101 protein-coding genes, 4 tRNA genes, 1 other RNA gene and 1 pseudogene are annotated in these 93468 nt (G+C 68.7%); 36 read left to right on the forward strand and 71 right to left on the reverse strand.

Annotated elements, in window-relative coordinates:
• Positions 1 to 108: 108 nt before the first annotated feature.
• The 13 genes from ABD989_RS15140 to ABD989_RS15195 form a co-directional block, all read right to left on the reverse strand.
• A complete protein-coding gene (locus ABD989_RS15140; protein ID WP_345314107.1) occupies positions 109 to 351 on the reverse strand; it encodes a hypothetical protein in 243 nt (80 codons plus the stop codon).
• Positions 352 to 363: 12 nt separating this feature from the next.
• Positions 364 to 537 (reverse strand): DUF7302 family protein, encoded by a 174-nt coding sequence (locus tag ABD989_RS15145; protein ID WP_345314108.1) that lies wholly within the window; start codon positions 535 to 537, stop codon positions 364 to 366.
• Positions 538 to 539: 2 nt separating this feature from the next.
• Positions 540 to 1448 (reverse strand): phage major capsid protein, encoded by a 909-nt coding sequence (locus tag ABD989_RS15150; protein ID WP_345314109.1) that lies wholly within the window; start codon positions 1446 to 1448, stop codon positions 540 to 542.
• 12 nt (positions 1449 to 1460) lie between these two features.
• A complete protein-coding gene (locus tag ABD989_RS15155) occupies positions 1461 to 1958 on the reverse strand; it encodes a hypothetical protein (RefSeq protein ID WP_345314110.1) in 498 nt (165 codons plus the stop codon).
• Positions 1959 to 2066: 108 nt separating this feature from the next.
• On the reverse strand, positions 2067 to 3350 hold the full coding sequence (locus ABD989_RS15160; protein ID WP_345314111.1) for a VG15 protein: 1284 nt from the start codon (positions 3348 to 3350) through the stop codon (positions 2067 to 2069).
• A complete protein-coding gene (locus tag ABD989_RS15165; RefSeq protein WP_345314112.1) occupies positions 3331 to 4797 on the reverse strand; it encodes a phage portal protein in 1467 nt (488 codons plus the stop codon). The genes ABD989_RS15160 and ABD989_RS15165 overlap by 20 nt, the downstream gene beginning before the upstream one ends.
• A complete protein-coding gene (locus ABD989_RS15170) occupies positions 4794 to 6263 on the reverse strand; it encodes a terminase (RefSeq protein WP_345314113.1) in 1470 nt (489 codons plus the stop codon). The genes ABD989_RS15165 and ABD989_RS15170 overlap by 4 nt, the downstream gene beginning before the upstream one ends.
• Positions 6264 to 6306: 43 nt before the next feature.
• Positions 6307 to 6582 carry a hypothetical protein gene (locus ABD989_RS15175; protein ID WP_345314114.1) on the reverse strand — a complete coding sequence of 92 codons (276 nt, stop codon included), beginning with the start codon at positions 6580 to 6582 and terminating at the stop codon, positions 6307 to 6309.
• A 6-nt stretch (positions 6583 to 6588) separates the two neighbouring features.
• Positions 6589 to 7077 (reverse strand): hypothetical protein, encoded by a 489-nt coding sequence (locus tag ABD989_RS15180; RefSeq protein WP_345314115.1) that lies wholly within the window; start codon positions 7075 to 7077, stop codon positions 6589 to 6591.
• Positions 7078 to 7424: 347 nt separating this feature from the next.
• On the reverse strand, positions 7425 to 7727 hold the full coding sequence (locus ABD989_RS17750; protein ID WP_425556545.1) for an HNH endonuclease: 303 nt from the start codon (positions 7725 to 7727) through the stop codon (positions 7425 to 7427).
• A 101-nt stretch (positions 7728 to 7828) separates the two neighbouring features.
• Positions 7829 to 8440, reverse strand: a complete 612-nt coding sequence (locus ABD989_RS15185; RefSeq protein WP_345314116.1) for a DUF7341 domain-containing protein — start codon at positions 8438 to 8440, stop codon at positions 7829 to 7831.
• A 136-nt stretch (positions 8441 to 8576) separates the two neighbouring features.
• Positions 8577 to 8933 (reverse strand): hypothetical protein, encoded by a 357-nt coding sequence (locus tag ABD989_RS15190; RefSeq protein WP_345314117.1) that lies wholly within the window; start codon positions 8931 to 8933, stop codon positions 8577 to 8579.
• Between the two features lie 10 nt (positions 8934 to 8943).
• On the reverse strand, positions 8944 to 9366 hold the full coding sequence (locus tag ABD989_RS15195) for a hypothetical protein (RefSeq protein ID WP_345314118.1): 423 nt from the start codon (positions 9364 to 9366) through the stop codon (positions 8944 to 8946).
• A 352-nt stretch (positions 9367 to 9718) separates the two neighbouring features.
• Between ABD989_RS15195 and ABD989_RS15200 the strand changes: the two genes are divergently transcribed.
• A complete protein-coding gene (locus ABD989_RS15200; RefSeq protein WP_345314119.1) occupies positions 9719 to 10090 on the forward strand; it encodes a hypothetical protein in 372 nt (123 codons plus the stop codon).
• Between the two features lie 2 nt (positions 10091 to 10092).
• On the opposite strand, the gene ABD989_RS15205 is transcribed toward ABD989_RS15200, so the two are convergent.
• The 19 genes from ABD989_RS15205 to ABD989_RS15295 all read right to left on the reverse strand — a co-directional run bounded on the left by ABD989_RS15205 (position 10093) and on the right by ABD989_RS15295 (position 20222).
• The gene (locus ABD989_RS15205) at positions 10093 to 12609 is read right to left on the reverse strand and encodes a DNA primase family protein (protein WP_345314120.1); all 2517 of its coding nucleotides are present in this window, start codon (positions 12607 to 12609) and stop codon (positions 10093 to 10095) included.
• Between the two features lie 434 nt (positions 12610 to 13043).
• Positions 13044 to 13262, reverse strand: coding sequence for a hypothetical protein (locus ABD989_RS15210; RefSeq protein WP_345314121.1), 219 nt, complete (start codon positions 13260 to 13262; stop codon positions 13044 to 13046).
• A 156-nt stretch (positions 13263 to 13418) separates the two neighbouring features.
• Positions 13419 to 13664, reverse strand: a complete 246-nt coding sequence (locus ABD989_RS15215) for a hypothetical protein (RefSeq protein ID WP_345314122.1) — start codon at positions 13662 to 13664, stop codon at positions 13419 to 13421.
• 15 nt (positions 13665 to 13679) lie between these two features.
• On the reverse strand, positions 13680 to 14312 hold the full coding sequence (locus ABD989_RS15220; RefSeq protein WP_345314123.1) for a hypothetical protein: 633 nt from the start codon (positions 14310 to 14312) through the stop codon (positions 13680 to 13682).
• Positions 14309 to 14614 carry a hypothetical protein gene (locus ABD989_RS15225; RefSeq protein ID WP_345314124.1) on the reverse strand — a complete coding sequence of 102 codons (306 nt, stop codon included), beginning with the start codon at positions 14612 to 14614 and terminating at the stop codon, positions 14309 to 14311. Before ABD989_RS15225 ends, ABD989_RS15220 begins: the two co-directional genes overlap by 4 nt.
• Positions 14611 to 14760: a hypothetical protein gene (locus tag ABD989_RS15230; protein ID WP_345314125.1), complete on the reverse strand. Its 150-nt coding sequence runs from the start codon at positions 14758 to 14760 to the stop codon at positions 14611 to 14613. The genes ABD989_RS15225 and ABD989_RS15230 overlap by 4 nt, the downstream gene beginning before the upstream one ends.
• Positions 14761 to 14787: 27 nt before the next feature.
• Positions 14788 to 14858: transfer RNA gene (locus ABD989_RS15235), tRNA-Leu, on the reverse strand.
• Positions 14859 to 14912: 54 nt separating this feature from the next.
• Positions 14913 to 15497 carry a hypothetical protein gene (locus ABD989_RS15240; RefSeq protein WP_345314126.1) on the reverse strand — a complete coding sequence of 195 codons (585 nt, stop codon included), beginning with the start codon at positions 15495 to 15497 and terminating at the stop codon, positions 14913 to 14915.
• 68 nt (positions 15498 to 15565) lie between these two features.
• Entirely contained in the window at positions 15566 to 16381 is an 816-nt protein-coding gene (locus ABD989_RS15245; RefSeq protein WP_345314127.1) for a hypothetical protein, read from the reverse strand.
• The gene (locus ABD989_RS15250) at positions 16381 to 17181 is read right to left on the reverse strand and encodes a DUF6551 family protein (protein WP_345314128.1); all 801 of its coding nucleotides are present in this window, start codon (positions 17179 to 17181) and stop codon (positions 16381 to 16383) included. The genes ABD989_RS15245 and ABD989_RS15250 overlap by 1 nt, the downstream gene beginning before the upstream one ends.
• Positions 17178 to 17504: a hypothetical protein gene (locus ABD989_RS15255; protein ID WP_345314129.1), complete on the reverse strand. Its 327-nt coding sequence runs from the start codon at positions 17502 to 17504 to the stop codon at positions 17178 to 17180. The genes ABD989_RS15250 and ABD989_RS15255 overlap by 4 nt, the downstream gene beginning before the upstream one ends.
• Positions 17501 to 17797 (reverse strand): hypothetical protein, encoded by a 297-nt coding sequence (locus tag ABD989_RS15260; RefSeq protein WP_345314130.1) that lies wholly within the window; start codon positions 17795 to 17797, stop codon positions 17501 to 17503. The genes ABD989_RS15255 and ABD989_RS15260 overlap by 4 nt, the downstream gene beginning before the upstream one ends.
• The gene (locus ABD989_RS15265) at positions 17794 to 18069 is read right to left on the reverse strand and encodes a hypothetical protein (protein ID WP_345314131.1); all 276 of its coding nucleotides are present in this window, start codon (positions 18067 to 18069) and stop codon (positions 17794 to 17796) included. The genes ABD989_RS15260 and ABD989_RS15265 overlap by 4 nt, the downstream gene beginning before the upstream one ends.
• A complete protein-coding gene (locus ABD989_RS15270; RefSeq protein ID WP_345314132.1) occupies positions 18066 to 18200 on the reverse strand; it encodes a hypothetical protein in 135 nt (44 codons plus the stop codon). The genes ABD989_RS15265 and ABD989_RS15270 overlap by 4 nt, the downstream gene beginning before the upstream one ends.
• On the reverse strand, positions 18197 to 18358 hold the full coding sequence (locus ABD989_RS15275) for a hypothetical protein (RefSeq protein WP_345314133.1): 162 nt from the start codon (positions 18356 to 18358) through the stop codon (positions 18197 to 18199). The genes ABD989_RS15270 and ABD989_RS15275 overlap by 4 nt, the downstream gene beginning before the upstream one ends.
• A 25-nt stretch (positions 18359 to 18383) precedes the next feature.
• The gene (locus ABD989_RS15280; RefSeq protein WP_345314134.1) at positions 18384 to 18668 is read right to left on the reverse strand and encodes a hypothetical protein; all 285 of its coding nucleotides are present in this window, start codon (positions 18666 to 18668) and stop codon (positions 18384 to 18386) included.
• Positions 18665 to 19087: a hypothetical protein gene (locus ABD989_RS15285; RefSeq protein ID WP_345314135.1), complete on the reverse strand. Its 423-nt coding sequence runs from the start codon at positions 19085 to 19087 to the stop codon at positions 18665 to 18667. Before ABD989_RS15285 ends, ABD989_RS15280 begins: the two co-directional genes overlap by 4 nt.
• Complete coding sequence (locus tag ABD989_RS15290) at positions 19084 to 19875, reverse strand: hypothetical protein (protein ID WP_345314136.1); 792 nt, start codon at positions 19873 to 19875, stop codon at positions 19084 to 19086. Before ABD989_RS15290 ends, ABD989_RS15285 begins: the two co-directional genes overlap by 4 nt.
• The gene (locus tag ABD989_RS15295; RefSeq protein WP_345314137.1) at positions 19872 to 20222 is read right to left on the reverse strand and encodes a hypothetical protein; all 351 of its coding nucleotides are present in this window, start codon (positions 20220 to 20222) and stop codon (positions 19872 to 19874) included. The genes ABD989_RS15290 and ABD989_RS15295 overlap by 4 nt, the downstream gene beginning before the upstream one ends.
• A gap of 172 nt (positions 20223 to 20394) precedes the next feature.
• Here ABD989_RS15295 and ABD989_RS15300 point away from each other — a divergent pair, with 172 nt between their 5' ends.
• From ABD989_RS15300 to ABD989_RS15315, 4 genes are all read left to right on the forward strand, one after another.
• Positions 20395 to 20904 (forward strand): hypothetical protein, encoded by a 510-nt coding sequence (locus tag ABD989_RS15300; protein ID WP_345314138.1) that lies wholly within the window; start codon positions 20395 to 20397, stop codon positions 20902 to 20904.
• A complete protein-coding gene (locus ABD989_RS15305) occupies positions 20901 to 21416 on the forward strand; it encodes a DUF6932 family protein (protein WP_345314139.1) in 516 nt (171 codons plus the stop codon). The genes ABD989_RS15300 and ABD989_RS15305 overlap by 4 nt, the downstream gene beginning before the upstream one ends.
• On the forward strand, positions 21413 to 22297 hold the full coding sequence (locus ABD989_RS15310; RefSeq protein ID WP_345314140.1) for a hypothetical protein: 885 nt from the start codon (positions 21413 to 21415) through the stop codon (positions 22295 to 22297). Before ABD989_RS15305 ends, ABD989_RS15310 begins: the two co-directional genes overlap by 4 nt.
• A 69-nt stretch (positions 22298 to 22366) precedes the next feature.
• A complete protein-coding gene (locus tag ABD989_RS15315) occupies positions 22367 to 22654 on the forward strand; it encodes a hypothetical protein (RefSeq protein WP_345314141.1) in 288 nt (95 codons plus the stop codon).
• Positions 22655 to 22660: 6 nt separating this feature from the next.
• Here the strand turns inward: ABD989_RS15315 and ABD989_RS15320 are convergent, their stop codons facing one another.
• The 3 genes from ABD989_RS15320 to ABD989_RS15330 all read right to left on the reverse strand — a co-directional run bounded on the left by ABD989_RS15320 (position 22661) and on the right by ABD989_RS15330 (position 24818).
• Positions 22661 to 23761 carry a tyrosine-type recombinase/integrase gene (locus tag ABD989_RS15320; RefSeq protein ID WP_345314142.1) on the reverse strand — a complete coding sequence of 367 codons (1101 nt, stop codon included), beginning with the start codon at positions 23759 to 23761 and terminating at the stop codon, positions 22661 to 22663.
• 119 nt (positions 23762 to 23880) lie between these two features.
• A tRNA-Ala gene (locus tag ABD989_RS15325) sits at positions 23881 to 23956 on the reverse strand.
• Between the two features lie 106 nt (positions 23957 to 24062).
• Positions 24063 to 24818 carry a DsbA family protein gene (locus ABD989_RS15330; protein WP_345314143.1) on the reverse strand — a complete coding sequence of 252 codons (756 nt, stop codon included), beginning with the start codon at positions 24816 to 24818 and terminating at the stop codon, positions 24063 to 24065.
• Positions 24819 to 24971: 153 nt separating this feature from the next.
• Here ABD989_RS15330 and ABD989_RS15335 point away from each other — a divergent pair, with 153 nt between their 5' ends.
• The 3 genes from ABD989_RS15335 (at position 24972) to mdlC (ending at position 29862) form a co-directional block, all read left to right on the forward strand.
• Positions 24972 to 26441, forward strand: a complete 1470-nt coding sequence (locus tag ABD989_RS15335; RefSeq protein WP_345314144.1) for an NAD-dependent succinate-semialdehyde dehydrogenase — start codon at positions 24972 to 24974, stop codon at positions 26439 to 26441.
• 78 nt (positions 26442 to 26519) lie between these two features.
• Positions 26520 to 28184, forward strand: coding sequence for an FMN-binding glutamate synthase family protein (locus ABD989_RS15340; RefSeq protein WP_345314145.1), 1665 nt, complete (start codon positions 26520 to 26522; stop codon positions 28182 to 28184).
• 46 nt (positions 28185 to 28230) lie between these two features.
• A complete protein-coding gene (gene mdlC / locus ABD989_RS15345; RefSeq protein ID WP_246991635.1) occupies positions 28231 to 29862 on the forward strand; it encodes a benzoylformate decarboxylase in 1632 nt (543 codons plus the stop codon).
• Between the two features lie 67 nt (positions 29863 to 29929).
• On the opposite strand, the gene pgm is transcribed toward mdlC, so the two are convergent.
• Positions 29930 to 31573 carry a phosphoglucomutase (alpha-D-glucose-1,6-bisphosphate-dependent) gene (gene pgm / locus ABD989_RS15350; RefSeq protein ID WP_345314146.1) on the reverse strand — a complete coding sequence of 548 codons (1644 nt, stop codon included), beginning with the start codon at positions 31571 to 31573 and terminating at the stop codon, positions 29930 to 29932.
• 43 nt (positions 31574 to 31616) lie between these two features.
• Between pgm and ABD989_RS15355 the strand changes: the two genes are divergently transcribed.
• The 7 genes and pseudogenes from ABD989_RS15355 to ABD989_RS15385 all read left to right on the forward strand — a co-directional run bounded on the left by ABD989_RS15355 (position 31617) and on the right by ABD989_RS15385 (position 39024).
• Entirely contained in the window at positions 31617 to 32204 is a 588-nt protein-coding gene (locus ABD989_RS15355; RefSeq protein WP_345314147.1) for an alpha/beta hydrolase, read from the forward strand.
• Between the two features lie 24 nt (positions 32205 to 32228).
• A complete protein-coding gene (locus ABD989_RS15360) occupies positions 32229 to 33065 on the forward strand; it encodes an ABC transporter ATP-binding protein (RefSeq protein ID WP_246991641.1) in 837 nt (278 codons plus the stop codon).
• A 1-nt stretch (position 33066) separates the two neighbouring features.
• Positions 33067 to 34125 carry an ABC transporter permease gene (locus ABD989_RS15365; protein ID WP_345314148.1) on the forward strand — a complete coding sequence of 353 codons (1059 nt, stop codon included), beginning with the start codon at positions 33067 to 33069 and terminating at the stop codon, positions 34123 to 34125.
• Positions 34126 to 34216: 91 nt separating this feature from the next.
• Positions 34217 to 35074 (forward strand): 3-hydroxyacyl-CoA dehydrogenase, encoded by an 858-nt coding sequence (locus ABD989_RS15370; RefSeq protein WP_345314149.1) that lies wholly within the window; start codon positions 34217 to 34219, stop codon positions 35072 to 35074.
• 113 nt (positions 35075 to 35187) lie between these two features.
• A pseudogene (locus ABD989_RS15375) lies at positions 35188 to 36954 on the forward strand (oleate hydratase); the annotation flags it as partial.
• 152 nt (positions 36955 to 37106) lie between these two features.
• Positions 37107 to 38753 (forward strand): long-chain fatty acid--CoA ligase, encoded by a 1647-nt coding sequence (locus tag ABD989_RS15380; protein ID WP_345314150.1) that lies wholly within the window; start codon positions 37107 to 37109, stop codon positions 38751 to 38753.
• 148 nt (positions 38754 to 38901) lie between these two features.
• Positions 38902 to 39024, forward strand: coding sequence for a hypothetical protein (locus ABD989_RS15385; protein ID WP_281499767.1), 123 nt, complete (start codon positions 38902 to 38904; stop codon positions 39022 to 39024).
• A 228-nt stretch (positions 39025 to 39252) separates the two neighbouring features.
• On the opposite strand, the gene ssrA is transcribed toward ABD989_RS15385, so the two are convergent.
• The 9 genes from ssrA to ABD989_RS15430 all read right to left on the reverse strand — a co-directional run bounded on the left by ssrA (position 39253) and on the right by ABD989_RS15430 (position 45582).
• Positions 39253 to 39624, reverse strand: a transfer-messenger RNA (tmRNA) gene (ssrA, locus tag ABD989_RS15390).
• A 103-nt stretch (positions 39625 to 39727) separates the two neighbouring features.
• Positions 39728 to 40501 (reverse strand): hypothetical protein, encoded by a 774-nt coding sequence (locus ABD989_RS15395; RefSeq protein ID WP_246991651.1) that lies wholly within the window; start codon positions 40499 to 40501, stop codon positions 39728 to 39730.
• A gap of 2 nt (positions 40502 to 40503) precedes the next feature.
• On the reverse strand, positions 40504 to 40977 hold the full coding sequence (gene smpB / locus ABD989_RS15400; RefSeq protein WP_246991653.1) for an SsrA-binding protein SmpB: 474 nt from the start codon (positions 40975 to 40977) through the stop codon (positions 40504 to 40506).
• Between the two features lie 25 nt (positions 40978 to 41002).
• Positions 41003 to 41908, reverse strand: coding sequence for a permease-like cell division protein FtsX (ftsX, locus tag ABD989_RS15405; protein ID WP_345314151.1), 906 nt, complete (start codon positions 41906 to 41908; stop codon positions 41003 to 41005).
• 11 nt (positions 41909 to 41919) lie between these two features.
• Positions 41920 to 42606, reverse strand: coding sequence for a cell division ATP-binding protein FtsE (gene ftsE / locus ABD989_RS15410; protein ID WP_246991657.1), 687 nt, complete (start codon positions 42604 to 42606; stop codon positions 41920 to 41922).
• 48 nt (positions 42607 to 42654) lie between these two features.
• Positions 42655 to 43164 carry an Rv3103c transmembrane domain-containing protein gene (locus ABD989_RS15415; RefSeq protein ID WP_246991659.1) on the reverse strand — a complete coding sequence of 170 codons (510 nt, stop codon included), beginning with the start codon at positions 43162 to 43164 and terminating at the stop codon, positions 42655 to 42657.
• Entirely contained in the window at positions 43161 to 44048 is an 888-nt protein-coding gene (locus tag ABD989_RS15420; RefSeq protein WP_345314170.1) for a mechanosensitive ion channel family protein, read from the reverse strand. Before ABD989_RS15420 ends, ABD989_RS15415 begins: the two co-directional genes overlap by 4 nt.
• Before the next feature lie 34 nt (positions 44049 to 44082).
• Positions 44083 to 45198: a peptide chain release factor 2 gene (gene prfB, locus ABD989_RS15425; protein ID WP_246991660.1), complete on the reverse strand. Its 1116-nt coding sequence runs from the start codon at positions 45196 to 45198 to the stop codon at positions 44083 to 44085.
• Between the two features lie 30 nt (positions 45199 to 45228).
• Complete coding sequence (locus ABD989_RS15430; protein WP_246991662.1) at positions 45229 to 45582, reverse strand: hypothetical protein; 354 nt, start codon at positions 45580 to 45582, stop codon at positions 45229 to 45231.
• Positions 45583 to 45601: 19 nt separating this feature from the next.
• On the opposite strand from ABD989_RS15430, the gene hisN reads away from it, so the two are divergent.
• Both hisN and ABD989_RS15440 read left to right on the forward strand, forming a co-directional pair.
• Complete coding sequence (gene hisN, locus ABD989_RS15435; RefSeq protein WP_345314152.1) at positions 45602 to 46405, forward strand: histidinol-phosphatase; 804 nt, start codon at positions 45602 to 45604, stop codon at positions 46403 to 46405.
• A 122-nt stretch (positions 46406 to 46527) separates the two neighbouring features.
• Positions 46528 to 46881 carry a VOC family protein gene (locus ABD989_RS15440; protein WP_246991666.1) on the forward strand — a complete coding sequence of 118 codons (354 nt, stop codon included), beginning with the start codon at positions 46528 to 46530 and terminating at the stop codon, positions 46879 to 46881.
• Between the two features lie 72 nt (positions 46882 to 46953).
• Here ABD989_RS15440 and ABD989_RS15445 read toward each other — a convergent pair whose 3' ends face one another.
• Both ABD989_RS15445 and ABD989_RS15450 read right to left on the reverse strand, forming a co-directional pair.
• Entirely contained in the window at positions 46954 to 47613 is a 660-nt protein-coding gene (locus ABD989_RS15445) for an MBL fold metallo-hydrolase (RefSeq protein ID WP_345314153.1), read from the reverse strand.
• Position 47614: 1 nt separating this feature from the next.
• A complete protein-coding gene (locus ABD989_RS15450; RefSeq protein WP_246991670.1) occupies positions 47615 to 48190 on the reverse strand; it encodes a TM2 domain-containing protein in 576 nt (191 codons plus the stop codon).
• Between the two features lie 151 nt (positions 48191 to 48341).
• Here ABD989_RS15450 and ABD989_RS15455 point away from each other — a divergent pair, with 151 nt between their 5' ends.
• From ABD989_RS15455 to ABD989_RS15470, 4 genes are all read left to right on the forward strand, one after another.
• A complete protein-coding gene (locus tag ABD989_RS15455) occupies positions 48342 to 49709 on the forward strand; it encodes an acyl-CoA dehydrogenase family protein (protein ID WP_345314154.1) in 1368 nt (455 codons plus the stop codon).
• 31 nt (positions 49710 to 49740) lie between these two features.
• The gene (locus ABD989_RS15460; protein ID WP_345314155.1) at positions 49741 to 50958 is read left to right on the forward strand and encodes an acyl-CoA dehydrogenase family protein; all 1218 of its coding nucleotides are present in this window, start codon (positions 49741 to 49743) and stop codon (positions 50956 to 50958) included.
• A gap of 171 nt (positions 50959 to 51129) precedes the next feature.
• Entirely contained in the window at positions 51130 to 52539 is a 1410-nt protein-coding gene (locus ABD989_RS15465; protein ID WP_345314156.1) for a lipase family protein, read from the forward strand.
• A gap of 27 nt (positions 52540 to 52566) precedes the next feature.
• On the forward strand, positions 52567 to 53205 hold the full coding sequence (locus ABD989_RS15470) for a TetR/AcrR family transcriptional regulator (protein WP_246991676.1): 639 nt from the start codon (positions 52567 to 52569) through the stop codon (positions 53203 to 53205).
• 22 nt (positions 53206 to 53227) lie between these two features.
• On the opposite strand, the gene ABD989_RS15475 is transcribed toward ABD989_RS15470, so the two are convergent.
• Entirely contained in the window at positions 53228 to 55117 is a 1890-nt protein-coding gene (locus ABD989_RS15475; protein ID WP_345314157.1) for a propionyl-CoA synthetase, read from the reverse strand.
• A 269-nt stretch (positions 55118 to 55386) separates the two neighbouring features.
• On the opposite strand from ABD989_RS15475, the gene ABD989_RS15480 reads away from it, so the two are divergent.
• The gene (locus ABD989_RS15480) at positions 55387 to 55713 is read left to right on the forward strand and encodes a transglycosylase family protein (RefSeq protein WP_246991680.1); all 327 of its coding nucleotides are present in this window, start codon (positions 55387 to 55389) and stop codon (positions 55711 to 55713) included.
• 91 nt (positions 55714 to 55804) lie between these two features.
• On the opposite strand, the gene ABD989_RS15485 is transcribed toward ABD989_RS15480, so the two are convergent.
• Complete coding sequence (locus ABD989_RS15485; protein ID WP_345314158.1) at positions 55805 to 56239, reverse strand: hypothetical protein; 435 nt, start codon at positions 56237 to 56239, stop codon at positions 55805 to 55807.
• Positions 56240 to 56390: 151 nt separating this feature from the next.
• Here ABD989_RS15485 and ABD989_RS15490 point away from each other — a divergent pair, with 151 nt between their 5' ends.
• The gene (locus ABD989_RS15490; protein ID WP_246991684.1) at positions 56391 to 56882 is read left to right on the forward strand and encodes a ferritin; all 492 of its coding nucleotides are present in this window, start codon (positions 56391 to 56393) and stop codon (positions 56880 to 56882) included.
• A gap of 62 nt (positions 56883 to 56944) precedes the next feature.
• On the opposite strand, the gene ABD989_RS15495 is transcribed toward ABD989_RS15490, so the two are convergent.
• Together ABD989_RS15495 and ABD989_RS15500 are read right to left on the reverse strand one after the other, a co-directional pair.
• A tRNA-Met gene (locus tag ABD989_RS15495) sits at positions 56945 to 57021 on the reverse strand.
• A 243-nt stretch (positions 57022 to 57264) separates the two neighbouring features.
• Positions 57265 to 57341 (reverse strand) — tRNA-Met (locus tag ABD989_RS15500).
• A 213-nt stretch (positions 57342 to 57554) separates the two neighbouring features.
• Here ABD989_RS15500 and ABD989_RS15505 point away from each other — a divergent pair.
• Positions 57555 to 57806, forward strand: a complete 252-nt coding sequence (locus ABD989_RS15505) for a hypothetical protein (protein WP_345314159.1) — start codon at positions 57555 to 57557, stop codon at positions 57804 to 57806.
• Positions 57807 to 57939: 133 nt separating this feature from the next.
• Here the strand turns inward: ABD989_RS15505 and ABD989_RS15510 are convergent, their stop codons facing one another.
• Positions 57940 to 60924 carry a UPF0182 family protein gene (locus ABD989_RS15510; RefSeq protein WP_372493083.1) on the reverse strand — a complete coding sequence of 995 codons (2985 nt, stop codon included), beginning with the start codon at positions 60922 to 60924 and terminating at the stop codon, positions 57940 to 57942.
• Positions 60925 to 61012: 88 nt separating this feature from the next.
• Here ABD989_RS15510 and ABD989_RS15515 point away from each other — a divergent pair, with 88 nt between their 5' ends.
• Entirely contained in the window at positions 61013 to 61504 is a 492-nt protein-coding gene (locus ABD989_RS15515; protein WP_246991698.1) for a PPA1309 family protein, read from the forward strand.
• A 23-nt stretch (positions 61505 to 61527) separates the two neighbouring features.
• On the opposite strand, the gene ABD989_RS15520 is transcribed toward ABD989_RS15515, so the two are convergent.
• The gene (locus ABD989_RS15520; RefSeq protein WP_246991700.1) at positions 61528 to 62568 is read right to left on the reverse strand and encodes a YlbL family protein; all 1041 of its coding nucleotides are present in this window, start codon (positions 62566 to 62568) and stop codon (positions 61528 to 61530) included.
• 55 nt (positions 62569 to 62623) lie between these two features.
• On the opposite strand from ABD989_RS15520, the gene ABD989_RS15525 reads away from it, so the two are divergent.
• The 3 genes from ABD989_RS15525 (at position 62624) to ABD989_RS15535 (ending at position 66379) form a co-directional block, all read left to right on the forward strand.
• On the forward strand, positions 62624 to 64033 hold the full coding sequence (locus ABD989_RS15525) for a zinc-dependent metalloprotease (protein ID WP_246991702.1): 1410 nt from the start codon (positions 62624 to 62626) through the stop codon (positions 64031 to 64033).
• A 74-nt stretch (positions 64034 to 64107) separates the two neighbouring features.
• Entirely contained in the window at positions 64108 to 65127 is a 1020-nt protein-coding gene (locus ABD989_RS15530; RefSeq protein WP_345314160.1) for a hypothetical protein, read from the forward strand.
• Positions 65033 to 66379, forward strand: a complete 1347-nt coding sequence (locus tag ABD989_RS15535; RefSeq protein WP_246991706.1) for an ABC1 kinase family protein — start codon at positions 65033 to 65035, stop codon at positions 66377 to 66379. The genes ABD989_RS15530 and ABD989_RS15535 overlap by 95 nt, the downstream gene beginning before the upstream one ends.
• 40 nt (positions 66380 to 66419) lie before the next feature.
• Here the strand turns inward: ABD989_RS15535 and ABD989_RS15540 are convergent, their stop codons facing one another.
• The 7 genes from ABD989_RS15540 to ABD989_RS15570 all read right to left on the reverse strand — a co-directional run bounded on the left by ABD989_RS15540 (position 66420) and on the right by ABD989_RS15570 (position 78237).
• A complete protein-coding gene (locus tag ABD989_RS15540; protein WP_246991708.1) occupies positions 66420 to 66722 on the reverse strand; it encodes a WhiB family transcriptional regulator in 303 nt (100 codons plus the stop codon).
• A gap of 452 nt (positions 66723 to 67174) precedes the next feature.
• A complete protein-coding gene (locus tag ABD989_RS15545; RefSeq protein WP_345314161.1) occupies positions 67175 to 69175 on the reverse strand; it encodes an ATP-dependent helicase in 2001 nt (666 codons plus the stop codon).
• Positions 69176 to 69233: 58 nt separating this feature from the next.
• Positions 69234 to 69476 carry a mycoredoxin gene (locus ABD989_RS15550; protein WP_372493084.1) on the reverse strand — a complete coding sequence of 81 codons (243 nt, stop codon included), beginning with the start codon at positions 69474 to 69476 and terminating at the stop codon, positions 69234 to 69236.
• A complete protein-coding gene (nudC, locus tag ABD989_RS15555; RefSeq protein ID WP_246991714.1) occupies positions 69464 to 70405 on the reverse strand; it encodes an NAD(+) diphosphatase in 942 nt (313 codons plus the stop codon). The genes ABD989_RS15550 and nudC overlap by 13 nt, the downstream gene beginning before the upstream one ends.
• 4 nt (positions 70406 to 70409) lie before the next feature.
• Positions 70410 to 71480, reverse strand: coding sequence for a potassium channel family protein (locus ABD989_RS15560; protein ID WP_246991716.1), 1071 nt, complete (start codon positions 71478 to 71480; stop codon positions 70410 to 70412).
• Between the two features lie 39 nt (positions 71481 to 71519).
• Complete coding sequence (locus tag ABD989_RS15565; RefSeq protein ID WP_246991718.1) at positions 71520 to 74867, reverse strand: ATP-dependent helicase; 3348 nt, start codon at positions 74865 to 74867, stop codon at positions 71520 to 71522.
• Positions 74860 to 78237: an ATP-dependent helicase gene (locus ABD989_RS15570; protein WP_345314162.1), complete on the reverse strand. Its 3378-nt coding sequence runs from the start codon at positions 78235 to 78237 to the stop codon at positions 74860 to 74862. Before ABD989_RS15570 ends, ABD989_RS15565 begins: the two co-directional genes overlap by 8 nt.
• Before the next feature lie 36 nt (positions 78238 to 78273).
• Between ABD989_RS15570 and ABD989_RS15575 the strand changes: the two genes are divergently transcribed.
• Positions 78274 to 79056, forward strand: a complete 783-nt coding sequence (locus ABD989_RS15575) for an alpha/beta hydrolase (RefSeq protein WP_345314163.1) — start codon at positions 78274 to 78276, stop codon at positions 79054 to 79056.
• Between the two features lie 3 nt (positions 79057 to 79059).
• Complete coding sequence (locus tag ABD989_RS15580) at positions 79060 to 79395, forward strand: MGMT family protein (RefSeq protein WP_345314164.1); 336 nt, start codon at positions 79060 to 79062, stop codon at positions 79393 to 79395.
• Here ABD989_RS15580 and ABD989_RS15585 read toward each other — a convergent pair.
• From ABD989_RS15585 to ABD989_RS15595, 3 genes are all read right to left on the reverse strand, one after another.
• Complete coding sequence (locus tag ABD989_RS15585; RefSeq protein WP_246991726.1) at positions 79392 to 80249, reverse strand: TIGR02569 family protein; 858 nt, start codon at positions 80247 to 80249, stop codon at positions 79392 to 79394. The two genes, ABD989_RS15580 and ABD989_RS15585, sit on opposite strands and share 4 nt — an antisense overlap.
• A gap of 105 nt (positions 80250 to 80354) precedes the next feature.
• A complete protein-coding gene (gene moeZ / locus ABD989_RS15590) occupies positions 80355 to 81542 on the reverse strand; it encodes an adenylyltransferase/sulfurtransferase MoeZ (RefSeq protein WP_246991727.1) in 1188 nt (395 codons plus the stop codon).
• Positions 81539 to 82513 carry a DUF3152 domain-containing protein gene (locus ABD989_RS15595; protein WP_246991729.1) on the reverse strand — a complete coding sequence of 325 codons (975 nt, stop codon included), beginning with the start codon at positions 82511 to 82513 and terminating at the stop codon, positions 81539 to 81541. The genes moeZ and ABD989_RS15595 overlap by 4 nt, the downstream gene beginning before the upstream one ends.
• Before the next feature lie 102 nt (positions 82514 to 82615).
• Here ABD989_RS15595 and fasR point away from each other — a divergent pair, with 102 nt between their 5' ends.
• Complete coding sequence (gene fasR / locus ABD989_RS15600; protein ID WP_345314165.1) at positions 82616 to 83350, forward strand: HTH-type transcriptional activator FasR; 735 nt, start codon at positions 82616 to 82618, stop codon at positions 83348 to 83350.
• Positions 83351 to 83390: 40 nt separating this feature from the next.
• Here fasR and ABD989_RS15605 read toward each other — a convergent pair whose 3' ends face one another.
• Positions 83391 to 83624, reverse strand: a complete 234-nt coding sequence (locus ABD989_RS15605) for a DUF3107 domain-containing protein (protein ID WP_246991733.1) — start codon at positions 83622 to 83624, stop codon at positions 83391 to 83393.
• Between the two features lie 32 nt (positions 83625 to 83656).
• Positions 83657 to 84316 (reverse strand): ferritin-like fold-containing protein, encoded by a 660-nt coding sequence (locus ABD989_RS15610; RefSeq protein ID WP_246991734.1) that lies wholly within the window; start codon positions 84314 to 84316, stop codon positions 83657 to 83659.
• 190 nt (positions 84317 to 84506) lie between these two features.
• On the opposite strand from ABD989_RS15610, the gene ABD989_RS15615 reads away from it, so the two are divergent.
• Together ABD989_RS15615 and ABD989_RS15620 are read left to right on the forward strand one after the other, a co-directional pair.
• The gene (locus ABD989_RS15615) at positions 84507 to 86135 is read left to right on the forward strand and encodes a DEAD/DEAH box helicase (RefSeq protein WP_345314166.1); all 1629 of its coding nucleotides are present in this window, start codon (positions 84507 to 84509) and stop codon (positions 86133 to 86135) included.
• An 18-nt stretch (positions 86136 to 86153) separates the two neighbouring features.
• Positions 86154 to 87407, forward strand: coding sequence for an Rv3212 family protein (locus ABD989_RS15620; protein ID WP_345314167.1), 1254 nt, complete (start codon positions 86154 to 86156; stop codon positions 87405 to 87407).
• 10 nt (positions 87408 to 87417) lie between these two features.
• Here ABD989_RS15620 and ABD989_RS15625 read toward each other — a convergent pair whose 3' ends face one another.
• A complete protein-coding gene (locus tag ABD989_RS15625) occupies positions 87418 to 88209 on the reverse strand; it encodes a ParA family protein (RefSeq protein ID WP_246991737.1) in 792 nt (263 codons plus the stop codon).
• Between the two features lie 51 nt (positions 88210 to 88260).
• On the reverse strand, positions 88261 to 88680 hold the full coding sequence (locus tag ABD989_RS15630; protein ID WP_246991738.1) for a hypothetical protein: 420 nt from the start codon (positions 88678 to 88680) through the stop codon (positions 88261 to 88263).
• 98 nt (positions 88681 to 88778) lie between these two features.
• Between ABD989_RS15630 and ABD989_RS15635 the strand changes: the two genes are divergently transcribed.
• A complete protein-coding gene (locus ABD989_RS15635) occupies positions 88779 to 89741 on the forward strand; it encodes a diacylglycerol/lipid kinase family protein (protein ID WP_345314168.1) in 963 nt (320 codons plus the stop codon).
• 297 nt (positions 89742 to 90038) lie between these two features.
• Positions 90039 to 90293 (forward strand): WhiB family transcriptional regulator, encoded by a 255-nt coding sequence (locus tag ABD989_RS15640; RefSeq protein ID WP_246991742.1) that lies wholly within the window; start codon positions 90039 to 90041, stop codon positions 90291 to 90293.
• A 94-nt stretch (positions 90294 to 90387) separates the two neighbouring features.
• Here the strand turns inward: ABD989_RS15640 and ABD989_RS15645 are convergent, their stop codons facing one another.
• Together ABD989_RS15645 and ABD989_RS15650 are read right to left on the reverse strand one after the other, a co-directional pair.
• Complete coding sequence (locus ABD989_RS15645; protein ID WP_345314169.1) at positions 90388 to 91908, reverse strand: sensor histidine kinase; 1521 nt, start codon at positions 91906 to 91908, stop codon at positions 90388 to 90390.
• A 15-nt stretch (positions 91909 to 91923) separates the two neighbouring features.
• A complete protein-coding gene (locus ABD989_RS15650) occupies positions 91924 to 92142 on the reverse strand; it encodes a biotin/lipoyl-binding carrier protein (RefSeq protein ID WP_246991743.1) in 219 nt (72 codons plus the stop codon).
• Between the two features lie 111 nt (positions 92143 to 92253).
• Between ABD989_RS15650 and ABD989_RS17755 the strand changes: the two genes are divergently transcribed.
• Entirely contained in the window at positions 92254 to 92328 is a 75-nt protein-coding gene (locus tag ABD989_RS17755) for a 50S ribosomal protein bL37 (protein ID WP_369758845.1), read from the forward strand.
• A gap of 81 nt (positions 92329 to 92409) precedes the next feature.
• On the opposite strand, the gene rsrA is transcribed toward ABD989_RS17755, so the two are convergent.
• A complete protein-coding gene (gene rsrA, locus ABD989_RS15655) occupies positions 92410 to 92685 on the reverse strand; it encodes a mycothiol system anti-sigma-R factor (RefSeq protein WP_246991745.1) in 276 nt (91 codons plus the stop codon).
• Entirely contained in the window at positions 92682 to 93326 is a 645-nt protein-coding gene (locus tag ABD989_RS15660; RefSeq protein ID WP_308221391.1) for a sigma-70 family RNA polymerase sigma factor, read from the reverse strand. Before ABD989_RS15660 ends, rsrA begins: the two co-directional genes overlap by 4 nt.
• Positions 93327 to 93468: the final 142 nt, after the last annotated feature.

The following is a 93468-nucleotide window of genomic DNA, read 5'->3' on the forward strand; positions in this document are numbered from 1 at the left end:
ATCCCGCCGAGCCTCCACCGCCAACCGAGTGGCCCGCTCCCTCAACTCCAACGGGTACTTACGCTGTGCTGCCATCTTCCTCTGTTCCTCCAGGTTTCGATGTCTCCATCAAACCCGGGGCGGGACAAACGGACCCGCTGCCTGCTGGGTGATCGCACCCGAATCGGCGGCATGCCAGCGCAGGACCGCGCCGCGCAGGATCGCACGGGCGGCCTTGTCGTGCGCGAAGTTGTCCTCCGCAATGCAGGGTGCGACGCTGACCGCCATCGCGAGGATGTCCTCGATCATCGCCGCCAGCTTCGTCGCCTCGATGGTGGCGAACGGCGTGATGTCAGTTTCGGTCAGCGTCACAGCCGGCATCCGTTACTCCTCCTCCGAGGGGTCGCCGTCAGGATCGTCGGCGACGTCGGCCGGAGCCTTGACGGCCGCCTTGCTCGCGGCCTTGCGGGGCTTGCCCTTCGTCCATCCCTCGCCGACCAGCTTCGCGGCGACCTCGTCGGGTACGTCGGCCTCGGCGCCGTTGCGGTAGATCTTCATGATCAGGCCGCCTTGACCAGGGTGAACTTGGTCGGGTCGACGTACCACACCCACGCGGTCTCCAGGCGCAGAGCGATCTGGTTCTTGCGCTTGAGGTCGCCCTGACCGTCGGGGTCACCGAACCGGATGATCTCGATCGGCAGGGTGCGGGCCACGCCCCACCGCAGGCCGCGGCTCCAGTTACCGACGATCGCCTTGATCTTCTTCGCTGCCGCGTCGGTGGCCTCCGGGGCTGCGACGGTGTCCGACACTGCCGCACCGAGACCGCGGATCGCGCCGATCTCGCGCGGGTTGAGCGGCAGGCCCGGGTTGATCAGCTCACCCTGACGGGCGTGGCCGGCCGGGTACCGCTGGGTGGCGTACGCGAACGCGTAATCGGGGCTCAGGGCGACACCGGTGGGGAAACCACCCGGCGCCAGGTGCAGCGCGATCGCCGCCTCGACCTCGGCCTCGGGATCACCGGCGGCGGTGATCACGTTCACCGCGCCGGCCACCTTGTCCGGGGTGCCCGACAGCGCCGCACCCGAGAGCGGGTTGATGGCGTGCAACACACCGAGATCGAGGGCGCGCGGCATGGACTCGGCCGCCGCGGTCGCGAGTTCGTTCAGGACACCGAGCTGGTAGTCCTGGTCACGCCACTGCACTTCCTCGTTGAACCGGAGCGTGGTCTGCGCCTTCCGGGGACGCGCGGTCACATAACCGAACGTCTCGTTGGTCGAGCCCTTGTCGGCGCCCTCGCCGACGAACTCGGCCTTGGGGACCTGGTTGACGGTGACGATGTCGGTGTCGCCGAACCGGAACGGTTCCGACGTCGACAGCTGCGCCACCACACTGCCGTCCTGGGTCTTACGGATCATGCCGTCCGCGAGGTCGCGGGGCAGGACCAGACCGGTCGAATCGATGACTGCCATGATGTTCTCCTTCTAGGAGTCGGTGCCGCCGAACAGGGCCGACGCGAACGCGGCCGTGTCGGACGGCGGACTGGAATGAGTGGTGCCCAACTTCGGGGCACCCGGCTTGCCGGGGTCGCCGCCGAGCGCCAGCACGGTGTTGATCTGCTTGACCACGTCCTCCGTGGTGGTCGCGGTAATCAGTGCCGCCGCGTCGTCGGCGATCCCGTAGGCACCGACCAGTGCGTCACGGACCTTGCCCGCCACGCTCTGCTCGATACCGTCGACCTGCCCCTGCAGCTCCGTCTCCCGGCCCACAGACTCGGTAACCTTGGCCTTGAGATCAGCGATCTCCGACTTCTGCGCCGCGAGAGTCTTCACCAACGGATGATCGTCGGGCAGCTGCACCGGTTCGGTGCCCTCGCCCCCATCGCCAGACGAGGCCGGCGGATTACCGCCACCCCCGCCACCATCGGCACCGACATCGTCGCCGCCCTCGATGAACCGCAACCGCCACTGCTGCTTGGACATGATGAAACACCCCGTTTCGGGTTGGTCCAGCCACCATTTCGGGGCTGGGAAGCGTATACTGGCACTTGCGGGACGCCCCTACATTTCATGTAGGCATGCGTCCCGCTCTTAATAGGCGAGGTTGATCTCATGCAATTGACCTTGAGTCATCACCCAGAGACCGCGTAGGCGGTACTTCTTGCGGCCGACGTTGAATCCCTCGAGTTGGCTTCTCAGGTCGTCCGTCAAGGGTTGATCTACGAGGTCGATGATGAATCGGTCCTTCACGACGTCGTGCTTCGCGGCGCGGGACGAGGCCTTCACGATCGTTCCGTGGATGGTTTCGTATCGGGCTTTGGTCGACTTCAATTCGATTTCCACGTCGCCGTTGCTGGTCCACACGAAGTCGTTGGTCGGTCTGCGTTTCGGGTCTCGTGGTATCCAGTCGAGGGTGTGATCCGCGTCGAGGAATGTCTCGACGAACTTGACCTCGTGAGGGCCGAGAACGTCGCCCCTGAAGTCAACCGGAAGCGCATCTTGTCGGGCCTTCCAGTAGGCACGGTGCGCGTTCTTGTCGCCGGGATCTGGCTCCGGCCCGAGCCCTGCAGGACCTCCGGTGTGAGGCGGTTTCCGTCCTCCATCGTCGCCATTACCACCGGCTGTTGCTGGTGCACGCCTCTTTCCAGCCAGAGGATCAGCCTTCGCGGCCTCGCGTGCCTGCCGCGCACGCGTCGCCTTACCGGTCGGGGCGTTGTCCATGAACGTGGCGATCTCGCCTGGCTTGGTCAGGCCGGCGTCGCGGGCGGCCTCGTAGTCTTTCTGCCATTGCTGGACCTGGGGCGACGGCGTGTACGTGTCCCCGGGCCGTACCACCACGGCCAGGCAATGGCAGTGATCGTGGTAGCGGTTGCCCTCACCCGCGGTCCGCGCCGTTACGTACACGGCGCCGCGGGTGGCGAGCATGCGGCAGAACCCACACGCGTTTGCGCTGGCATACCGATACCAGCGGGCACCTTCGGCTTCCGCGTTGTGCAGGACCGTTTCGCGGCCCACGTTCCGCAGCCACCGGTCGACCCCACCCTCGAACGCGGCCCGGCTGTCCGACTGCGTCAACGCCCAACCGGCCAACACCTTCACGCGCTCCGCAGCGAGCTCCCGGTCGGCGGGTGGCAGCAACTCTGCGTCGAACCCGTCGACCCCGCCGGGCTGCCGCAGATACCACTGCCGGTGACCAGCGCTCATCGCGCCAGCTACCGGAGCCAACGCGCCCGGCAAGACCGTAGCGAGTGCCACCTTCCGCTCAGCCGTGCCACCGACCTTCGCCGAGTTCACGAACGCCAGCCCCGCGGCCCGCGCCCCTTTGCCGGCGACGATGTCGGTCAGACGAGCCAGGTTAGGCAGCAGGATCGGCATCGTCTGCCGCGTCCTCGCCCGCATCCTCGGCGGCCGGCGTGTCCGGCACGGTCAAGATCGACTCGAAAGCCTGCTCCGACCGCGCCTTGTCCCGCGCCGCCAACGCCCGCGTGATCTGATCCGGCGTCAACCCGACCAACTCCAGACCGACCTCGGTCTCGGCCAGCCACGGCACCGACGCAACCTGCTTGGCGCCGGCGTCAGCCATCGCCGCCCGCGACTGGTGCTGCGGCGGCCGCCACAACGGCATGATCGACGACCACCGCTCATCAACCTCAACGCCGTTGCCGATCGCGGCGGCACGCATCATCGTGCGCGCCCACGCCGCACCCCAAATGTCGGTCGTCACCTCAGCGATCGCGATCAGATCCTCACGCGAGGCGATATACGATTCGGCCGAGTTCGGGTTCGCCATGTCCGACACACCCAGCGACGACACCGGGATCGCCGTCTCACCCGAGAACAGCTGCGCATACTGCTGCATCTGCTTCAGGTGTGGTTCCGGCGACGCCGCCTGCACCGTCCGAATATCGGCGCGAGGCACCGCGGCCTTGTCGTCGTCGGGAACACCGAACATGCGCCCAAGCGCGACCTGCCAGGCGGCCTTGATCGTTCCGTCCGGGTTCTTGAAGATCGAACTGTTCGCGCCGAGCAGGAACAACTGCGGCAACGAGTACACGTCCGCGTTGCCTTCCAACCGCATCGCGGTACGCATCGCTGCCGTCGTCAAACCGATCACCGGCCGACTGATCCGCGACGTCCCCAACCGCTTGCTCGGACGCGGACGGAACACCAACGGCTCCACCGGCACCATCCCGCGGTACGTCGACCGATCCACCGACCACACACCCCGGTCGCGGTCGGCAGTGACAATCTGCCCGCCCACGATCAGCGTGAAACTGATGACGGCGCCAAGATCATCGCGCTTGTGGACCTCGAGGAAGCTGTCCAGACTGCGGGTCCGCGGATTCCACTCACCCGAACCATCCGCCGCACTGGTGCAGTGAATTTGCGCCTTCTGCTCCCCCAACGACACATCGCCTTCAGTGGCCGACAAGAACGCGACACCATGCTGCAACGACGACACCGCCGCCATCGGGGCCTCGATCGCCAGCTGGTTACCCGTCCAGATCGTGTCCAACCCAAGAGACGCCGCGTCACCGTCGGGCCAGTCGAAACTGGTCAACGTGCACCGATCAGCCAGCAGATCCACCGCCTTAGCCGGCCACCCGATGATCTGCGCCGCCCGCCGATACTGCGTCGGGATCACCGTCCCCACGTGATCCAACGCGTGCTTGCCCTCATACAGCGCCGTGCGGAGCGCATTGCGCGCCCGGTGCGCCTGCACCTTGCCATCCAACCGGGCCAACGCCGCCTGCTCCGACTCACTGAGCCCAGGCACACGCGGGACGTCCACGGGAGACTTGATCAACGCAGCTCCCCTCACAACGACACGACCTCACGGCCCTGCACACTCGACGTAGTAGTTGTTTGTGACGCACCGAGGACCGCCAGGCTCGCCGCGTTCAACGTGTGGATCGGCCGATCACCGCGGGGCGCCCACACCCACCCGCCAGCAGAAGTTCGAACCGGACGCTTCATTGCCGCCTCGATCGCTCTCGCAATCGACTCCTGACCCGAATGGGTCAGGCGGTCTTCATCGACCCCGGCCTCGGTCAACGCGCACGCCGCGATCATGTCGCCCACGCGCGCCGTCTTCGCCCCCCGCAACCTGCGGGCACGCAGAAGCGGGAACAGTGCGCGCGCCGGGGAATGCTCATCGATCAGAATCTGGTCCCGCGCGCCAGCGACCTCGTCCAAGAACGCGGCCGCAGCCTCCAAACTGCGTGTGGAGAACACTTCCTCCACGTGAGCCTTCGCGTCATCCAACGCCCAGCCCGCACAGATCGAGATCTCCCCCAACTCCGCACGATCGATCCCGAACGCCTCCGGCGCGACCTGCCCGGCCGGACCGTCAGCCACCCGGTCCGCCCAGCCCGCCAGCACCCGCTCGATGACGTCCTTCGGCCAGATCCCCAACGCCTCGCGCTGCCACGCGCCCAGGTCCGGCAGATTCTTCTGCATGCGCTTCATCGCCGTCGCCCCGACCCGAGATGGATACGACGGGTTCGCGCGCCGGTACTGCTTCGGCGAGTACGGGTCTAGGTCTTCGTCGCCGGAGATCTCCACCCACATGCCATCGCGGCCATCACCAGAGAGCGCCGCCGTACGTTTCGCGGTGAACGCCGCCCCATCATCGACAGGGCGCGGCGGTGTGCCGATGAAGAACAGCAGACCGCCGTGCGGATTCTTCGCCGCGTTCGTCGCCGGCACCATGTCCTCGAGCGCCTTCAACCCCAGGATCTGCGCCTCGTCGAACACCTCGACGTCGATCGATTGCATGCCGCGGCCGAACCCGAGCGCCCGAGCACCGAACATGATGATCGACCCGTTACCGAACTCGATCTCCTGCTCACCATTCGTGGTCCGGATACCGTTCGACCGGTCCTTCTTCAAATGAGCGAACACCGCCGGCCGCCGCACAGCGCCCTGCACACTCCGGAACGTCCCCGTCGTGGTCCGCGCATGGTGCGACGTCCACACACAGCGGAGGCCGGGGAACTCGATACACAACGCGATCAGAAGATGACTGATTAAGAACGTCTTACCGACCTGGCGGGGAATGCTCGCGCACACCCCATCGACGCCGCACGCCCACAACCCGTCCTCGCGGATCCCCAACGCTGCCTGGCAGAAACCCTCCTGCCACCGGTCCAGGACGACGCCCATCATCGCGAGCCGATACTTGATCCTCGGCCACAACGTCCGAACGATCCCGTCCGGCAAGATCAGGTGCGTCGCGGACTCCCGCAACGTCGGGTGCAGCGGCCGCTTATCCAGCGTGGCCGCCAACCCCAAGTCGACGATCTCGGCGAGCCGAGCTTCGACCTCAGCGTCAGAGATCGAGCGGGTTGAAGCTGTCATCGTCGGAAGCCGCCGCCGCGGACGCTTCGCCGTCCTGCTTGGCCTGCGCCAGCGCCGCGACCCGCTCCTCTTCGTCACGGATCAACGCGTGCAGCTTGTTCAGCTCGTTGTTGAACTGCGGGCGCGTGTTCTCCGCCGCCTCCGTCAACGACTTCGCGATCAACCGCCGCTGCGCCTTCAACATCGCCAGCACATCACCCGACGCGACCGCCTGCGCCAGCGTCGGAGTCCTCTTCCTGGGCGTCACGAGCAGTCACCTCCGGAATGCGTCTCCCGTCACAGCGATGAACCGGGAATGCGAGTAGTAGCTGATGTGCCTGGTCTGCTTCGACGGACCGCCACCGCGGACGAACACGTGCAAGCCGCGGCCGGACATCGAACGTTCCACCCACAGCGGCTCCACCGAATCGAGGAGCTCCACCGCGGCCGGCGCGAGCACGTCCCCGTCGAGAACGTCGTCGAGGTCCCAGCACGCGAGCCCATCGCCGAGCATGACGCCGTGTGGACGCTGCGCGACTGCGCGGTAGTCGGTCCAGGTGTCCGGATTCGTCGACGACGCCGGCGACCCATCGACCATGATCGGCCGCTTCCCGTCCCGTGCCGTCCATCGAGCGTTGTTCACGATCACCGCGGGTAGCGCGCCGCGCTGCTTGCGTTTGCGGCAGCGTTGCCCGCACGTCGACGGGCGTCGCCCGCGGCCGCTCCATGCGGTTTCGCGGCCACACACCATGCAGCTGATCATGACCCAATTATAGGCTCTGACCTGCTGCTTGTCACGATAGAAACATGCGACGGAGACTCATCGCTTAAATGCAGCCACCACCCCAACCAGCAACCCGCAGCCGCGAAACATCCGCCAGCAGGCCAACCAGGCACCACCGAGGCACACCGCCGCACCCGGGGAGGGGGATGCGGGGAGAGACAGGCCCTATGCCCGAGGGGGGCCGTGGTGGCTGTTTGGGGGGACTCCCCCCTGGGTTGCTTGGCCGCGGCGGCAGCGTGGGCAGTTGGGGTTGTGTGGGTGGTCGCCGTTGGCGTGGGGGCCGTGGCAGTTGCGTCGTTGCTGGATGAGGCTGTCGAGGAGCGTGTTCATGTCCACCACGTCCGTTCGGTTCGTCGGTCTGCGGGTAGTGGTGTTTGGTGCGTGATGGGGTCGAGTCGGTTGCCTTGGCGCCGGTTGCAGCCTCGGTGGGTGAGGCGGCAGTTGGTGCGGTCGGTGGGGGATCCGCCGAGGCTGACGGGGATGAGTTCGTGGACTTCGGGTGACCGGTCGTCGGGTGTTTTGATGGTCTTGTCGACTGGTTCGTGGCAGAGGTAGCAGTCGTTTTCTTCGCGGAGTACGCGTGTTCTGACTTCTCGGCGTTTGTGTCCGTTGGCGCTTCTGACGTTCATGTCAGCGTGCTGGTCTCAACTGGTTTTGGACATGCTTGTGCTCGTGCTGCCCATTGTGGCATATCGCTGTGACTTCCTTGCCGTTTCGTTGTCGTGTGTCTTCATTCGAGGACGTTTGCGGGGAGTGTGCCGAGGGTGCGTGCGAGGTGTGCGAAGTATTCGGGTGCCCACGTGTGGAGGCAGTGCTGGCATTGGCAGCCGTCCGGTCCGATCTGCAGTGCGGGTTGGCGGACGGTGTCCCCTGCCCCGTCTTGGCGGTACACGGTGGCGGTGCCGCACGCGGGGCAGGGGGCGGGGATTGTCCAGCGGCGGGGTGGGTCGAGGAGTGACCGGGCCTTGTTTGTCCAGGTGTGGATGAGTCTGGTGCGTTCGGTGAGGAGGGGGACGTCTTGGGGACGCCAGGGCTGTTCGGCGAGGACGTGGAGGTTGCCGCTGGGGATCCAGCTGGTGATGGTTCGCCTGATGGTGGCGAGTAGGTCGACGGCGTCGATGACGATGGGGGCCTTGGATCCGGCGTGGCCTCTGGTGCCGCCTGCGCCTTGGGTGCCGGTGACGCGGTCGGCGAGTTGGTCGAGGAGGGGGTCTCCGAAGACGATGTCGGGGGTGCCGTCGTCTCTGGTGAAGGTGGTGCTGGTGCGGCCGGCGAGTGCGTGGACGGCGTCGGCGAAGGCTTTGCGGGCGCCGGGGAGGTTGTGTTCGTCGGGGTTGGTCATTGGTGGTCTCCTTCGCGTTCGTAGCGATCGGCGAGCTCGGCGTCGGCGTTGCAGTGTGATCCGCATCCGTGTTGCTGCCGGTGGGTGTCTTCTTCGGCGGTGAGTTCGCGGCGGCATACCCAGCAGCGGCTGGCGGTCACTGGTCGTCTCCCGTCCAGCCCGCCTCGCGGAGCAGCTCGAGCATGGCGTCCAAAGGCATGACGGCCAGGTGCAGGGGTGGCCGTCCTCCTGCGCCTCGCCGCTTGAGGACGATGATCCCGTGGCGTGCCCGGGCCGCGGTGATCTGGTTGGCGAGCTCGGTGAGCCAGGTGCGCCATTGCGGGGTGGCGACGTCCTTGGTTTGAAGGATGACTCCGGGTGCGAGGTGGATGTCGCCTTCGTCTTCGCGTCGGCCGGGTCTGGTGCGTTCGGCCCAGGTGAATCCTGCGGCGCGGGCGAGGGCGAGGATGTCGCGCTCGTACTGGTCGCCTTTGGCCTTCTGGCGGTTCGTCACGGTGTCTCTCCTAGTACGGCGGGGTGTCGGGTAGCGGGTCGGTGGTGGTGGTCTTGCGGCTCGGCGGTGGCCCGCCTTGGGCGAGTTCGCGGGGCACAGGTCGGTCGCAGTCGTGGATGACGTGCCAAGCGGTGTCGTCGTCGGGCGGCCATTGCTTCCAGCCATCGTGGAATCGTCCGCGCCAGCCGCGGCGGATGACGATGAGCCGTTTGGTGGCACGGAATGCTTGGGCGCCGATCTCGTTGAGGCTTTGTGGGTCGAGGTGGAGGTCGAGTCCTTGGACGCGGCCGGCGAGGGTGCTGGCGCGGCATTTCGGGCAGCGTTTGATGTCGAGTTCGGTGGTGTGGGCGGTGCTGGTGCGGGTGTTGGTTTTGGGTGCGTTTTTGCGGTGGCTGGCTCCGCAGTCGGGGCAGTTGTGGCGGTCAGCGGCCATCGTGATCCCCCTGTGGATAAGTGGGGGCAGGTGGCGAAGGTGGCGGACTTTGCGGGGTTGTTACCGCCGTAGCGTGTTTTGCGTGCTTGCTTTTGCTAACAGCCCTGTTGGATGCCCCAACTCGCGCGCTAATGGAGTTCTCTACAAAATGCGCCACCTGCGCCACCTGGGGCGTCTTTTGTGGTGTCGACCTGGCCTTATTGCAGGTGGCGCATTTCGGCAAAGTGCGCCACCAGTGCGCCACCTGCGCCACCTGCCGCCGCGACGAGGTGGCGGATAGGTGGCAAAGTCCGCCACCAGTGCGCCACCTGTGGATAACTCGAAAGTATCCGATTTCTGCTACCGTGGAGGAATGGCCGAGTTCACGATCCGCAAGCAGACCGGAGAAGCCCCCGAGCCGGGGACGAGAGAAGCCGCGCTGGCGCGCCTGACCCTCCCCGACACTGGTCCGCAAGGGCGCCAGATCTACCAGAATCCGTCCGAAAGAACACTGTCGATCGCTATCGAGTTCACGCGGTTCTTGGACGAGAACTGCCGACGAGGCAAGACGTTGATGACTAAGCGCTCCGACTTGATAGGCGCTCTCACCCTCTGGTGGCGACGCCAGCCGGACCTCGGGCCGGTCCCCTCTCGACAGGTGATTGGGCGCGCGCTTTTGCTCAACGATCTGGAGCGGTACACGAGCAATTCCGTCCCGTACTACCTCGGCGTCGAGTTGCTGTAGGTTCACGCCCCGTACCGCCGCTCTTCTTCCTCGCTGGCCGCGGTGTCGATGAGGGCGACGCCGACGTAGTAGCGCATGCCCTGGGCGCCCTTGGTTGCCCGGGCTCCGGTGCGCTTGACGAGCTCGCGAGCGAAGGCCTGGGTGGACATCTCTGAGCGCCCGTTGTCGCGGCACCAGGAGCTGTAGGCCTTACGCAGGTCGGTGGTCTTGACCTTGACGACGTCGCTGCCGGCGGCGATGTGCACCGAGTCGGCCAGGAACTGCCCGAAGGCGTCTTCTTCGCGTTCGTAGTCGCGGGTGGCCGCGAGGACTGAGGCGGGTTCGCGGAGTCCGCCTTGGGCGGCGAGTGCGCCTTGGGCGATCCAGGCGAGGATGCCGGGGCCTTCGTCGCCCACCAAGATCTGGCCGAGGCCGTCGATTTTCTTGTCGTCGGGAACGGTGTGGTTGAACGGGATGAGTCTGGTTCGTCGCCAGAAGCTGCGGCCGCCGGAGTCGACGGATGGTTGGTGGTTTCCGGCGAGGATGAGGGTGTGCGAGGGGGTGAACTCGAAGGGGTTCTTGTAGAGCTCGCGGGCGCTGATCCGGTCGCCGCCGGTGAGGGATTTGACCTTCTCTTCGTCGAAGCTGCCGTCGGTGGGGACTTCGGAGCAGATGGCGACGCGGGCGCCGGGGAGTTTGGACAGTTCGGTGTCGTGGCTGTAGCGGCTGGCGATGAGGACGTTGGACGGTAGGACGATGGCGTATTCGCCGAGGACTCCGGCGAGGACGTCGGTGAGGACGCTCTTGCCGTTCTGTCCGTCGCCGTGGAGGAACGGGAGGATGTGGTGGGTGACGCGGCCGCCGGCGGCGTAGCCGAGGAGGCGTTGGAGGAAGCCGATCATGTCGCGGTCTCCGTCGAAGGTGTCGTGCAGGTATTGGTCCCACCGCGGGGTGGGTAGGTCGGGGTTGTAGCCGACGCCGGTGATTTTTGTGTGCAGGTCGGCGGGCCGGTGTGGGTGCAGTTGCCCGGTGGTCAGGTCGAGGGTGCCGTCGGGGGTGTTGAGGTGCATGCGGTGTGCGTCGAGGTCGTCGGCGGTGACGCGGATGACGGGGTCGCGGCGTGCGAGGGCGACCATGTTTTCAATTCCGGCGCGGGCGAGGGTTTTGCGGCGGTGGCGGGCTTGTTCGTTGGTGTCTTCTTCGAGGTTGGCGGCGATGTCGCGGGCGGCTTGGATGGCGGGGGCGTCGTCTTCGCTGATGTGCCAGCGGTGTCCGTCCCATTCGAGCCAGCCGCGGGCGGCGGAGTAGCGCAGGCGGTGGCCGTGGGCGTGGACGAAGCGTCGGGCGTTGCCGTCGTCGGTGAGGGTGGTGCGCAGGGGTTGGCCGGCGGGTGCGAGGTTGGCGGCGGGTACGGGCGCTCCGGTGGTGCCGGTGGGTGCGAGGTCGGCGAGGCGGGTGACGGGGTCGGGGCCGTCGTATTCGACGACGGTGAGGTGGGGGCGGTGGGTGAGGTCGTGGCCGCCGAGTTCGCGTTGGAGTTGGTTGTCGGAGAGGAGTGCGGCGCGGCTTTCGCCCCACTGCAGGGCGGTGCGGACTTCGGCGTCGGTGACGGCGCGGGCGGTGTCGCCTCCGGTGCAGAGTGCGCGCATGCGGTCGGTGAGGGCGCCGACGGCTTTGGTGTGGTCGGTGTGGGTGAGGCAGCCTGCGCGGCGGCAGCAGGCGAGGCGGGTGGCTTGGGAGAGGAGCCAGGGGTGGCGGGCGGTGGGGTTGTCGCCTGCCCATCCGGCGATCATGGTGCGCGCGTAGGGGCAGGTGCGGTCGTCGTTCCATTGCCAGGTGCTGGTGTCGACGGGTTCGGTCAGGAGTGGGTCGCAGTCGAGTTCGGCGATGCCGTGGGCGTCGAGGGTGTCGCGGATTTCGTTGTAGGTGATGGGTGCGCCGCGGCCGGGTTCGCACGAGGTCGGGACCGGGGTGGTTTTCCAGTTGACGGTGCCGGGGGCGCGGAGGATGCGGGGTAGGTCGAAGACGGCGTCGACGTTGCCGCCGCGGTGGGCGGCGAGGGTTTCGACGAGGCGCCGCCAGCGTGCGAGGAGTGCGGTGGTTTCGGCGCGGTCGGTGTCGGTGGTGAGCGTGCCGTCGTCGGGGTCGATTTGCCAGAGGGGTTGGAGGCCGTGGCCGGAGTGGATGACGGCGATGGGTGCGGTGCCGAGGGCGATGGTGAGGTCGTCGATGAGTGCCCAGGCGAGGGTTTCGTCGTCGAAGCCTCCGGGTTTGATGTCGAGGTCGGCCCAGAGTGCGGTGTGGCGGGTGACGGCGGTGGCGTCGCCGCGGGGTCGGGTGCCGGCGGGTCCGGCGATCTCGTTGATGGAGAACCAGGTGTCGCCGGGTTCGAGTGCGTTGAGGGTGTCGTCGATGGTGTCGGGGGTGACGATGTGGGTGCGGAAGGTGGCGTTGGTGTCGCCGTGGGGTTTGGTGCAGATGGCGAGGTGGGTGTGGCCGAGTTGCTCGATGAGCTGGGTGAGGGTGAGCTGGTCGGTCACGCGGGTCTCCTGAGGTCGAGGTGGTGGTGGAGGAGGCATTCGAGGTGGGCGTGGCAGTCGTGGTCTGCCTGGAGTGCGAGTCGGATGCCGCAGTAGCGGCAGAGGACGCGCGGTTGTGGGGTGGTGCAGGCGTGGCAGGGGGCCGCGATGGGGTTGGCGACTGGTGCGCTGCAGGTGGGGCAGGTGTGTCCGGTCATGGCGTGAGTGTGAGGGCGATGAGGAGTAGGACGCACAGGACGGCGCCGAGGGTGCTGATAGCGGTGGCCAAGCGTCCACGGGTGGCCTGCTCGGCTTGCATCCAGTGGCAGGGCCATGTTTCGAGGCAGTGCCGGCAGTGGGTCCAGCCGCGTGAGGTGGTGACGGGCGCGTGTTCGGTCACTGGTCACCGCCGCCGTTCGCGGCGCTGTGCGCGGCGAGGTGCTGGGCGAGGGTGATCATGCGTTCTTCTCCTGGTCGAGTAGGTCGGAGTTCTGGCGGCGAAACTGGTCGCCTGCGTCGTCGATCCATGCCCGGCACGCGTGCTGCTCCGGGCCGGTCAGGTCGCGCGCCACGGTGAAACTGCCGTCGCGCATGAGGAGGATGGGTGCGAGGTGATCAATGCTGGGGAGGGTGACAGCACACGCCGCTTGGGCGGGGTCGTAGCGGTCACTCACCGGACACCTCCCTGGATGTCTCTGCACCAGCAGTCGCCGTCGTGGCCCTCGGGCCGACAGCAGGTGAGCAGGTAGCGGCCTTCACGTGCGGTCTTCGGGCAGGTGCGCAGAGATCCCCGCAGATTGGCGAGCAGGTCAGGCACTGCGCGATCGCGGTCACTCACCGGACACATCCCCATCGAGAGCGCGGCGGATGTCGTGGACGACATCACTAAGGGGCACGGACGCGATTCCGCCTGCACCACCTGCGATGAGCACTCGATTCCACTGGTCCCACCTGTCGACCTGTGCCCGCACCCGGTCGATCACCGCGCGGGCTTCGGCGAGGTCACCATGCGCCGCGTCCAGCTCGCGCGTCACGTCGCGGAGTTCGAGGATGGAGGCTTCGGCCTGCTCAGTCATGCGCGCACAACGTCGTCAGTGCTCATCGGGACCTCCATTGAGTGCGGAGCGGATCGTGGTCGTCTTGATGACGCCCGGCTCTCCGTTGAATGCGATTGATTCGATATCGGCTTCGACGCATGCGGCGATGACGCGCATGATTGCGGCGCGCTGCTTCTCGGCTTCGGCCACCAAGTCAGCCACCAGCACGGGGGCAGCAGCGATGAAGTCAGCGTTGTCGTAGGCGACCTCCGCAACAAGGTCACGATCCGGGGTATCGCCATTGTGGAACACGTTGTAGACCATCGTGAGGCGGTATACGTCGTCGTGGTCACGAGGCTCGGCGTACCACGGTCCAGGTGTGATCGCGGCGAGGTGCTGGCGGGCACGCTCCACCACGTCGTCGGTCGCGGGCAACTTTCCGGGATTCCCGGAAAGTTCGCCGTTCTCCGTGGCGAGCCTGTGGGCCAGCCCAATCGCCTCGACAACACTCACGTCACCCAGGTCGTCGTCATCATCCTGTGATCGCAGGTACCACCTGTCAGCCAGCGCAACAGGGTCGACCAGTGGGCAGTCCGGGTTGTCGGCGCAGGTGCAGTCGTAGCCGCCGCCGACAATTCCGGGGCACACGCCGCAGCAGCCATCGGGTCGGTCAGTCTGTTCAGTCATTGGTCAGCTCCTCGCTGGTGTAGATGAGTGCCACGCACGCACGGGATACCGCCCATGCGATCCGGGTCGGTCCACACGGCCAGGGCTTCGACGCGGGCGACCGTCGCGGCCAGCTCGTCACGCTCGGCGCGCAGTTCGGCCACCTGCTCCCGCAGCTCGTCCCGCTCCGCTAGCGCGAAGTCGCGGTCCTCGACCGCCGACGCCGCAAGGTTGTGCGCCTCATCCAACGCCCGCGACAGGTGGAGCAGCGTCCGCGCCAACTCCGCCAACGTCTGCTGATTCGGTTCCTGCTGTTCCGTCATGCCGCGCCCGCGTCCTTCTGGAAGCGGCCTCGGACGAGGTCGTCGGCGGCGGACTGGGCGAGTTCTGCCGGCGTGGGGGTGCGGTCGACGTCGGCGGCCTCGTTGTCGTAGTGCGCCTGCCTGGCGTCGTCGTAGTCGTCGTACATGTGCTTGCTCCTTCGATCGGTGGTGGTTGGTGGTCCCGGCCGGGGTTGAACCGGCCTCCCCGTGCTCGACCTGCTGGGGTGCCCGACTGCTCGGGACCTTCGGGTGCGGCCCGCCCCTCATCCCCACGAGTAGTGGCGGGCCGCAGTGCCGGTTACTGCTGGGCGAGGATGGCGTTTCTGGCCGGTTCGGTGAGGGCGGCCCACTGGTCGGCGGTGAAGCCGGGCGCGGGCGCCGACGCGACCGGAGCAGCAGCCGGGGCCGCGGGCTGGGCGACCGGCTGAGCAGCAGCGGCCGGGGCGGGCTCAGCCGCGGGGGCCATCTGCTCCCCCAGCGTCGGTGCCGAGTACGACGCCGAGTAGACCTTGCGCGGGTTGGCCGGATTCTTGGACTCGGGATCGGTGCCGGTGAACGTGACCGTCAGGACCCCGCCCAACGCCGTCGCGTCCTTGAGTGCGGTGTTGATGGCCGCGTACAAACCGCCCGGCTTGGCCGAGATGGTCGCGTACAGTCCGCGCCGGCCGTCATCATCAGCGATGGTCGGGTCGGGTTCGCACTGCAGGACGAAGCGGCGCTGCATCTTGGGGCGGGTGCGTTCGTCGTCCCAGAACGACAGCTTGTCGCTGCCGAACTCGGTGGCCTGCTGTTCGGCGCCGATCTCGATGAGCTTGCCGGTGTGGGTGGTGCCGGGGATCTCGAACTTGAGGTTGCTGGTGCTGAGCGGGGGAAGAAGCGACATGGTGTGTCTCCTTGGTTGTGATGGTTGTGTTGCTGGCCTTGCCGGTATTCAGTTGTGGGATCAGGTGGTCAGGCGACGGAGAGTCGGCTGATCGAGTCGGGCTCGCGGGGCTTGCCTGGACAAGCCCACGGCGCAGCGTCCAGGTCGGTCGCCGGCAGCGCCTGGAACGGGCACAGGAAGCAGGCGCTGTAGTCGGCGTCGATCGGTTCGGCGACGTTCACGCCGCCTTCGGTCCAGCCGTCGCGAATGCGTTCGGGGTGGTCGAGGGCGCCCATGATGTCGAGGTCGACGAGGGTCTGGTCGATCCGGTCGAGGGCGGCGTCGACGACGGCATCGCTGTACGGTTCGGTCCAGTACGCGAGGCCCTTGAGCTCGCCGCCGCGCGGCAGGAACGCGATCGACACGGCATTGACCTCGAAGCCTGCGCGGATCATGCCGCGCCCGTACAGGTGCGCTTGCGTCCGATACACGGCCGACGGACCGGACCGCTTGTACTTGGTGTGCGAGCTGGTGCCGGGGAACTTCCAGTCGAGGACCGTGCCGCTGGGCATGTGGAACAGGTCGCACGTGCCGGAGAGTCCGGGCCGAACTTCGACGCGGAACTCCGGCAACAAGACCGGGTGCCCGATGTGCTGGTTGTAGCGGCGCGCGAACTCCTCGAACTCGGCGTGCGCGCCGGTCCCAACCGAGCTCGGCAGCGGGTCGTTGTAGCCGCTGCCCGGCACCTCGGGCGCCTCCAGCAGCTTGTAGGCCAGCTGGCGACGGCAGGGTGTGCCGACTTCGGAGGGCCCGATGTGGCGTTGTTGGGAGCGTCCGTGGCCGGCGGCGCCGACGTGGATGAGGTCGAGGACCCAGTCGGGTGGGGTGGTGATCTGTCCGTCCATCAGGCCGCCTTCAGGTCGATCTTCGGGCCGCCGACGCGGTTGTAGGCCATGAGCGCCGCCATGGTCGTCAGCTTCGGGATTCCACCTTCGCTGCCGCGGGCTTTCAGCTCGTGCGCGCGGGCGACGAGCTGCGACGGGGTGAGCGCCGACAGTGCGTCGGCCAGCCGCCCGGAGTCGAGCTGGTCCTCGTACTCGCCGAACAGGCGACCGAGGCCCTTGATGATGTTCGACTTGCGGGCCTCCGGATCGCCCGGCCAGATGTCCCCGATCAGTTCGAGGACCAGGCGCAGCACCCGGTAGTCGTAGCTGTCGACGACGACTTCGAGGGCGGAGCAGCACTGCAGGGATACGCGGCCACGGCCAAGGGTGTTCGTCTGCGACGGGTTGTGCGTGACCGTGTACCCGAACTTGGCGGCCAACGCGTCAATGCCGACGACGACGGGATCACCGGACGCGCGGCGCGCGTACCAGCGGTCCCAGTTGGACAGCTTCTTGGTGGTGCGGTCGATGTCCCAGAACAGCCGCGCTTCTTCGTCGACGGTCAGGCCGGTGTGGACGGTGGCCGGCAGCGACATGCGGGGGTCGACAAGGGCGGCGGCCTGCCAGCGGTGTTGGCCGTTGATGACCGCGTACCGCGGTGTGCACGCTTCCCCGCGGTCGGAGACCTCGATGACGCCGACCAGCCGCGGCTGCCACTGCTTCGACATCGACACGACGCGGTTGGTGTCAAGTTCACGCTGGTAGGTGTCGTCGACGAACAGGTCGTTGACGTCGAGGGCGGTGATGTAGGTCTCGCTCATGCCGACACCGCCTCGGCGATGGTCTCGGCATTCCGTTCGGCCTGCTTGGCGCGCCTGACGTGCTGGCGCACCGTGTCGAGGGTGTAGCCGACAGCGGCGGCGATTCGCTGGTCCGACCAGCCGTATCCGGCGAAGTGCTCCCACTCGTGCCGCAGGTCTGGGTTCAGGTACGTGGGATCAATGCGTTCGGTGACCGGCGCTGTGGAGGTGACGACACCTTCCTTGTAGCGGCGTGCCTCCGTGGCGGCCTTGCAGACCGGGCACGACTTCTGCGCGGCCGGCCGCTCGTGCCCGCGCTGGCACGTCTTCACCGCGGCGGTCACGGGGCCACCACCTTGAACGGGCGGGCGGGCTCCCCGAGTTCGACGAACTCGGCGAACAGGTCGGGGTGCGCGGCCTTGAACGCGGACTGGTTGAAGCGTCGCGGCTTGGCTCCGACGCGCCACGAGATGATGGGCTGGCCGTCGAGCTCGCCGTCCTGGGCGTCGCCCATCGCATGCTCGATGCGGGCGCGCAGTTGGGCTTCGGTGTCTTTGAGTGCGGTGATCTGGTCGCGGACGGCGAGGAGGGCTTCGACGTCGCCGCGCACGCTGGCGAGGTCACAGGTGTCAGTCATTCGGGGGCTCCTTCTTGTCTGTTGAGTTCGTCGAGGATCTGGTCGAGCGCGTCGGGCAGCGTGGTGGCGTGCACCGAGATACGGCGGTGCGGGGCACGCCAGTTGTCGGCGCTGATGGCGTAGACGGGGCCGGCGCTGTCGGCGTGGCGGGCGATGACGAGGTCGAGGCCTGCGCGGTCGCAGCGTTCGGTGAGGTGGTCGATGAGTCGGCCGATTTGCTCGTGGTTGGCGCGCTGCTGGTAGGTGGTGAGCGCGGCGACGATCCCGGTCATGCGGTCACCTCGGTCAGCTCGCGGGCCAGAGCGCGGATCTGGTCGCGGTCCTCGCGGGTGCCCGACTGTCGGCACTGCATGTGATCGGCGAGGTCGAGGAGGCGCCGCGAGATGGTGTGCTCGGCGGTCACAGGAACTCGCCCCGCTCGATGATCCGGGTACCCGGCAACACCTGCAGCGGGTGATCAGCGGGCAGTTCGACGTGGGAGTCAGGGACAGGCCAGGACAAGGCGAGAGCCAGCCCAGCGAGGAAACCGACGAGCATGGCGCCGGCAAGAATGGTGGTCATCAGGAAGCTTCTTTCGTGGTGGTGGTCATGGGGTGTGCTTGGGGCGGTGCCGGGACCTGGGCGACAGACCGGACGGCCGCGGCTTCGGGGGCGCCCCGGCGATCGCGAGGGCCTCCCAGTACTGGGCTTCGGTCATCACACGGGTGCGGCCCAACAGCGTGGACGGCCACACCCCCGACGACATGCGGCGCTGCACGAACTGGGCGGTGACGAGACCAGGCTTGTCGGCCGGGCTCATGCGGGCGGCCACCTCGGCCGCGGACATCAGGTCACGTTTCGTCACAGTGACCGTCTGGCCCTGGTCGGTCATGCCGCCACCCCCATCTCGCGGAGCACGGCGCGGGTCTCGTACACGTCGGCCTTGAGCTCGTGGAGCTGCTGCTTCTCGTGATCGGTCGCACGGATCGAGGTCCCGAGGTGGACGCGGCAGTAGTCGGCCGCGGCCTGCTCGAAGTGCCGTTCGGCCCATGCGGCGCGCTGTTTCGCGGTGTCGATCATGCGGCGAACGAACTCGAAGATCTGCGCGTCGGGCACGAACTCGGGCTCGGCGGCCGCGACTTCCCGCTCACGCTCAAACTCCTCGTCGAGCTCTCGGCCCTCGTCGAACAGGAAGTCGTCGTACTCGTCATCCGACATCGCGTTCAGGTCGCGGTCGTCGACGATCCGGCCGCACTCGACGCCGTCGGCGTCCCGCATGATCGTGACCGACCGGCATGCGGGGGCGCTCATGCCGGGTCACCGTTCTGGATCGCGTCGTGCGCCCGGTCCCACACGTGCAACGGCCAACCGTTCACGACCCCGAACCGCGGGTCCGGCACATCGTCGGGTTCGAGGCCCGCGGCGCGGCCGAGGACCCCAGCCTTCGCGCCCAGCTTCTGCAGGTAGTGCAGCGTCGCGTCGGCGCCACGCACCCGCGACCACGCGCGCCCGCTGTAGTAGAGCTCCCCGCGACTGGCCGGCATGATCGCCTCCACCCGGTCGAGGGCGTGCTGCGCGGCCGCCTCGGCGGCGGCGACGCGGCGTTCCTGGTCCTGCAGTGCGGCGACGGCCTGCGCGAGGATGTCGAGCTGGCTGAGGGTGGGGGCGGTTTCGGCTTCGCGGGTGCGGATCGCGAAGTACGCCTGGGCGGCGGCCACCTCAGGCTTGCGCGGGTCGCCGTTGAGGAACGTGAGGTAGCAGGCGAAACGCGGAAGGTGGTAGTCGACGCGCTCCTGCTGGCCGAGGTTACCGGCGTCCATAAGCTGAGTGACCTGCACAAACAGCTTTTCGGCGTCGTGGCCGGCGTTGCTCGCGGCGACCTTGGCGCGCTCGATGGCGTTCTGGAAGTCCTGCCACTTCTTGTAGCCCATGAAGGGCTGCATGGCGCGGGCCGACCAGTACTCGCGGCCCTCGCCATCCTCACGGCGGATCGCGTCGAACGGCGACGCCGCCGACCCGGAATGTCTGCTGATATCCTGCATCTGAATCTCCTGATTCGTTAGATGGCCCTCGCCCTGCATGGCGGGGGCCGTTTTCATGCGGTCTGTCGTTGCGTGGTTCTCGTTCCACGAACCACCACGGGCACGAAAAGGTCACCCGGCGACATGCCGAGCGCCTCCTCGATGGCGATCCCCCGCAGCTCGTGCGTGGTCTTCGCCGCCCCGGTAGCGAACTGGCCGATCAGTGCCTTCGAGATCGTCTCCGGCACACCGCCACGGCGGCGCCGCCGCTCCGCCCGTGCGATCCGGCGAAGATTCAGCGACGCCTCATCCGCCAGTTCCTGATACGACATGCGCGACCGGCGCAGAGCGCGGGAGAACATCTCCGTATCCACCTCGGCGTACATGTCGCGCGTCGTCGCGTTCATCTCGATCATCACCTCCATCTGTTTCGCGGTACGTGTTCCACGATACACGCCTAGACGGTGAAGGCAAGCACTGATCTGAAAGAATGTGCCGATAACGTCGGTGACCAGGAATTACGCTGGTGTTGTTCCTAGACGTTGTGGGCAGTCGCCGGTTATTCGAACGTCGAACCAAAGAGGCATGGTGAGCACCGTGAGCGAATCCAACCTACCGCCCGAGCAGTGGCGACCCCTGTTTGATGGGGCCAGCATTGAGTTCGGGTATCGGCCGCTCGCGACTCGTGCAGGGCTGACCCACACCCGCGTGCACCGGCTACTTCGCGGCGGTGGCACAACTGATGAGGCCATCCAGCTGGTGGCCGACGCGTTTGGTGTGAAGTCGTCGAAGGTGCGCGAGTTGCGTGGTGAGCCAGCGGTGGAGGTGGAGCCGTTCACCCTCCCTGACGACGCGGGGAGGCTCACTCACGATGAGCGCAACGTCGTGCGGGCCGTGGTCCGGGCGCTCCTTGACGCAAGGGACCGCCATGCTGCTCAACCCACAACCCCCGCTGATCCGCCGGCCGAGGCCCCGAGAACACCGTGCACCGACGACGAAAGCGAGAAGACCGAGCCGAGCGCGATCGACCAGATCGCTCAGGCCGGGCCGGAGATCTACCGCCGGGCGAAGGGCGCCCGCCCGAAAGAAGGCGTCGACAAATCGTGAGCCTCCCAGACTGGAACGACCACGGGCTCCTGCCACCCGGCCGTCACCATGCGACGTTGGAAGACGTCCATGAACGTTGCGTCCTCGACGCACCAAATACGAGCCACCGCCAGGAGTTGTTCGGGTCACTCATCACCTACACGCGGCTAGTCCAGCGCGTAGTCGGCCCCGCAACTCTGTGGATCGACGGGGGGTTCGTCACCGCGAAGCGCTCCGTCCCGTTCGACGTCGACGTTCTCATCCGCCCGAAGGACTGGACGAAACTCAGCTCGCAGCCTGCTGGCCGTGAACGGGACCGCCTGTACGGGCTCCTCACGCTGCAGGACGTGATTGTCGGAACTCCGCTGTACGTTGCGCTCGAGCGAATCCAGCCGCTCGCCGGCGACCTAGACTCGTTCCTGTGCTTCCCTGGGCAGGAAGATGTATGGCACGACACGTGGTCGAGCGTGAAGGACGATGATGGGGACATCATCGAAGGGGCAATCAAGGGGTACGTGGAGGTGATCGTATGAGCCGATTCGAAGATCTTCGTCACGAGATCCAGGGCACCAGCTGGCTCGACGACGCGGCCCGAGCCTCACTCTCGGCGGCCGCAGCCAAGTTCGACCACCGCAGGTACGCGGTGCTGGCCGTCGACGTGAACGGTGACCTCGACGCCAAGGCTCTCGCTACCATCGCCAGCGGCGTCCAAGACGCCGTTGCTCGCATGGGTCAGCACATCGCCAGGCCCAGCTCAGATGCCAACCGCCTCGAGGTGGACGACAGGAACCGGGCCCGGCTGTATCCGCTGCGCCAGATCGGGCGGCGACTAGAGTTCGGCTTTGAAGACCTCGACATTCCCCCGTTGTTTACCGCCAACGTTGAGTCGTACGCCGAGCGGGCGGCCGCCGAACTGATTGCGCTTCTGCCAGAGTCCGATTCTGACGACGTCGCTGTCGCGGCCATTCCCGCTCACGCTCGCGCTGTCCGCAACGTCGTCAACGATCTAGTGAAGACCGTTGAGGCATCGGCAGGAGTTGGCCTTACCCTCAGCTCGTCTGAGGGAGACCAGTCCGTGGGTGTAATGACTAAGGATCAGGCCTTCCAGATCGGAGCCGATCTCCGAGAGTCGAAGATCGAGCGCCAGATCGACAATGACGTGGAAGGACGCCTAGACGGTGTCCGTACCCGACGCCGGATCTTCTTCCTGGAACTGGCCGACGGCAGCACTCGCGAAGGCGGCTACGACCCCGAGCTTGCGGAGACGGTGAAGCAGCACCTCGACAGGCCGGTGCTCGCCAAGATCGAACGCGTTCGGAGGATCCAGCGCGCCGGCCAGCCAGGGCATTGGTCCTACCGTCTCCTCGCGCTCAAGGATGCACCGCAACCAGAAGATGACCTCTTCTCCGAGTAGGCGTTCGCAAGTCAACCGAACATGCCGCCCAGCGCGGCGCGGCACCGTCGAGTCACCAGGAGGGGACAGATGAAGAAGATCATCGTGGGGGTGGGCGCCGCAGCGCTTCTGCTCGCCGGCTGCAGCAGCACCACATCCGCGCCCCCTAGAACGTCAACGACCAGCACATCGGCAGAGCAGCCATCTGTTCCGGCGCCATCCACCATGACCGACGAGACACCCGAACCCACCATGGAGCAGCCCGGTCTTCCACAAGAGCTCGACTTCGACCTTGAAGGCGACCCGTGCGAAGGCGTCGCCAGCGTCGACATCGACGACAAGCACTACGAGTGCGTCGACGGCGTTTTCCGGTCCTGAGCTTCGTCAGCTGAGTGCCGCACCGATCGCCGCGGCGGCCTGCACCATCGACGAGCGGTCCACGTGCCCGTAGCGGTCGACGGTGGTGGTGATCGACTCGTGCCCAAGGTGTTGCTGAATCACCGGGAGCGGGACGCCGGCGGCGATCATCCACGACGCGCACGTGTGCCGCAGATCGTGCGGTGACGGCTTCTTCGTCAGCCGCGGCTTGGCGTCGGCGGCGGTGACCTTCGCCAGGGCTGGCCGCCACGCCTTGTTGTGGAACAGCTGGTGGCTGATCGGGCCGCCCGACTGGGTTGGGAACACCAGCGCGTCCACCGGCCGGTCCAGGTCGACCAGCTCGAGCAAGCTGGCGGGCACGTTGATGGTGCGTTGCCCCTTGCGGGTCTTCGTGGTCCCCAGCACGCGGGTGCCGTCGCCGGTCTCCTTCCACGCCTGCCGGACCCGCACCGTGCCGTGGGCGGCGTCCACATCACCCACAGTGAGTGCGGTCAGTTCCCCGAACCGCATGCCGGTGCCGACAAGCCAACGGGTGAATGGCTGCCACCGCGGGGTCATGGCGCCGTGGAGAAGGTCGAACTCGTCGCGGGTGAGCATGACCATCTCCGCGCCGTCCTTGCGGGGCATGCGGGTGTGTTCGCACGGGTTCTTGGTGATCTTCCCTGCCCGGACCGCGTGTTGCAGGGCGCCGGAGAGGAAGCCGTGCTTGTTGGCGATCGTCTTGCCGGAGGCCCCGGCGGCTTCCATGCCGTTGACCCATCCGGCGACGGTGGTGTCGGTGACCGCGACGAGTGGCCGGCCGCCGATGTCGGCGAGGTCGTTGCGTACGTACGCCCGGTAGCGGTTGCGGGTGCCCTCTTCGACGCCGGTGAGGGTGTCGATGTGGTGGGTGCACCATTCGGTCAGGGTGAGCTTGGGGGCGCCGTCGTCGATGATGTCGAGGATCTTGAATGCTTCGGCCGGGCCGTAGCGCTCGAGGTTGGTGCGGAAGTTCTCGGCGGAGGCGCCGTCGACGAAGGTCAGTGATCGGTCTTTGCCGTCTTCGCGCCAGCGGACGCGGTAGGTGGTGGTGCCGTCGCTGGTGGTGCGGGCTTGGACGCTAGCCATGTGTGGCCTTACGGGGGCGCATGTACCGCATGTTACGTGCAAAAATCCCCGCCCATGTGGCCTCGTAATGTGGCCTGGGCGGGGATTCTCGCTATGTGCCGCGTTGACCTGCGGTTTCTTGGTGGAGCTAAGGGGACTCGAACCCCTGACCCCCACACTGCCAGTGTGGTGCGCTACCAGCTGCGCCATAGCCCCGTATTCGGATTTCCGCACCCCTTGAGGTGCGCTAGCTAAGTTACCCTACCGCTCGAAGTGGAACCAAATCAGCTGGTCAGAGCGATTCCGGCGGGGTTCGGCGGAATCAGTTCGACGGGCCGCCGGTGATCAGATTCGCGATCCAGGCGTCGCCGTCCATGATGCCCTCGACCGCTTCGCCTGCCACCAGCACGGTCGGCGTCGCCACCTTGCCCTCGTTGGAGTTGGCGAGCTGCGTGCGCGATGCGTCGGCCATCTTCTTGGCGGCGTCGACCTGCGCGCCGTCGGCGATGCACTTCTGGGTGGCTTCGGACGCTCCGGCCTGTGCCGCCATCACGGCGATCGCCGCGTTGTCCGGGTCGCTGTCGCCGCCGGCCTTGGCGAACAGTTCGGCGTGCAGGCGGTTGAAGACCTGTACCGAGTCGCCGCCGCGTGCCAGGCACAGGATGGCCCCGGCGCCGCGCGAGGAATAGTCGCCCGACGGCGACTTCTCGTCCATGAAGGTCAGCAGGTGGTAGCGCACGCGCATCTGTCCGGCCTGCACTGCGGCGGCCAGCGCCGCGCCGGACTGACCCTCGAACTGCTTGCAGGCGGGGCAGGTGAAGTCTTCGAAGACGTCGACCGTGACGACCTTGGCGGAGTCCTGCACGTTGGCGTCACCGACGATGAAGGCGGCGTTCTCGGCGAGCACCTTGTCGTCGACCGGCGGATACGACCGGGTGTTGTTCCACACCAGCCCGCCGATGATCAGCGCGGCCACCGCGACCGCGACACCGATCATGACGTACGTCGACCGACTCGAGGTGACTCGCGGCTGGTAGTTGGCGACTTCCTTCGGCGCACCCGGCGTCTTCTTGCTCACGCACTCGACTCTAGTCTGTCTTTTCTGGACCGGATCCGACGACGATGCCTGACTCGCCCCAGATATCCGAGACAGGTCATAGAGTGCAGGTCAAGGGGGACGCACGCCGATCCGGCCGCTGCGGCCCCGTGCGCCGAGCCGAAGGATCGTTCCATGACCGACCGCCAAGCCCTCCTCGATCAAGTCCCGACCGGCATCTGGCTGTCGAACACGTCCGTGCCCGCGGCCTCCGGAAAGACCTTCCCGGTGATCGATCCCGCCACCGGCGACGTGCTGGTAGAGGTGGCCGACGGCGGTGTCGAAGACGCGATGGCAGCCGTCGCCGAGGCTGCGGAAGCCGGCCCGAAGTGGGCGGCCACCGCTCCCCGCGAACGTGCCGAGATCCTGCGCGCGGCATTCGAAGAGGTGCAGCGTCGTTCGGCCGACTTCGCCCTGCTGATGACGCTCGAGATGGGCAAGATCCTGCCCGAGAGCGTCGGCGAGGTGAACTACGGCGCCGAGTTCCTCCGCTGGTTCAGCGAGGAAGCCGTGCGTATCGGCGGCCGCACCACCACGGCCCCCGCAGGCAACGGCGACATCCTGGTGATCAAGCAGCCGATCGGGCCGTCGTACGCGATCACGCCGTGGAACTTCCCGCTCGCGATGGGCACCCGAAAGATCGGCCCGGCACTGGCCGCCGGCTGCCCGATGATCGTCAAGCCCGCCGAGGACACCCCGCTCACCATGCTGCTGCTCGCCATGGTCTTCGCCGACGTCGGTCTGCCGCCCGGCGTGCTGACGGTGGTCCCCACCGGCACCGGTTCGGCCGCGCAGTCGGCGGCGGTGATGGCCGATCGCCGCGTCCGCAAGGTCTCGTTCACCGGGTCCACCGGCATCGGCAGCCTCCTGATCAAGCAGTCCGCCGACCAGGTGCTGAGCACGTCGATGGAGCTCGGCGGCAACGCGCCGTTCATCGTGTTCGACGACGCCGATCTCGACAAGGCGATCGAGGGCGCGATGGCCGCCAAGATGCGCAACGGCGGCGAGGCCTGCACCGCGGCCAACCGCTTCTTCGTGCAGAACGGCATCCGGCCGGCCTTCACCGCGGCCCTCACCGAGCGGCTGTCCACGATGACGGTGGGCCCCGGGTACGACGACACGAGCGAGCTCGGTCCGCTGATCAATGCCAAGCAACTCGACCGCGTCGCGGGCCTGGTCGACGAGGCGATCGAGGCCGGCGCCACCGTGCAGACCGGCGGCACCCGGCTCGACGGCCCCGGCTTCTTCTATCCGCCGACGCTGCTGACCGACGTCCCGGACCACTGCCGGATCCGCGACGAGGAGATCTTCGGCCCGGTGGTGGTGATCGTCGGCTTCGACACCGAGGACGAGGCCGTCGCGGCCGCCAACGACACCGACTACGGCTTGGCGTCGTACTTCTATACCAACGACCTCAATCGGACCAAGCGAGTCGCGGCCCGCCTGGAGTACGGGATGGTCGGCGTGAACCGCGGCGTGATCTCCGATCCGGCCGCCCCGTTCGGCGGCGTCAAGCACTCCGGCCTGGGCGTGGAGGGCGGCGTCACCGGCATCGAGGAGTACCTCGACACCAAGTACATCGCGCTGACCCCGGACGACGCCTGAGGCCCGGCTCGACAGCGCAGATTCGTTAGGGGCGCGACGAAACCACGTCGCGACAGACTTCGAAGGGGAGATTTCACCGTGGCTCGATGGTTAAGCGTGCTGGCGTTCTGGGTACTGGGCGGGGCGCCCTTCGCCCTCGTGTTCCTGGTGTCGCCGTGGTGGCTGTTCCTCACCGTGCCGCTGCTGTTCATCGCACTGGTCGGCAGCTACGACCTGCTGCAGAAGCGGCACAGCATCCTCCGGAACTTCCCGGTGCTCGGGCACTTCCGTTTCCTCCTCGAGTTCATCCGGCCGGAGATCCAGCAGTACTTCATCGAACGCGACTTCGACGGCCGCCCCTTCGATCGCACCAACCGCACCGCGATCTACGAGCGCGCGAAGAACGTGAAGGACGTCGACCCGTTCGGCACCGAACGCGATCTGTACCGGCCCGACTACGAGTTCGTGCGGCACTCCATCGCCGCGCACCCCGCGCCGGACGCCGATCCGCGCGTGCGCGTGGGCGGACCGGACTGCACCCAGCCGTACGACATGGCGCTGTTCAACGTCTCGGCGATGAGCTTCGGCGCGCTGTCGGCCAACGCGATCCGCGCCCTCAACGGCGGCGCGGCCAAGGGCGGCTTCATCCACGACACCGGCGAGGGCGGTCTGAGCCGCTACCACCTGGAGCCGGGCGGCGACCTGATCTGGGAGATCGGCACCGGCTACTTCGGCTGCCGCACCGCCGACGGCCGATTCGACGCCGACCTCTTCGCGCAGAAGGTGCAGGCGCCGTCGATCAAGTGCGTCTCCATCAAACTCTCGCAGGGCGCCAAGCCCGGCCTGGGCGGCGTGATGCCCGGCGCCAAGGTGACCCAGGAGATCGCCGACATGCGCGGCGTGCCGGTGGGCCAGACCGTGGTGTCCCCGCCGTCGCACAACCGCTTCCACACGCCGGAAGGCCTGTGCGACTTCCTCGCCCAGCTGCGCGCCCTCAGCGGCGGCAAGCCGGTCGGCTTCAAACTGTGCGTCGGCTCCCGCAGCGAGTTCCTCGGCATCTGCAAGGCCATGCTGACCACCGGGACCGTCCCGGACTTCATCATCGTCGACGGCGCCGAAGGCGGCACCGGCGCGGCACCGGTCGAGTTCGAGGACCACGTCGGCATGCCGCTCACCGAGGGCCTGATGACCGTCCACAACGCGCTCGTCGGCGTCGGGCTGCGCGATCGGATCCGGATCGGCGCCTCCGGCAAGATCACCGACGGCTTCGACATCGTCAAGCGCGTCATTCAGGGCGCCGACTTCACCCTCGCCGCCCGCGCCATGATGATGGCCGTCGGCTGCATTCAGGCCCAGGAATGCCACACCAACAAGTGCCCGGTGGGCGTGGCGACGCAGGACACCAAGCGGTCCCGGGCCCTGGACGTGCCGGACAAGACCGAACGCGTCTACAACCTGCAGCGCCACGTGGTCTCCAACGCCAAGCAGTTCGTGGCGTCGATGGGCCTGTCGAGCTTCGACGATCTGCACCCGACCATGCTGATGCGAACCGTCGGCCCCAACCAGTCCAAGTCGTACGCCGAGATCTACGAATGGCTGCGCCCCGGCGAGTTGCTGAGCAGCCCGCCTGCGTCATGGGTCGACGACTGGAACGCCGCCCGCGCGGACTCGTTCGTGCTCACCGCCGGTTCGGTGACCGACGTCGCCGCCCGGGCCGCGACCCACCCGCACATGACGTCGACGTCGAACCCGCTCGCCGTCTGATCCCGGGCGCCTCAGAGAACTCACCGAGAAGAACAGGACGATTCGCATGACGACGGTCCGCGAGGCCACCTTCACCCTCCTGCGCGAGCTGGGCCTGACCACCGTGTTCGGCAACCCCGGCTCCACCGAGGAGACCTTCCTCCAGAACTTCCCGGACGACTTCCGATACATCCTCGGCCTGCACGAAGGGTCGGTGGTGGCCGCCGCCGACGGCTACGCCCAGGCCACCCGCGCACCCGCGCTGGTGAACGTCCACACCGCGGCCGGGGCGGCCAACGCGCTGGGCGCAGTGCTGACCGCGGCCTCCAACCGCACCCCGCTGATCATCACTGCCGGTCAGCAGACGCGCGACATGCTGCTGCTGGACCCGTGGCTGGCCAATCCCGATCCGCAGAACATCCTGGCGCCGTACGTGAAGTGGGCGTATCAGCCGGTGCGCCCGGAGGACGTTCCCGCCGCGTTCATGCGGGCCTGGGCCGTCGCCCTGCAACCACCGGCCGGTCCGGTGTTCCTCTCGATCCCGCTCGACGACTGGGAGGCAGAGTGCCCCATCCCATTGGCCGTGCGGTCGGTCGCGAGCCGGGTGGCCGCCGATCCCGCCCGCCTCGCCGAGTTCGCCCGGGTCTTCGCCGAAGCGGCCAATCCGGTCGTCGTGCTCGGGTCCGATGTGGCCCGCGGCGACGGCTGGCGGCAGGCGGTGGCCTTCGCCGAGCACACCGGTGTCAAGGTGTGGGCGGCCCCGAGCAGCGAACGTCCCCCGTTCCCGGAGGACCACCCGCTGTACGCCGGCGGGCTGCCCTTCGCGCAGGGTCCGCTCGCGGAGCGTCTGGCCGGGCACGACGTGGTCCTGGTGATCGGTGCCCCGGTGTTCCGCTACTACCCGTGGATCGCCGGTGACTATCTGCCCGACGGCGCCCGGCTGCTGCACATCACGTCCGATCCGGCCGAGTCCGGCCGCGCGCCCGTCGGCGACAGTCTGATCGGCGACGCCGTGCTGGCACTCGAAAGTCTCGCCCGTCTGCTGCCGGCCGGTTCCACGCAGGCCGCGGTCCAGCGGCAGGAACACGGCATGGCGCCCCACGCCCCGGCCGAGGCGTCGATCACCGCGCCCGAGGACGACGAACAGCTCACCGCCCGCCAGTTATTCCGGGTGCTGCGCGCCGCGTGCCCGCCGGAGACCGTCCTGGTGGAGGAGAGCCCGTCAAACCTGGCCGACCTGCACGCCGAATGGCCGATCACCCAGGCCGACTCGTTCTACACCTTCGCCAGCGGTGCGCTGGGCTGGGATCTGCCCGCGGCGGTCGGCATCACGCTGGCCGAACGGGACAGCGAACGACGACGCCCGGTGCTCGCGGTGATCGGCGACGGCTCCATGCAGTACTCGGTGCAGTCGCTGTACACGGCCGTCCAGCAGGAGCTTCCGCTGGTCACGGTGGTCCCCACCAACCGCGAGTACGCGATCCTGAAGGCCTTCGGCGTGTTGGAGAACAGCCCGAACGTGCCGGGTCTGGACATCCCCGGCATCGCGCCGGCGGTGCTGGCGCAGGGATACGGCGCCACCGGCGTCGTGGCGTCGACACCGGCGCAGATCCGGGCCGCGCTGGCCGAGGCCTGGGATCGGCCCGGACCCACGGTGATCGAGGTACCGATCGACCCGACCGTCCCCAGCCTGACCTGACGCCCCAGCCTGTCCTGACCCCCGACCGGCGGGAGGCACGCCCGAGTGCGCCTCCCATCGGCGGGCGTCAGCCGGCGAGTGCGGCGTCGACCAGAGCCTGCGCTTCGGCCTGCACCTGCGCGAGGTGCTCGGGGCCGCGGAACGACTCGGCGTAGATCTTGTAGACGTCCTCGGTGCCCGATGGGCGGGCCGCGAACCAGGCGTTCTCGGTGGTCACCTTCAGCCCGCCGATCGCGGCGCCGTTGCCCGGCGCGGCGGTGAGGATCGCGGTGATCGGCTCCCCGGCGAGGGTGTCGGCCTGCACCTGCTCCGGCGACAGCGCGGCCAGCTTGGCCTTCTGCTCGCGATCGGCCGGTGCGTCGATCCGGGCGTAGGCGCTCGACCCGTACTCGGCCGCCAGCTCGGCGTACCGCTGCGACGGCGTCTTCCCGGTCACCGCGAGGATCTCGGCGGCCAGCAGGTCCAGCACGATGCCGTCCTTGTCCGTCGACCAGGGCCGTCCGTCGAAGGTCAGCAGCGACGCCCCGGCGCTCTCCTCGCCGCCGAAGCCCAGCGAGCCGTCAGCCAGACCGTCGACGAAGTACTTGAAGCCGACCGGCACCTCGACGAGGTCGCGGCCGATGCCGGCGACCACCCGGTCGATCAACGACGACGACACCAACGTCTTGCCGACCGCGGTGGAATCGGCCCACTGCGGCCGATGGGTGAACAGGTAGTCGATGGCGACGGCGAGGTAGTGGTTGGGATTCATCAACCCCGCGTCGGCGGTCACGATGCCGTGCCGGTCGGCGTCGGCGTCGTTGCCGGTGGCGATGTCGAACTCGGCGCGCTGCGCGATCAACGACGCCATCGCGTCCGGCGACGAGCAGTCCATCCGGATCTTGCCGTCGGTGTCCAGGGTCATGAAACCGAACGTCGGGTCCACGGTCGGATTCACCACGGTCATGCCGTCCAGACCGTAGTGGTCCTTGATCGCACCCCAGTAGGCCACCGACGCGCCGCCGAGCGGATCGGCGCCGATCCGGATACCGGCCGCGGCGATGGCCGCCATGTCGACCACCTCCCCGAGCGCGCTCACGTACTCGTCGAGGAACGGATAGTCGGTCACCAGCTCGCTGGCGCGGGCCTGCTCGAACGGCACGCGCCGCACCTCGCGCAGGCCGTCGCGCAGGAGTTCGTTTGCGCGCGCGGCGATCACCGAGGTGATCGCGCCGTCGGCCGGTCCCCCGCTGGGCGGGTTGTATTTGAAGCCGCCGTCGGCCGGCGGGTTGTGCGACGGCGTCACGACGATCCCGTCGGCCGTCGCATCGGAGTGCTCGGCGTTGAACTTCAGGATCGCGCGGCTCACCGCGGGCGTCGGCGTGAACTCGTCGCCGGTCGCGGTCCTCACCGCGATTCCGTTGCCCACCAACACTTCCAGCGCGCTGCGCCACGCCGGCAACGACAGCAGGTGGGTGTCGAAGCCGATGAACACCGGGCCGGTGATCCCCGCGTCGGCTCGATACTCGACGATGGCCTGCGTCATCGCGAGCACGTGATCCTCGTTGAAGGCGCCGTTGACACTGCTGCCCCGGTGCCCGGAGGTCCCGAAGACCACCTGCTGATCCGGGTCGGCCGGATCGGGCGTGATGTCGTAGTACGCCCGCTCTACGGCGACGACGTCGATCAGGTCCTCTTCCAACGCCGGAGTACCGGCCCGCTCATGCCCCATGGCCCCGATTCTGCCACCGGAGGTCCGCACTAGTCTGGCGGTCATGCGTTCACCCCGCCTCGCGGTGCTGGTGCTGCCCGGCGGCACCGACTTCAGCTACCGGCCGTTCTCCCGCACCCAGGGTTCCGCGGTGCGGATGTACCCGTTCAGTCTGTCCATCCAGGCACGCTTCGGCAGCGCCGTCCGCGTGCACCAGGCCACCTACCGGGTGTACGGCTGGAACGGCGGGCAGGCCAGCCCGATGCCGCATGCCCGCTTCGCGCTCGACCGCATGAAGGCCGCCTATCCGGACACCCCGGTCGCGCTGATCGGTCATTCCATGGGCGGGCGGATCGTCGCGCATCTCGGTGCCGACGAGACGGTGTCCGACATCCTCGCGCTGGCCCCGTGGTGGCAGTTCGCCGACTGGCGGTACATCCACGACGACGCCCGCGTGCTGGCCATCCACGGCGAGGCCGACACCGTGACCCGGCACCAGCGCACGCAGAAGGGCATCGCCGAGCTCACCGCCCGCGGCGTGAACGCCGAATACCTTCCGGTGCCGGGCGGCCGCCACGCCATGCTCGACCACCTCGGCCTCTGGCACGGCCGCACCCTCGACTTCGTCGACGCGGCGCTCCGCAGAACCTGACCCGCTGCCCCTACGATGGGCCGCATGCCCCTCGTCGCCACCGGCTTGTCCCGATCGTTCGGCAAACACCCGGCGGTCCTGGACGCCTCCGTGACCCTGACACCCGGCACCATCACCGGCCTGGTCGGCCCCAACGGCGCGGGCAAGACGACGCTGCTGTTGCTCCTGGCCGGCCTCCTGAAGGCCGACACCGGCGAGCTGCTGCTCGACGGCGCGCCCGCCGACTCCCCCGCCCTGCGCGCCGCGGTCGGCTGGATGCCCGACGCCTTCGGCACCTGGGACTCGCTGACCCCGCACGAGATCCTGGTGACCTTCGCCCGCCTGTACTCGATCACCCCGCGCGCGGCCGCCGACCGCGCCGACCAGCTCCTCGCCGAAGTCCACCTGAGCAAACACGCCCACCGACCGGCCAGCGAACTGTCCCGCGGCCAACGCCAACGCCTCGGCCTGGCACGCGCACTGGTCAACCGGCCGCGGGTGCTGCTGCTCGACGAACCGGCGTCCGGCATGGATCCGCGTTCCCGGGTGGAACTGCGCGACCAGCTGCGGGCCGCCGCCGACGCCGGCGCCGCGGTCCTGGTGTCCTCACACATCCTCACCGAACTCGAGGAGATGGTCGACCGCGTGGTGCTGATGGTCGGCGGCCGCACCCGCCCGGCCGAGCTCGGCAGACCGGGCTGGCGGATCCGACTCGTCGGGCAGTCCGAGTCGGCCGCCCGGATCGTCGCCTTCGACGACGACGAGGCCGCCGCCGCGCACCTGAGCGCACTCGTCGCCGACGGGGCGCAGGTCGCCGAATTCAGCCGGACGTCGTCGAATCTGGAACAGGCCTACCTCGACCTGCATGCGGATCGGACCTGACATGAACCTCTCTACTGTCGCCGTCATCACGAAACTCGAAGTGCGCCAACGCATTCGGTCCACCCGGTGGAAGTGGACCGCCCTGGCGTTGTTCGGCCTGCTGTCCGCCATCGTCTTCGGGTCGCTGTACGTGACCACGCTCGGAAGCGACGACTACCACGACTGGGCACGCGAGCTGCTGACCATCGCCCTGGGCACCGTGCTGTTCGTCGGCATGGTCGGCGCACCGGCGATCAGCGCGGCCGCGATCAACGGCGACCGCCGGGACGGCACCCTCGCCCTGGTACAGGTGACCCCGATCAGCGCGGCCGAACTCGCCCTCGGGAAGTGGCTCGGCGCGTGGCTGGCCTCGCTGACCTTCCTCGCGATCGCCTCCCCGTACCTGATCTGGGGCATCGCCGAAGCCGCCAGCTCCGTGCTCTTCTCGGTGATCGCCGTCGTCGTGGTCGCCGTCCTGCTCGGCTGCTACTGCGCCATCGGCCTCGGCTTCTCCGCGCTGTCGAACCGGCCGACTGCGTCGACCATGCTCACCCTGTCGACGGTCCTGTTCCTCCTGCTCGGCCTGCCCGCGATCTACGGCCTGGCATTGCCCTCGGTGGAACGCACCCACACGGTGCTGCGCCCCCAGCACGGATGGGACCCGGCGCGCGCCGCGGCCGATCCGGAATACGCCGGCGAACCCTGCGTCGCCCAGCCGAAGAAGGTCACGTTCCACCACACCGAGGACGTCTGGTGGCTGCTGGCCCCCAACCCGGTTCTCATCGTCGCCGACACCCTCGCCGCCGGGACCGCGCGGACGAACGACTGGGCGATAAGCGTCCCGCGCTCCACCGCGAACACCCTGGCGTCGGCCCGGTCGGGCCCGTACATCACCGACCTCTCGTGCGACAGCGAGCGGTGGTGGGAAGACGAAAATCGGTATGCCGAAAGCGATCTCGGCCGCAGTTGGTACCTGGGCGTCGCCGTCACCGTCGTGCTCGGTCTGGTCGGTTTCGCCGTGGCGGTCCGGCGGCTGCGGGTACCCGCGGGCAAGCTCGCCAAGGGCGTGCGCGTGGCGTGAGCGAGCAATCCGCGACGACCGGGCCCGGCTATTGCGACACGAACCGGACGGTTCTCAGCCGGGAATCGGATTGCCGCGTACCGTTTTCCCCATGGCAGATATCAAGAAGGTCCTGGTCATCGGGACCGGTGTTCTCGGTTCCCAAATCGCCTATCAGACAGCGTATTCCGGCTTCGACGTCGCCGTGTACGACATCAGCGACGAGATCGTCGGCACTGCGCGCGACACCACGTTCCCGGGCCTCGCGAAGACCTATCTGAACGAGGTCAAGGATGCGACCCAGGAGAAGGTCGACGCCGCCCTCGCCCGCCTCACCTACCACTCGGACATGGCGTCGGCCGCCACCGACGTCGACATCGCGATCGAGGCCGCCCCTGAGCGCCTGTCGATCAAGGAAGGCATCTTCGCCGACCTCAACAAGGTCGCGCCCGAGCGCACCATCTTCTGCACCAACTCCTCCACCCTGCTGCCGAGCGACATCGCGCCGTCCACCGGCCGTCCGGACCGCTTCCTCGCGATGCACTTCGCGAACCGCGTGTGGCAGTTCAACACCGCCGAGATCATGGGCACGCCGCAGACCGACACGGCGGTCTTCGACCGGGTCGTCGAGTTCGGCACGGAGATCGGCATGGTGCCGATCCCGATGCACAAGGAGAAGGCCGGCTACGTCCTCAACTCGCTCCTCGTGCCGTTCCTGGCCGCCGCGGCCGAACTCGCGGCCGGCGACTACGCCGACCCGAAGGCCGTGGACGACGTCTGGCGCATCGCGACCGGCGCTCCGCTCGGCCCGTTCCAGATCTACGACATCGTCGGCCTGAACACGCCGTACAACATCATGATCAACGGCGACGCCGAGCAGCAGAAGCTGGGCGCGTGGCTCAAGAAGAACTACATCGACAAGGGCCGCCTGGGCATGGCCAGCGGTCACGGTTTCTACGACTACGTCTGACCGGCGGAATCGATCAGCAACAACTCCCACGACTTCGGCGGGTGTCCGCTCGGCGAGCACCCGCCGAAGTCGGCTTCAGCACACCCTTTTCACCCACGAATGGAGCACACACGCATCACGACGCCGGCAACTACGAGGCCTTCGCACGACCTCGCAAACCCGCGGGTGTGGACGACAAGACGGCGTGGTTCGTCGGTGCCGGCCTGGCCTCGCTGGCCGGCGCGGCGTTCCTGATCCGCGACGGCCAGATGGCCGGCGACAGGATCACCATCCTCGAGGAACTGGACCTGCCCGGTGGCGCCCTCGACGGCATCAAGGTGCCCAAGAAGGGCTTCGTGATCCGCGGCGGCCGCGAGATGGAGAACCATTTCGAGTGCCTGTGGGATCTGTTCCGCTCGATTCCGTCATTGGAGATCGACGACGCGAGCGTGCTGGACGAGTTCTACTGGCTCAACAAGGACGACCCGAACTTCTCGCTGCAGCGTGTGACCGTCGATCAGGGGCAGGACGCGCACACCGACAACAAGTTCTCGCTGGGCGACGAGTCGCAGAAGGATCTCGTGCGAATCTTCCTCGCCACCCGCGAGGAGATGGAGAACAAGCGCATCAACGAGGTGGTCAGCGAGGAGTTCCTGAAGGGGAATTTCTGGCTGTACTGGCGCACCATGTTCGCCTTCGAGGAGTGGCACAGCGCCCTCGAGTTCAAGCTCTACCTGCACCGTTTCATCCATCACATCAAGGGCCTGCCGGACCTGTCGACCCTCAAGTTCACCAAGTACAACCAGTACGAATCGCTGGTGCTACCGCTGTATCGCTGGCTGCTCGATCAGGGCGTCAACTTCCAGTTCTCCACGACGGTGACCGACGTCGATTTCGCCATCGACGGCACCCGCAAGCAGGCCACCCGCATCCACTGGGTCAGCGAGGACGTCGAGGGCGGCGTCGATCTGACCGAGAACGACCTGCTCTTCATGACCATCGGCTCGCTCACCGAGAACTCCGACGAGGGCGACCACCAGACCCCGGCCCAGCTGAATCGGGGCCCGGCCCCGGCGTGGGATCTGTGGCGCACCGTCGCCGCGAAGGATCCGTCCTTCGGCCGCCCCGGCGTCTTCGCCGATCACATCGACGAGACCAAGTGGGAGTCGTGCACGGTCACCACGCTCGACAAGCGGATTCCGGAGTTCATCCAGAAGATCTGTAAGCGGGATCCGTTCAGCGGCAAGGTGGTCACCGGCGGCATCGTGACCGCCAAGGATTCGAGCTGGCTGATGAGCTGGACGGTGAACCGCCAGCCGCACTTCAAGAATCAGCCCGACGACCAGATCGTCGTCTGGGTGTACGGCCTGTTCCCGGACAACGTCGGCGACTACGTGAAGAAGACGATGGCCGACTGCACCGGCGAGGAGATCACCCGCGAGTGGCTGTACCACATGGGTGTGCCCACCGATCAGATCGACGGTCTCGCCGCGACCGGCGCGAAGGCGGTGCCGGTGATGATGCCGTACGTCACTGCGTTCTTCATGCCGCGCCAGGCCGGTGACCGACCGGACGTCGTGCCGGCCGGATCGGTGAACTTCGCCTTCATCGGCCAGTTCTCCGAAAGCCCGAGTCGCGACTGCATCTTCACCACCGAGTACTCGGTGCGCACCCCGATGGAGGCGGTGTACACGCTGCTCGACATCGAACGCGCCGTCCCCGAAGTCTTCGGATCCACCTACGATGTGCGTCATCTCCTCAATGCGACGGCGCGGCTGCGCGATGGCCAGGAAGTGGAACTCCCCGGCCCGCACCATCTGCGCGAGAAGCTGTACAAGAAGTTCGTCGACAACGAAGTCGGCGAGTTGCTCGCCGAGTACAAGCTGATCGCCAAGCCGTAGGCACCGACCACACCGCAGCACAGTGACGACCCCCTCACTCGGATGCCGAATGAGGGGGTCGTCACATCGTTGCGGCTACGCCGACTAATCTGAGATGGCGCATGCTCAGCATGCGCGGCAAGACGCACCACGTGACGAAAAGGGAGCAGTCCATGATTCAGTCGACGATGCAGGAAGGCGCGCTGACGATCTCCAGCATGCTGGAGCACAGCCGCAAGTTCTATCGGGAGGCCACGGTCAGCACGTGGACCGGTTCGGGACTGCGCACCGCCTCCTTCGCCGAGGTCGGCGATCAGGCCGCGCAGATCGCCAACGCCCTGGCCAAGCTCGGTGTCGAAATCGGCGATCGCGTCGCCACCTTCATGTGGAACAACCTCGAGCACCAGGTGCTCTATGCCGCCGTGCCGTCGATGGGCGCCGTGCTGCACACGCTGAACCTGCGCCTGTCGCCGGAGCAGGCGATCTACATCATGAACCACGCCGAGGACAAGGTGATCTTCGTCGACGCCAGCGTCGCCCCGATGCTGGAGAAGTACCTCCCGGACGCCCCCACCGTGAAGCACGTGGTGGTCTGCAGCGGCCCGGCCGACGCCATCACCGCCCCCGCAGGCGTCACCGTCCACACCTGGGACGAGCTCCTCGCGGGCGAGTCGACCCGGTACGACTGGCCGGAACTGGACGAGCACGCCGCCGCCGCGATGTGCTACACCTCGGGCACCACCGGCGACCCGAAGGGCGTCGTCTACTCGCACCGCTCCATCTACCTGCACTCGTTCCAGGTGATCTCCTCCAACGGCATGGCGCTGGCCAACAGCGACACCGCCCTGGTGATCGTGCCGATGTTCCACGCCATGAGCTGGGGCATGCCGTACGCCGCCATGCTCGCCGGCGCGAGCCTGCTGCACCCGGACCGCTTCCTGCAGCCCGAGCCGCTGCTGGCGATGATGGCCGAGGCCAAGCCCACCATGGCCGCCGCGGTGCCGACCATCTGGTCCGGCGTCTCCGCACTCCTCAACGCCGTCCCGCAGGACATCTCGCACCTGCGCGAGGTGGTCGTTGGCGGTTCGGCCGTTCCGCCGTCGATGATCACGCAGTTCGACGACTACGGCGCCCCCATCACCCACGCGTGGGGCATGACCGAGACCTCCCCGCTGGGCTCGGTGGCGCGCGTGCCCGCCGGCGTCACCGACCCCGACGAGGCCTTCGCCTACCGGGTCACGCAGGGCCGCTTCCCGGCCCCGGTGCAGGCTCGGATCGTCGACGCCGACGGCAACGTGCTGCCCAACGACGGCGAGACCAGCGGCGAGCTGGAGGTCGCCGGCCCGTGGATCACCGGCGCGTACTACTCGCCGGAGGGCAACGTCTCCGACCCGTCCAAGTTCCACGACGGCTACCTGCGCACCGGTGACGTGTCCACGATCAGCCCGGACGGCTACATGACCATCGTCGACCGCACCAAGGACATCATCAAGACCGGTGGCGAGTGGATCTCGTCGGTGGATCTGGAGAACGAGATCGCCGGCCACCCGGACATCCTCGAGTGCACCGTGATCGGCGTGCCCGATGCCAAGTGGGACGAGCGTCCGTTCGTGCTCGCCGTGCTGAAGGAGGGCTCCACGCTCGACGTCGCAGGCGCCCGGGAATGGCTGGGCGAGCGCGTCCCGCGCTGGCAGGTCCCCGAGCGCTGGACGTTCGGCCAGGAGGTGCCCAAGACGTCGGTCGGCAAGTTCGACAAGAAGCGCGTCCGCCAGCACTACGCCGAGGGCCTGTATGAAGTGGTGAACGGGCTCGACCTCTGAGCCTCGCAGACTCTCAGTAAACCCCCAGCTGGGCACTCCGGCTGGGGTTTCTGCTGTTCAGGACTCTTCCGCCGAGGCACCACGCCAATATTCGTCACGTCCGACTGCGCGACGAAGCTGCGCGGCGGCCCCCGACTCGGATACGGTGGTGTCATCCAAACGGACGACATCAAGGAGGAACTACATGTTCGACCAGACTCTGTGGGCCCTGATCCAGGACAACCCCGGCGTGCTCGATGCACTCCTGCACGTGTTCTCCGGCACCGTCTAGGTTCAGGCGCCCCCAGGCCTGATCGGGTGCCGGGTACCCCTTGCCCGGCACCCGATCAGCGGGTCGACTCCGGTCGACTCGACCGTGGGCCTGATCGGATCACTCCGATGCGAAGAACCCCTCGCCACCGTGGTGGCGAGGGGTTCTTCGCGTCGCGTGGGGCTCACCGTCACGCCGGTCGTTCGTGACAAGAGAAAACCCCCACCTGGTCGACCAGGTGGGGGCTCTTGGTGGAGCTGCCGGGAATTGAACCCGGGTCCTCCGACACTTCAGTAGGGCTTCTCCGTGTGCAGTCCGCTCTGTCTCTACTTGGATCTCCCGGTCTCACGAACAAGCCGGGATGACGATCCCAGTCGCTGTTTGTTGTCCCGTCGGCGCCCGCGACCGGCGACGGCGGTGAGTTCCCTAGCTGATGCCGGCATCCGGGTGCGGGAACACCACCCGGGCCGACAGACTAGCCTCGCTGATCAGGCAGCGAGGGCGTAGTCGCGCTGATTGGAATCGGCGCTTAATTGGTTGCTGCGACGCTTACGGTGGTCTCTAGCCTGCACCGACACGCTTCCCCTACCTCGATGCTCGAAGTCGAAACCGATCAGCCCCGAGATAGTGACCCGCCATCGCTGGCGGACTACCTACTGTAACCGCTTCCCCGCCGGATTTCATCCCGCCGGTGTCGACCTCTCCGGAACCGCCCCCACGGGGATCAGCCGATAGCCAGCAGAGCGCTCGCCCCCGGGTCGAGCTCGACGGCGAGGCGGCCGTCGACGGCGTGCAGTCGTCGTCCGGTCCACAGGTCGGTGGCGGGCACCGAATCGTCGCCCATGAGGTTGAGGTCGGCGATGGCCACCGAGACCGTCCGTCGCTCGGCCGCGGGGTTGATCAGGCCCACCAGCAGCCCGGTGGCACCCACGGCGCGGACGCTGACGTTCGGGTCGTCGTGCACCGGCGCGCCCGCTGCACGACGGTCATCACGCGCGACGTCGAGCACGTCGGCGCGCGTCAGCACCGCCAGGTTCTCCGGCGGCACAGCGACGCGCGCCTCGCCCGCCACGATCAGCGGTCGCGCCGTCATCACCGCGCGGGTGATCGCGGTCTGCAGCGCGACCACAGGACGACCCGCCGGCACCGCCTGCCGCACGCGCGGATCCGCGGGGGCGATCGCCTCCAGCGACAGACCTCGCGTACGGAGGAAAGCGCGGTCGGCGTCGACCACGAAGCGCAGCTCCCCCGCACAGGCCGCCAGGACGGTGCGATAGCCGGCGGCGGCCAGTCCGGTGCGCTGCAGGCCGTCGGCGGTGGCTCGGACCTCGTCGGAGGTCACCGTGCAGCCGTCGTCGGACGCGATCAGCCAGCCCTGCATCGGCGCGGCGACCGGCGGCGACACCGGTTCGGGGGCGCTACAGCCGACGAGCACCGCGGCCGCCAGCGTCGTCGCACCCCATCTCAGGATGGAACCGACGGCAGCCGAACGGCGCACGCTCACATGCCCTTGACGCGCCGGCCCATCTCCCGCTCGACCTCGCGTTTGGCGGTCCGCTCGGCGATGTCGCGGCGCTTGTCGTGGGCCTGCTTGCCCTTCGCCAGGGCCAGTTCGACCTTCGCGTACCCGTCGGAGAAGTACATCTGCAGCGGCACCAGCGTGAGGTTGCCGTCCTGCAGCTTGCCCACCAGCTGGTCGATCTCGCGGCGGTGCAGCAGCAGCTTCCGCTTGCGCCGCACCGGATGGTTGGTCCATGAGCCCTGGCCGTACTCGGCGATGTGCAGGGCGTGCAGCCACACTTCGCCGTTCTCCAGCGTCGCGAAGGCGTCGACCAGCGAAGCCTTGCCCTCCCGGAGCGCCTTGACCTCGGTGCCCTGCAGGACGATCCCGGTCTCGTACGTGTCCAGGACGGTGTAGTTGTGTCGCGCCTTCCGGTTGGTGGCGATCACCGACCGGCCCTTCTCCCTGGGCACCGAGAACTCCTTCAGCTGTCGAGAATCAATCGCGGACGTAGACCCGCAGCGTGCCATACGCGGTGACGCCCGCGACGACGATGCCGGCCAGCAGCAACCACGGCGAGACGAACCAGACGTCGGCCGAAGTGATGCGCGCCAAGATGTTCACACCGTAGAGGTCCTCGAGGGCTTTGTCGAAGAAGAATGTCTTCCCCAGGAACAAGCCGCCGATGGCCAGCAGCGCGCCGATCACCGCGGCGAGTACCGCTTCGAGCAGGAACGGCAGCTGCGTGTACCACCGCGTCGCGCCCACCAACCGCATGATCGACACCTCGGTCCGCCGCGTGTACGCGGCGATCTGCACGGTGTTCACGATCAGCATGATCGCTGCCAACGCGAGGATCGCGGCGATCACGAAGGCGGCGTTGCGTGCACCGTCGAGCACGCTGAAAATGCGTTTGACCAGCTCACGTTGATCCAATACCCCGTCGATCCCGGGGGCCTTGGCGAACTTGTCGAGCACCTCGCCGAACCGCGCGGGGTCGGAGGTGCGCACGCGCAGAGCGGCCTGCGTCGAGTCGGGGGTCAGGAACTCAGCCACCTCGGGTGAGCTCTCCTGCCACGACGCCTTCGCGGTCTCGAACGCCTGCTCCTTGCTGATGTAGGTCACCGACGACACCCCGGGCTCGGCCTCGAGGTCGCGTTTGACCTGGGCGCAGGGATCCTTGGTGCAGTTCGCGTCGGCTTCGGTCACCGCGTCGGTGATGAAGAACTGCATCTCGACGCGGTCCAGGAAGATCTTCTGGCTCTTGTCGGCCATCTGAATCACCAGCAGACCGCCACCCAGCATGCCGAGCGTCACGGCGGTGGTCAGGATCATCGCCAGGGTCATGGTCAGGTTGCGGCGGAATCCGGTGAGGACCTCGCGCAGAATGAAATTTGCTCGCACGTCGTCTCTCCCTATCCGATGCCGTAGACGCCGTGCTCGTCGTTACGCACGAGCCGTCCGCTGTCGAATTCGATGACTCGTCGGCGCATGGCGTCGACGATGTGCCGGTCGTGCGTCGCCATCAGCACGGTGGTGCCGCCCCGGTTGACCCGGTCCAGGACCTCGACGATCTCCTCGGAGGTCTCCGGGTCCAGGTTGCCGGTCGGCTCGTCGGCCAGCAGGACCGCAGGCCGGTTCACCACCGCACGCGCGATCGCCACGCGCTGCATCTCGCCGCCGGACAGTTCGTGCGGCATCCGGTCGGCCTTGCCGGCCAGCCCGACGTACTCCAGCACCTCGGGCACCGCCTCGCGGATGGTCGCCGCCGGCTTGCCGATCACCTGCAGCGCGAAGGCCACGTTGTCGGCGACGCTCTTCTTGGGCAGCAGACGGAAGTCCTGAAACACGCAGCCGATCGACTGCCGCAGCTTCGGCACCTGCCGAGCCTTGAGCTTGTTGACGTGGAAATCGCCCACCCAGATGTCGCCGGACGTCGGCTTGTCCTCCTTGAGGAGCAAGTGGAAGAACGTCGACTTCCCCGATCCCGAGGGACCGATCAGAAAGGCGAAGTCGCCCTTGTCGATCTCGAGGGACATGTCAGACAGCGCGGGCCTGCTCGATTTCGGATACTGCATTGTCACATCGGACAGCTTGATCACAGCATCGAAGTCTAACGACGACTCCTGAGAGTGCCGCTCAGGCACCGGTCAACGCGCCGGAACGCTCGTGGTCGGGGCGGTGGTGTCCGGTTCCTGCGTGGGCGACGTCTCGTCGTTCTGCGGGAACAGGAAGTCCAGCGGCCCGCTGCGGGTAGGCGTGGGCGAGGTGGTCGACGGCTCCGTCGACGGTTCGCTGGTGCGCGACTCCGGGGTGCGCGAGACGGAGGGCTCCGGCGTGGTCTCCGTGGTCCGACGCTCCTCCACCTGCCGACGCTGCTGCTCGTTGACCGTCGGCGGCGCCACGCCGTAGAAGGAGGTGGTGAAGCCGTAGAGGGTCACCGAGGCGAAGAAGGCGACGATCAGCAGCACTGTCGTGGTGCGCATCTTGGTGTGGTAGACGTGGCCGATCCGGGTCCACAGCCGTTGCCACCGCGTCGGTTCGACGTCGGACTCCTCCTTGGCGGCCTTGGCGATGGCCGCCATCTGGTCGGTGGTGAGCAGGCCGTCCTCGTCCAGACCGTCCTGATCCTGCGTCGGCTGCAGATCGTCGCCCATCATGCTTCGCCCGCCGATTCCGCGGGCATCTTCGCCGCGACCGTGATGCCGCTGCGCGCCAAGCCCTGCACGATGCGTACGCGCAGCGCGCGGCTGACGTCGAACTGCTTGCCGGGCAGGGTCCGCGCCACCATGCGAACGGTCAGCGAGTCCAGCTCCAGGTTGGTCACGCCGAGCGGCGCCGGGGCGTCCAGCAGCAGGCGATGCCAGTGCGGATCCCGGTAGAAGGCCTTGCCGACCGCGGTGAGCGTCTCGTTGACGACGGTGATGTCCGCGTCGGCGGGCACCGGGACGTCGACCACGGCGCGCGCCCATTCGCGGGACAGATTGTTGACCTTGAGGATCTGCCCGTTGGGCACGATGATCATCTCGCCGTCGCTGGTGCGCAGCCGGGTGACGCGCAGGGTCACGTCCTCCACCGTGCCCTCGGCGACCGATGCGCTGGTGATGGTCAGGTTCACCACGTCTCCGTAGCCGTACTGTCGTTCGGCGACGATGAAGAAGCCGGCCAGGACGTCCTGCACGATGCGTTGGGCGCCGAAGCCGAGGGCTGCGCCGACCACTGCGGACGGACCCACCAGTGCGCTGAAGCGCACTCCGAAGACCGACAGGATGTGCAGCACCACGACCACCGCGATCATCGCGATGACGGTCCAGACCACCACGTCGACCAGCGCGCGCTGATGCTTGGCGTCCTCGGACTGCACGATCGCGTCCGAGCGGTGGAACCGCTTGTCCACTCGCAGGTCGTACCGGTCACCGATCCATCGGACGAACCGGACCAGCAGGATGCCGCCCAGGATCCAGATCAGGATGTTCAACCCCTTGGTGGCCAGCCACTCCTCCAGGAAGTTGGTCCACTGGGGCAGTCCGAGTCGGGTGGTCAGATATTCGACGTCACCGCTAGCCGCGAGTAGCAGGTCAGGCCTCTCCGTCGTTCATCCGCCACCGGATGCCGGCCTCGATGAACTCGTCGAGATCGCCGTCGAGCACCGCGGTGGGGTTGTTGCCTTCGACGTTGGTGCGCAGATCCTTGACCATCTGGTACGGGTGTAGGACGTACGAACGCATCTGGTTGCCCCAGCTGGAGCCGCTGTCGCTCTTGAGTGCGTCGAGCTGCGCGCGCTCCTCCTGGCGCTTGCGCTCGAGCAGTTTCGCGGCGAGCACGCGCATGGCGGACGCCTTGTTCTGCAGCTGGCTCTTCTCGTTCTGACAGGTCACGACGATGCCGGTCGGGATGTGCGTGAGGCGCACCGCCGAGTCGGTGGTGTTGACCGACTGTCCACCCGGACCCGACGACCGGTAGACGTCGACCTTCACTTCGTTCTCGTCGATGTCGATGTGGTCGGTGGTCTCCACCACCGGCAGCACCTCGACCTCGGCGAACGACGTCTGGCGTCGGCCCTGGTTGTCGAACGGGCTGATGCGCACCAGGCGGTGCGTGCCCTGCTCCACCGACAGGGTGCCGTACATGTACGGCGCCTTGACGACGAAGGTCGCGGACTTGATGCCGGCTTCTTCGGCGTAGCTGGTGTCGTAGACCTCGACGCCGTAACCGTGCTGCTCGGCCCAGCGGATGTACATGCGCATCAGCATCTGCGCCCAGTCGGCGGCGTCGATGCCGCCTGCGCCGGACCGGATGTTCACCACGGCCTCGCGCTCGTCGTACTCGCCGGCCAGCATGGTCTTGACTTCCATGGCCTCGATGTCGGCGCGCAGCGATGCCCGCTCGGCGTCGGCGTCGGCCTGCGCGGCGGTCTGCGCCTCGCCCTCCTCCATCTCGACGAGCTCGTAGAGGACCGGCAGGTCCTCGAGCCGCGACCGCAGCTCGGTGACGCGCCGCATCTCGGACTGCGCGTGCGAGAGGCGGCTGGTGACCTGCTGGGCGTGATCCTGGTCGTTCCACAGCTCCGGATCGGAGGCCTGCATCTCGAGTTCGGCGATGCGGCTGCGCAGCTCGTCGAGATCCATCACCTTCTCGACCGTGGTGAGGGTGGTGTTCAGCGATTCCAGATCAGCGACGACTTCGGGGTGCACAGCATGTCAGCCTACCGACCCGCGGCGCGATCACGCTTCCAAGGTGCCGAACCGCCAGGTGGTGGCCGTCTTACCCGGCTTGTAGACCACCGGACGCTCCTCGCCGATGAACGGATCGGCGGCCTCGGCCGGGAGGGCGAGGGTGGTGTACACCTCGGTCGGCGCGGTATCGGGACCGATGATGGTGCCCGAGACGGTGAAGTAGGCCTGCCCGCTCTTGTCGGCGTCCCCGCGACCGCTCACGCCGGTGATGGTCAGCGTCCCGCTCGCGTACCCGGAGGCACCCGACACCGGGCCGCCGGCCCGTCGCGTGCGGCCGATGAACAACGAAGCGATCGTCGCGGCGATCAGCAGAATGAACACGACGGTGATCCAGGACGGCATGGGACTACCCTAGGCGATCATGGACTCGATCCCCGCCACTGAGAGCATCGCGGCCGATCTTCAGTTGGCCCTGGACCTGGCGGACGCCGCCGATCGCCTCACCGCCGATCGGTTCGGCGCGCTCGACTTGCAGGTGGACGACAAGCCCGACCTGACCCCGGTCACCGACGCCGACCTGGCCTGCGAGCGCCTCGTGCGCGAGCTGCTGGCCACCCACCGCCCCGCCGACGCGGTGCTGGGCGAGGAGTTCGGCGGCGACGCGGCGCTGACCGGGCGGCAGTGGATCATCGACCCGATCGACGGCACCAAGAATTTCGTGCGCGGCGTGCCGGTGTGGGCCACGCTGATCGCCCTGCTGCACGACGGCGTGCCCGTGGTCGGCGTGATCAGCGCACCGGCCCTCGGGCGGCGCTGGTGGGCCTCGGCCGGGGGCGGGGCCTTCGCCTCGGTCGACGGCGGCGCCCCGCGGCCGCTGGCGGTGTCCGCCGTGCCCGCGCTCGGCTCGGCGTCGTTGGCCTTCTCCAGCCTGTCCGGATGGGCCGATCGCGGCCTCCGGGATCGCTTCGTGGATCTGACCGATCAGGTGTGGCGGGTCCGCGGCTACGGCGACTTCTGGAACTACTGCCTGGTGGCCGAGGGCGCGGTCGACATCGCCGCCGAACCGGAGGTGTCCCTCTGGGACCTCGCACCCCTGGACATCCTGGTGCGCGAGGCCGGCGGCAGCTTCACCGCACTCGACGGGACCGCCGGCCCGGCCGGCGGCAGCGCCGTGGCCAGCAACGGACTGCTGCACGACGATGTCCTCCGGGCCCTGCGTACCTGACTCCCTGGGCCAAAGCCCCCTCTTGGTTGCAAACGCTCGGATCCAGGCCGCCCGCGGACTAGCGTGGCCCTCGGACCCACGGCCCGCCGCGACCACCCCGCGGCATACGCGTTAGGAGCGACATGACCCAGAACGACGTCAAGATGATCATGCTGTCGACCGAGGACCTCGATGCTTCGGTCGACTTCTACACCCAGACCCTGGGTTTCACTCTGAAGTTCCGCGACGGCACGCACTTCGCCGCCCTGGACGGCAACGGGATCACCCTGGCCCTGGCCACCGAGGTGGACCACCCGATTCCGGGCAAGGTGGTGGTCGGTATCAAGACCGACGACGTCGACGCGGCCGCCGAAGCCGCCGTCGCCGCCGGTGGCGGCCTGGTGACGGCCCCGTACGACGACGCGCACGAGCGTCGCGCCGTGGTGTACGACAGCCAGGGCAACGGCCTCGTCTTCTACAAGTCGTTGGGCCGCTGACCCACTGAACAAAAGTTTCATGTCCCCGGAGGCACCGCTGAGGTGCCTCCGGGGACATGAAACTTTCCGGTGTCAGAACTCCCGGGAGGCACCCGGTTCGATGACCACGAATTCGGTGCACGCGGGCTTCATCTCCGCCAGGCGCGCGTTGTGAATGCCGCGACCGGCGTCCGAGACCACCGCCTGGTGGATCGGGAAGGCGCGGCGCGGGGCCGCCCCGCGCAGATAGTCGACGGCCTCGCTCAGCTTCATCCACGGCGCGGCCGCGGGCAGGGCGAGGACGTCGATCTCCTCGAACGGGATGTACAGGCTGTCGCCCGGGTGCATGAACGCCCCCGGACGGTCGGGCGTGTCCAGGATGTACACCGTGTTGTCGACCACCGGCAGTTCCGGATGGATCACCGCGTGCCGACCACCGGTACCGCGCACGGTGACCGTACCGACCTGGAACGTTCCACCCGGCGCCTGCACCGCCCACTGCCCCATCGAGCCGTCGGCGTTCAGTTGCGCCGCTGTCTGCGGATCGGCGTAGAGGACCGCCGCCGGGTTGGCGGCGACCAGCGCGGGCAGCTTCGCCACATCGGCGTGATCGGGGTGCTGGTGGGTCACCAGAATCGCGTCGAGACCGGCGAGCCCTTCGAACCCGGACGAGAAGTTGCCCGGGTCGAACAGGATCCGCGCCCCGGCGACCTCCACCAGCACGCACGAATGACCGAACGAAGTGATCAACATGTCAGGCGCTGAGCGCGCGACCGTCCGAGTCGGGGAGCTTGCGGATCACGATGAGGATGAAGTCGATGATCGACCAGATCCCCAATCCGCCGCAGGTCAGCAGCTTGGCGACGCCGAGACCGGTGTACCCGAGGTAGAACCGGTCCACGCCGAGTCCGCCGACGAACAGCGACAGCAGCATGGTGACGAGCCACTCGCGGCTGGAGAACAGTCCGGGGATCGCGCCGGCCTGGAACCAGTTGCCGCCGCTCACGTCGCGAATCTGGGTGGTCGAACGCACCCGACCGTCCAGCGAGTAGGCCTGTAGATCCTGGACTGAGAGCGGGCCCACCTCCTGGCCGTTGACCACTGCGATGTAGCTGCCGCTGACGGGATTGGCCTGGCCCGGGTACGGCTGGCCCTGCGGTGCGCCGTAGGGCTGCCCCTGCGGAGCACCGAACTGCGGCTGCCCCTGGGGAGCCCCGTAGGGCTGGCCCTGGGGAGCGCCGTACGGCTGACCCTGCGGCGAGCCTTGGCCGTAGTCGGGCTGTTGTCCGGGCTGGCCTGAGTTGGGCGGCGTGTTCGGAGGTTGTGTCATGGGTCATACAGTAGAACGGCCCACGACGATTGTCGTCGCGAGACTCGCTATCGACATCCTCCTTACCGCAAAGTAAGGTAACTTCTTACCGCGGAGTAAGATTCCGTTGCGAACCCGGATCACACCGTCCGACGTCGAGAGAGTGCAGGCCATGACCGAAAAGACCCAACCCCGCGACACCACGTCCGTCGGCGCACAGGCGCACAAGCGCACGCCGATCGGCACCGCGATGCGCGCGCTCACCGCTATCACCGGCTCCGATTTCGCGGCCAAGTACAAGCTTCGCGAGCCACTGAACCGGGTCGCGTACGAGGCCACCAAGTCGGGCTTCAAGACGTTGGGCGCCGCCAACCGCGCCTTCGCACAGGCCTCCGGCGGCGCCGATCCGCAGCGCCCCGCCGTGAGCCCCAAGGGCTACTTCAACCTGAATCCGGACGAAGAGCAGGCGATGATCGCCGAGACCGTCCGTGATTTCGCGACCGAGATCCTCCGTCCGGCCGCCTACGACGCCGACAACGCCGCGACCGCACCGGAAGAGATCGTGGCCCGCTCCGCGGAACTCGGCATCACGATGATCAACGTGCCCGAGGCTTTCGACGGCGCCGCCGACGAGCGCAGCGTCGTCACCAACGCACTCGTCGCCGAGGCGATGGCCTACGGCGACATGGGCCTGGCCCTGCCGCTGCTGGCCCCGAGCGGCGTGGCCACCACGCTGACCAACTTCGGCAGCGACGCCCAGCAGAAGACCTACCTGCCCGACTTCGCCGGAGAGAGCGTGCCGGCCTCGGCCGTCGTCATCGCCGAGCCGTGGCCGCTGTTCGACGCGTTCGCGCTGCGCACCAAGGCCACCCGCGTGCCCAGCGGCTACCGCCTGACCGGCGTCAAGTCGTTCGTGCCGAACGCGGGCAGCGCCGAACTGTTCCTGGTCGGCGCGATGCTCGACGGCCGCCCCGCCCTGTTCATCGTCGAGTCGGACACCACCGGTGTCTCGGTGGAGGCCGACCCGGGCATGGGCCTGCGCGCCGCCGGGATGGGCCGCCTGGTGCTCGACAACGTCGCGGTGCCCGCGCACGCCATCGTCGGCGGCGAAGAGGGCGATCCGGCCGTCAACGCCTACAGCGACGTGGTCCGCCTGTCCCGCCTCGGCTGGTCGGCGCTGGCCGCAGGCACCGCCAAGGCCGTCCTCGACTACGTGATCCCCTACGTCAACGAGCGTGAAGCCTTCGGCGAGCCCATCTCCAACCGCCAGGCCGTGGCCTTCATGGTCGCCACCATGGCCACCGAGGTGGACTCGATCCGCCTGGTGATGCTGCGCGGCGCCTCGCGCGCCGAGCAGGGCCTGTCGTTCGCCCGCGAGGCCGCGCTGGCCCGCAAGCTGACCATCGACAAGGGCCTGCAGATCGGCCTCGACGGCATCCAGCTGCTCGGCGGCCACGGCTTCACCAAGGAGCACCCGGTGGAGCGGTGGTACCGCGACCTCCGCGGCGCCGGCATCGGCGAGGGCATCGTCGTCCTCTGACGGGCGACGAGCGATAGGAAGAACTGATCCCATGGCAATCAACCTCGAACTCCCGAAGAAGTTCAACGCGCACATCGACCAGGCCCGCCAGGCCGGCCTGCAGGTGTTCCGCCCGATCTCCCGCAAGTACGACAGCGCCGAGCACGAATACCCGGTGGAACTGGACACCCTGGCGGCACTCTACGACGGCCTCGCCGAAGCCGGTCAGGCCGGCGCCGGCGCCGCGGGCGGCCGCGGCGACGAGGGCAAGAAGCGACCGGAGGGCTACAACGCCAACGGCGGCAACATGCAGTCGATCATCAACTCGATGGAAGCCTCCTACGGCGACGTCGGCCTGATGCTGTCGATTCCCTACCAGGGCCTCGGCAACGCCGCGATCGCCGCGGTGGCCACCGACGAGCAGCTCGAAGCCTTCGGCAAGGTGTGGGCCGCCATGGCCATCACCGAGCCGAGCTTCGGTTCCGACTCGGCCGCGGTGACCGCCACCGCCACCCTCGACGGCGACGAGTACGTGCTCAACGGCGAGAAGATCTTCGTCACCGCCGGCTCGCGGGCCACCCACATCGTGGTCTGGGCGTCGGTCGACAAGAGCCTGGGCCGCGCCGCCATCAAGAGCTTCGTGGTCCCGCGCGAGCACCCGGGCGTCACCATCGCCCGCCTGGAGGAGAAGCTCGGCATCCGCGCCTCCGACACCGCGGTGATCGTCTTCGACAACTGCCGCATCCCCAAGGCGAACCTGCTGGGCTCCCCCGAGGTGGACGTCAAAAAGGGCTTCGGCGGCGTGATGCAGACCTTCGACAACACGCGTCCGATGGTGGCGGCCATGGCCGTCGGCGTCGCTCGCGCGTCGCTGGAGGAACTGCGGGCGGTGCTGGAGAAGGCCGGCCTGACGATCGACTACGACCGTCCGGCCAGCGATCAGCCCGCCGCGGTCGCCGAGTTCATCCGTCTCGAGTCCGACTGGGAGGCCGCGTACCTGATGACGCTGCGCGCCGCCTGGATGGCCGACAACAAGATGCCGAACTCGCTGGAAGCCTCGATGAGCAAGGCCAAGGCCGGCCGGACCGGCACCGACGTGACCAACAAGGCCGTCGAGCTGGCAGGCACCGTCGGCTACTCCGAGCGGTCCCTGCTGGAGAAGTGGGCGCGCGACTCGAAGATCCTGGACATCTTCGAGGGCACGCAGCAGATCCAGCAGCTGATCATCGCGCGGCGCGTGCTGGGCAAGTCCAGTTCCGAGCTGAAGTAGCCACGCGATCGACGAACGACGAGCCCCGCTCCATCGGAGCGGGGCTCGTCGCATCGGTGACCCCGTTGTGCTGAGCACCACTTCTGCAGTACCGTCCAGTAGCACAGTGAAACACACCTGTTTCACTGCGGGCTGGCGTGCCCGTCATCAACAGTTCAAGGAATCCGTGACGTGAAGAATCCACTCCGCGCGGCGACGGCGGTCGGGGCCGCCGCCGCGCTCGCCCTGGGCCTGCTCACGCCCACGGCCGCGGCCGAGCCGCCCACCCCGCGTTCCCGCACGCAGCAGGTGCCGGTGGCCCCCGCTCCGCCGGTGGCCCTCCCCCAGGAACTGGACCGCGGCTTCTTCGAGCCGCCCGCGCGCGTGCTGGCCGCGACCGAACCCGGCGACATCATCGCCGCGCGCCGGATCAATGCGGCCACGCTGGGCCTGGTGCCGATGAACGTCGACGCCTGGCAGCTGTCGTACCGGTCGACGAATTCCCGCAACCAGCCGATCGGTGCGGTCACCACCCTGCTCAAGCCGCGCGGGAAGTCGAAGGGGCCGCGCAAGGTGGTCTCCATGCAACTGGCCGAGGATTCGACGGCCGGCTACTGCGCGCCGTCGTACGCGCTGCAGCAGTGGTCGGCCGCGGCCGCCCTCGGCCAGCAGGTGATTCCGGGCGAGATGATCATCGCCCAGGGCATGCTGGCGCAGGGCTGGGCGCTGTCGATCCCCGACCATCAGGGACCCAAGCACGCCTACGCCGCCGGGCCGCTGGGCGCGCGGATCACGCTCGACGGCCTGCGCGCGGCCAAGCACTTCGCGCCCGTCGGGATCGACGAGGCGTCACCGATGGCGATGTACGGCTACTCGGGCGGGGCCATCGTGACCGGTCACGCCGCCGAGTTGAAGCAGACCTATGCGCCGGAACTGAACATCGTGGGCGCGGCCGAGGGAGGGGTCCCGGCCGACCTGAAGGTGGTGTTGAACGCCGCGCAGAACGGCGCGACGAGCGGACTGATCCTGGCGGCGGTCCTCGGCCTGAGCCGCGAGTACCCGGAGTTCGACCGCTTCCTGCAGCGACGCCTCAACCCCGAGGGCCGGGCCCTGATGGCCATCAAGGGACCGCTCTGCGTGGGCCATCAGGCGATGACCCTCCCCTTCCTCAACAACAAGGGCTTCATCGGGTGGCCCGGCGACCCCGTCGACGCCCCCGCGGTCCGCAAGGTGCTCGACGACACGCGCATGGGCAAGGCCGTGCCGGACATGCCGATGTACATCTGGAACGCGCAGCTCGACGAGATCATCCCGGTGAGCCAGGTGAACACGCTGGTGAAGACCTACTGTCGCGACCCGAAGGCGTCGATCACCTACACCCGCGATCACCTGTCCGAGCACCTGATCGGCGAGGTCGCCGGAGCCCCGCCGGCCATCCTGTGGCTCAGGGACCGGCTCAACGGCACACCGACCACGCCGGGTTGCACCGTGCGCGACGAGCTCACGATGACCTCCGACGCGAAGTGGTGGCCCACGTTCACTGACGCCGTCGGTACGAATATCGCGTCGCTCTTCGGCGCCGCGATCGGACACGGAAAGTGAGCGCTCGCGCCACGTAATCTGGTGGTCGTGAGTGAAGATCGTGTCTACCGGGGGCAAGCCGTCGGCGACCGTCGCCGAGACCGCCGGGAGCGGTTTCTGGCGGCGGCCGTCGAGGTCTTCGGCACCCAGGGGTACGCGAGCAGTTCGGTCCCGCAGGTGTGCCGGGCGGCCGGACTGTCGACGCGCCAGTTCTACCAGGAGTTCACCGACCGCGAGCACCTGCTGCGCACCCTGTACGACCAGTTGCAGGACCGCACCATGGCCGAGGTCAACGCCAAGGTCCTCGAGCGCATCGCCGCCGGCGATCAGCTCGACGGCATCCTCGACGCCGGCGTGCGGGCCTTCCTCGCGGTGTATCACGACGACGCGCGGCTGGTCCGCATCAACTTCATCGACGTGGTCGGCGTCAGCAGTGCCTTCGAAGAGCACCGCCAGCTTCGTCGTGCCCAGTGGGGCGAATTACTACGGGCGGCCGCCGAGGTGGGCGCCGAGGGCGGGTTGACCATCTCCACGGCGAGCCCGCTGCAGTGGGCGGCCTATATCGGCGCGGTGAACGCGGCCATCGTCGAACGCACGCTGGACCCGTCGATCACCGAGACCGACGTGGTCGATGCGATGCGCACGCTACTGCGCCCGGGGATCCTGGGCGCAGCAGACGTGAACTAGTCTGCCGTCGGCGGAGCCGCACTCAGTCTTCCGTCGGCGGAGCGAGCTGCTCGACGAGGGCTTCCAGCACCGCGGGATCCTCGATGGTCGACGGCACCGCGTAGTCCTCGCCGTCGACGATCTGGCGCATGGTCTTGCGCAGAATCTTGCCGGAGCGGGTCTTGGGCAGCGCCTGCACCACCGTCACGTCGCGGAACGTGGCCACGGCGCCGATCTCGTCGCGCACCAGCTTCACCAGTTCGCTGCGGAGGGTGTCCTCGGCGGTGTCGACGCCGGCCTTGAGCACGATGTAACCGCTGGGACGCTGCCCCTTGAGATCGTCGTGGATGCCGACCACTGCGCACTCGGCCACGGCCGGGTGACTGGCAACGACGGCCTCGATGCTGCCGGTGGACATCCGGTGACCGGCCACGTTGATCACGTCGTCGGAGCGGCCCAGGACGAAGACGTAGCCGTCGTCGTCGACGTAGCCGGAGTCGCCGGTCAGGTAGTAGCCCGGGAAGGTGTTCAGGTACGACGTGCGGTAGCGCTCCTCGTCGCGCCACAGCCCGGCGAGCGTGCCCGGCGGCAGCGGCAGCCGCACCACGATGTTGCCCTCGGAGCCGGCCGGCACCGGGGCGCCCGCGCCGTCGACGATCTCCACGCGGTAGCCGGGCACCGGCACGCTCGGCGAACCGGCCTTGATCTCCATCTGCTCCAGACCTCGCAGGTTGGCGACGATCGCCCAGCCCGTCTCGGTCTGCCACCAGTGGTCCACCACCGGGACGCCCAGCTTCTCCGACGCCCAGAAGAAGGTGTCCGGGTCCAGTCGCTCACCGGCGGCGTAGAGGGTGCGCAGGCTCGAGATGTCGTACTTGGCCAGTTCGCGTGCGTCCGGATCGGCCTTGCGGACGGCGCGGATCGCGGTGGGCGCGGTGAACAGTGCGACGGCGCCGTGTTCGCTGATCACGCGCCAGAAGGCGCCGGCGTCCGGGGTGCCGACCGGCTTGCCCTCGTACATGATCGTCGTGGCGCCGACCAGGAGCGGGCCGTAGACGATGTAGGAGTGCCCCACCACCCAGCCCACGTCGGAAGCCGTCCACCAGACCTCGCCGGGTGAGACGTCGTAGACGTTCTTCATCGACCAGGTCAGCGCGACGGCGTGGCCGCCGTTGTCGCGGACCACGCCCTTGGGCTTACCGGTGGTGCCCGAGGTGTAGAGGATGTACAGCGGATCGGTGGCCGCGACCGGCACCGGGCCGACCGGGGTGGCCGCCGCGCTCACCTCGTCGAAGTCCAGCCAGCCGTAGTCGGCGGCACTGCCGGTCACCTCGGGGCGGTCCTTCACGATGACGGTCGACGGCGCCGTGGCCGACAGTTCCAGCGCGGCCTGCACCATCGGCAGGTACTCGACGGTGCGGCCGGGCTCGAGTCCTCCCGACGCGGTCACGATGGCGACCGGTTCGGCGTCGTCGATCCGGGTGGCGAGCTCGGGTGCGGCGAAACCGCCGAAGACCACCGAGTGCACCGCGCCGATACGCGCGCAGGCGAGCATGGCGATCGCCGCTTCCGGGATCATCGGCATGTAGATGATGACGCGGTCGCCCTTGCCCACACCGCGTTCGGTGAGTGCGCCGGCGAAGGCCGCCACGGCGTCGAGCAGTTCCGCATAGGTATAGGTGCGCTGCTGCCCGGTCATCGCCGAGTCCCAGATGAGGGCGGCGCGATCGCCGTGCCCGGCCTGCACGTGCCGGTCCAGCGCGTTGGCGGAGGTGTTCAGCATCGCGCCGGGGAACCAGCGGTAGATCGGCGGGTTGGAGGCGTCGAGCGCCTGCTCCGGCGGCGTCAGCCAGTCCACCGCCTTCGCGGCATCGAGCCAGAAGCCCTCCGGGTCGTCGATGCTGCGAGTGAATTCGTCGTTGTATGCGCCCACGTGCCTACGGTAACGATCCGCGCTGGTGTCGGCGGTCACTTTCCCCGTGTGTACCGCCTCACAATCACCGACTTTTTGGTCACGAACAGATAACGACGACACGCCGACGATGACCAGGAACGACGCCGATTTCGTCGCACCGACGCCGGAACGCGGCAGTGCGGTGCGTCACAAACACGGGCGTGACCTTTGCTTTCCGATCTCGTAGCGTCGTCGTCGGTCCGAAATCGCCAGGGAAATCGCCCCGGCGAGACTTAGGAGGAATTACCTTGAGCTTCACCAAGATCGCGACGCGCGCCGTCATCACCGGCGCCCTCACCCTGGTCCCGATGGCGGCTGTGGCCGGCAACGCTTCGGCGCAGTCCCACAACTGGGACGCCGTGGCCGGCTGCGAGTCCGGCGGCGACTGGGCGATCAACACGGGCAACGGCTACTACGGCGGCCTGCAGTTCTCGCTGCCGACCTGGCAGTCGCACGGCGGCTCCGGCATGCCCCACCAGGTGAGCCGTGAGGAGCAGATCCGCGTCGCCGAGAACGTGCTGCAGACGCAGGGCGTCGGCGCGTGGCCGACCTGCGGCGGTCTGCTGTACTCCTGATCTGCCGCACCTGAACTACCCCGCCCCTGGGGCTGCTCGAACCGCACAGTCGGTTCGGTCGGCCCCAGAGTCGTTTCCACCCGGCGTCGCATCAACCCCAGTTGCGCGCCTGCTCCACGACGAAGCCGATGAAGATCACCAGCGTGCCGCCCACCTCGCCGATGATCAGCGCGATGGTGGCGGCGGTCAGCCCGCGGTCGGCCGGGTGGTACTGATTCGTGGTGTCCTGGCGCCAGCCGTGCAGGCAGTAGGCCGCGATGGCCCCGACGAAGAAGGCCACGACCACCGCGAGCGCGACGATGTTGACCCAGCTCGGCCAGGCGCTGAACTGCACGAACGGTGCCAGCATGACGGTCGCGAGGGCGTACATGAGGGCCGCCCCGTGGGCGATGTCGACGTAGACGTGCGCCTGCCCCACCGGGCTCCTACTGATCTGAACGAACTTCCAGACCCCCAGTAGCAGCGCCCAGAGGAAGATCAGCCCGCCGGCGATGAGGGCGATTTGCGTCGACGATTCCAGTTGCACGGTCCCACCGTAGCCCGCGGCCGGCCCTCGGACTCGGCCGCCCAGTCACGCCCAATTAGGCTAGGATAAGTACATATCCGCAGTTCAACGCCAGTTTAGGGTAGACAACTCTTGCTAGCGCATAGAGCCTTCCCGGCCTAACGTGAAGGGCATGAAGATGAATGAGGAACTCGAACACGCATTCAGCAAGCAGATCACCCTGGAGTTCGAGTCGGCGATGCTGTACCGCCAGCTCGCCATCGAATTCGAGCTGAAGGACCTGCCGGGCTTCGCCACCTGGATGAAGGTCCAGGCCGCCGAGGAGCTCACGCACGCCGACCGACTGATCAAGCACCTCCTCGATCGCGACAACCACCCGGTGATCGGCGACATCAGCGTCGGGTCGATCAAGATCGACGGCATCGGCGATGCCTTCGAGATCGCACTCAAGGCCGAGGAAACCGTTTCGGAGTCGATCCGCGGCCTGTACCGCCTGGGCCAGGAGACCGGCGACATCGACTCCCGCCCGGTGATCGACTGGTTCATCGCCGAGCAGGTGGAGGAAGAAGCCACCGTGCGCGAGATCATCGGCCGTATCAAGCTGATCGACGGCGACGGCTCGGGCATCCTGCGCCTCGACGCCGAACTCGGCGCCCAGGCCTGACGCGCCCGCGGCACCGACGGATGCAAAGAAACCCGCACTGTTTCCAGTGCGGGTTTCTTCGTTGGTAGCGGGGGCAGGATTTGAACCTACGACCTCTGGGTTATGAGCCCAGCGAGCTACCGAGCTGCTCCACCCCGCGTTGCAAGAGGTAACACTACACAGGGCGGCGCGGGACACGAAACCGGCTGGCCAGAGGCTCGAATCCGCTCCGGGAAGAACGTCGTGCACACCCAGGATCGACCCCCGCCTGACCGCCGCCGTCCGGTGCAGTCACCAGGCGACTGCACTAGACGGCAGAGTGCTGCCGAGTGGAAGCTCAACAGTCTCGCTGACCCGCACAGAAAAAGGCCCCCGACCGGAGATCCGATCGGGGGCCTTTTCGTGGTAGCGGGGGCAGGATTTGAACCTACGACCTCTGGGTTATGAGCCCAGCGAGCTACCGAGCTGCTCCACCCCGCGTTGCAAGAACTACGTTACACAGGCTCATTTCGGTTCGCCAAATCGTCGACGACGACAGTAGCGGACGCCACACCTATCGCACCCGGCCCCGATTGTCCGGAAGATCGATGCCATGTGATTCTCCTCACCTATGGGCTACATTGGAAGCAGGACCGATCAACAGGAGGAGTCATGGCAACCCATTCCGTTCACGAGAACCGGGGCTGGCACCCCATGAGCATGGTCGCATTCACGATGCTGCTCGTCGGCGCGTGTTTCTCGGCGCTGTGGGTGATCACCCTGGCCGATCTGCCCGACAACAAGCCGATGAACATCGCCTACGGCATCATCGCGCTCGGGCTGCTGCTGTCGACCGCGGTGATCTTCGGCTGGCTCACCCGACACCTGCACCACTCGCCGCTGCTCCCGGACCACACCGAGGCCGAAGAGAAGCGGTACCTGGAGAAGGTTCGCGGCTCAGCATGACCCTCGAGAAGCCGGGGCTCCGACCCGAAGCGCCAGAGAGAACTGAGTAGGCAGCACGGTTTACGCCCCTTGTGAAGACGACGCGGGCCCCGCCACCCCAGAAGGCGGGACCCGCGTCGTCGTCTTTCTCCGATCAGTTCTCGAGCGACTCGTACTTCTTCACCGCGTCGTCGAGCTTCTTCAGCGCATCGCCGAGCTGACCGAGGTCACCGCTGCCCTGCGCCTTCTGCACGGCGTCGAGCGCGGCACCGAGGTCCCGCACCGCCGCGTCGCGTTCCGGTGAGCCACCCTGCTGCGGGGCCGTCGGCTGCGGCTTCTCGTCGGTCTCCGGCTTCTGCTGCGGGCCCGAAGTGGCCCCTTCACCGGCGAGCGTCGGCGTGGCCGCGCTCGGGTTGATGCCGACCTGACTCAACGCCTCGCCGACCGTCGGCGCGAAGCCCACCCGGACTCCGCCCTCGCCGGCCGCGGCGTTGTAGTACGTCAGGACGCGGTACAGCTTCGGCATGGCCGAGTCACCGGATTTGGCCTCGGTATAGATCGGCTGTGCGTACAGGAGACCGTTGCCGCCCACCGGCAGCGCCAGCAGGTTGCCGTACAACACGTTCGTGTTCTCCAGCAGCTTCAGTTCCTGCTGGACACGGGCGTTGGTCTTCATGTTCTCGCCGGCCTGCCGTGGACCGATGGTCGTGGTGTCGGTGGGCAGCGTTTTCACGGTGATCTTGCCGTAGCCGTCCGGGTCGGAGTTGGCCGTCATGTAGGCCGCCAGGTTGGGCCGGTCGAGCGCGTTCAACGCGGCCGTCAACTGGAACTGCGGGAGGTTCATCTGTCCGGGCGCCGACGCCGTGAAGTAGTACGGCGGCTGCTTGGGCCCCTCGTTGGACTCGTTCCGCGGATCCGCCGGGACCGACCAGAAGTTGTTGGCCCGGAAGAACGTCTGCGCGTCGCTGACGTGGTAGCGAGTCAACAGCGCGCGCTGCAGCTTGAACAGGTCCTCCGGGTAGCGCAGGTGCGCCTTCAGGTCGGGCTGCTTGTCGAGGTCGACCTTCGACTTCACCACGCCGGGGAAGACCTTCATCCAGGTCTTCAGCACCGGATCGGTGTCGTCGGCTTGATACAGATCCACCTTGCCGGTGTAGGCGTCGACGGTCGCCTTGACCGAGTTCCGCACGTAGGAGACGTTCTCGTTCACCTGGGTGCGGCCGGTGGTGCCGCTGTCGGCCTGCCGGGAATCGGCGGTGGCGTCCTGCAGCGACATCTGCTGCGAGTACGGGTACTTGTCCAGGGTCGTGTAGCCGTCGACGATCCACTTGATGGAGCCGTCGGCCATGACGGCCGGGTAAGTCTTGGCGTCGACGGTCAGCCACGGCGCGACCTGCTTCACGCGGTCCCGCGGGTCCCGGTTGTACAGGATGCGCGAGTTGTCGTTGAGCGCGTTGGACAGCAGGAAGTTCCGCTCGCCGTACTTGAGGGCGTACAGCAGACGCGAGCCCCAGTTGCTCAGGCTCACGCCGGAATCGGCGGTGTAGGTGTACTGCGCACCGTCGCCGTCGAACTCGCGGTCACCGTCCGAGGATCCGACGATCGCGTAGTCCGGGCTGAGGCTGCCGATGAGCTCGCCGAAGTAGATCCGCGGCTGTGTCACCTTGAACGGGGCGTTCGCCTGGAACTTCGGGTCCTTGATGGTCTGCACGTCGGCGACGATGAACACCGGCATGCCGCCGCGGTCCGACGACGAATCGCCGGACGCCTCGTCGACGGTGTTGGCCTGCGCGGCGATGAAACCGTTGCCGTGCGTGAAGACGGTGTGCTTGTTGATCCAGTTGGTCTGGTTCTCGCCGAGGCGGTTGGGATCCACCTCGCGCACCGCGACCACGAAATCGCGCTGCTGTCCGTCCACCTCGTACCGGTCCACCGCCAGCTGCGACGGGAAACCGTAGATGTTCTTGAGCGCCTGACGCTGGTAGAACGCCTTCGACAGCAGCTCCGGATCCAGGATGCGAATGTTGCTGAGCGTCGCCGCGTCGGAGTTGACCTCCGCCGGGATCGCCGGGGTGCGCGTCCAGTCGCCGTCGTAGGTCACGTCTAGGCCGTCACGGATCCGGAAGGCGTCGCGGGTGGCGTTGATGTTGCGCTGGATGTATTCGCGTTCCTTGTCGGCGGCGCTGGGCTTGACGGCGAACTGTTCCATCGCCATCGGCCAGGCCACGCCGATCACCAGCGACGACAGCAGCAGGAGCACGGCGCTGAGCGCCGGGATCCGCAGGTCGCGCAGGAAGATCGCCGAGAAGAAGGCGAGCGCGCACACGACCGCGATGACCATCAGGATGAGCTTGGACGGCAGCACGTAGTTGATGTCGGTGAACGTGGCGCCGGTGAAGATGTCGCCGCGTCGTTCACTGGTGAGCAGGTCGTAGCGGTCGAACCAGTAGGCCACGGCCTTGAGCGCGACGAACAGGCCGGCGATCACGGCGAGCTGCACGCGCGCCGGATTGCTGATGGAGCCGGTGCGGCCACCGCCGCCGAGACGGATGCCGCCGACCAGGTACTGGGTCAGCAGGTTCGCGACGAAGCCGATGCCCAGCGCCAGGAACAGCAGATCCATCACCAGGCGGGCGAACGGCAGCGTGAAGGCGTAGAAGCCCATGTCCATGCCGAACTGCGGATCGGTGATCCCGAACGACTCCCCGTTGAGGAAGGTCAGCACGGTAGCCCACGAGGCCTGCGCCACCAGACCGGCCATCACGCCGATCAGCAGCGCGGGCAGGATCCCCAGCAGGCGGGGGCGCTTGCTGATCGTCTCCCGGTAGCGCGCCAGCGGATCATTGGGTCCGGCCGCCATCACGTATTCCGGACGCGTCCGGTAGGCGAAGTAGATGCAGGCGAAGACGATCGCCCCGACCACCAGGGTGGCCACCAGGAAGATCACCACCCGCGCCGTGAGCATGGTGGACATGACCGACGAGAAGCCGAGGTCGGAGAACCACAGCCAATCGGTGATCAGGCTGACGAGCCGCGGCCCGAGGATCAGCAGAAGCAGCAGCACCACCGCCACGCCGATCAGGATCTTGCTTCTACGAGACAACGACGGCCGTCCGATAGGACTGCGCACACCCACCACGATCGTTTACTCCAATTGGGGGTCAGGGGACAGCAACGGGTACCACCTTACGCAAGCTTCCGAATCCGGCTCGGGTCACAATGGTGCCGTGACCTTCTCCCAAGCCGATCTCGGCAACGCTCTGGCGCAGTGCGCCGCCTACGCGGCAGACCTGCCGTGGGGCTCGCACGACCTGCTTTTCGCTCTCGTCCCGACCGCCGAACTGCGGTTGCAGGCACCCGATCTGGTCGGTGAGGGCGATGACGCGCCACTCAGCCCGGTGCTGCAGGAGGTCGACGACCCCTCGGTCGACACCGCCACCCTGCTGGCCGGCATCGGCTGGCCCGACGCGGTGGTCGGCACGGCACTGCTCACCGAGATCACCGTGGTGGCGCCGGACGGCGGAGACGACGACGGCCGTCGTGCGCGCCTCATCGGCGGCGCGCTGCGTACCGGTGCGCGTCTGGCGCTGCTCGACGTGCAGCCGGACGAGTCCGACGACCCCGACTCCCCCAACCACCTGCGCACCCACCCGGAGCTGGCCCCGGAGCTGCTCGACGCGCTGGCCGCCACCTTCGACGAGGTACCCACCGAAGGCTGAGCCCTGGCTCAGGGGTTCGGCGTTCAGCAGTGCGGGCGCGGCGCTCCGGTCTTGAGCGCTCCGAGCGAGTCCACGGCACTGGTCAGGGTGTCCACCTTGATCAGCTCCAGACCGTCCGGCGCATCCGTCTTGGCTTCGGCGCAGTTGGCCGCGGGCACCAGGAACGACGTCGCCCCGGCCTCCCGCGCGGCGGCCAGCTTGTGCGTGATGCCGCCGATCTGCCCCACCTCGCCGCTGGGCACGATGGTGCCGGTGCCCGCGATGAACCGGCCGTCGGCCAGGTCGTCGGGCGTCAGGTGGTCGATCACCGCGAGGGTCAGCATCAGTCCGGCCGACGGGCCGCCGATGTCGCCCACGTTGTAGGTGATCGTGACGTTCGGATCGGCGCTGACCACCTTCGGGGTCACGCCGAGGAAGCCTGCCTTCGGATCGTCCGGGCGGGTGCCGAGCGTCACGTCGATCACTTGCTCGGTGTCGTTGCGGTCGACGGTCACCGCGACCGTCGAGCCCGGCGCGAGACCGCGGATCTTCTCGTGCACCTGCTCGACGGTGGTCACCGGCTGGCCGTCGAGGGCGCGGATCACGTCGTTCACCTCGAGCTTGCCCTGGGCCGGGCTGTCGTCGGCGATCGGTCCGACCCCGACCGCCGTCGGACGCTGCAGGTAGGTCAGGGCGGCGCCGGTGGCGTTGTCCTCCGAGCTCGCCATCTGCGCGGTGTTCTGCTGCTGCACTTCCTCGTTGGAGACGCCCGCCGGGAAGTACAGTTCCCGCGGCTGCAGCTGGTAGTCGCTGGAGAACCACAGACCCAGCGCCTGGAACAGGGTGAGACCGTCGGTCAGCGACACGGTGGTCAGGTTGAGGTTGCCGCTCGGGTCGTTGTCGACGCCCCCGGTCACCGAAACCACGGGCTTGCCGTCGACCTCACCGAGGGTGTTCACCGTCGGCCCGGGGCTGAGCGCCACGTACGGCACGCGCACATTGCTGCCGAGGAGCACGAAGGCGATCAGGATGACCGCCGCGACACCGATGGTGATCAGCCGGCGACGCGAAGGGTTGAGCCTCATTCGGCCGAGGATACCGACGCCGCCGCATCCCGTCCGATCCCGGTACCGTGGTGGCATGACTGATCTGCCCTTCGGTTTCTCCTCGTCCGACGGCCGCGACGACGACGACAAGGAGCGCGCACGGCGAGAGAGCGGCGCCGGCGGCTTCGGCGGCTTCGACCCGTCCATGTTCGGCGGCGCGGCGGGCGGTGCCGGATTCGATCCGTCGCAGCTCGGCCAGATGTTCACCCAGCTGGGCCAGATGTTCAGCGGGATCGGCGCTCCGGGCGCCGCGGGTTCCGGACCGGTGAACTACGACCTCGCCGCCCGCCTGGCCCGCCAGCAGATGGGCGACTTCCGTCCCATGCTGGAGAGTGAGGAGCGCGCCGTCGCCGACGCCGTGCGCCTGGCCGAACTGTGGCTCGACGAGCAGACCGCCCTGCCGTCCGGGATCACCGTGACCCACGCGTGGACCCCCGTCGACTGGTTGGAGCAGACGCTGCCGACGTGGCGCCTGCTGTGCGATCCGATCGCGACGTCGCTGGAGACCACCTGGCAGGACGGGCTGCCCGAGGAGGCCAAGGCGATGGCCGGGCAGATGCTGTCGATGATGTCCGGGCTCGGCGGCATGATGTTCGGCAGCCAGCTGGGGCAGGGCCTCGGGCACCTCTCCACCGGCGTTCTGACCTCCACCGACATCGGCCTGCCCCTGGCCCCGGCCGGGACCGCGGCGCTGCTGCCGGAGGCGATCGCGAAGTTCGCCGAAGGCCTGGACGTGCCCGGTCAGGAGATCGTGGTGTTCCTGGCTGCTCGCGAAGCCGCCCACCAGCGCCTGTTCGCCGGCGTCGGCTGGCTGCGGCAACGGCTGCTCTCCAGCGTGGAGGACTATGCGCGCGGCATCCGCCTGGACATGAGCGGGCTGGAACAGCTCGGAGCCGGCGTCGATCCGCAGGAACTGCTCAGCAATCCCGCCAAGATGGAAGAGCTGATGAGCCAGGCGGCGGCTTTCGAGCCCGCCCTCAGCCCGGAACAGCAGGCGGCGCTCAACCGCCTGGAGACGCTGCTCGCGCTGATCGAGGGCTGGGTGGAGAACGTCGTCACCGCCGCGTTGGGCGACCGCATTCCGTCGACCGCTGCGCTCACCGAGACGATGCGTCGTCGCCGGGCCACCGGCGGACCGGCCGAGCAGACCTTCGCCACCCTCATCGGTCTCGATCTGCGACCGCGCAAGGTGCGGGAGGCCGGCGAGCTGTGGCGTCGTCTGGCGCAGGCCGTCGGCGAGTCCGGCGCTGCGGCGGGCAACGACGTCCGCGACGGTGTCTGGGCGCACCCCGACCTGCTCCCCGATTCGACCGATCTCGACGAGCCGGCCGCCTTCATCGATCGCGTGATCGGCGGCGGCACCGGAGCGTTCGACGATCCGATCGCGGAGCTCGAGCGCACCATCGAGGAAGAGCGCAAAGCGCGCGGGGACGACGACGCCTGAGCCGTCGGTCCTGAGCGGTCGGCCTGTGGACAACGCTCTCGACGGGCCGCGCCCACGGTGACACCGTGTGCTCCATGGGGCACACGACTTCCGACCAGCTGTTGCCGGTGATCAGTGCGGGCACCCCGATCCTGCCGCGCGGTGACGGACGGCTGCACATCGGCGGCGAACCGTCCTCGGCGCTCGTCCTGACGCTGGAGCCGCCCGCCGACGCGCCCGCCGTGGCCCAACTGCTCGACGACCTGCGTCGCCCGCTTACCCGCGCCCAGCTCAGTGCGCGGGCGCGGGCGGCCGGCCTCACCATGGCTGCGTTGTCCGCGTTGCTGCAGCGACTGGTCGCGGCGGGCAAGGCGGAGCCGCCGGCCGGACCAGACGCCCCGCACCTTCGGGTGCGGATCCACGGTCGCGGACCGCTGGCGGCACGACTCGCCGACGGGCTGGCCGCCCTCGACATCCCGGTGGTCTCGCAGACACTGGGTCCGGGTGCGCTGCACCCGTCGCGGCGCTTCGACTGCAACCTGCTGCTGCTGGCCGATCGGCTGATCGTCGATCCGCCGGTGCGGCTCGCGCTGATGGCAGCGCGCACCCCGCACCTGCCGGTCGTCGTGCACGACGGCGTGGGCCTGGTCGGACCGCTGGTGCTGCCCGGCCTGTCGAGTTGTCTGCGCTGTGCCGATCTGCACCGCGCCGAACTGGATCCGGAGTGGCCGCGGCTGGCGGCGCAGCTCGCGGTGGTCGGCGTCGACGCGGCTCCCGACGACCTCGCCGTCACCGCGGCGCTCACCTGCCAGGAGGTCGCCGGTATCGCCCGTCGACTCCGGATGCGCGACACGTCGCCGCCGCAGACCCTGAACCATCGGCTTCAGATCCACTCCTCGCCGGCGGGAACCACGCTGGTCGCGGCACCGCCGCATCCTCGCTGCGGGTGCCGATCGGTCCCGGCCACCCTGCCGCCTCGACCGCGCGTCCACTACTCTCAGAGCAGGCGAAAGGACAGCGTTGAGCGACATCACACGGGGACAGGGCCGCCGCAATGCCAAGCTGGCGGCACTACCGCTCGGCATGGCGGGGCGAGCAGCGGCAGGATTCGGTAAACGACTTGCCGGCAAGAGCAAAGACGAAGTCAGCGCCGAGCTGATGGAGAAGACCGCCGAACAGCTCTTCGAGGTGCTCGGGCAGCTCAAGGGCGGCGCCATGAAGGTGGGCCAGGCCCTCTCGATCATGGAGGCTGCCGTCCCCGAGGAGTTCGGGGGGCCGTTCCGCGAGGCGCTCACCAAACTGCAGGCCGAAGCGCCGCCGATGCCGATCGAGACCGTGCACAAGGTTCTCGACCAGCAGCTCGGCACCCGCTGGCGGGAGCGGTTCGCGTCGTTCGACGACGAGCCCGCCGCGTCGGCCAGTATCGGCCAGGTCCATAAAGCGGTCTGGGCCGACGGTCGCGTCGTCGCCGTCAAGGTTCAGTACCCGGGCGCCGACCAGGCGCTCAAGGCGGACCTCAAGACCCTGAGCCGGATGTCCGGTCTGATCCAGAAGCTGTCGCCCGGCACCGATGCCAAGGCGATGATCGACGAGCTGATCGACCGTACCGAAGACGAGCTGGACTACATCGCCGAGGCCGACCACCAGCGGGCCTTCGCGAAGGCCTTCGACGGCGACCCGGACTTCGTGGTACCGAAGGTGGTCGCCAGCGCCCCCAAGGTGGTGGTCTCGGAATGGATCGAGGGCACCCGCCTGAGCAAGATCATCACCGACGGCACGCGCGAGCAGCGCAATGCGGCCGCCACCAAGATGACCACGTTCGAGTTCAGCTCCCCGGCCCGCGTCGGACTGCTGCACGGCGATCCGCACCCCGGCAACTTCTTCGTGCTCGACGACGGCCGCTTCGGCATCCTCGACTTCGGTGCGATCGGCGAGTACCCGGACGGCCTGCCCGCCGAGACCGGCCCGATTCTGGCGTTGGCCCGGGACCAGAAGTACGACGAGCTCCGCGAACTTCTGGTGCAGCACAACTTCATTCGCCCGCAGTACGCCGACAAGGTCAGCGGCGACGACCTGGCGAAGTACCTGCAGCCGTACGTCGATCCGCTGTACACCGACTCGTTCCACTTCACCCGGAAGTGGCTGCAGCGGGCGGCCGGCAAGGCGACCGACGTCAGCGGCGACGTCTACAAGACCTCCCGGCTTCTCAACCTGCCGAAGGAGTACGTGATGGTTTTCCGCGTACTGCTCGGCTGCGTCGGTATCGCCGCGCAGCTCGACGCCGAGGCCCCCTACCGCGAGATCATGTACCGCTGGGTGCCGGGTCTGGTGGAGGACGAGGACGCCCCGGTCGAACCCGCTCCCTGAACTCGCCGAAGGGCCGAGAGCGGACTAGTGCCCCGTGGCACTAGGCGTTCTTGCGGGGGCGGCCCCGGGGGCGCTTGCGGGCGATGACGACGCCGCGGTCGAAGATCTCGCCGCCCCAGACGCCCCACGGCTCGCCGCGGTCGACGGCTTCGGCGAGGCACGGCCGCTGCAGCGGGCACCGTGCGCACAGGGCTTTCGCAGCCTCGAGGTCGGCGGGGTCCTCCGCAAACCACAGGTCGGCGTCGCCGCTCTGGCAGGGAAGTTCGAGCTGTTTCAGGCGGCCGGGTGCCGGGTCGCAATCGGACGGGAACGATTCGATGGTGGGTAGATCGGTGATGGTCATGAAGTGGGCTTTCGCAGGTGGGTCAGAGGGATCCGTGTGCGAAGCCCCGGGCCGGAGCAGAAAGATCACGGCCGCGGGGATTCGCTGAAGCGATTCGCCGCGGCCGGTACAGAGACTCGGTCAGTCCGTCAGATACTCAACTGGATCGACGGGCCGCCAGTGGGGGCCACGGGGAATCGCCGGCGCGCTCGCGCAGCCGCCGGTACGCGTGCTGCTGCCAGATGGGCGCCATGGGCCAGATGAATCTTCATCGGAACGATTCCTTCCTCGATCGCGAAGCGGTGGTCAACGTCGACCAGGGTACGCCGACCGCCCGGCGGCGCACAATCTATTTTTGACCTGCGACGACACTCCCTAGCTAGCCGACTTCGCGACGCTGTTCGCGCGTCGATCCAGGAGCCCCGACGGCGACTCGGCAACAGGGTCGCGACACGCGGCGGAGGCTGGGAGTGTCAGGAGCGGTGGGCGGCAATCACGGCGAGGATCGGAGTGCCGATCGCGTCGACGCGGTCGGCGGTCATGCCGCTGACGCGACTCAGTGCGCCGGTGTCGGCGGGCAGGATCCGGGCGAGCTGCTTGAGCACGTTGCCGCTGCACACGTTCACTTCGGCGAGTTCGTTCTCGGCGGCGTAGTCGCTCCGCCACTGTTTGAGCGCCTCGAAGACCGCCTTGTCGGGACCGGTGGACGCCTCCGGCAGCGTCGGGGCCGACTTCTCGTGGGGCACCAGACCGTCGAGGAAGCGGGAACGACGACGCGTGGCCGCGCGGCCCTCGTTGCGCGCCAGCGACCACGACACGTGCAGGTGCTGCCGCGCACGCGTGACGCCGACGTAGAGCAGGCGCCGCTCTTCTTCGACCTCCTCGGGCGACTTACTGGCCCGCCCGAGCGGCACCGACCCCTCGTGCACGCCGGTGATCAAGACCGCGTCCCACTCGAGCCCCTTGGCCGCGTGCAGGGACGCGAGGGTGACACCGCGCTGCTCGTCGCCGCCGGTGCGGGCGCGGTCGTGCAGGCTGCGCACCAGGTCGGCGAAGGTGCGGTCCGGCCGTTCGGCGAGCACCTCGTCGGCCAGTTCGACGAGCCGCGTCATCTGCTGCCAATTGACCTTGGTCTGGACGCCGGACGGCTCGGACTCGGCGTAGCCCAGCGGCGACAGCGCGGCCCGCACGGCCTGCGCGGGCGCCATCGGCGGAGGAGCGCCCTGCGCCAGCGTCCCGAGACGCCGCAGCGCCGCCCGCACCTGGGGTCGTTCGAAGAAGCCCTGGTCGCCGCGCACGCGATAGGCGATGCCGGCCGCACTCAGCGCTTCCTCGTAGCCCTCGGACTGCACATTGATGCGGTACAGCACGGCGATCTCGTCGGCGTCGACACCGGCCCGCAGCAGACGCTTGATCTCGGCCACCACCCCGACCACCTCGGAGTTCTCGTCCGGGTACTCGGCGAACACCGGCTCCGGGCCGCTCGGGCGCATGCCGATCAGCTCGAGGCGGGTGCCGGCCACCCGGCCCTTCGCCTTCTCGATGACGCCGTTGGCCAGCGCCACCACCTGCGGGGTGGAGCGGTAGTCGCGCTCCAGGCGCACCAGCGTGGCCTCCGGGTAGGTGCGCGTGAAGTCGAGCAGGTAGTCCGGGGTGGCCCCGGTGAAGCTGTAGATGGTCTGGTTGGCGTCGCCCACCACGGTCAGATCATCGCGTCCACCGAGCCACGCGTTCAGCAACTGCTGCTGCGCCGGGGTCACGTCCTGATACTCGTCGACGACGAAGCTGCGGTAGCGCGACCGGAACTCCTCGGCAATCGACGGCGTGCTGCCGAGCACCTCGGCGGTATAGATGATCAGGTCCTCGAAGTCGAAGAGCCAGTCCCCCGACGACGGGAGCTTGCCCTCCTCGTAGGCGGCGAAGACCTGCCCGATCAGTTCGGCGCGGATCGGCACATCGCGGCCGGCGCTGCGCGCGGCGTACCCCTCCGGACCGATGAGGCTCGACTTGGCCCATTCGATCTCCCCGGCCAGGTCGCGGATCAGTTCCCGGTCGGCGGTGTCCAGGCCCACCTCGCGGGCGGCACGGCGCACCATCGGGAACTTGCTGTCCATCAGCTCCCAGCGCGTATCGCCGAAGGCGAGCGGCCAGAAGTAGCGCAGCTGGCGCAGCGCGGCAGCGTGGAAGGTGAGGGCGGAGACCTGGCCGCCGGGCCCGGACACCCCGAGCGCTCCGAGCCGGTCGCGCATCTCGGCGGCGGCGCGGGCGGTGAAGGTGACGGCCAGGACCTGGCTGGGGTTGACCTGACCGGAATCGACCAGCGCGGCGATGCGGCGGGTGATGGTGCGGGTCTTGCCGGTGCCCGCACCGGCGAGCACGCACACCGGCCCGCGCGGTGCGAGCACGGCCTCGAGCTGCTGCGGGTCCAGCCCGTCGCGGATGCCCGATTGCCCGGGTCTATCTGGACGAGTCATGGCACGAGATTCTCACGCGGCACCGACATCGGTGGCCGCGAGCGCGGTGGGCCAGCGGTCAGAGCAGACCGAGCTGGCTCATGACCTCGCCGATGCCCGGATTGGTCTTGGTGGAGCCGTCGGCGAACTTCACCGTGGGGACCACGTGATTGCCGCCGTTGACGCTGCCGACGAACGCGGCGGCCTCCGGGTCGGCTTCGATATCGATCTCGGTGTACTCGATCTTGTTGCGGTCCAGCCCACCCTTGAGGCGGCTGCAGAACGGGCACCAGGAGGTGGTGTAGACAGTCAGATCGGCCATACGGACCATTCTAGAGGCCGCGTGCGGGCAACCGCCCAGCTGGTGATCAGCGACCGCGCGATCGACACCGGCGGCGGCAGCATCAGCGCCGTCTCGTCGCTGCCGCTGCCCCAGTCCGCGTCGGCCTCGAGTGCCTCGCGCACCTGGTCGCGGGTGAACCACTGCGCCTCGGCGAGTTCGCCGTCGAGCAGTTCCACGGGCTGGGCCGGATCGGCGGTCGCCTCGAAGCCGAGCATCAGCGATCGCGGGAAGGGCCAGGGCTGCGACCCGACATACTGCGGTGAATGCGCGACGACGCCGACCTCCTCGGCCACCTCGCGGATCACGCACTGCTCCAACGACTCTCCGGGTTCGACGAAGCCGGCGAGGGTGGAGAACCACGGGCGCGGCCAGGCGTGCTGGCGGCCGAGCAGGATCTGGTCGGAGCCGTCGTGGACCACCATGATCACCGCGGGATCCGTCCGCGGATACTCCTCGGTGCCGCCCGCGGTGCGGCGGACCCAGCCGGAGCGATCGCTCGTGGTCGGGCTGCCGTCGGACGGTGAGAACGCAGCGGACCGGTGCCAGTTGAGGACGCCGAGCGCGGTGGCGACCAGACCGGCCTCGTCGCCGGAGAGCAGGTGGGCGCCGCTGCGCGGCTCGCCCAACGGCTCGGCGACCTCGCCGCGGCGCAGCGCCCACAGGTCGGTCTCGCCGAGCACCCCGAGGAACACGGCATCGGCGACCGGCTGGGCACCCACGTCGACGGCCGACGTCCAGCGCAGCGCGCCCGTCGCGTCGACCGGGTAGCGACCGCGCTCGTCGACCAGCAGGACTTGGGCGCGCGCCCATCCGGCGGCCAGTCGCTCGGCGTCGTCGCGCAGATGATCGGCACGGTCGAAGACCGCTTGGGACAGCAGCGGGGGCGTCTGGAACGCGAAGGCGGCCATCGGATCAGGCCCGCCCGCCCTGACGCACGTAGAGCAGCCGATCGCCCTCTTCGATCTCCTCCACGTGCGAGTCGCCGACGCGGTACAGCGTGCCGTCGCGCACCACGCCGAGCACCAGGTCGCGGGTGTGTGCGGGCGAACCGCCGGTCTCCGACGGCTCCACCTCGCGCTCGGCGATGGCGTAGCCCTCCTCCGGGCTGAGCAGGTCCTCGACCACCTCCACCACCGACGGGGTGATGGTCGCGATGCCGAGCAGGCGGCCGGCGGTCTCCGAGGACACCACCACCGAGTTGGCGCCGGACTGGCGCATCAGGTGGGTGTTCTCCGATTCGCGAATGGAGACCACGATCTTGGCGCGCGGATTCAACTCGCGCGCGGTGAGGGTCACCATCACGGCGGTGTCGTCGCGGTTGGCCGCGATCACCAGGGCCGCGGCGTGCTGCACACCGGCCAGTCGCAGCACGTCGGACTTGGTGGCGTCGCCGCGGACCGTGACGAGGCCGTGCGCGGCAGCGACGTCGAGGGCGGCCTGGTCCTCGTCGACCACCACCACTTCGCTCGGTCGCACGCCGTCGGCGAGGACGGCCGCGGTGGCGGTCCGCCCCTTGGTGCCGTAACCGATGACGACGGTGTGATTGCGCACCCGATTCCTCCAGTTCTGGATCTTGATGGCCTGCCGCGACCGCTCGGTGAGCACCTCCAGGGTGGTACCGATCAGCACGATCAGGAACAGCACGCGCAGCGGGGTGATGAACAGGACGTTGATCAGGCGGGCCGACTCGGTGATCGGCGTGATGTCGCCGTAGCCGGTGGTCGACAGCGTCACCGCCGAGTAATAGAGCGCGTCGAGATAGCTGAGCGTGGTGCCCTTGGCGTCCCGGTAGCCGGACCGGTCGATGTAGACCACCAGCGAGCACAGCAACAACGCCAGCAGCGCCCAGAGCACGCGGCGGCCGATGGCGCGCGCCGGACTCTTCTCCAGTTCCGGGATCTTGACGATGCCCACGAGCGCGTAATCGGGCTTGTCGAACAGGTCGTCGCCGGTGAGCCGGGACATCCGCAGGCGCTTACGCATCACAGGCCTCGCGCGTGGTCGTCCTCACGTCTGTGAAGGCTACTCGATCGATGCGGGCTCGACGGCCAAGAGTGCCGCCAGCTCCGTCGCGTCCGGCAGCCGGTCCGGTTCCAGCGTGTAATGGTGGCGGACGTAGACGAACGCGGCGCGGACCGCGCTGACATCGACGCCGCGCAGCCGCGCCCACGCCACCCGGTAGGCGGCCAACTGCAGTTCCAGCGCGCCCCGCTTGGCGGGTTCGGGCACCGCACCGGTCTTCCAGTCCACCACCAGGTAGCCGTCGCCGTCGGCGAAGACCGCGTCCATCCGGCCGCGCACCACCGTCGATCCGATCACCGTCTCGAAGCCCACTTCCACTTCCAGGGGTGTCCGGTCGGCCCACGGCGAGGCGAGGAACGCGGCGCGCAGCACTTCGAGGTCGTCGTCGACAGCGGTCTCGTCGGCGGCGCCGGGCAGCTCGTCCAGGTCGAGCAGCCGGGTGGCGCCGAAGCGGCGTTCCACCCAGGCGTGAAAGGCGGTGCCGCGACGCGCCATCGGATTGGGCCGGAACGGGACGGGGCGACGCAGCCGCGCGGCGAAGGCGGCCTCGTCGGTGCCCAGCTCCACGAGCTGGCTCACCGACATCTGTCCGGGCAGTTCGACGTCGACGGCCTCGGCCGCGGACCGGCGGCGTTCGGCCAGCAGCGCCTCCACCTCCGCCCGCCACGCCAGAATCTCCGGGTCGTCGGTGGGCGGCGCCGGTCGCGGCACCAGGGCCCGCTCGGCCCGCGCCTCGTCCACCGCGCGCGCCGCCGCCAGCAGCGCTCCGCGCCGATCGCCCAAGCGGTCCACCGGCCAGGCCGCACTCACCGGTTCGAGCGTCATCGGGTTCTCCACGCCGTCCTCGGGGACGGGCGCGTCGACGTCGACGGTGAGCGCCGGCGAATCGGCGGCGGCCACCAGCTCCACCAGTTCGAGGTAGAAGTCCGAGCCGCCGCGCGGCTTGTCGCCGGTGGCCGACCAGTGATGGGCGGTCACCAGCAGCGTCTCCTTGGCGCGGGTCAGGGCCACGTAGAGCAGCCGCCGGTCCTCGTCGAGGCGGCGCGCCTTGATTGCCTCCTTGTGCTCGGTGAGCGCTTCCTCGAGTTCCTTGCGGTCGCCGAGCCCGGCGAGCCGCAGCGACGGAAAGCCTTCGGTGTCGTCCTGGCTCAGGTCCCCGCGCAGAGCTGCGGGCAGCTCCCGCGCCGAACCCAGCCAGGTGGTGTCGGCCTTGGCGCTCGGGAAGATGCCGCGCGCCAGGTGCGGCACCACGACGATGTCCCATTCCAGCCCCTTGGCGGCGTGCACGGTGAGGATCTGCACGCGGTCCTCGGCCACTTCCACCTGCCCGGCCTCGAGTCCCTTCTCCACCGACTCGGCGGCGTCGAGGAAGCTCAGCAGGCCGGGCAGCGTGGCTCCCGGCCGCTCGGCGTAGGCGGCCACGTATTCGGCGAAGGCGTCGAGGTGTTCGCGGCCGGTGATCGCACCGCGCATGCGGCGGGCCCGCAGCTGGGCCTCGACGGCCACCCCGATGGTCTGTTCGACGTCGGCGACGAGCTCCGGCAGCGGCTGGCCGATCCGCCGCCGCAGACGCTCCAGCTCGCGACCGAACGCCCGCACCCGCTGGTAGCCGGCGGCGGTGTACCGCTCCGCCTCCCCCGGATCGACGAGGGCATCGCCGAGTCCGGCGGCGTCGACGGACTCGGCGGGCAGCGAGGCCGCCAGCGCGGAATCGAGTTCTTCGCGCGTGGCGACGGCACCGGACACCGGGTCCAGGCGGCGCGCGGCCAGTTCCCGCGCGCGGCGCCACAGCGCCGACAGGTCGGCGGCGCCGAGCTGCCAGCGGGCACCGGTGAGCAGACGCATGGCGGCGGTCCCGGCCATCGGGTCGGCCATCAGGGTCAGGGTCGCCACGATGTCGGTGATCTCCGGGACGTGCAGCAGGCCGCCGATGCCGACCACCTCGACGGGGATGCCGCGCTCGGAGATCTCGGCCGCCATCGGCGCGGAGTCCTCGTTGCGGCGCACCAGCACCGCCACGGTCGGCGGCTGCTCCCCGCGACCCTCGGCGTCCCGGTAGGCGGCCTCCACGTGGTCGGCGATCCACCGGCGCTCGTCGTCGACCGTTTCGGTGAGCGCGAGCCGCACCGTGCCCTCCGGGGCCCCGTCGCGCGGACGCAGCGTGGAGACCGGCACCCCGCGGGCCCGCAGCTGCGCCGAGACCTCGTTGGCCAGGTACAGCGTGCCCTGACAGTTCCGCCAGCTGGTGAGCAGTTCCCGACGGTGCGCGGGCGCCCAGCCGCCGGGCTCGTCCACCGGACGCGGGAAGTCGTGCGCGAAGCGCGGCAGATTGGCCGCCGACGCGCCGCGCCACCCGTAGATCGACTGGATGGGGTCGCCCACCGCGGTGACCGCGACCGGCGCTTGCCCGGCCCCGCCGAACAGCGCCGACAGCAGCAGCCGCTGCGAGTGACCGGTGTCCTGGTATTCGTCGAGCAGGACCGCCTTGATGCCGCCGCGTTCGGTCGCGACCACCTCGGGGTGGGTGGTGACCAGTCGCGCGGCCAGCGACATCTGGCTGCCGAAGTCCAGCGCGCCCTGCTCGGCCATCTTGGCTCGCAGCGCCGTGACCAGTGGCAGGAACTCGCGGCGCTCGTCGATCACGGCCTGCACCCCGCGCAGCGCCTGACTGGGCTCGGCGCGCTGGCGCGGCCCCTTCGGAAGCGTGTCGATCAGGGTGTACAGGTCGGTACCGGCCGCGCGCAGCGCGTCGTCGTCGACGAGGTGCTCGGCCATCTCCGAGTACAGATTCAGCACCGCCTCGGTGACGCTGGACGGCACCTTGGGGGTGTTCAGCTCGTGCGGCCAGGAGGTGACTACCGAGAAGGCCAGCTGCCACAGTTCGGTCTCGCTGAGCAGCGTGGACGACGGTTCCACCGGCAGCAGCAACCCGTAGTCGGCGATCAGCCGCCCGGCGTAGGCGTGATAGGTGCTGACCTCGGCGTCGGCGCTGCGCAGCACCTGCCGTAGTTCCCCGCCCGGATCCCAGTCGTGCAGGGCCGACGAGCCGGCGAGCATGGCGAGACGACGGCGGATGCGCGCGCCGAGCTCGCTGGCCGCCTTCCGGGTGAAGGTGAGGCCGAGGATCTCGTCGGGGGCCACCAGTCGGTTGGCCACCAACCACACCACCCGCGACGCCATGGTCTCGGTCTTGCCCGCACCGGCCCCGGCCACCACCAGCATCGGTTCGAGCGGCGCCTCGATCACCTCGACCTGCTCGTCGGTGGGCAGCGGCAGACCGAGCGCGCCCGCCAGCACCCGAGCGCCGATCAGGCCGGACGGGTGCGGCGCAGAGGGCTGTTCAGTCATCGATGACCGCCTTCCCGCGGAGTTGGGCGGGACAGCTGGTGACCAGCCCGCAGTGTTGGCAGCCGGAGTTGACGGAGGCGACGAAACCGGGCCCGATCCCGGCGCGCGCCGCGCCGCGCACCACCGCCACCCATTCGTCCACCTGCTCGGGCGTCAGCGGCTCCTGCACGCGTTCGGCGGCGCCGGTCTTGCGGTTCGGTGTGGCCACGTACACCAGTCGGCCGCCGCCGGTGGTGCCCGCGGGCAGCCCTTCCACACCGCCGAGCAGCAGCGCCAACTGGTAGGCGGCCAACTGCGGGTGGGCGGCCGCGTCAGCGGCGGTGATCACGGTCTTGCCGGTCTTCACGTCGATCACCACCGGACGGCCCAGATCGTCGGTCTCCAACCGGTCGATGCGTCCGGTGAGGGTCACCGGCAGCTCGTCCGGGCGGCCGTCGGCGTCGACGCCGGGCGGCACCGCGGCGGTCAGCGCCACCTCGACGGCGGCTTCGGTGAGTTCGGACCGCGAATACTCCAGCCAGTCCCGGAAGTTGGTGAGCATGGTCTCCGCGCGCCGCAGCTCGCGTTCGCTGAACCAGGCGGCGGGCGAGGCGACGCGGTCCCAGATCTCGTGCAGGGCCGTGGTGACCTCGGCGTGGTCGAGCTGCCCGGCCACCGCCTGCACCAGCGTGTGCACCAGGGTGCCGGTCACCGCCGGTTCGGCGTCGCCGTCGCGCCCGCCGTGCCGTTCGAGCATCCAGCGCAACGAGCAGCTGGTGAGCGAGTCGACGGTCGACGGCGACAGCGTGAGCGCGCCCTGGTCCGGCGTCCACAGCGGGGCGCCGCTGGACGGGTCGAGCAGGCCGTACCACTGCTGCGGCGGGGCCGCGGGCACCTCGGCGTCGGCCAGCTCGGCCAGCAGCGCGGCGGCCGCCTCGCGCCGCACCGCGGTGGTGTCCGGATCGACGAGGGCCGCGCGCAACTCGGCCACCATCGACGGCAACGACAGCAGGCGGCGCAGCCCGCCGTCGAGCGGGATCTCGTCGGCCTGGTCGCCGTGGCGGTCGTGGTCGGCACCGTAGCCACCGAGGGCGTCGGCGATCTCCGGCACGAACCTCGACGGCGAGGCATCGCCGGTGCCGTCCTCCACCGCGGTGACCAGCAGCTGACTGCGCGCGCGGGTGCACGCCACCAGCAGGAGGCGGCGTTCGTCGGCCAGCAGTTGGGCGTTCCGGGAGACGGTGTCCACGGCCTGCGCGTCGAGCCCGTCCAGCACGTCGAGCAGCGCGGGGGTGCCCAGGACGCTGCCCCGACTGCGCAGCGACGGCCACAGCCCGTCGAGCACCCCGGCCACGGCGACCACCTCCCACTCGCGGCCGGCCGCCGAATGCGCCGACAGCAGCTGCACCGCGTCGGCCGCGGCGGCGGGCGTGCGCGATTCGCGCGGGATCTGCAGCTGGCTCAGGTAGTGCAGGAAGCCGCTCAGCCCGCCCGCGGGGACGTTGTCGGTGTACGACGCGGCCGCCTCGAACAGCGCCAGCATGGCGTCGAGGTCGCGGTCGGCCTGCCCGCCCGCCCGGTCGCCGCGCAGGGACCGGAGCAGCCAGGTGCGTTCGAGGCCGGACGCCTGCCAGGACCTCCACAGCGTCTCCTCCACGCCGAGTCCGCCGCGGTCGGCGGCCCACGCGGCCCGCACCACCTTCAGGGTCCGGGCCAGCGGCTGCGCCTCGAACTCGGTGAGACCGGCCAGGTAGGGCGCGGCCCGATCGGGATCGGCCAGGGCTGCGGCCAAAGCGCTGAGCGAGTCGGGCGGTCCGTCGTCGACGGTGTGGGGCGGTCCGTCTTCGACGGTGTGGGGCGGTCCGTCGACGTCGGGCACCGCCGGGGCCGCCGGTTCGACGACCACCTTGCCCTCCTCGTGCAACCGACGGACACCGCGCCGGAGTCGACGCAACTGACCCGGGCCGGCCGCACCGATCGGCCCGGACAACAGGGTCACCACGTCGTCGGGGCCCAGCAGCTCCGGGGAGCTGCCGGCCCGTAGGGCGAGCGCGAAGGCCTCCACCGCGCGCTGCCGGAACAGCGGGAGGTCGCTGGTGGGCGTCACCACCGGTACTCCGGCCGAGGAGAAGGCGCGCCGCAGCGCGGGCAGCATCCGCGGCACCGAGCGTACTATCACCGCCATCTCCGACCACGGCACGTCGTCGAACAGGTGCGCGCGCCGCAGCAGGTCGGCCACCGCGGTCGCCTCTTTGGCGGCCGAGGAGAACACCCGCACCGACGCGGCACCGGGACCCGGCGCCGGGTCGGGGAACGGCTGCGAACGGGCGCCGGGCAGTCGGGCGGCCAGCGCGCGACCCACCGTCGGCACCTCTCCCGCGGCGCGGTGACTCTGCGTCAGCACCACATCCCGGCCGTCGGGCAGTTCGGCGAAGAAGCGCGGACTGGCACCGCGGAAGGAGTAGATCGACTGGTCGGGGTCGGCGGCGATCACCGTGAGATCGGCGCCGGTGCCGATCAGCTCCACCAGCCGGGCGGCCTGCGGGTCCAGGTGCTGGGCGTCGTCGACCAGCAGGTGTCGGATGCGGGCGCGCTGATCGGCCAGCAGGTGCGGTTCCAGGGCGAAGGTCGACAGTGCCGAGCCCACCAGTTCGGCGGCATCGACCGCCTGCGGACCGGCTTCCGGCGAGTCGATGCCCACCGCCCCGCGCAGGAGCATGGTCTGCTCGTACTGGGCGAAGGCGCGTCCCGCCGCCGCCCACTCGGGCCGCGCGTGCTCGCGCCCCAGTGCCATCAGGTCTTCCGGCCCCAGGCCGCGCTCGGCGGCCCGCATCAGCAGATCGCGCAGGGCCTGGGCGAAGCCGTCGGTGGCCAGCGCCGGACGCAGCGACGCCGGCCAGTACGCGGCGCCGTCTTCGAGGTCGCCGGCGAGCAGTTCGCGCAGGATCACGTCCTGCTCGGATCCGGTGATCAACCGGGGCGGCGGATTGCCGTGCGCGCTGGCCTGCAAGCGCAGCACCGCGAACGCGTACGAGTGGACGGTCCGCACGAGCGGCTCGCGCAGGGCCGCGCCGGTCCGCGAGTGCCCGGCCGCGAGCACGCGCCGGGTGATCTCGCTGCGCACAGCCACCGCCGACCGGCGGTTGGCGGTCAACACCAGGACCGATTCGGGGTCGGCGGCGTCGTCGAGCAGTCGGGCGACGGCGACGTCGATCAGCAGCGCGGTCTTGCCGGTGCCGGGTCCGCCGCGCACCCGATACGGCCGCCACGGGCGTTCGGGGTCGGCCTGATGCCCGGGTGTCAACAGCGCCGCCGCTTCCGCCGGCCAGGTGCGGGCGGGCAGCTCGAACGGTGCCGGGGAGGCGATCAATCGAGTCTGCGCGGTGGCCATACGCCCATGGAAGCACGCCCCTGCGACACTGATGACATGGCCCGCGCCCTCCACACCCATCTGTTCGGACCCGCCGACGCGCCGACCGTGCTGGCTCTGCACGGTCTCACCGGGCACGGCAAGCGCTGGGAGCATCTGGCACCGCTGCTGCCCGAGCTGCGGGTGGTGGCACCGGACCTGCTCGGGCACGGACATTCGCCATGGACGCCGCCGTGGTCGATCGAGGATCACGCCGCGGCCGTCGCCGACGCCGTCGAGGCGCACGTCCCCCGCGAGCGGCGGCCGCTGACGGTGGTGGCCCACTCGTTCGGCGCCGCCGTGGCCCTGCGACTGGCGCACGACCGCCCCGACCTGGTCGACGGCCTGGTGCTGCTGGACCCCGCGCAGGGCCTGGACCCGGAATTCGCCTTGGCGATGGCGCAGAACAGCATTACCTACCGCGGCTACCCCGATGCGGCCACCGCGCAGGCCGCCAAACGCGCCGAGGGCTGGGGCGCGGTGCACGCGAACATCCTCGACGGGGAGATCGTCGACCATCTGATCGAGGACGGCGACGGAGTGGCCTGGCGGGTGTGCGCCCCGGCCGCCACCGCCGCGTGGAGCGAACTGGCGCGTCCGGCGCTGTTGCCGCCGGCACAGGTGCCCACCCGGGTCGTCGTGGCGGCACGGGTGCAGCCGCCCTTCGTCACCGCCGACTTCCTCGCCGCGTGCGCCGCCGACCGCGCCGACACCGTGCGGGTCACGCACGTCGACACCGAACACATGGTGCCCTTTCTCGCGCCCGACACGGTGGCCGCGCTGATCCGGGAGGTGCTCTAGCCGATGGCCAGGATCAGCGACGCCCAGATCGAAACGGTCCGCGCGCTGATCGCGGCGATCCCGCCCGGCGAGGTCAGCACGTACGGGGACCTGGCCGAGGCCGCCGGTCTCACCAATCCGCGCCAGGTGGGGTGGATCCTGCGCACCGACGGCGCCGACCTGCCGTGGCAGCGTGTGGTGCCTGCGTCCGGTCGGCCCACCATCGACAAGGCGACCCGCCAACTGGATCTCCTTGCCGCCGAAGGGGTTCCGATCCACGACGGACGAATCCTGTTGCGCGAGTGCCGCACTCGCCTGCTCCGTGAACCGGACTCACGCGGACGACGAACGGAAAGCTAAACGAGCAGTCGGACCTTGTCGACGACCCGCAGCAGACCGGGCAGGGCGCCCGCGGTGGAACGCGGGTGCAGCGCGTGCACGCCGAGCCGGAACATGGTGGCGCGCAACAGCATCTGCGGCCACTCCTCCAGGTGCGACCAGCGCTCGATGAGCTCGTCGTCGGCCCCGCCCCAGGCGAGCGCGTCGACCACGACCACCGCCGACGCCCACGACGCCGGGCGCCAGTACGGCACGATGTCGGTGATCGCCGGGGCCGCGGCACCGGCGAACAGCACGGTCCCGAAGAGGTCGCCGTGCACCACCTGCTGGGTCATCTTGACCGGTCGACGCAGACCGGCGAGTTCCTTGATCGCCGCGACGGAGGCATCGCCGTCGTCCTCGGTCGGGGTCGGCATGCCCGCCCCGCGCGCGGACCGCAGGGGCGGCTCCTCCCAGGCGCCGCGGTCGGCGGCGTTGAAGACGTCGACGTCGTCGAACGGCGGCGCCGGCGGCTGCAGCAGAAAACGCGGACGTTCGAGCTTGGCCAGCGCGGCGTTCAGGCGATCGGCGACGGCCAGCACCTCGTCGTACCGCGGTTCCGGGCTGCCCGCCACGTAGGTGTCGGCGCGCCAGCCGGAGACCACATAGCGGCCGTCGGTGGCGCGCAGCGGGCGGGCGATCCGCATGCCCTCCACGTACAGGTTCTCCCGGGCGTTCGCCGACCAGGCGGCCCGCGCGTGGTCGGGCACCAGGGTCAGGACCACTTCGCCGACGCGCCAGCCGAGCACGCCGCTGCCTTCCATGGCGATGGGCGGGTGCGCGGTCAGACCGAAGGTGGTCAGCACCTGTTCCGGTGGCGCGGCGATCGTGGTCACGATGCCACAGACTACCCAGGCAAGCGCTCGGTTTCCGGGTGCCACACCGGCCCGCGCGTCGCCGATCAGCGGTGATCCACCCCGCCGCGCAGGACGGAGGCGGAGTCAGTAGGTCGGCATCTCGGGGTCCACCTGCTGCGCCCACGCCAGGATGCCGCCCTCCAGGTGCACCACCCGGTCCAGTCCGGCCGCCCGCAGCGCCGCCAGCGCCTGCGCCGAACGGATCCCGGTCTTGCAGTACAGGACCACCCGACCCTCGCGCGGGATCTGGGCCGACGCCCGACCGTCGACGATGTCGCCGCGCGGCACCAGCCGGGCGCCGGGCAGCGCCGCGATCTCCCATTCGACCGGTTCGCGCACGTCGATCAGCACCGGCGGATCGTCGCTGTCGAGTTCGGCGCGCAGCTGCAGCGGCGTGATCGACGACGTGTCGGCCGCGGTGTCGGCGTCGACGACGGCGGGGATGCCGCAGAACGCGTCGTAATCGATCAGCGCGGTGATCGGCGCGCGGTCCGGATCGCGCGCGAACCGCACGGTCCGGTGCGTCATCGCGAGCGCGTCGTAGATCAGCAGGCGCCCCAGCAGCGGATCGCCGATGCCGCAGAGCAGCTTGATCGCCTCGGTGCCCATCAGCGAACCGATGGTGCCGCAGAGCAGCCCGAAGACGCCGCCCTCGGCGCACGACGGCACCAGTCCGGCCGGCGGCGCCTGCGGGTACAGGTCGCGATAATTGAGGCCGCGCCCGTCCGGTGCGTCCTCCCAGAACACCGACACCTGACCGGAGAACCGGAAGATGGAGCCCCACACGTACGGCTTGTGCGCGAGCGCCGCGGCGTCGTTCACCAGGTAGCGGGTGGCGAAGTTGTCGGTGCCGTCCAGGATCAGGTCGTAGCGACCGAACAGCTCCACCGCATTATCGTTGGTGAGCACGACGTCGTGCAGTTCCACCCGAACCAGCGGATTGATCGCGGCGATCGCGTCCCGCGCCGATTCGATCTTCGCGCGCCCCACGTCGGCCACGCCGTGCAGGATCTGTCGCTGCAGATTGGATTCGTCGACCACGTCGAAGTCGACGATGCCCAGCGTGCCCACGCCCGCCGCCGCCAGGTAGAGCAGCGTCGGCGAGCCGAGGCCGCCCGCCCCCATCACGAGGACGCGCGCGTTCTTCAGACGACGCTGACCCGCCACCCCGACGTCGGGAATGATCAGGTGCCTGCTGTACCGCGCGATCTCCTCGGCGGTCAGCTCGGGCCCCGGCTCGACGAGCGGCGGCAGCGCGGACGCCGGGGTCATTTGTCCGGGTAGGGCCAGGCGCTCGCTCGGCAGGTGTACGTCCGGTTCGCCTTCATCTCCGGATCGAGCGCCATGATCTCGCTGTTGGACGTACCGAAGGTCTGCTGCATCATGATCGGCGCGAGCCCGCCGTTCTGCTCGCACGGCAGATGGTGTTCGTAGCCGATACCGTGGCCGACCTCGTGGTTGATCAGATACTGGCGGTAGGCCAGATCGTCGCCGCCGAAGGCCGAGGCACCGCGCACCCAGCGCGCCTCGTTGAGCACCACCCGGCCCTCCGGCGGGTAGAAGCACGACGTCTCCAGCTTGATCTGGTAGCCGCACAGATCGCGCGAGGTCGCCGTGGAGGTCAGCGAGATCCGCAGATCCGGCTCCCCCTTGTCGATGCGCCGGAAGGCGACCTTGCCGCCGCCGATCCAGCTCTTCGGGTTGGCCAGCGTCGCGTCGACGAGCTTGGCGAAACTCTTGTCACCGCCGAAGTTCTGCGGATTCAGTCCGTCCTCCACCTCGACGGTGTAGGTGTACACCTCGTTGCCGTGACCCAGCTTGTCGGTGGTACCGGGCACCACGGAGAAGACCTGCTCCCCTTTGACCGTGAACGCCCCGCCCGCGGGCAGCGCACCGGCAGGCAGCGCCGCGGCGGCGATGTCGGCGGTCGGCGCACCGATCGCCGTGGTCTCCTGCGCGACGTCGACGTTGCGCGCCTTCGGATCGATGGGCGCGGCCACCTGTGCGTCGCCGGAACCGTCGTCGGTGATCGTCACGACCAGCAGGACGACGGTCAGCACCGCGAGCACGCCGATGGCGTAGGCACGCCACCCGTAGGCGTGCAGAAAACCGCTCACAGCGCCGCGTTTGCGCTCCTCGGAGTCCTCGTCGCGCTCACCGATCGGATCCCAACGGGCCCGCAACGGCTGATCGGGCCGCGGGCGTCGGGGCCGCGTCGGGCCAGGTGGAGGTGTAGCAGTCACGTCCCAACTGTCTCACAGCACGGGGTACCATACCGCATCCGCCCCGTCGTTTCGACGTGCACCCCGTTCGGCGCGGCCGGGGCGGCGAGTACGCTGCTAGCCATGTCAGCCGCTGATTTCTCTGCTTCCTCGGGCGCCGGAGGCGCCGCCCAGTATCGGAGCAGCACTCGTCTCCCGCGCAGCGCGCGACGCCGCCAACTGCTCGATGCGGCCAGCGAGATCTTCGTCGAACGCGGCTACCACAGCGCAGGTATGGACGAGATCGCCGCCGCGGCGGGCGTCAGCAAACCCGTTCTGTATCAGCACTTTCCGTCGAAGCTCGACCTGTACATCGCCGTCGTCGACTCGCACGCCGAGAAGCTGGTCTCCGATGTGAACCGCGCGCTGCTGACCACCACCGACAATCACCAGCGCGTCCGCGCCGCCGTCGGTGCCTTCTTCGACTTCATCGACGAGGACAACTCCGGCTACCGCCTGATCTTCTCCTCCGATGCGAAGGATCCGGCGGTGATCCGTCGCGTCGAGGGCGCCAGCGAAGCGTGCGTGGACGCGGTCTACGGCCTCGTGATGACCGACTCCGGCCTGGACCCGCACCGCTCCCGCATGCTCGCCGCCGGCATGGTCGGCGCCAGCCAGGTGAACGCGCGCTACTGGCTCGAGGCCAACCGGCCGATCGAGAAGGCCGAGGCCGTCGAGGTGACCGTGGCCCTGCTGTGGCACGGCCTGTCCGGTGTCCCGCGCATCGACGGCGAGACCGGCATCGCTGCGGGGGCTGACTCCGCAGATGCCGGCGGCGCCGCTGCCGAGGGCAGCGACGCCGCAGAAACCGTGGAGTAGACCGAATAGGTCGCGACCGAGTGGGCCCTCGGGGCGAAGGTCAGGAAGCGCCGAAGCCCACCCGGCGGCTCTCCGAGCTGCCGACCTCGACGTAGGAGATCTTGCTTGCCGGCACCAGGACGCGGGAGCCCTTCTCGTCGGTCAGTTCCAGCACGCCCTCGCCGGTGGCCAACGCGTCCGCGACGGACTTGTACACCTTGTCGGCCTTCTCCGTCGTCGACAGCGACAGTTCCCGTGCGGTGTTCTCGATACCGATTTTGACCTCAACGCTCATGGTGTCGAATCCTACTGCAGGCCCCGCCGCGCTCACGCGAGGCCGAGGGCGCGCATCCGCTCCCCGTGTCGCTCCGCGATCGAGTCGAAGAAGGTCGCCACGTCGGTGAGCGAGCCGGTGCCGGAGAAGAGCAGGTCGGTCACGTCGGGGTCTTCGGCGAGCACCCACTGCATGTGCGTGATGGCCTCGCCGAGCAGTCGACGACCCCACAGCGTCAGCGGCGCCGCCACCGCCGGATCGGCCGTGACGGCCGCCCGCACCTGCTCGCACGCCCACTCCGACGACGATGTGTCCGCCATCACCTCGCCGAATGTGTCACGTACCTCTTCCGGCAGGTGATCGACCATCTCGGCGAAGAAGTCCGCCGACATGCCGTCGCCGATATACATCTTGACCAGCACCTCCAGCCAGGTGGAGGGGTCGGTGACCTTGTGATAGCGGTTGAATACGTCAACATGCTGGTCGACGGCGTCGGCGACGTCGCGCCCGGCGGCCGTGACCTGCTCGGCGAGCACCTGGAAATGGTTGATCTCCGAACCGGTCATGCGCAGCAGGGCCACCCGATCGGCGGTGGTCGGCGCCATCGCCCCTTCGGAGATCAGCCGTGCGACAGCGGCGTACTCGCCGGCGAGAAAGATCTCGCACAGGGTCACGACGACGGGGTTCTCGGGCGCTGCGGGCGTGTTCGGCATGGGAGTCAGCGTAGGCAACGGGCTACACTGTGACCAGACGCAGGTCGCAGCCGGGAGTTTTTCCGCTGTGCCCGTCGAACTTATGAGCGCGCACCAAGATCGCTCACGCCGGCGACCCCACCGATTCTCGGGACCCCGTGGAGCTTGACGAGTGCGTGCACGACGCACACGAGAGGCACCAAAACCAATCATGACCACGGATATCAGCACCGCCACAGATCCGAACGACGACGTGCAGACCACCATCGTCGCCGAAGACCACCAGGCCCCCACCTTCGCCGAACTCGGCGTGGACCCCGCGATCGTCGCCGCCCTCGAGGCCGACGGCAAGTCCCGCACCTTCGCGATCCAGGAACTGACGCTGCCCCTCGCGCTGGCCGGCAGCGACCTCATCGGTCAGGCGCGCACCGGCATGGGCAAGACCTACGGCTTCGGCATCCCGCTGCTGCACCGCCTGGTGCACGCCGCCGACTTCGGCCTGCGCCCGCTCGACGGCACTCCGCGCGCCCTGATCATCGTGCCCACCCGCGAGCTCTGCATCCAGGTCCACGAGGATCTGCAGACCGCCGCCAAGGGCGTCACCGTCGACGCGCTGACCGCCGCGGGCAGTGACACCGCCGCCAACCGCCCCCTCAAGCTGACCGCGATCTACGGCGGCCGCCCCTACGACTCGCAGATCGCTGAGCTGCAGGCCGGCGTCGACGTGGTGGTCGGCACCCCGGGCCGTCTGCTCGACCTGGCCCAACAGGGCCACCTGGTGCTGGGCAAGGTTCAGATCCTGGTGCTCGACGAGGCCGACGAGATGCTCGACCTGGGCTTCCTCCCGGACATCGAGCGCATCATGGGCGCCCTGCCCACGCCGCGCCAGACCATGCTGTTCTCGGCCACCATGCCGGGACCGATCGTGACGCTGGCCCGCACCTTCCTGACCCAGCCGACGCATATTCGCGCCGAGCAGGCCAACGACTCCGCGGTGCACGAGCGCACCACCCAGTACGTCTACCGCGCGCACGCCCTGGACAAGGCCGAACTGGTGGCGCGCATCCTGCAGGCCGACGGCCGCGGCGCGACGATGATCTTCACCCGCACCAAGCGCACCGCCCAGAAGGTGGCCGACGACCTCGCCGACCGCGGTTTCTCGGTGGGCGCCGTGCACGGCGACCTCGGCCAGGTGGCCCGCGAGAAGGCCCTGGGCCGGTTCCGCGACGGCACCATCGACGTCCTGGTGGCCACCGACGTCGCGGCGCGCGGCATCGACATCGACGACGTGACGCACGTGATCAACTACCAGTGCCCGGAGGACGACAAGACCTACGTGCACCGCATCGGCCGCACCGGTCGCGCAGGCCGCACCGGCACCGCGATCACCTTCGTCGACTGGGACGAGTTGCACCGCTGGGAACTCATCGACAAGGCCCTGGGCCTGGGCATTCCGGAGCCGATCGAGACGTACTCGACGTCCGAGCGCCTGCAGGAGGAACTGGGTGTGCCCGCCGACGCCACCGGCCGCATCGGCAAGCCCTCCGGTTCGACGTCGGGCTCGCGTTCCGGCGAACGCCGTGAGCCGCGCCGCGAGCGGGAACCGCGCACCGACCGTCCGGCCCGGAACCGTCGTCGCACCCGCGGCGGCAAGACCGCGGACACCGACGGCGCCGCGCCCGCCGCCGAGGCCGCCTCGTCGACCGACGATGCCGCAACCGCACCGACCGAAGGCGGCAAGGCCGAGGGCGGCGCGACCCGCCCGCGCCGTCGCCGTCGTCGCCGTTCCGGCGGCACCGGTGCCGGTGAGACCGCCGCCGCTGCCCCGGCCGCCGACTAGCACCGACCGCTCCCCCTCTTGGCCGCCCGCTTAGCGCCCGAACGCCGCACCCGCCTGGATCTGACGATCACGGCGGTGATCACGGCGTCCGTGGTGCTGGCGGGCGTCCTGCTCTGGTGGACCGCGCCGTCGCGCACCACCGAACTGCGCACCGCCACCGAGGAGCCGGTCGTCGCGCTGCCGACCGAGAGTCTGCCGACCGCGTTCCGCGAACTGTGGCGGGCGCCGTCGGCGGCCACCGACGTCCCGGCCATCGGCAAGGCCACCGTCGTCACTGGCGACGGCGGCCTGCTGGCCGGCCGTGATCCGGCCACCGGCCGCGAACTGTGGAGTTACCGCCGCGACGCGCAGCTGTGCGCGGCCGTCGCCGCCTGGCCGGGCGGAACCAACGACGCCCTCGGCGTGTACCGCAACAGCCGCGGCTGCAGCGAGGTGACCGCGCTCGATGCGAGCTCCGGCGAACGCCGCGGCAACCGCACCAGCGACGCCGACGCCTCGATCACCCTCTCCTACGATCAGACCTTCGCGCTGGCCGCCGGCGACACCCGACTGGAGACCTGGGGCACCAACCTGGTGCGCGGCATCGAGTACGGGCGCGTCGACGCGCCGGTCAACCCGGACGTCGCCCCGGACCGGGATGCCTGCCACCTGTACTCGGCGATCTCCGGCAGCAGTCGGGTCGCGGTGATCGAGCGCTGCTCCCGCGACGAGGGCTACCGGCTGACCATCCTCTCCTCGACACTCACCGACGAAGAGAAGATCCGCGAGTGGGGATCGGAACTGATCACCGACTCCGCGCAGGGCGCGCCCCCCGTGGTGATCGCGACGACCGACTCCACCGTGACGGTGTACGACGGCGGTGACCCGAATCGGCCCGGCCCCACCGTGCGCACCTTCGGCACCGATGCGATCGAGCGGGGCGCCCGCTCGGTCGAGGGCGCGGCGACTCCCCCGGCCGACAGCCGGCCGCTGAACGCTCGGGCCCTGACCACCTACTGGACCGGCCGGTCCACGCTGGTGCTGGACAGCACCACCGGTGAGGCGCGGGTGCAGATCTCCGACACGATCGGCCCCGGCGAGCAGGCCACCGGCCTACTGATCCCGGTGGTCGGCGGCATCACGGTGCGCGATCCGGTCAACGGCGCCGAACTGCGGCGGATCCCCGTGGACCGCGGCGATTACCGCGGCATGGTGTCCCTGCGCACCCTGGGCCCCTACGTGATCGAGCAGCGCGGGGCCGAGATCGTCGTCCTCGGCCCGCCCGCCGAGTGACCGGCGCGGCTCACTCGGACAGTTCGAAGGTCGCCAGCTCGTCGCCGGCCCAGTGTGCACGCAGATTGTCGGCGAGCTCGCGGTAGGCGGTGGCGCCCTTGTTCTTGCGGCCGCGCATCACCGAGGCGCCCGACGCCGAGGCTTCGGCGAAGCGGACGGTGCGCGGGATCGGCGGCGACAGCACCGGGAGGTCGTAGCGGTCGGACACGTCCGACAGCACGTCCCGGCTGTGCGTGGTCCGCGCGTCGAAGAGCGTCGCCACGGTGCCCAGCAGCTTCAGCTCCGGGTTGGTGATCTGCTGGACCTCGGTGACCGTGCGCAGCAACTGCCCCACGCCGCGGTGCGCCAAGGTCTCGCACTGCAGCGGTACCACCACCTCGTCGGCGGCGGTGAGCCCGTTGAGGGTCAGCACGCCCAACGACGGCGGGCAGTCGATCAGGATCACGTCGTAGTCCTGCGCTACCTCGGCCAGCGCGCGCTTGAGGGCGTACTCGCGGCCCGGCCGCATCAGCAGCAGCGCTTCGGCGCCGGCCAGGTCGATGGTGGCCGGCAGCAGGGTCACGTTGTCGTCGGTGTCGAGCAGGACGTCGGCGATGTCTTCCGCGCCGATCAGCACGTCGTGCACCGACTTGGTGAGCGCGTCGGGGTCGTGGCCGAGGGAAAAGGTAAGGCAGCCTTGCGGATCCAGGTCCACCACGAGGACGGAGACGTCTTCGTCGGCCAGTGCGGCGCCGATGGAGGCGGTGGTGGTGGTCTTGGCGACCCCACCCTTCTGGTTCGCGATGGCGAGCGTACGCGTCATAACCCCAACCCTAGTGTGCGTCCGCGCACACCGATTTCGGGGCGTCGGGATTCACGCGTCCGGGGGAAGGCTGTCGGCGGCCCAGTACTGCTGCGAGACGGGCGCGAACAGCAGGCACAGGACCACCACCACGAGCGCCAGGAGCGGCGCACCGAACACCGGGAGATTACTGTCGGTCAACAGCGACCAGCCCACCGGAATCAACAGTAACTGGGTGAGGAGCGCGATCGCCCGACCCCATCGTCGACCCTGATACACGGCCAGGCCGCCGGCCAGCACGCCGCCGCCGATCAGCACGAACCACAGCGCGGTGCCGTACCCGCTGATGAAGTCCTCGTGATGGTTGCCGCCCGCGGCCCGAATCACCAGAAAGACCGCCACCGCCAGCCCGAGGGCACCTTGGAAGGCGACGAGGCCGCCCGCCCAGCGCAGAGGTAGCGGTACCGGTGTGGTCGAATCGGGGTTGCTCACGCTCCCCAGCCTATTGCGGAACGGCGAATGCTCACATTCGGCGGTCGCGACGGACGCCGCGACCGGCCGCGCCCCGGTCACCGGTAAGCTGATCACTCGTGCGCGTCATGCTTGTTTCCAATCCGTTTGCCACCTTCACGACCCCGGCGGGTCGCGACACCTTGGCGAACACGCTGAGCGCGCGGTACGACGTCGACGTGGAACACACGACGCACCGTGGCCACGCGGGCGAACTGGGCGCCCGCGCCGCCGCCGAAGGCTACGACGCGATCGTGGTGCACGGCGGCGACGGCACGGTGAACGAAGTGGTCAACGGACTGCTCGGCACGCCCGACCGCCCCGATCCGGTGGACCCGGCCACGCTGCCGGCCCTCGGCGTGGTGCCCGGCGGCAGCGCCAACGTGTTCGCCCGGGCCCTCGGCATCGACCGCGACCCGATCGTGGCGACCGCCCAGCTCATCAAACTTCTCGACGCAGGCAGTCGTCGACCGATCAGCCTCGGCCACACGCTGAACCGCTGGTTCCTGTTCAACTCGGGCATGGGGATGGACGCCATCGTGGTGCGCCGGATGGAGGACAAGCGGCGCGCAGGCAAGAAGGCCACCGCGCAGCGCTACTTCGGCACCACCCTGGCGGCCTTCTTCTCCTCGAAGGTGGTGCCGCCCGCCTTCACCGTGACGGTGCCCGACCGCGAACCGATCGAGGGCGTGCGCTTCGGTTTCGTGAGCAACACCGGGCCGTGGACGTATTTCGGCACCCGCCCGATCGCCACCAACCCGAGCACCGACTTCGACCACGGTCTGGGTGTCTTCGCCGCGACCAGCATCTCGGTGCTCCCCAACATCATGCTCGGCAGCCAGTTGCTCCGCGGCGTGGACAACCCGCACGCGAAACATCTCTACCGCGACGACGATGTGGAATGGGTGCGTTTCAGCGGCTCCGAACCCGCCGACGTCCAGATGGACGGCGACTATCTGGGCCGCTTCACGGACATGACCTTCGGCTGCCGACCGAATGTGTTGCACGTCGCAGCCGCCCGCCCCGGCGCCACTGCAGACTAGGTTTTTCAGACCAGGTTTTCGCAGGTCACCGGCCCGCTACCGGCTGGTAAGCATGGATTAACGTGCTTGCCAACCCCTTGTGACTTATTCGGCAATCCAGAATTAACCCTAGCCAAATCCGCAGACAGGCTAGTACAACGGATACAGACAGCAAAACGGCACCCCCGTGCGCACCGGATCTAAGCGCGCCTGCTAGGTGAAGCACCTGCTGTTTCACAGCCCGAAACACATACACCCGAGCTTCTCGCACCCGAATAACGAGCGTGCGATGAAGCCCCTGCTTCAAGGAGAACTGACATGGACTGGCGTCACAATGCCATTTGCCGCGATGAAGACCCGGAACTGTTCTTCCCGGTGGGCACCAGCGGCCCGGCCATCGCGCAGGTCGCCGATGCCAAGCTGGTCTGCCAGCGCTGCCCGGTCACTGCCGAGTGCCTGAGCTGGGCCCTCGAGACCGGTCAGGACGCCGGCGTGTGGGGCGGCATGAGCGAGGACGAGCGTCGCGCGCTCAAGCGCCGCAACGCGCGCACCCGCGCCCGCAGCGCCGTCTAAGGACGCCCCGCAAGACTGCAGTACCGCAACACCACGAAGCCCGGCCGTTCTCTTCACGGCCGGGCTTCGTGCTTCTCTGCGGCACCCGGCCCGGTCAGTGCAGCGGAATCCGAATACTGACCACGGTGCCGCGGCCGTCCGGACCGGGCCGCATGTCGATCTGGCCGCCGAGGTCACCGCTCACCAGGGTGCGCACGATCTGCAGGCCGAGACGGTCGGAGGCGGCGAGGTCGAAGTCGGCGGGCAGGCCGACGCCGTTGTCGATGACCCGCACCGTGAGCCCCCGCAGATCGCGTTCCCCGTCGACGATGAGCTCCGCCGTGTCGGTCACTCCGACGAAGGCGTGCTCGATGGAGTTCTGCAGTACCTCGGTGAGCACCTGCACCAGCGGCATGGCCAGATCGGCCGGCAGCACCCCGAGCCGACTGACCCGGCGCACCCGCACCCCGCCGGCGCCGCCCGGCGCCCACACGTCCACCAGGGACGGCAGCAGCCGGTCGACCACCACGTCGAGATCCACCACTTCGTCGACGCTGCCGGACAGCATCTCGTGCACCAGGGCGATCGACGACACCCGCTGCACGGCCTCGTTGAGGGCCACCACGGTCTCGCTGTTATCCGAGCGCCGCGCCTGCAGTCGCAGCAGCGCCGACACCGACTGCAGATTGTTCTTGACCCGATGGTGGATCTCGCGGATCGTGGCGTCCTTGCTGAGCAGCGCCAGATCACGCCGCTTCACCTCGGTCACGTCGCGGATCAGCAGCACCGCGCCGTCGGCCGCCTCCCCCGCGCGCAGCGGCACCGCGCGGATCAGCACGCTGGACCTGCGCGCATCGAGTTCCATGCGCAGCGGCAGATCCGGATCCGGCAGGCGGCCGCTCCCGTCGACGCCCACGGCGGCGTCGAGCATGGCCCCGACGTCGACCGCATCGAACGGATCGGTCAGCAGTTCGGCGAAGACGTCGGCCAGACGCGCCGACCCCAGATCGGCCGTCCACCCCATCCGATGCACCGCCGAGAGCGCGTTCGGGCTGGCGTAGACCACGCGGCCGTCGGCGCCGAGGCGGATGAAGCCGTCGCCGGCGCGCGGCGTGGACAGTCCGAGCGAATTCGCTTCGTCGAGCGGGAATACGCCGTCGACCACCATCCGGCACAGCGCCTCGGCGGCGGCCCGGTAGGCCGACTCCAGCGGCGACGACGGCAAGGCGTCGCCCGCGTCACCGGCCCGCCCGAGCGCGGCGATCACCTCGCCGTCGAAGGTCACCGGCACCGCGATCCGATGGACCAGCAGGTCGCCGAACCGCACCGGCGCCGCGTCGCGCTCGATCCGGCCGCTCGCATAGGCCGCCTCGACGAGCGGGTTGTCGCCCTGCGGACTCGCCGGATTCTGCACCCGGTGCCCCACTTCGTCGTGCTGGAACAGCGTCGACGCGGTGTTCGGGCGCACCTGCGCCACATAGACCAGCTGACCGTCGGCGCCGCGGACGGCGAGGACGTAGTCGGCGAAGGAGAGGTCGGCGAGCAGCTGCCATTCGGCGACGAGACGCTGCAGGTGCAGGGCCGCGGCTTCGGAGAGAGCGGTGTGCTCGGCGAGGAGATCGTGCAGCGTGGCCATCGGCGACGGCCCCGCTCAGTGCCGGTAAGTGGCCAGCACGTCGCCGGCCCGGATCTGATCGCCCGGCGTCACGGTGACCGTGTCCAGGACGCCCTCGTACTCGGCGATCACCGGGATCTCCATCTTCATCGAGTCGAGCAGCAACAGGGTGTCGCCGACGGCGACCTCCTGGCCCGGGCGGGCGGTCACTTCCAGAACCGTAGCGACGATCTCTGCGACCACGTCTTCGATCATGCGGTCAATCCTAGTGGCCCCCGCGGGAATCCGTGGCATGCGATTACCGCTGATCTGCGCCGTCGTGACAGAATCAGTGGCGAACTTCCCGAGAACGACAGGAGGCCCGTCATGGGTAAGCGCGGACGCAAGAAGCGTGCACGGAAGAAGAACGCCGCCAACCACGGCAAGCGCCCCAACGCCTGAGCATTCTCGCTCAGCCAGGAACGCCGACGGCCCGGCCCCGATTCACTCGGGGCCGGGCCGTTGTTCTAGGTACCGGCGGGGTCAGTCGACGTCGCGGATCTGGGTGGTCTGCACGATCACGGTGCGCCGGATCTCCACGCGCAGCCGCTCGCGGAGTCCCTCGGGTGCCGCCTCCCCGCACTTACGCCGCAGCAATGCTTTGAGCTGGTCCTGCACCTCGTAGTGCTCCAGGCACGACGAGCAGCCGGTGATGTGGCCGCGCAACCGATCGCGGGCGCCGGTGTCGCACTCGTTGTCCAGCAGCAGGTAGATGTCGGCGAGTACCGCCGAGCAGTCCAGTTCCTCGTATCCGCTCATCGGCCGGCCTCACTCTTGGTGCGGCCGATACCTCGCTCGTGGGCGACGTCGGCGAGCAGTTCACGCAATTGCTTGCGCCCTCGGTGCAGGCGCGACATCACGGTGCCGATGGGGGTGTCCATGATCTCGGCGATCTCCTTGTACGGCAGCCCTTCGACGTCGGCGTAGTAAACCGCCATCCGGAAGTCTTCCGGCAGCTGGCCGAGCGCGTCCTTGATCTCGTTGTCGGGCAGCGCGTCCAGGGCTTCGATCTCGGCGGACCGCAACCCGGTGGAGGTGTGCTCGGCGCTGGCGGCGAGCTGCCAGTCGGTGATCTCGTCCGTCGGATACTGCGCCGGCTGGCGCTGCTTCTTCCGATACGAGTTGATGTACGTATTGGTCAGGATGCGGTACATCCAGGCCTTCAGGTTGGTACCGGCCTTGAACGACGCGAAGGCGGTGAACGCCTTGACGTAGGTCTCCTGCACCAGGTCCTCGGCGTCGGCCGGATTGCGGGTCATGCGGAGCGCGGCACCGTAGAGCTGGTCGAGGAGAGGCAGGGCATCTCGCTCGAATCGAGCGGTGAGTTCGTCCGGGGTCTCCTCCGGCGTCGGCTCGTCGTGCGGATCGGATGGCGACACAGCTATCCCTTCGCTGGAAATATGCTCCACCAAGTCTAGCCTCGAAATTTCATCGGGGTGACGTCCTGGCCTGTGCGGTTTCGGATGGGGGCTGCGCGGCAGAGTATGCCTGGCGGGTACGACAAGGTGGCCGAGCGTCGGTGCGTCCGGGTTCCACATCACC

The organism is Gordonia alkaliphila (genome assembly GCF_039542465.1).
Taxonomy (GTDB): domain Bacteria; phylum Actinomycetota; class Actinomycetes; order Mycobacteriales; family Mycobacteriaceae; genus Gordonia; species Gordonia alkaliphila.

Coding starts and splice junctions, on each gene's coding strand:
- ABD989_RS15295 (WP_345314137.1), bottom strand. CDS start 20,222: ATGGAGGTGATGATCGAGATGAACGCGACGACGCGCGACATGTACGCC.
- ABD989_RS15145 (WP_345314108.1), bottom strand. CDS start 537: ATGAAGATCTACCGCAACGGCGCCGAGGCCGACGTACCCGACGAGGTC.
- ABD989_RS15450 (WP_246991670.1), bottom strand. CDS start 48,190: ATGACACAACCTCCGAACACGCCGCCCAACTCAGGCCAGCCCGGACAA.
- ABD989_RS15460 (WP_345314155.1), top strand. CDS start 49,741: ATGGCAATCAACCTCGAACTCCCGAAGAAGTTCAACGCGCACATCGAC.
- ABD989_RS15360 (WP_246991641.1), top strand. CDS start 32,229: ATGCCCCTCGTCGCCACCGGCTTGTCCCGATCGTTCGGCAAACACCCG.
- pgm (WP_345314146.1), bottom strand. CDS start 31,573: ATGGGGCATGAGCGGGCCGGTACTCCGGCGTTGGAAGAGGACCTGATC.
- ABD989_RS15335 (WP_345314144.1), top strand. CDS start 24,972: ATGACCGACCGCCAAGCCCTCCTCGATCAAGTCCCGACCGGCATCTGG.
- ABD989_RS15565 (WP_246991718.1), bottom strand. CDS start 74,867: ATGACTGAACAGCCCTCTGCGCCGCACCCGTCCGGCCTGATCGGCGCT.
- ABD989_RS15315 (WP_345314141.1), top strand. CDS start 22,367: ATGAAGAAGATCATCGTGGGGGTGGGCGCCGCAGCGCTTCTGCTCGCC.
- ABD989_RS15200 (WP_345314119.1), top strand. CDS start 9,719: ATGGCCGAGTTCACGATCCGCAAGCAGACCGGAGAAGCCCCCGAGCCG.
- ABD989_RS15560 (WP_246991716.1), bottom strand. CDS start 71,480: ATGCGTAAGCGCCTGCGGATGTCCCGGCTCACCGGCGACGACCTGTTC.
- hisN (WP_345314152.1), top strand. CDS start 45,602: ATGGACTCGATCCCCGCCACTGAGAGCATCGCGGCCGATCTTCAGTTG.
- ABD989_RS15150 (WP_345314109.1), bottom strand. CDS start 1,448: ATGGCAGTCATCGATTCGACCGGTCTGGTCCTGCCCCGCGACCTCGCG.
- ABD989_RS15240 (WP_345314126.1), bottom strand. CDS start 15,497: ATGTCGCTTCTTCCCCCGCTCAGCACCAGCAACCTCAAGTTCGAGATC.
- mdlC (WP_246991635.1), top strand. CDS start 28,231: ATGACGACGGTCCGCGAGGCCACCTTCACCCTCCTGCGCGAGCTGGGC.
- ABD989_RS15280 (WP_345314134.1), bottom strand. CDS start 18,668: ATGACCGACCAGGGCCAGACGGTCACTGTGACGAAACGTGACCTGATG.
- ABD989_RS15625 (WP_246991737.1), bottom strand. CDS start 88,209: ATGACGCGTACGCTCGCCATCGCGAACCAGAAGGGTGGGGTCGCCAAG.
- ABD989_RS15260 (WP_345314130.1), bottom strand. CDS start 17,797: ATGACTGACACCTGTGACCTCGCCAGCGTGCGCGGCGACGTCGAAGCC.
- ABD989_RS15225 (WP_345314124.1), bottom strand. CDS start 14,614: ATGACGGAACAGCAGGAACCGAATCAGCAGACGTTGGCGGAGTTGGCG.
- ABD989_RS15545 (WP_345314161.1), bottom strand. CDS start 69,175: ATGACTCGTCCAGATAGACCCGGGCAATCGGGCATCCGCGACGGGCTG.
- ABD989_RS15155 (WP_345314110.1), bottom strand. CDS start 1,958: ATGTCCAAGCAGCAGTGGCGGTTGCGGTTCATCGAGGGCGGCGACGAT.
- ABD989_RS15490 (WP_246991684.1), top strand. CDS start 56,391: ATGAAGATGAATGAGGAACTCGAACACGCATTCAGCAAGCAGATCACC.
- ABD989_RS15320 (WP_345314142.1), bottom strand. CDS start 23,761: ATGGCTAGCGTCCAAGCCCGCACCACCAGCGACGGCACCACCACCTAC.
- moeZ (WP_246991727.1), bottom strand. CDS start 81,542: ATGACCCCGGCGTCCGCGCTGCCGCCGCTCGTCGAGCCGGGGCCCGAG.
- ABD989_RS15230 (WP_345314125.1), bottom strand. CDS start 14,760: ATGTACGACGACTACGACGACGCCAGGCAGGCGCACTACGACAACGAG.
- ABD989_RS15610 (WP_246991734.1), bottom strand. CDS start 84,316: ATGCCGAACACGCCCGCAGCGCCCGAGAACCCCGTCGTCGTGACCCTG.
- ABD989_RS15215 (WP_345314122.1), bottom strand. CDS start 13,664: ATGACTGAGCAGGCCGAAGCCTCCATCCTCGAACTCCGCGACGTGACG.
- ABD989_RS15505 (WP_345314159.1), top strand. CDS start 57,555: ATGAGCATGGTCGCATTCACGATGCTGCTCGTCGGCGCGTGTTTCTCG.
- ABD989_RS15645 (WP_345314169.1), bottom strand. CDS start 91,908: ATGGCCACGCTGCACGATCTCCTCGCCGAGCACACCGCTCTCTCCGAA.
- ABD989_RS15550 (WP_372493084.1), bottom strand. CDS start 69,476: ATGGCCGATCTGACTGTCTACACCACCTCCTGGTGCCCGTTCTGCAGC.
- ABD989_RS15365 (WP_345314148.1), top strand. CDS start 33,067: ATGAACCTCTCTACTGTCGCCGTCATCACGAAACTCGAAGTGCGCCAA.
- ABD989_RS15440 (WP_246991666.1), top strand. CDS start 46,528: ATGACCCAGAACGACGTCAAGATGATCATGCTGTCGACCGAGGACCTC.
- ABD989_RS15275 (WP_345314133.1), bottom strand. CDS start 18,358: ATGACCACCATTCTTGCCGGCGCCATGCTCGTCGGTTTCCTCGCTGGG.
- ABD989_RS15185 (WP_345314116.1), bottom strand. CDS start 8,440: ATGACCAACCCCGACGAACACAACCTCCCCGGCGCCCGCAAAGCCTTC.
- ABD989_RS15640 (WP_246991742.1), top strand. CDS start 90,039: ATGGACTGGCGTCACAATGCCATTTGCCGCGATGAAGACCCGGAACTG.
- ABD989_RS15650 (WP_246991743.1), bottom strand. CDS start 92,142: ATGATCGAAGACGTGGTCGCAGAGATCGTCGCTACGGTTCTGGAAGTG.
- ABD989_RS15445 (WP_345314153.1), bottom strand. CDS start 47,613: ATGTTGATCACTTCGTTCGGTCATTCGTGCGTGCTGGTGGAGGTCGCC.
- ABD989_RS15160 (WP_345314111.1), bottom strand. CDS start 3,350: ATGCCGATCCTGCTGCCTAACCTGGCTCGTCTGACCGACATCGTCGCC.
- ABD989_RS15520 (WP_246991700.1), bottom strand. CDS start 62,568: ATGAGGCTCAACCCTTCGCGTCGCCGGCTGATCACCATCGGTGTCGCG.
- nudC (WP_246991714.1), bottom strand. CDS start 70,405: ATGGCCGCCTTCGCGTTCCAGACGCCCCCGCTGCTGTCCCAAGCGGTC.
- ABD989_RS15220 (WP_345314123.1), bottom strand. CDS start 14,312: ATGACTGAACAGACTGACCGACCCGATGGCTGCTGCGGCGTGTGCCCC.
- ABD989_RS15355 (WP_345314147.1), top strand. CDS start 31,617: ATGCGTTCACCCCGCCTCGCGGTGCTGGTGCTGCCCGGCGGCACCGAC.
- ABD989_RS15250 (WP_345314128.1), bottom strand. CDS start 17,181: ATGAGCGAGACCTACATCACCGCCCTCGACGTCAACGACCTGTTCGTC.
- ABD989_RS15310 (WP_345314140.1), top strand. CDS start 21,413: ATGAGCCGATTCGAAGATCTTCGTCACGAGATCCAGGGCACCAGCTGG.
- ABD989_RS15580 (WP_345314164.1), top strand. CDS start 79,060: ATGGCCAGGATCAGCGACGCCCAGATCGAAACGGTCCGCGCGCTGATC.
- ABD989_RS15540 (WP_246991708.1), bottom strand. CDS start 66,722: ATGACCATCACCGATCTACCCACCATCGAATCGTTCCCGTCCGATTGC.
- ABD989_RS15290 (WP_345314136.1), bottom strand. CDS start 19,875: ATGAAAACGGCCCCCGCCATGCAGGGCGAGGGCCATCTAACGAATCAG.
- ABD989_RS15195 (WP_345314118.1), bottom strand. CDS start 9,366: ATGGCCGCTGACCGCCACAACTGCCCCGACTGCGGAGCCAGCCACCGC.
- ABD989_RS15525 (WP_246991702.1), top strand. CDS start 62,624: ATGACTGATCTGCCCTTCGGTTTCTCCTCGTCCGACGGCCGCGACGAC.
- ABD989_RS15380 (WP_345314150.1), top strand. CDS start 37,107: ATGATTCAGTCGACGATGCAGGAAGGCGCGCTGACGATCTCCAGCATG.
- ABD989_RS15430 (WP_246991662.1), bottom strand. CDS start 45,582: ATGCCGTCCTGGATCACCGTCGTGTTCATTCTGCTGATCGCCGCGACG.
- ABD989_RS15415 (WP_246991659.1), bottom strand. CDS start 43,164: ATGATGGGCGACGATCTGCAGCCGACGCAGGATCAGGACGGTCTGGAC.
- ABD989_RS17750 (WP_425556545.1), bottom strand. CDS start 7,727: ATGAACGTCAGAAGCGCCAACGGACACAAACGCCGAGAAGTCAGAACA.
- ABD989_RS15570 (WP_345314162.1), bottom strand. CDS start 78,237: ATGGCCACCGCGCAGACTCGATTGATCGCCTCCCCGGCACCGTTCGAG.
- fasR (WP_345314165.1), top strand. CDS start 82,616: ATGTCAGCCGCTGATTTCTCTGCTTCCTCGGGCGCCGGAGGCGCCGCC.
- ABD989_RS15455 (WP_345314154.1), top strand. CDS start 48,342: ATGACCGAAAAGACCCAACCCCGCGACACCACGTCCGTCGGCGCACAG.
- rsrA (WP_246991745.1), bottom strand. CDS start 92,685: ATGAGCGGATACGAGGAACTGGACTGCTCGGCGGTACTCGCCGACATC.
- ABD989_RS15245 (WP_345314127.1), bottom strand. CDS start 16,381: ATGGACGGACAGATCACCACCCCACCCGACTGGGTCCTCGACCTCATC.
- ABD989_RS15180 (WP_345314115.1), bottom strand. CDS start 7,077: ATGATCAGCTGCATGGTGTGTGGCCGCGAAACCGCATGGAGCGGCCGC.
- ABD989_RS15370 (WP_345314149.1), top strand. CDS start 34,217: ATGGCAGATATCAAGAAGGTCCTGGTCATCGGGACCGGTGTTCTCGGT.
- ABD989_RS15615 (WP_345314166.1), top strand. CDS start 84,507: ATGACCACGGATATCAGCACCGCCACAGATCCGAACGACGACGTGCAG.
- ABD989_RS15265 (WP_345314131.1), bottom strand. CDS start 18,069: ATGACCGGGATCGTCGCCGCGCTCACCACCTACCAGCAGCGCGCCAAC.
- ABD989_RS15605 (WP_246991733.1), bottom strand. CDS start 83,624: ATGAGCGTTGAGGTCAAAATCGGTATCGAGAACACCGCACGGGAACTG.
- ABD989_RS15530 (WP_345314160.1), top strand. CDS start 64,108: ATGGGGCACACGACTTCCGACCAGCTGTTGCCGGTGATCAGTGCGGGC.
- ABD989_RS15285 (WP_345314135.1), bottom strand. CDS start 19,087: ATGAGCGCCCCCGCATGCCGGTCGGTCACGATCATGCGGGACGCCGAC.
- ABD989_RS15575 (WP_345314163.1), top strand. CDS start 78,274: ATGGCCCGCGCCCTCCACACCCATCTGTTCGGACCCGCCGACGCGCCG.